Annotated in this window: 72 protein-coding genes, 2 tRNA genes and 2 pseudogenes; 34 read left to right on the forward strand and 42 right to left on the reverse strand. The window is 43.5% G+C overall.

Annotated features, from left to right (window positions below):
- Positions 1–108: 108 nt before the first annotated feature.
- The 6 genes and pseudogenes from IGQ44_01125 to IGQ44_01150 form a co-directional block, all read right to left on the reverse strand.
- Positions 109–798: a PDC sensor domain-containing protein gene (locus IGQ44_01125; protein ID HIK36583.1), complete on the reverse strand. Its 690-nt coding sequence runs from the start codon at positions 796–798 to the stop codon at positions 109–111.
- 180 nt (positions 799–978) lie between these two features.
- Positions 979–1,335 (reverse strand): chemotaxis protein CheW, encoded by a 357-nt coding sequence (locus tag IGQ44_01130; GenBank protein ID HIK36584.1) that lies wholly within the window; start codon positions 1,333–1,335, stop codon positions 979–981.
- Positions 1,336–1,345: 10 nt separating this feature from the next.
- A pseudogene (locus tag IGQ44_01135) lies at positions 1,346–1,732 on the reverse strand (response regulator transcription factor).
- 12 nt (positions 1,733–1,744) lie between these two features.
- Positions 1,745–1,999, reverse strand: a complete 255-nt coding sequence (locus tag IGQ44_01140) for a response regulator (protein ID HIK36585.1) — start codon at positions 1,997–1,999, stop codon at positions 1,745–1,747.
- Between the two features lie 54 nt (positions 2,000–2,053).
- The gene (locus tag IGQ44_01145) at positions 2,054–2,452 is read right to left on the reverse strand and encodes a hypothetical protein (protein ID HIK36586.1); all 399 of its coding nucleotides are present in this window, start codon (positions 2,450–2,452) and stop codon (positions 2,054–2,056) included.
- Positions 2,445–2,741 (reverse strand): hypothetical protein, encoded by a 297-nt coding sequence (locus IGQ44_01150; protein HIK36587.1) that lies wholly within the window; start codon positions 2,739–2,741, stop codon positions 2,445–2,447. Before IGQ44_01150 ends, IGQ44_01145 begins: the two co-directional genes overlap by 8 nt.
- Positions 2,742–3,085: 344 nt before the next feature.
- On the opposite strand from IGQ44_01150, the gene bchH reads away from it, so the two are divergent.
- Positions 3,086–6,841, forward strand: coding sequence for a magnesium chelatase subunit H (bchH, locus tag IGQ44_01155; protein ID HIK36588.1), 3,756 nt, complete (start codon positions 3,086–3,088; stop codon positions 6,839–6,841).
- 87 nt (positions 6,842–6,928) lie between these two features.
- Entirely contained in the window at positions 6,929–8,818 is a 1,890-nt protein-coding gene (locus IGQ44_01160) for a hypothetical protein (protein HIK36589.1), read from the forward strand.
- A 60-nt stretch (positions 8,819–8,878) separates the two neighbouring features.
- Here IGQ44_01160 and pntB read toward each other — a convergent pair whose 3' ends face one another.
- Positions 8,879–10,312 carry a Re/Si-specific NAD(P)(+) transhydrogenase subunit beta gene (gene pntB, locus IGQ44_01165; GenBank protein HIK36590.1) on the reverse strand — a complete coding sequence of 478 codons (1,434 nt, stop codon included), beginning with the start codon at positions 10,310–10,312 and terminating at the stop codon, positions 8,879–8,881.
- A gap of 394 nt (positions 10,313–10,706) precedes the next feature.
- Between pntB and IGQ44_01170 the strand changes: the two genes are divergently transcribed.
- Positions 10,707–11,327: a DedA family protein gene (locus IGQ44_01170; protein HIK36591.1), complete on the forward strand. Its 621-nt coding sequence runs from the start codon at positions 10,707–10,709 to the stop codon at positions 11,325–11,327.
- On the opposite strand, the gene IGQ44_01175 is transcribed toward IGQ44_01170, so the two are convergent.
- On the reverse strand, positions 11,328–11,798 hold the full coding sequence (locus IGQ44_01175) for a CYTH domain-containing protein (GenBank protein ID HIK36592.1): 471 nt from the start codon (positions 11,796–11,798) through the stop codon (positions 11,328–11,330).
- Positions 11,799–11,885: 87 nt separating this feature from the next.
- Between IGQ44_01175 and IGQ44_01180 the strand changes: the two genes are divergently transcribed.
- Positions 11,886–11,957, forward strand: a tRNA-Cys gene (locus IGQ44_01180).
- 598 nt (positions 11,958–12,555) lie between these two features.
- Here the strand turns inward: IGQ44_01180 and IGQ44_01185 are convergent.
- Complete coding sequence (locus IGQ44_01185; GenBank protein HIK36593.1) at positions 12,556–12,711, reverse strand: hypothetical protein; 156 nt, start codon at positions 12,709–12,711, stop codon at positions 12,556–12,558.
- Positions 12,712–12,960: 249 nt separating this feature from the next.
- On the opposite strand from IGQ44_01185, the gene IGQ44_01190 reads away from it, so the two are divergent.
- The gene (locus tag IGQ44_01190) at positions 12,961–13,509 is read left to right on the forward strand and encodes a hypothetical protein (protein HIK36594.1); all 549 of its coding nucleotides are present in this window, start codon (positions 12,961–12,963) and stop codon (positions 13,507–13,509) included.
- Positions 13,510–13,558: 49 nt separating this feature from the next.
- Positions 13,559–13,795, forward strand: a complete 237-nt coding sequence (locus IGQ44_01195) for a DUF4327 family protein (GenBank protein HIK36595.1) — start codon at positions 13,559–13,561, stop codon at positions 13,793–13,795.
- A 66-nt stretch (positions 13,796–13,861) separates the two neighbouring features.
- On the opposite strand, the gene IGQ44_01200 is transcribed toward IGQ44_01195, so the two are convergent.
- The gene (locus tag IGQ44_01200) at positions 13,862–14,227 is read right to left on the reverse strand and encodes a hypothetical protein (GenBank protein ID HIK36596.1); all 366 of its coding nucleotides are present in this window, start codon (positions 14,225–14,227) and stop codon (positions 13,862–13,864) included.
- Positions 14,228–14,341: 114 nt separating this feature from the next.
- On the opposite strand from IGQ44_01200, the gene IGQ44_01205 reads away from it, so the two are divergent.
- From IGQ44_01205 to IGQ44_01215, 3 genes are all read left to right on the forward strand, one after another.
- The gene (locus IGQ44_01205) at positions 14,342–15,079 is read left to right on the forward strand and encodes an EI24 domain-containing protein (protein HIK36597.1); all 738 of its coding nucleotides are present in this window, start codon (positions 14,342–14,344) and stop codon (positions 15,077–15,079) included.
- A 105-nt stretch (positions 15,080–15,184) separates the two neighbouring features.
- Positions 15,185–15,970 (forward strand): type I methionyl aminopeptidase, encoded by a 786-nt coding sequence (gene map, locus IGQ44_01210; GenBank protein ID HIK36598.1) that lies wholly within the window; start codon positions 15,185–15,187, stop codon positions 15,968–15,970.
- 20 nt (positions 15,971–15,990) lie between these two features.
- Positions 15,991–17,247: a PDZ domain-containing protein gene (locus IGQ44_01215; GenBank protein ID HIK36599.1), complete on the forward strand. Its 1,257-nt coding sequence runs from the start codon at positions 15,991–15,993 to the stop codon at positions 17,245–17,247.
- On the opposite strand, the gene IGQ44_01220 is transcribed toward IGQ44_01215, so the two are convergent.
- The 3 genes from IGQ44_01220 to IGQ44_01230 all read right to left on the reverse strand — a co-directional run bounded on the left by IGQ44_01220 (position 17,244) and on the right by IGQ44_01230 (position 19,787).
- The gene (locus tag IGQ44_01220; protein ID HIK36600.1) at positions 17,244–18,377 is read right to left on the reverse strand and encodes a glycosyltransferase family 1 protein; all 1,134 of its coding nucleotides are present in this window, start codon (positions 18,375–18,377) and stop codon (positions 17,244–17,246) included. The genes IGQ44_01215 and IGQ44_01220 overlap by 4 nt on opposite strands.
- A gap of 49 nt (positions 18,378–18,426) precedes the next feature.
- Positions 18,427–19,080 carry a DivIVA domain-containing protein gene (locus IGQ44_01225; GenBank protein HIK36601.1) on the reverse strand — a complete coding sequence of 218 codons (654 nt, stop codon included), beginning with the start codon at positions 19,078–19,080 and terminating at the stop codon, positions 18,427–18,429.
- A gap of 170 nt (positions 19,081–19,250) precedes the next feature.
- Positions 19,251–19,787, reverse strand: a complete 537-nt coding sequence (locus IGQ44_01230) for a transcriptional repressor (protein ID HIK36602.1) — start codon at positions 19,785–19,787, stop codon at positions 19,251–19,253.
- 104 nt (positions 19,788–19,891) lie between these two features.
- Between IGQ44_01230 and dacB the strand changes: the two genes are divergently transcribed.
- Entirely contained in the window at positions 19,892–21,334 is a 1,443-nt protein-coding gene (gene dacB, locus IGQ44_01235) for a D-alanyl-D-alanine carboxypeptidase/D-alanyl-D-alanine-endopeptidase (GenBank protein ID HIK36603.1), read from the forward strand.
- On the opposite strand, the gene IGQ44_01240 is transcribed toward dacB, so the two are convergent.
- From IGQ44_01240 to IGQ44_01250, 3 genes are all read right to left on the reverse strand, one after another.
- Complete coding sequence (locus tag IGQ44_01240; GenBank protein ID HIK36604.1) at positions 21,331–22,254, reverse strand: TIGR00159 family protein; 924 nt, start codon at positions 22,252–22,254, stop codon at positions 21,331–21,333. The two genes, dacB and IGQ44_01240, sit on opposite strands and share 4 nt — an antisense overlap.
- 173 nt (positions 22,255–22,427) lie before the next feature.
- Positions 22,428–23,840 carry a diaminopimelate decarboxylase gene (lysA, locus tag IGQ44_01245; GenBank protein ID HIK36605.1) on the reverse strand — a complete coding sequence of 471 codons (1,413 nt, stop codon included), beginning with the start codon at positions 23,838–23,840 and terminating at the stop codon, positions 22,428–22,430.
- Positions 23,841–23,903: 63 nt separating this feature from the next.
- Positions 23,904–24,767 carry an NAD(P)-dependent oxidoreductase gene (locus IGQ44_01250; GenBank protein ID HIK36606.1) on the reverse strand — a complete coding sequence of 288 codons (864 nt, stop codon included), beginning with the start codon at positions 24,765–24,767 and terminating at the stop codon, positions 23,904–23,906.
- Between the two features lie 63 nt (positions 24,768–24,830).
- Here IGQ44_01250 and purE point away from each other — a divergent pair, with 63 nt between their 5' ends.
- The 3 genes from purE to IGQ44_01265 all read left to right on the forward strand — a co-directional run bounded on the left by purE (position 24,831) and on the right by IGQ44_01265 (position 26,937).
- Positions 24,831–25,349, forward strand: coding sequence for a 5-(carboxyamino)imidazole ribonucleotide mutase (gene purE, locus IGQ44_01255; protein HIK36607.1), 519 nt, complete (start codon positions 24,831–24,833; stop codon positions 25,347–25,349).
- Positions 25,350–25,428: 79 nt separating this feature from the next.
- Positions 25,429–26,391 (forward strand): quinolinate synthase NadA, encoded by a 963-nt coding sequence (gene nadA, locus IGQ44_01260; protein HIK36608.1) that lies wholly within the window; start codon positions 25,429–25,431, stop codon positions 26,389–26,391.
- A gap of 66 nt (positions 26,392–26,457) precedes the next feature.
- Positions 26,458–26,937 (forward strand): NAD(P)H-quinone oxidoreductase subunit N, encoded by a 480-nt coding sequence (locus tag IGQ44_01265; protein HIK36609.1) that lies wholly within the window; start codon positions 26,458–26,460, stop codon positions 26,935–26,937.
- 22 nt (positions 26,938–26,959) lie between these two features.
- On the opposite strand, the gene IGQ44_01270 is transcribed toward IGQ44_01265, so the two are convergent.
- The 5 genes from IGQ44_01270 to IGQ44_01290 form a co-directional block, all read right to left on the reverse strand.
- Positions 26,960–28,324: an NAD-dependent succinate-semialdehyde dehydrogenase gene (locus tag IGQ44_01270; protein HIK36610.1), complete on the reverse strand. Its 1,365-nt coding sequence runs from the start codon at positions 28,322–28,324 to the stop codon at positions 26,960–26,962.
- 47 nt (positions 28,325–28,371) lie between these two features.
- Complete coding sequence (locus IGQ44_01275; protein HIK36611.1) at positions 28,372–29,298, reverse strand: histone deacetylase; 927 nt, start codon at positions 29,296–29,298, stop codon at positions 28,372–28,374.
- 2 nt (positions 29,299–29,300) lie between these two features.
- Positions 29,301–31,430 carry an EAL domain-containing protein gene (locus tag IGQ44_01280; protein HIK36612.1) on the reverse strand — a complete coding sequence of 710 codons (2,130 nt, stop codon included), beginning with the start codon at positions 31,428–31,430 and terminating at the stop codon, positions 29,301–29,303.
- A 63-nt stretch (positions 31,431–31,493) separates the two neighbouring features.
- Positions 31,494–34,061, reverse strand: a complete 2,568-nt coding sequence (locus IGQ44_01285; protein ID HIK36613.1) for an EAL domain-containing protein — start codon at positions 34,059–34,061, stop codon at positions 31,494–31,496.
- A gap of 196 nt (positions 34,062–34,257) precedes the next feature.
- Complete coding sequence (locus IGQ44_01290) at positions 34,258–36,729, reverse strand: EAL domain-containing protein (protein ID HIK36614.1); 2,472 nt, start codon at positions 36,727–36,729, stop codon at positions 34,258–34,260.
- Between the two features lie 786 nt (positions 36,730–37,515).
- Here IGQ44_01290 and purH point away from each other — a divergent pair.
- Entirely contained in the window at positions 37,516–39,054 is a 1,539-nt protein-coding gene (gene purH / locus IGQ44_01295; protein ID HIK36615.1) for a bifunctional phosphoribosylaminoimidazolecarboxamide formyltransferase/IMP cyclohydrolase, read from the forward strand.
- A gap of 43 nt (positions 39,055–39,097) precedes the next feature.
- Here purH and IGQ44_01300 read toward each other — a convergent pair whose 3' ends face one another.
- Complete coding sequence (locus tag IGQ44_01300) at positions 39,098–40,405, reverse strand: ABC transporter substrate-binding protein (GenBank protein HIK36616.1); 1,308 nt, start codon at positions 40,403–40,405, stop codon at positions 39,098–39,100.
- Between the two features lie 89 nt (positions 40,406–40,494).
- Positions 40,495–41,727: a DUF790 family protein gene (locus IGQ44_01305; GenBank protein ID HIK36617.1), complete on the reverse strand. Its 1,233-nt coding sequence runs from the start codon at positions 41,725–41,727 to the stop codon at positions 40,495–40,497.
- Between the two features lie 225 nt (positions 41,728–41,952).
- Here IGQ44_01305 and IGQ44_01310 point away from each other — a divergent pair, with 225 nt between their 5' ends.
- Positions 41,953–43,761 carry a hypothetical protein gene (locus IGQ44_01310; GenBank protein ID HIK36618.1) on the forward strand — a complete coding sequence of 603 codons (1,809 nt, stop codon included), beginning with the start codon at positions 41,953–41,955 and terminating at the stop codon, positions 43,759–43,761.
- Positions 43,762–43,781: 20 nt separating this feature from the next.
- On the opposite strand, the gene IGQ44_01315 is transcribed toward IGQ44_01310, so the two are convergent.
- Positions 43,782–44,396 carry a histidine phosphatase family protein gene (locus IGQ44_01315; GenBank protein ID HIK36619.1) on the reverse strand — a complete coding sequence of 205 codons (615 nt, stop codon included), beginning with the start codon at positions 44,394–44,396 and terminating at the stop codon, positions 43,782–43,784.
- A 214-nt stretch (positions 44,397–44,610) separates the two neighbouring features.
- Here IGQ44_01315 and IGQ44_01320 point away from each other — a divergent pair, with 214 nt between their 5' ends.
- Positions 44,611–44,973: a hypothetical protein gene (locus IGQ44_01320; protein ID HIK36620.1), complete on the forward strand. Its 363-nt coding sequence runs from the start codon at positions 44,611–44,613 to the stop codon at positions 44,971–44,973.
- On the opposite strand, the gene IGQ44_01325 is transcribed toward IGQ44_01320, so the two are convergent.
- Entirely contained in the window at positions 44,974–45,408 is a 435-nt protein-coding gene (locus IGQ44_01325) for an aspartate 1-decarboxylase (GenBank protein ID HIK36621.1), read from the reverse strand.
- A 49-nt stretch (positions 45,409–45,457) separates the two neighbouring features.
- On the reverse strand, positions 45,458–45,610 hold the full coding sequence (locus tag IGQ44_01330) for a hypothetical protein (GenBank protein HIK36622.1): 153 nt from the start codon (positions 45,608–45,610) through the stop codon (positions 45,458–45,460).
- 336 nt (positions 45,611–45,946) lie between these two features.
- Here IGQ44_01330 and IGQ44_01335 point away from each other — a divergent pair, with 336 nt between their 5' ends.
- Positions 45,947–46,828: a pentapeptide repeat-containing protein gene (locus tag IGQ44_01335; protein HIK36623.1), complete on the forward strand. Its 882-nt coding sequence runs from the start codon at positions 45,947–45,949 to the stop codon at positions 46,826–46,828.
- Here the strand turns inward: IGQ44_01335 and IGQ44_01340 are convergent.
- Positions 46,818–47,624: a CPBP family intramembrane metalloprotease gene (locus IGQ44_01340; GenBank protein HIK36624.1), complete on the reverse strand. Its 807-nt coding sequence runs from the start codon at positions 47,622–47,624 to the stop codon at positions 46,818–46,820. The genes IGQ44_01335 and IGQ44_01340 overlap by 11 nt on opposite strands.
- A gap of 65 nt (positions 47,625–47,689) precedes the next feature.
- Positions 47,690–48,085 carry an AbrB family transcriptional regulator gene (locus tag IGQ44_01345; GenBank protein HIK36625.1) on the reverse strand — a complete coding sequence of 132 codons (396 nt, stop codon included), beginning with the start codon at positions 48,083–48,085 and terminating at the stop codon, positions 47,690–47,692.
- Positions 48,086–48,386: 301 nt separating this feature from the next.
- On the opposite strand from IGQ44_01345, the gene IGQ44_01350 reads away from it, so the two are divergent.
- Complete coding sequence (locus IGQ44_01350) at positions 48,387–49,373, forward strand: succinate dehydrogenase/fumarate reductase iron-sulfur subunit (protein ID HIK36626.1); 987 nt, start codon at positions 48,387–48,389, stop codon at positions 49,371–49,373.
- Here the strand turns inward: IGQ44_01350 and IGQ44_01355 are convergent, their stop codons facing one another.
- The 3 genes from IGQ44_01355 to IGQ44_01365 all read right to left on the reverse strand — a co-directional run bounded on the left by IGQ44_01355 (position 49,374) and on the right by IGQ44_01365 (position 52,731).
- Entirely contained in the window at positions 49,374–50,051 is a 678-nt protein-coding gene (locus IGQ44_01355; protein HIK36627.1) for a HEAT repeat domain-containing protein, read from the reverse strand.
- Between the two features lie 97 nt (positions 50,052–50,148).
- Positions 50,149–50,685, reverse strand: coding sequence for a TRAP transporter small permease subunit (locus IGQ44_01360; protein ID HIK36628.1), 537 nt, complete (start codon positions 50,683–50,685; stop codon positions 50,149–50,151).
- Positions 50,686–50,703: 18 nt separating this feature from the next.
- On the reverse strand, positions 50,704–52,731 hold the full coding sequence (locus tag IGQ44_01365) for a hypothetical protein (GenBank protein ID HIK36629.1): 2,028 nt from the start codon (positions 52,729–52,731) through the stop codon (positions 50,704–50,706).
- Between the two features lie 232 nt (positions 52,732–52,963).
- On the opposite strand from IGQ44_01365, the gene IGQ44_01370 reads away from it, so the two are divergent.
- The 10 genes from IGQ44_01370 (at position 52,964) to tatC (ending at position 68,079) form a co-directional block, all read left to right on the forward strand.
- Complete coding sequence (locus IGQ44_01370; protein ID HIK36630.1) at positions 52,964–55,984, forward strand: AAA family ATPase; 3,021 nt, start codon at positions 52,964–52,966, stop codon at positions 55,982–55,984.
- Between the two features lie 54 nt (positions 55,985–56,038).
- Positions 56,039–56,125 (forward strand) — tRNA-Ser (locus tag IGQ44_01375).
- 352 nt (positions 56,126–56,477) lie between these two features.
- The gene (locus tag IGQ44_01380) at positions 56,478–58,568 is read left to right on the forward strand and encodes a DUF4101 domain-containing protein (GenBank protein HIK36631.1); all 2,091 of its coding nucleotides are present in this window, start codon (positions 56,478–56,480) and stop codon (positions 58,566–58,568) included.
- An 85-nt stretch (positions 58,569–58,653) separates the two neighbouring features.
- The gene (locus IGQ44_01385) at positions 58,654–59,550 is read left to right on the forward strand and encodes a hypothetical protein (protein ID HIK36632.1); all 897 of its coding nucleotides are present in this window, start codon (positions 58,654–58,656) and stop codon (positions 59,548–59,550) included.
- Positions 59,551–59,741: 191 nt separating this feature from the next.
- Positions 59,742–60,791, forward strand: coding sequence for a tRNA 2-thiouridine(34) synthase MnmA (mnmA, locus tag IGQ44_01390; protein HIK36633.1), 1,050 nt, complete (start codon positions 59,742–59,744; stop codon positions 60,789–60,791).
- Positions 60,792–60,851: 60 nt separating this feature from the next.
- The gene (locus IGQ44_01395) at positions 60,852–62,513 is read left to right on the forward strand and encodes a SpoIID/LytB domain-containing protein (GenBank protein ID HIK36634.1); all 1,662 of its coding nucleotides are present in this window, start codon (positions 60,852–60,854) and stop codon (positions 62,511–62,513) included.
- A gap of 33 nt (positions 62,514–62,546) precedes the next feature.
- Positions 62,547–64,340, forward strand: a complete 1,794-nt coding sequence (gene typA, locus IGQ44_01400; GenBank protein ID HIK36635.1) for a translational GTPase TypA — start codon at positions 62,547–62,549, stop codon at positions 64,338–64,340.
- A gap of 253 nt (positions 64,341–64,593) precedes the next feature.
- The gene (locus tag IGQ44_01405) at positions 64,594–66,840 is read left to right on the forward strand and encodes a glycoside hydrolase (protein HIK36636.1); all 2,247 of its coding nucleotides are present in this window, start codon (positions 64,594–64,596) and stop codon (positions 66,838–66,840) included.
- A 7-nt stretch (positions 66,841–66,847) separates the two neighbouring features.
- Complete coding sequence (locus IGQ44_01410; protein HIK36637.1) at positions 66,848–67,321, forward strand: chemotaxis protein CheW; 474 nt, start codon at positions 66,848–66,850, stop codon at positions 67,319–67,321.
- A gap of 2 nt (positions 67,322–67,323) precedes the next feature.
- Positions 67,324–68,079, forward strand: coding sequence for a twin-arginine translocase subunit TatC (tatC, locus tag IGQ44_01415; GenBank protein ID HIK36638.1), 756 nt, complete (start codon positions 67,324–67,326; stop codon positions 68,077–68,079).
- 2,413 nt (positions 68,080–70,492) lie between these two features.
- On the opposite strand, the gene IGQ44_01420 is transcribed toward tatC, so the two are convergent.
- The 3 genes from IGQ44_01420 to ubiE form a co-directional block, all read right to left on the reverse strand.
- Positions 70,493–70,774, reverse strand: coding sequence for a hypothetical protein (locus IGQ44_01420; GenBank protein HIK36639.1), 282 nt, complete (start codon positions 70,772–70,774; stop codon positions 70,493–70,495).
- Between the two features lie 142 nt (positions 70,775–70,916).
- Positions 70,917–72,155 carry a DUF445 domain-containing protein gene (locus tag IGQ44_01425; GenBank protein HIK36640.1) on the reverse strand — a complete coding sequence of 413 codons (1,239 nt, stop codon included), beginning with the start codon at positions 72,153–72,155 and terminating at the stop codon, positions 70,917–70,919.
- Positions 72,156–72,189: 34 nt separating this feature from the next.
- Entirely contained in the window at positions 72,190–72,888 is a 699-nt protein-coding gene (gene ubiE / locus IGQ44_01430) for a bifunctional demethylmenaquinone methyltransferase/2-methoxy-6-polyprenyl-1,4-benzoquinol methylase UbiE (protein ID HIK36641.1), read from the reverse strand.
- A 317-nt stretch (positions 72,889–73,205) separates the two neighbouring features.
- Here ubiE and IGQ44_01435 point away from each other — a divergent pair, with 317 nt between their 5' ends.
- Positions 73,206–73,427, forward strand: a complete 222-nt coding sequence (locus IGQ44_01435) for a DUF4327 family protein (protein HIK36642.1) — start codon at positions 73,206–73,208, stop codon at positions 73,425–73,427.
- Between the two features lie 137 nt (positions 73,428–73,564).
- Here IGQ44_01435 and IGQ44_01440 read toward each other — a convergent pair whose 3' ends face one another.
- Complete coding sequence (locus IGQ44_01440) at positions 73,565–73,768, reverse strand: hypothetical protein (GenBank protein HIK36643.1); 204 nt, start codon at positions 73,766–73,768, stop codon at positions 73,565–73,567.
- Between the two features lie 112 nt (positions 73,769–73,880).
- Here IGQ44_01440 and IGQ44_01445 point away from each other — a divergent pair, with 112 nt between their 5' ends.
- On the forward strand, positions 73,881–74,456 hold the full coding sequence (locus IGQ44_01445; protein HIK36644.1) for a DUF3611 family protein: 576 nt from the start codon (positions 73,881–73,883) through the stop codon (positions 74,454–74,456).
- Between the two features lie 6 nt (positions 74,457–74,462).
- Here IGQ44_01445 and IGQ44_01450 read toward each other — a convergent pair whose 3' ends face one another.
- Positions 74,463–74,648, reverse strand: a complete 186-nt coding sequence (locus tag IGQ44_01450) for a DUF3285 domain-containing protein (GenBank protein ID HIK36645.1) — start codon at positions 74,646–74,648, stop codon at positions 74,463–74,465.
- Between the two features lie 133 nt (positions 74,649–74,781).
- On the opposite strand from IGQ44_01450, the gene IGQ44_01455 reads away from it, so the two are divergent.
- Both IGQ44_01455 and IGQ44_01460 read left to right on the forward strand, forming a co-directional pair.
- Positions 74,782–75,444, forward strand: coding sequence for a DUF4033 domain-containing protein (locus IGQ44_01455; protein HIK36646.1), 663 nt, complete (start codon positions 74,782–74,784; stop codon positions 75,442–75,444).
- A gap of 144 nt (positions 75,445–75,588) precedes the next feature.
- Complete coding sequence (locus IGQ44_01460) at positions 75,589–76,359, forward strand: flippase-like domain-containing protein (GenBank protein ID HIK36647.1); 771 nt, start codon at positions 75,589–75,591, stop codon at positions 76,357–76,359.
- Between the two features lie 120 nt (positions 76,360–76,479).
- Here the strand turns inward: IGQ44_01460 and IGQ44_01465 are convergent, their stop codons facing one another.
- The 4 genes from IGQ44_01465 to IGQ44_01480 all read right to left on the reverse strand — a co-directional run bounded on the left by IGQ44_01465 (position 76,480) and on the right by IGQ44_01480 (position 81,078).
- Positions 76,480–76,776: a hypothetical protein gene (locus IGQ44_01465; GenBank protein HIK36648.1), complete on the reverse strand. Its 297-nt coding sequence runs from the start codon at positions 76,774–76,776 to the stop codon at positions 76,480–76,482.
- A 1,362-nt stretch (positions 76,777–78,138) separates the two neighbouring features.
- Positions 78,139–79,662: a site-2 protease family protein gene (locus tag IGQ44_01470; GenBank protein HIK36649.1), complete on the reverse strand. Its 1,524-nt coding sequence runs from the start codon at positions 79,660–79,662 to the stop codon at positions 78,139–78,141.
- A gap of 85 nt (positions 79,663–79,747) precedes the next feature.
- Positions 79,748–80,665, reverse strand: coding sequence for an N-acetylmuramic acid 6-phosphate etherase (gene murQ / locus IGQ44_01475; protein ID HIK36650.1), 918 nt, complete (start codon positions 80,663–80,665; stop codon positions 79,748–79,750).
- A 53-nt stretch (positions 80,666–80,718) separates the two neighbouring features.
- Complete coding sequence (locus tag IGQ44_01480) at positions 80,719–81,078, reverse strand: DUF3110 domain-containing protein (protein ID HIK36651.1); 360 nt, start codon at positions 81,076–81,078, stop codon at positions 80,719–80,721.
- A gap of 403 nt (positions 81,079–81,481) precedes the next feature.
- On the opposite strand from IGQ44_01480, the pseudogene IGQ44_01485 reads away from it, so the two are divergent.
- Positions 81,482–81,847 (forward strand): annotated as a pseudogene (locus tag IGQ44_01485) (DNA adenine methylase).
- An 865-nt stretch (positions 81,848–82,712) separates the two neighbouring features.
- Here IGQ44_01485 and murJ read toward each other — a convergent pair.
- Positions 82,713–84,326, reverse strand: a complete 1,614-nt coding sequence (murJ, locus tag IGQ44_01490) for a murein biosynthesis integral membrane protein MurJ (GenBank protein ID HIK36652.1) — start codon at positions 84,324–84,326, stop codon at positions 82,713–82,715.
- Between the two features lie 121 nt (positions 84,327–84,447).
- Here murJ and IGQ44_01495 point away from each other — a divergent pair, with 121 nt between their 5' ends.
- A complete protein-coding gene (locus IGQ44_01495; protein ID HIK36653.1) occupies positions 84,448–85,806 on the forward strand; it encodes a Rieske 2Fe-2S domain-containing protein in 1,359 nt (452 codons plus the stop codon).
- Between the two features lie 10 nt (positions 85,807–85,816).
- On the opposite strand, the gene IGQ44_01500 is transcribed toward IGQ44_01495, so the two are convergent.
- Positions 85,817–86,692, reverse strand: coding sequence for a sulfotransferase (locus IGQ44_01500; GenBank protein ID HIK36654.1), 876 nt, complete (start codon positions 86,690–86,692; stop codon positions 85,817–85,819).
- Positions 86,693–86,805: the final 113 nt, after the last annotated feature.

Below are 86,805 nucleotides of genomic sequence, written 5' to 3' on the forward strand. Positions count from 1 at the left end.
AATTATCTAAATTTATATATTACAATTGCCCTTTTGGGAGATAATTTTTTCTCTTTCAGGGAGTAATTTATCTTCCGCCTCCCCGTAATCCTGATAATTTCAATATTTTTATGGCTCGACAAGAGTAGGTTTCTGAGAGGGATTAATGCCACCGCTATTTTCCAGATAGACATCTAAAATTCCAAAACGGCTGAGGGGGATTACAAACTTAATAACCCCCAAAAATTCTTTCTGGTTGAGAATACCTCTAGAATATTTAACTACTGCCTCTTGGACGTCAGTGTCAATCTCCACAGACGACGTCCAGACTCCTTTTTTCCTTGGCCGTTGCCACCATTCTTCTTGTGACAAATTGTCTGTTTTTGCCGCCATCTTATAATCCATAACTACCCTGCCATTCGCGTTTGTTATTAGGGCTTTAACAACCTCTCCTTTTACTTCCATATCGGCCAAAACTTCCTGCAAAACCTCCACTTTTTGCCTTCCTCTTAGCAACTGGATAATAAGGGGGTTTTCTGCAAAAGTGTCGGCATTTTTAAAATAGTAGATTGTAGTATCGTTGATTAACCTTCTGGCTAAAAGCGCTTGGTTTTCTACTTTTTCTTCCATCCCCCCTCTCAGTTGGTAACTTATCAGTCTGTAACCCAGGATGCTGGCTACAATAGGGGGAGTCAGTGTGGTAGGTAGAAGGCTAATTATAAGCAGATTTTGAATCTGATTTTCTTTCTGAAATTTGTTGATTCTTTCTCCTATGTTTGCTAGGAAATTGTTGAGTATTACCGGAGGATTTAATGGCATGCTTAATACCCCTTTTATTCTCTAATATTCTCTTCCAGTCTTGGCAATTATACCCTTAAGCAACTTCTCGCAGTCAAACAAGTATTTAAACAAGTATTTAGTATTCCCATAAGTATTCTCACCAGCGGGGATAACACCGGAGACATAAGGTTTAATGTGGGGGGAAATATCAGAGATATCCTACAGGATTTTGTCTTTTTCTATTTGTTGTAAAACCCCCACACCCTTGACGGTTAACCCCAAGAGGCAATCATTATTTTCAACGGTGACAACGAGGTATTCATCAGTAACAGTAGGGGCAACAGTTGGATTTAAAAATATATCCACATCTACGAGGAAGAATATACGGTTCTTGTGGTAGACTAAACCGATGATGTAAGGAGGGGCGTTTGGCACAAAAGTGACTCTGTCTCTGGGAAGGATAATCACCTCCAGGATAAGAGATTTGGGGATGAGAAATTCTAAGAAGTTGGACAGATGCACCTGTAAAAACTCTAGACTAGATTTGGACTTTTCCTCTGTGGTATTGTAAGACATAAGTGGGTATTTATTGTTGGAGGAGGGGGGAAACAGCAGTGAGAATTTCCTCCTTAGAGAAAGGCTTTGTGAGATAGAGGTTAATTCCTTGTTTTTCGGCTCAAACTTTATCTATTTCCTAATTTTTAGAGGTGCAGGCGATAGGAGGTAAATATTTTGTTTGGGGATTCTTTCTCAGACTGCGACATAACTGTAAGCCACTCATTTCCAGCATCACCAAATCGGCAATTACTAAGGTTGGCTTCAAGGAGATTGTCATTTTTAAGTCTTCCTTGCCGTCAGCGGCAGTCATTACATCATATCCGGCTTCCAGCAAATATTCCTTGATTAACTCTCTCTCCAAAAGGTTATCTTCTACTATCAATACCTTGATTTCATTAACAGAATTCACCCCCATCTACATTTAAATTTAATCAGTCAAATAACGAAAAACAATTCTGAGTATATCCTCCTGAGTAAAGGGCTTAGTTATATAGTCAGTAGCGCCAACTAATTTGGCCTTTATCCTGTCAACCATGCCAGTAATTGCCGTTAAAATGATAATAGGAATATCTTTAAATTTTGAATTTTTTCGTAACAAAGAACACAACTGATAGCCGTCAATAATAGGCATAGTTGTGTCCATAAAAATCAGATGGCGCTCAATGTTATTCAACAGAAGCATTGCCTTGGTGGGGTTGATAATAGGGAAGAAAGAAATATTATCAACATTCAGGAATTATCGAAGGGAATTCAATATGACATTGCTATCATCTATACAGGCTATTTTGTAGTTTCTGGTGGTTTTGTTTGTAAATCTTTCGCCTGCAAATATACTATTAATTGTAGGTTGTGAGTTGGGCCTCTCGTTAGGGGAATGACAGGGAGAGTCAACGGGAATTTCCCTATTCCTCTTCAAGGCAAGTTGAAAGATGCCAGCATACTCAAGACTGGGGCCTCTAAGAATAACATCCTTGTTTTTAATCAAGGGATAAAGGGATTCGACTATGGCTAATTCGTCTTTGTTGATGATAGCGGCTATTTTCCTAAAATTAAAACCCCTTAATATCCTGCCCAAATTTTCCCTAACTGCTGGCGAAGGGAGAATAGACGAAGGGGATATACCTCTGCTAGGCATTAAAATTCTTTTTTGCTTTCTCTATAGTGGAATTCAAATCGTGGCAACAAACGGGGGGAAGGTTGTGAGGAAAAGTGCTAAAGTTAGTGGAGTCGAGTGGGGGAAAAAGTAATAGAGTTTCGATTACCTCCTGACTGATTTTTGCGCCTAGAATCTGTGGCTGTTTTTCATTGAGATAATCGTTTTCTGCCCAAATAATTTTAGTAAATTCCTTAGGATAATAAAATGTCCCTTCCGTGTTATTTATGTCTATGGGAGTTTCATCTTCTTGTAGATAGATTTTATTCAAAACACCTTTTAACCTTGGGATATAGTGGCTAAGACGCTTAAGATGTCTTTCCAGTCTACCATTCCCATCTATTGAACTTGCACTATATAACAATTGTCTTTCAGAGAAATAGAACCAATAAGTTACAGAATCCTATTGAAATTTAATGCCAATTTTAAGCCCCAGACTACCTATTGGTAAAAGATGGTCCACAGGATGACGCCAGGACCCATAGTTTCCCCGCCCGTTTGTCCTTACCCTCCTCTAAATAGGATGAAAAAGATTTGCAATAGTTTTGGGAAAATGAAAGAAAGGAAAAATATTTAAAATACGGAGTAGGAGTGAGAATTTCAAGGGAAGAGGAAATGAAGACAATAGTATTGATTACAGGATTTGAAACCTTTAACAGTGGTTTGTATCAGCAGGCAGCCTCTTTAGCTACATCCAGATGTAGGGATTTAGAGGTAGTGGTTTTTAGTGACAAAAGTCTTGAGACGGAAAGGGAAAAAGTAGAGGCGGCATTGACAAAGGCAGATGTGTTTTTCGCTAGTCTAATTTTTGATTATGAACAAGTGATATGGTTGAAAGAAAGAGTAACGCATATACCTATCCGTTTGGTGTTTGAGTCAGCATTGGAGTTGATGAGTTTGACGAAAATAGGAGACTTTACTATTGGAGATAAACCGAAGGGAATGCCCAAACCCATACAATTTATCCTGAGTAAGTTTAGCAATAGGAGAGAAGAAGACAAACTAGTGGGTTATATCAGCTTTTTGAAAACAGGGCCAAAACTATTAAAATATATTCCTGTTAAAAAAGTCCAAGATTTACGCAACTGGCTAGTAGTCTATAGTTATTGGAATGCTGGGGGAGTAGAAAATGTAGCCAGCATGTGTTGGTATTTGGCGGAAAACTATCTAGGTTTAAAAGTAGGAGAGATTCCGCCGGTGGTGGAAACACCCAACATGGGTTTATATCATCCCGACTATGAGGGTTATTTTACATCCCCTAGGGAATACCTTCAATGGTATCAACAGAAAAAAGGCAATATCTACCAGCCAACAGTAGCCATATTACTGTATCGCAAACACGTAGTCTCCAAGCAGAAATACATACCTCAACTGATTAGACACTTTGAGAAGGAAGGATTGATTCCCATTCCCATTTTTGTCAACGGGGTAGAAAGTCATGTAGTGGTAAGGGATTGGTTAACTACAGACTATGAGGAAAGCCAACGACAAAAGGGAATTATAGAAATTCAGTCTCTCAGCAAGGATGCTGTCAAGGTGGATGCCATAGTTTCCACCATTGGTTTTCCCTTAGTGGGAGGCCCAGCTGGTAGTATGGAAGCTGGGAGACAGGTAGAAGTAGCCAAACGTATCTTGATGGCTAAGAATATACCCTATTTTGTGGCGGCACCTTTGCTAATTCAGGATATTTACTCTTGGGTAAGACAGGGGATTGGTGGCTTACAGGGGGTGGTGTTATACGCCTTGCCAGAGTTGGATGGGGCAATTGACACTGTTGTTTTAGGAGGCTTAGTAGGAGAGGAGATATATCTAATTCCTGAAAGACTAAAACGTCTGACTGGTAGAGTTAAAAAATGGATTAATCTGCGGAAAAAGCCAAAATCAGAGAGAAAGATAGCAATTGTATTATACGGTTTTCCGCCGGGATATGGTGCTACAGGTACAGCTGCTCTTTTAAATGTACCAAAATCCCTTCATAAAGTGTTAGTAGCTTTAAAGGAAGAGGGGTATAACGTAGGAGAAATTCCTCCTGATGGGGAGACTATTATCCAACAGGTGAAGTCTGCGGATGATTTTCTCACCTACAGTCAAAGCCGGCTGGGAATTAATACCACCACTAGTGAGAATACAGTGGATGTAAAAACTCTAGACAGGTGGTTAGGCTATCTTCTTATAAAAAGGATAGAGAAACAATGGGGCAGCTTGACGGAGACTGGTATTAAGACAATTGGGGATAAATTTCAAATTGGGGGAGTGAGATATGGCAACATTTGGATTGGAGTACAGCCGCAACTTGGCGTAGCGGGAGATCCCATGCGTCTTATGTTTGAAAAAGATTTGACGCCACATCCCCAATATGCGGCTTTTTACAAATGGTTACAAAACGAATTCCAAGCTGATGCTGTTATTCACTTTGGTATGCATGGCACAGTAGAATGGTTACCTGGTAGTCCTTTGGGTAATACGGGATACTCTTGGCCAGACATACTCCTAGGCGACATACCCAATCTCTACATCTACGCTGCCAATAATCCCTCCGAGTCTACCTTAGCTAAGAGAAGGGGGTATGGGGTATTAATATCACACAACGTACCACCATATGCCAGGGCGGGATTATACAAGGAGTTAATGGCGTTAAGAGACTTAATCAACGAGTATAGGGAGGATACGGAAAAGAATGCCCTCCTGCAGCAGGATATAATTCAAAAGATAATAGATACCGGTTTAAACAAAGATTGTCCATTTGTCGAAGGAGAGAAACTGGGGATAGAGTTTACTGCAGAAAATGCCCGTCTTTTCAGCAAAAAGGCACTTGACGACTATTTTGCTCAAGTATACGACTATTTGCTTGTTTTAGAGCAAAGACTATTTTCTTCTGGTTTACATGTGTTGGGGGAAAATCCCACCCCGGAGGAAATCAAGTCTTATCTGGAGGCATACTTTGACGATGCTAGCCAACAGGAGGAATTCCAGAGGGAATTAGACAGAAGTGATTTATTTGCCAGGGTGGAGAAGAAGACTAGCAGACAGGAAGAATTACAAACTCGATTCCAGCAACAACAACTAATTACTGACTTGCTGCTACAGACGAAAGACGAGTTAACCAATCTTTTAAGGGGTTTAAATGGAGAGTATATACCACCGGCGCCTGGGGGAGACTTAATCAGGGATGGTGCGGGGGTTTTGCCTACAGGTCGTAACATACATGCATTAGACCCGTACCGCATGCCTTCTCAAGGCGCCTATCTACGGGGGAGGGAGATAGCTAAGAGGATTATAGCCCAACACTTACAGGAAAAGGGAGAATATCCTGAAACCGTGGCGGTGATGTTATGGGGGTTGGATGCCATTAAGACTAAGGGGGAGTCTATTGGTATTGTATTGGAACTAGTAGGGGCTGAGCCTGTCAAAGAGGCCACAGGACGTATTGTAAGATATGAACTAATCCCCTTGGAGAAATTGGGGCATCCTCGCATTGATGTCTTAGCCAACCTGTCGGGGATTTTCCGTGACACCTTTGTAAATATTATTGAATTGCTGGACGATTTGTTTGAAAGGGCAGCCAAAGCGGAGGAATCCACCGAAAACAACTATATTCGTAAGCATTACCTAGAATTGTTGGAAAAAGGGGTAAAAAATCCCACTGCACGTCTATTTTCTAATCCTAGCGGCGATTTCGGCTCACTAGTGAACGATCAAATTGTAGACGGCAATTGGGAGTCTTCAGACGAGTTAGCACAAACCTGGAAGAAACGCAATGTTTTTAGTTATGGTAAAAAGGATAAAGGAGAGGCTCGTCCTGAAGTATTAGAGAAACTTTTAGCAACTAGCTCCACCGTAGTACAAGAGATAGACTCGGTGGAATACGGGTTGACAGATATTCAGGAATACTATGCCAACACAGGGGGATTGAAATTGGCGGCGGAGAAGACAAGTGGCAAAAAGGTGACTGCCAAATTCATAGAAAGTTTTTCTAAGGATACCACTCCTCGTCCCCTGGAACAGGTATTACGAATGGAGTATAGAACAAAGCTACTAAATCCTAAATGGGTAGAAGCCATGGTGAGTCAGGGGAGTGGGGGGGTGTATGAGATTTCTCAGAGGATGACTGCCTTGATAGGTTGGGGAGGTACAGCTTCTTTCAAGGATAATTGGGTATATCAGCAAGCGGCGGAAACCTATGCTTTAGATGAGAAGATGGCAGAAAGATTAAGGAAAGCCAATCCCGAGGCATTTCGCAACATTGTGGGGAGGATGTTAGAGGCTTCGGCGAGGGGTTTTTGGCAAGCTGATGAAGAGACGTTAGAAAAATTAAGACGTCTCTACCAAATGACGGAAGACGAGTTGGAGGGGGTTACCTTCAGCGGCTAATTGGGGGGGAAAAGGCACATTCATTTCATAATCTCAATTCCACCCCTTTTTTTTTGTTGTGTTTGGGATTGTGTTTGGATAACCCTTTTGACAGTTGTCTTTGTTTCTGTCATCTTACTTTTGCGACATGGAAATTATGGGAAAGCGGCAGGGGATTATAGAATACCTACGAGTTGTTGTTTCTTGGAAATGATGATGGCGAAATTCCAGAGGCTTTTAGAATATTTCCACAACTACCGTCAGTTTTCGTATGTGTGGTTAGCCACTTTGGTAGTTGTGATTTTTTTGGGGACTATCTGTCATTATTTTCCCCAAAAAGACGAGACTCAGGCCTTAGAGTCACCATCTAGGAGGGTTGAATATGGGGCGATTGTAATTGTTTTTTTGTTTCTGATATTCTATTCCCATCTAATTTTATATGGGGAAGACTTTGCCTATCATGACAATTCGCAATTCACCCTATTTACCCTAAAGGGGGATTTTTATGTGTTTCCTATTTGGCCTTCTGTGGGCAGATTTTGGCCTTTAGGATTCCAGGAATACAATGTCATAAGTCTGTTTTCCACAACTCCGTTTGCCTTCCATTTGTTTTCGGTTTTTCAATTGTTTATCACTGCTATTGTTTGTTATCTTCTCCTGTTGGAATTTAAACCAATATACCGTATTTTAGTAATAATAGCAATAATCACTGTTCCCTCTTTTGTAGTTTCGTTTTCCGGCTTGATATTCCCGGAAAGAAATGTGATATTCTGGCTAGCTATATTTATTCTTGCCTTCGACAAATATTCAAAAAACAGACGTCTTTTATTTGCCATACTCACTCTAATTTCTACCCAATTTATACTCTACTATAAGGAGCCTGTTTTTTTGCTAATCTTAGGGTTTATTATCAGTCATTTACTACTAAAAGGGATAAGTGGGGTAAAGAAGGCAAACCAGAAGTCTAACAGCAATAATATTGTAGCTTGGCTACAAAACAACTATCTGGAAATCCTTGTGCTATTCCAGGTGTTGGTGTTCATAGCATTGTTTATCTATTTTGTATACGGTTTAGTTAAAAATCCTTATGGAGTTACAGAGAAAAAGAGCATATTGTGGACTTTAGCCACTTACCTAAAAACTAACTTGCTGTTGTGTATCTTTCTTCTGTATTTGCCAATAAGATTGTTAATGATATCACAGGGCAAATCTAGAGTTGACCCTCTTTGGGATTCCCTGGCAGTAGGGGGTTTGCTATACTTTCTAGCTTATATAAAACTGGGACTATTTCGTTGGTATTATATAGCCCCAGTAGACTTCATTGCTATACTGTATTTGGTTAAGACGATAAGTGTAAACGTAATATCCGAAAGCGACAAATCCAAGAGAATTTGGCGGGGTGTTTTTGCCATCCTACTGTCTGCAATGATTGTGGGAAATCTTCAACCCTCTGCATATGCCATACTTGTGCGTAAAAAAGACATTGAATCCAGGGTTAGGGCTGCTGATTTTATAAAAAGATACCACGAGAACAAAAACAAAGTTACTTTATTTTTCCCGAGCAAAATGAATCCGGGCGCCACTGGTTATTACATGATGGAGTTTGCTGCTTTTTTGGAGTATAAGGGGATTCCTGTTTTCTCTCTAGATAACTATGGAAGCGTTGGTATAAGGAAGCCAATTTTAATGAAGGGGGAAGAAGAGTATACTAACAATCTATGTGTGCAATATAGGCGGTTTATTTGCTTACCAGTGTCACAACCGTCTCCAGGAGATTTGTTTATTATCCTACCACCCAATGGCATGATATTTTCTCCAGAATTGGGCAAAGATGATGTGCATATATGGGAAGAAGATATTGAAAATTACAGCAAAAAATACCGTCTAATCTTTCATTACAAGCCGGAGTTTAGGGGAGTGGAGAGGATACTATATTTTCTGTGTAGAAATAAAATTCCAAAAGAGTGGTATAATGCCTACATTTTTCTAGTAGAATAGGGGGGATATGACGGCGAGAAGAAAAAAAGGGGTGTGTCATAACACCCCCACATCCCTAAATCAGGCAGCGGCTAAGACTGTTTCTGCAGGTTTGTCTTTGCTGAGTCTTTGTCTCAAGACTGCAACAATGGCATCTACATTGGCTTTGGCATCCCCAAATAGCATCCTAGTGTTTTCCTTGTAGAAGAGGGGATTTTCTACACCAGCATAACCGGTGGCTAAACTCCGCTTCATGACAACGCAAATACCCGCCTTCCAGACTTCTAACACGGGCATGCCGGCAATGGGACTATCTGGGTCTTCTAATGCGCTAGGATTAACAGTGTCATTGGCTCCTATCACCAGCGCTACGTCTGTATTAGGAAAGTCCTCGTTTATCTCGTCCATCTCGAAAACGATGTCATAGGGCACATTCGCTTCTGCCAATAATACATTCATGTGACCAGGTAGACGGCCGGCAACAGGGTGGATGGCAAAACGCACATTTATCTTTTTCTCCCGGAGTATGGCGGCAATTTCCGAGACCCCGTGTTGCGCTTGGGCTACAGCCATACCGTAACCAGGAACAATGATAACACTTTTGGCATTGAGGAGTAAGTCTGCCACCTCTTCCACATTAGTGGGAGTTACCTCACCGCTGGCTTGTTTGTTGCTGGCGACAGTGTTTACTCCCTCGCCAAAGCCGCCAAGGATAACACTGATAAAGGAGCGATTCATGGCCCTACACATGATATAACTGAGGATAGCACCACTGCTACCTACTAGGGCTCCTGTAATAATCAGCAAATCGTTATTCAGCATAAAACCAGCGGCTGCGGCTGCCCAACCGGAATAACTGTTTAACATGGAGATAACTACAGGCATATCCGCACCACCAATGGCGGCAACCAGGTGAATTCCCAAGACGCCGGCGATGGCTGTCATGATTAATAGGGGTTGTAAACCGGCAGGGGTATAAAGAAAAACATAACCCAGATATACCACCGCCGCTAACATGGCTAGATTAAGAAAGTGTCTAGCCGGCAAGAGGAGGGGCTTGGAGGGGATGATTGCGCGCAGTTTTCCAAAGGCTACAACTGAACCGGTAAAGGTAACCGCACCAATAAATACACCTACATAGATTTCCACCTGGTGGATGAACGCCTCCGCGCCGGTTAAACTGGAATCTGGGTTTAGATAGTTACCTATCCCCACCAAAACGGCGGCTAACCCCACAAAGCTGTGTAGCATTGCCACCAATTCCGGCATGGCAGTCATGGCTACCCTACTGGCTACAATTGCCCCTATAATCACAGCTGGTATTATGACGGCCACTAGTAGTTTATAATTGGCCACCTGAGGGTTAAGGGCCGTAGCCACGAAGGCTATTAACATGCCTATGGTGCCATAGATGTTTCCTCGTCTAGCCGTTTCCTGTTGTGACAAACCGGAGAGACTGAGGATAAAAAGGGCACTAGCGGCAATGTAGGCTACAGTAATCAGATTGTTACTCATGAGTCTTCCTTCTTGTTTCTTGTGGCAGGTAAACTCGCTACTTTTAGGTTATTCAATTTCCCTGCCTTCAATCATTAAGAATCGTTGAAAAAGGTTTGTATTTTTTGACACATGGGGTGGGTAACCATACCGGAAAAAGGGGGGGATGGGGAGACTATAATCATAAGCAGTGAAACTATTGTCATGACCTGTCACATTATGCCACATCATGTCACAACCTGTCACAATCTGTCATAACCTGTCATAACCTGTCATAACTTGTCATAACTTGTCATAACTGGTCATAAATAGTCATAAATAACCAGTTATAACTAGTCATAACTAGTAACAACCTGTCATAATTTGGCATAAATAACTTGGCATAAATAACCTGTAATAAATTGTTATAACTAGTTTGCCCATGGAGTTGTTATCATTAGAGCAGATTAAGGAAATAGCACATCAATACGGTTACTGGGCGGTTTTTGCCGGTATTGCCATTGAGAATACTGGCATTCCCATCCCGGGGGAGACGATTACCATCGTGGGGGGTTTCCTTGCCGGCAGTGGCGAGTTAAACTACTGGTTGGTGTTGATAACCGCTATTGCCGGTGCGGTTACGGGGGATAATTTTGGTTATTGGCTGGGTAGGATTGGTGGCTGGGAGTTTTTGCTGAAAATAGTGCGTTTCTTCCGGTTGCCGGAAAACGAGGTTAAGGCTGCTAAGGAAAAATTTCGGGAAAACGCGGCAAAAGCAGTCTTTTTTGGGCGTTTTGTCACTATTTTGCGCATTTTTGCCGGGCCTCTTGCGGGCGTGGTAGAAATGCCCTACTGGCAGTTTTTGTTGTGTAATTTCTCTGGTGCGGCTTTGTGGGGTGTGACTGTTGTATCCCTCTCCTATTTCCTGGGGAGAATAATACCCCTGCCTAGACTGGTTGCCCTATTCGCCCAGTTTGGTATAATAGCCCTCTTGTTGGCCATTGCCTGGCTAGTATTGCCCGTGTGGTGGAAATACAAGGCTAAGAGGGGGGGGTAGTCAGACTTTCCATTTTCTGAAGGGGTTTTTGACTAGATTAACATTATAATAACGGGGGTCGTCAGTCACCTCTTCCCCAACCCATTGTGGTAAGATAATCTCCTGAGATTCGTCTTCCAACTCCACTTCGGCGAGAATTAAACCCTCATTTTCTCCCAGAAAAACATCCACCTCCCACAGCAAACCATTTTCCTCGACTTTGTAGCGTTTTTTCTCGATAAGGGGGGGGACACATAAAAAGTCTAACATTTCCTGGGCGTCCTTGAAGGGGATGGGGTATTCATACTCCAGACGAGTGTTGCCTATGGTTTTGCCCTTGATAGTCAGAAACCCCTGATTTCCCACTAGTCTAACTCTCACAGTGGTTTCGGTATTGGTGTTAATATACCCCTGACGATATAATACTCCACCAGAGGGCGGCTGCCATTGCTCCTTTTTCACCAAAAATTTCCGCTCAATTTCCTTGGCCATTGGTTTTCCTTGTCAAAACTCTAATTTTATGTTATGATCATATACCATGGGGGCCGGTACCGCGTCTAACCCAATGGTGATTTCAATGGCGACGTAGCCAAGCGGTAAGGCAGAGGTCTGCAAAACCTCCATTCCCCAGTTCGAATCTGGGCGTCGCCTTTTTTGTGCCCGTGTGCCACAGTAGTCCCTTCATGACTGGGGGGTAGGGTTTAGGGGACAGGGGATAGGATTGTGATAAAAGACCCTCCTTGGGTCAGGGCATGGGCTTCTGGGTGGTGATAGGGGATACTATCTAAACGACAGCCTTGGTAGGGGAGGGCGTTATACTGCACGAGGGGATTGATTCCATATTTGCTTATTAGCTCCATACTTTAAAATAATGGCATCTGAAGGCTCTTACTGTAGCCCTTTGTCTTCCCGATTAACCTCCTGTTTTTATCCTCAACACTGAATTTAAACACTCACTCTTGTTAGTCTTCCCGCATACCCACTCTGTGCCTGTTTTCCCCTATCCACTCCCTATACACTCTATAAGCATCACTGTAATACCACTTAGCCACCACCTACCTCAAAACTTACCTACTCTCTACCTCCCCTGAGTCATCTGCTTTAGTTTTTCCTCATGCTTGTGAAGCGACTTTTTACCTTCTCTGTAAATCCAGCAAGGTATAGTTTTTTTTGGTAATGAATTTATCCTGCTAATAGGTGCGGCATTTGCCGCTATTGCCGCCTGATAAAAAATACCATCCCTTTGTTCTTAGAAAAAATTAGCAAATTCTGCTTGGGCTGCCTTGATTTGAGCCATTAGTTCATTTAGTTCTTGTTCATCGGTCAGTCTCATAGTTTTATATTCTCTTTTGGTTTGTATGAGTTGTTTTCCATGGACAACATAGCGAGAGATATCTACTCCCAATAGGAAAACTTCCTTTCCAGCAGACTATGAAAATTAAGGATTTTTTCACCCCTGTGCTCTCTTTAATGTCTAACTACCAGAATAGGCTCAAAGGTTCACATTTCCAATTGTTTGGAAAACATCGGCAACGATTTTATTGCCGGAAATTTTTCAAGAGAAAACAGAAGGGTGGTAACAAAATATTGTACCCGTGAGGAGAGAATGGCTATATAATTTTGGTATAGTAAAAAAAGAAGAAAAAAGAAAAAAATGGAGAAGCCATGGCGGCTGATTAGCCAGTTTATAGAAATAAATTCCCCCTGGCTGCGACTAATAGGGGAAAAATACGAGGATGACAAGGGAAATTCCATAGACTATTGGCGGGTGGAGAAAGATGATTCTATGATAATTGTCACCAGGTATAGGAATCTTTTAGTTTTTCCCCCTCCCTCCTTCCGTGTTGGCATTAACCAAGTTACTCTCGACTTCCCTGGCGGCAGAGTAAACCGGGGAAAAACCTTAGAAGAAAACGTCTACTGGATTCTTAAGAAAGAGTTAAATTTAGATAAAAAAAATATTAAAAAAATTGTTCCCATAAATGAAAATCCATGGTATGTAAACAGCTCGTTCAATAATCAAAAACTATGGGGTTTCTATGGGGAAATTAACCCCCAGGTGGATTTGAGAGATTTGTCTATAGGCGCCACCTACTCCCTTCAACAATCAGATTTGGAATTTTTATGGCAAAGATTAAATTGTCTTCAATGTCGAGCCCTACTTTTGGAGTGTTTTAACAAAAAATTGGTGGCCATCCCCTAGAAAAACGGTATAAAATTTAACAAAAGGAAGTATCCTCTCACTGTCAGTTATGACTACCAAAACTATCAAGTCTGATTTTGGTTATAGTTTAGACTTTCTCCGGGACGAGGTTAGGGCATTGTTGGCCAAAGGTAGTATTAGTCGTCATCAGCCTATTTACGTATTGGCTAACTATCTGCCACCAAGGGAATGGTTAAGGATTGAAAGAGAGTTGGCAGAAAGAGACTACTTACTAAGGGATAGAATTGCTGACTTACTTCCCGAAGAAAGATGGGATGAAGACTAATCCCCTATCGGCATCATACCGGCAAAACCCAAGAGGCTTACACCGCCTCGGGGTTGGAATTTTGATTCAGTCATCCTTCATCTTTTCCAATTCTTGTCTGAGGGAGACTATTTCTTCGATAAGAGACTGAAGAGACTGGTAGAGTTCTTGTTCACTTTTCCCTTCTTTACTAGAATGGCTACCATTGCCTGATTCTGCCTGTTTTTTGCCACTGCCAGATAAAATTTGTTCTACCAATTTGCGCGCCTCCTCCTCTGTAATGGCGCCTTTTTCCTGCCACTGTTGAGATTTTTCTTGCCATTGGGACTTCAAGTCAGACAGGATTTTTTTTGTTTTTTCTGTGTCTTGGAGAGTTTCCATTGCCTCGACAGTGGCACCTACTATTATGCGGAAACCCTTTTGGATTACCTCAAACGGGTTGTTGTTTTCCATAGCTAGTTACCTCAAATTAGCTGGTTTGGATTTCAGTATAATCTAACTGTTGTCCTTGTGGTTTAGACGTTTATGAAAAATAATAGTCCATTTTTGGGGTTTTTGTGTTTTTTTTTGGCTCTTAAAATTATAGCAGAAAATCCTCCACTTTTGTTAATGGTTATCACCCCAATAATTCTGAACCTCATAATAGGAGCCTTTGCCTATATTTTTTTGCTATTACCCTCCTTACAATGGTACGATAGCTTCACAGCTTACTTGCTGGCAAAGGGGGATAGTTTTCTGGCAAAACTGCCCAGTTGGCTGTCTTTCTCAGAGTCTATAATTCAGTTATTATTATTGTTATTTCGCTGGCTGATTTTTGTGGCAATATTTGTCATAATAGGGGTCATGATTCTCCAATTTGGAACAATAATAGGCGCGCCATGGTATGGAAAAATCTCGGAAAGAGTGGAATTGTTTAAAAGGGGAAGAATAGAGGTGATTGAAGTAGGGCCAGTCAGGGAAGTAATTAGAGCCATTGGTTTTGAGTTAAAAAAAATCATTCTATCGGCAACTGCCCTTGTATTTTTGTTTGTAATTAACTGGGTGCCAGTGATTGGACAAATACTATCACTGTTGGGAGGTTGGCTTTTGGGAGTGACGTTGGTGTGTCTGGATTTTTTTGACGCAACACTGGAGAGGAGAAGATGGAAATTCAGGCGGAAATTAGGGTTTATATGGGGCAATTTTCCCACAACTTTTCCCTTTGGCTTTATATGTCTGGTTTTAATTAGCATACCCCTGTTAAATCTAATTGTTATTCCTCTGTGTATCACGGCGGGGACATTATTAGTGTGTGAAATTCTCTAGAAAACAGAGGTAGTACAAAAGTGAGGGGAAACGGAGATGGGGATGCCAGTAGATTAAAATAGTAAAAAAAAGACTACCAGTGGGATTACAAAAGTAGGACAGGAAATGGGAGAAAATATAGTTTTAATGTCGAAGCGAGAATTAGAGAAAATGCGCCGTGTAGGGAGACTGGCGGCAAAATTGTTAGCTCACCTGGGGAAAATGGTTAGGCCCGGCATTACTACCTATGAATTGAATGAAGAGGCAGAAAGATGGACAAGGGCTCATGGCGCAAAAAGTGCCCCCCTCGGCTATGGCAACCCCCCCTTCCCTGCATCTATTTGTACTAGTGTAAATGAGGTGATATGTCACGGTATACCCAGTAAGGACCAGGTTTTGAAGGAGGGGGATATTATCAACATAGACGTCACCCCGGTGTTGGATGGCTACCATGGAGATACCTCAAAAACTTTCTTTGTGGGCACTCCCTCTCCCATTGCCAAAAAACTAGTAGAAGTCACGGAAGAATGTCTTTATAGGGGCATTAGGGCAGTTAAACCTGGGGCCCGTATTGGCGACATTGGGGCCGCCATCCAAGAATACGCAGAGAGTCATGGTTTTTCTGTGGTAAGAGCTTTTGTAGGACATGGTATAGGTAGGGTATTTCACGCGCCGCCACAAATCCCCCACTATGGCAAAAGGGGCACTGGTAGAATCCTACGTCCGGGAATGGTGTTTACCATAGAACCGATGATAAATGAGGGCACTTGGGAGGCGGAAATAGCCGAAGACGGCTGGACGGCCTATACTAAAGATCGCAAATTGTCGGCTCAGTTTGAACACACTGTCGCCGTCACCGAGGATGGTGTGGAAATCCTCACCCTTAACGACGATGAAGAAATCAAAATATAATGTACTATCAGGGTAGCTTTATGAGAAAAATAGTCTCCGGTTTGGTGGTATTATTGTTTTGCTTATTCTCCCTACTGGTGGTGGCCCCGGCAGAGGCAAGAGGCTACACGGAAGAGGAAAAGTTACTACTGCAGTCTTGGCGTCTGGTGAATGAGGCTTATATCGATGATTCCTTTAATCATCAGAATTGGTGGTTTGTAAGGCAAAAATTTCTACAAAGGCCCCTACACAACAAGGAAGAGGCATATCAGGCCATAAGTGAAATGTTGGCCACCCTAAATGATCCCTATACTCGTTTCTTCCCTCCCGAGCAGTACAAAAGTTTACAAATATCCACCTCGGGGGAACTGTCGGGAGTGGGGTTACAAATCAGCATTAATCCCGAAAACAACCAATTGGAAGTGGTTTCCCCCCTTCCTAACTCCCCGGCGGAATTGGCTGGCATTCAACCCCATGATCAAATCCTGTCCATTGACGGTATCCCCGCCAATACCCTCACCCTAGACGAAGCCGCCAGTCGTATCCGTGGGGAGGAAGGCACTGTCGTCATTCTGGAAATCAAGTCTCAAAAAGACGGTCAGCTCAGGCATTATAAACTAAGACGCCAAAGGCTTTCCCTTAGTCCAGTATTTGCCCGGTTAGACACTACTTACCCAGAATATCCCATTGGTTACATCCGTCTTACCCAATTTACTAGCAAGGCAACGGAAGAAATAGCTCACAGTATTGTAAAACTGGAAGAGGAAGGGGCAAAGGCCTATATCCTGGATCTGAGAAACAACCCTGGCGGCTTACTTCAGGCAGGAGTGGACATTGCTAATCTCTTTTTGCCTGAAGGTACAATCGTATATACCGTCAACCGTCAGGGGGTGTTGGGCAGTTATGAAAGTGATGGCCATCCTGTCACCCTAGCACCCCTGGTAGTACTTGTCAATGGGGGGACAGCAAGTGCCAGTGAAATCCTGGCAGGCGCCCTTCAAGACAACCACCGAGCGGTGTTGGTAGGGGAGAAAACCTTTGGCAAGGGCTTAATTCAATCCCCTTTCCAACTCCCTGATGGGGCCGGCCTTACTATCACCGTGGCTAAGTATGAAACTCCTAGTCACCGGGATATCAACAAACAGGGGATTATGCCTGACATAGAGGTCAAACTGGATCACCCCATTACCCCATTCGAGGTGGGCACTGCCAAGGACTATCAGTATCAAGCCGCCGTTGCCTACCTACTACAACAGTATCAGGGAATGCCTCTTATGGCCAGCAATCCCCTTGATTAGGCTACCTGACGTTGAGGAGAAGAAGAGATTACCTGTTGGTAAAAACCGCGTAATTGGGCTGTAGCCGCGGCCCAACTCCATTTTTCCGCCTCTTTGCGGGCATTTTGTCTTAGTTTCTCCCTCTCTCCCTTCCCCTCTAGCAGTTTCCGGGTGGCCACAATGGCGGTTTCGGGCCTATCTGGGTCAAATAAGTAGCCGTTGACACCATCAGTGACAATATCAGGAATACCACCTCTCTTGGCTGCCACCACTGGACACCCCGCCGCCATTGCCTCCAGTAGCACCAATCCCAGTGTCTCGGTGGAGGAAGGGAAAATAAAGGCATCAGCCGAGGCGTAGGCTTCGGCCAATTCTCTTCCGTGTAAATAGCCCACAAAATGGGTGTTGGTGCCAGCAAAAAAAGCCTCCAATTGTTCCCTAGCGGGGCCATTGCCCACAATGGCTAAACGGGCGGAGGGAATGCCTTCTAACACCGGTTTAATCTTGTCGATTTCCTTTTCCGCAGAAACTCTGCCCACATACAACAACAATGGTGCTTCGGGATGGCCTTGAGATAGTCTTTGACGCATCTGCCAGGAGAAGCAGTCAGGGTGGAAGGTGTCTGTGTCCACCCCCTTTTGCCACAACTTTACCCTTTCTATCCCATGACTGATTAACTCCTCCACCATGGCAGTAGAGGTGCATAAGTTTAACTGGGCCTGGTTATGGGCAAGTTTCAACAACTCCCACAACAACCCCTCGAAGGCTCCTAAATTGTAGTGTTGTAAATACTGGGGCAGGTGGGTGTGGTAGGAGGCCACCAGGGGGATATTATACTTCTTGGCGTAGTAAATACCCCCCACCCCCAACACCGCCGGATTTACTACATGGACTAAATCAGGCCGAAAACGACGCAAGGCAAAACCGATACTGGGATTGGGGATTGCTATCTTCAACTCCGGATATAGGGGCAGGGGTATCCCCCTTATCCCATGAATCCTGGCTCCCTTGTACTCCCTTATACCCCCTTCAGGCGCAAAGATTAATACCTCATCCCCCTGTTTTTTTAACTGTTCTACTGTGTACTTGAGACGAGTTACAATTCCGTCAACCTTGGGCAAAAAAGTCTCTGTAAATAGGGCAATACGCATATATAAGCCTAACCTTTGGACTGACTAATAAATATATCACCTCCCCAGTTTAAGAAGCCTTTTTCTGCAAAGAAGAGGCACTGGCATTGGCTGCCAGTTTCTGTTGATGAATCTCCTGACGACCGTTTGTAACAATTCTTAACATGGTGGTCAAATCCCTTTCCAGACGCGCCAAGAGTTGATCGGCATATTTATCCGCCTCGTTTTGAATTTCCTCGGCTTCGGCAATAGCCTGTTGTCTGATTTGTCTTGCTTCCTCCTGCAATTTCTGGCGTAACTGTTCCACCTCTGCTAAGGTTTTTTGTTGTAGGTTTTCGCAATCTTGTTGCACTTGTCTTCTGATCTGGGCCGCCTGACTTTCCGCCTGTTGGATAATCCGCGACTCGTCTAACAGTTGTGAGGCTTTTCTTTGGGCATTTTCAATAATACTTTGTGCAGTCCTTTGTGCTTCGGCGAGAATTTTTTGTCTCTGTTGCAAAATCTGAGTCGCCTGTTCGATACAATCTGGCAAATTAACCCTAATAAGATCTAATTGGTTAATAACGGCTTCTTCATCTATCAGTGTTTTCCCCAGTAAAGGAATACGAGTACCACTGAAGATGATGTCCTCCAGTTTATCAATTTCTTCTTGTATATTGAATCCCATCTCTTCCACATGAGGGGGATTTATAGACGGTCTAAGATTGTTATTGGGGTTGACCATAAAACTGTCCCTTACTGGTAAATTAAACCCAAAAATAGTACCATTAAAACTATATATCAGTTCCGCCCCATTGGACCACTACTACAATTTTTTTTTTGATAGTAGTGGCCAAACTCAAGGGAAATAATAGGATAAAACGGCCCCAATTGCGAGAAACAAGAGGACTCATTCTATTTTTCCTCTGGGGAATTAGTATTCTTTTTGGCACCGCTATCGGCGATGGCGCGACTACAACGCCAATCATTGGGGAGTGTAGAAGGCCATCCCATTTCCACCGCCTCCCGACAAATGGTCATCACCGTTAACTGACAGTCTATCAGCTGAAAATCCTCTTTTTGACATTGTTTCAGACTATGTTTTAAAATAGTATCGTCTTGAAATTCAATGGTCTTATTGCATTGAATACAAACAATATGATGATGATGGTGGGGATAGGGGTGTTTTAGTTCGTAGTGTTTATGTCCTTCTGCCAACTCCAACTCCCTTAAAATCCCCATCTTTGTCATCAGCTTGACACTGCGGTAGATGGTAGATAGACTTACTCTTTCCCCAGATTCTAACAACTTTTGGTGTAATTCCTCGGCACTTAAGTGATTTCCCCTGGGTAGTTTCTCAAAAATTTCTAAAATCTTCTCCCTTTGGGGAGTCATCCGCCAACCCCTGGCGTTTAGTTTTTTCTTAACGGAAGATTTTATATCTACAGGCATAACTCTTTCCCTCTTTTTCCTACTACCATGGTTTCCTCTATGATAATCTCCCTCCCCCCTTATTTGCAACTACCCCCCTTTTTATTGCAAATTGGCTGAGATATATGCTACAAGTAAGGATACTGGTCACTATTTTTTTTAGTCTTGGTTTTAGTTTTGGCATTAATCTCCCCTTGGTTGCTTCTCAGATAGGCAGGGTATGTGTCCAGGATTTAAACAGGGAAATTAGTAGCCTTCTCAACACCCCGGAAAGACAAAAAGAGAGTTGGGGGGTAGTAGTGGAAAGACTAGACAATCGGCAAAATTTATACCAGTTAAACCCCAACAAGTATTTTATTCCTGCTTCTAACGTCAAACTCTTCACCACCGCCGCCATTTTGCTCAAAGAAGGAGAAAATTTTGCCATCAAAACCCCCATTTATCTCAAGACAGAATCTGAGAAAACTACCTTGTTGATATGGGGAAAAGGAGATCCTACTATCTCTAAACTACAATTAAATATAATAGCCAACAAGTTGTTACAGAAAGGTCTAAAACACCTCGATGAGTTAATACTAGTAGATGATTCTAATTTTGCCCACAACGCCGTTAACCACACTTGGGAGTTTTCCGATTTGTTTTTTTCCTATTCAGTGCCGGTTAATAGTTTGATTTTAGGAGGAAATTCCGTAATTCTTACTATTAAACCCTCGAATCCTGGCGAGAAAGTTAGAATACAGTGGTCTGATGAAATTGCGGGAAGGCAGTGGCAAATTATTAATGAGGGAGTTACCGTAAAAGAGGGAGAAGAATATACCCTAGATGTCCACCCATTTCAATTAGAACCTGTTCTAGTTATAAGAGGAAACTTGCCAGTCAGTCAAGGGGAAGATAATTGGTTTTTATCCATTCCGAAACCCGCCGAATATTTCCGAGATTCCCTCATAAGTATTTTATCTGCAAAGGGGATAATTGTTGACAGGGTCACCATTAACTCCACTGCCCAACTCGACTTAAAAGGCTATGACCTATTACTAGAATTTCAGTCACCTCCCCTGAAAGAGTTAATCAGAAAAACTAACCAGGATAGCAATAACCTCTATGGCGAAGTTTTGTTTAAATATGTAGCAAAAAATTATAAAAACCCCAGGGATTCTCTGGAGGAGATCCTAGAAGAGATAGGGATAAATAAAGAAAACTATCAGCTAAAGGATGGCTCTGGTTTATCTCGTCAGAATCTGGTGACGCCGAAAAGTATAGTGGATTTGTTAGCAGCAATGGCTAATAGCAAATACGGGGACTTATTCAGGGAATCTTTAGCAGTCAGTGGCATTAGTGGCACTCTCAAAAATCGTCTCCGAGAGCCCATGGCGGGTAAAGTCGTTGGCAAGACTGGAACTTTAGCGGGAGTTGCCGCTTTATCCGGCTACTTGCACCCGCAAAATTATAAAGATTTGGTGTTTAGTATTATAGTTAATAACTCCTTAGAAAAAAGCAGTGATTTAAGAGCAATTATTGACCAGATAGTTGTGTTATTGTATAAACTGGAGGACTGTAGAAGCCCCTAGGATTCCTTACCAGGTCTTCCCTTGAGATATCCTACAACTTTTCTAATAAGTTTGGAAAAGAATTTTTTGCTGCTAAAACGAATTTTTCTTCCGAGACGAGTCACGCCGGTGACTACTTCACTTTCCTTGGGCTTGGACAATTTTTCTTCTAACAATTCCCTAAGTTTAGTGGCAGTTAAAGGTCGATTGAGTAGGCCTTTTTCCCCTAAAGAAATGGAGCCAGTTTCCTCAGAAACAACTATACAAATACAGTTTTCTACTCGCTCTGTAATACCCATAGCAGCACGATGGCGGGTGCCCAATTGACGGGAGGCAGTACGTTCAGATAGTGGCAGAATAACACCAGCAGCAACTATTTCAGATCCTCTGATAAAAACAGCACCATCATGTAGTAGACTCTTAGATTGGAAAATAGTTTGTAATAGTTCTTTACTAACCAGGGCATTGAGTTTAACACCGGGATTAATAAAAACTCTCTCTTCAACAATATTAAAGGTCTCGATTACAATCAAAGCACCGATACGATTTTGAGATAAGTCCTTAACCGCCTCCACAATCTCATCAATGACAGACTCCTCCCTGGGAAGAGAAACGGGAGACTGAAAAAACTGTTGAATTTGTAACCTCCCCAATCCCTCTAAGAAACGACGAAAATCTGACTGAAAAGTAATAGCAAGAGAGACAGTACAAATAAAAGCTAGTCGTTCTAGAATAAAGGCAAATAGAGTAAGTCGCAACAGATGCTCACTGATATACAGGAGAAGGAAGAGAAATAATAAGCCTCTGATTATCCACTGTGCCCGACGCTCCTGAAAAAGAAAAGAGACAAAATAAAAAAAAGAAATAACTAAGCCAACGTCGAGGAGAAAACGAAGAATAGTATGGAAGGATAGATTGTCAGGGAAACCCCACCCAAACATTAGATTAATGGCTGTATCCAATTAGGATTATACCCGTTAACCGGTTCACACCCAAGATAACAGACTATTGAAGGTTGGGGAGGGGGTTTTCTTCATTCAACCCCACTACGACACCCAACCTTTTTATAGGAGACTATCAGTTAGTTAGTTAGTAAAATCCCACTGTTAAAATCTTACTGATGATGATTATTGAAAAGACGGGTGGGGAGTAAGTCTTGTTGGATTAAATCCTCATAGGTTTCCCGACGGATTATTAAATGACTCTCTCCTTCGTTAACTAATACAGCGGCTGGTCTTCCTATACGATTGTAGTTAGATGCCATACTGTAATTGTAGGCGCCAGTAGCCAAAACCACAAGAATATCACCGGGATTGGTAGGAGGCAGAGAAATATCCTTTATAAGAATATCCCCCGACTCACAATGTTTGCCCGCCACTGTTACAGTCTCACTGTGAGCCTCATTCATTTTATTGGCTATTACCATCTGATATAGGGATTGATAGGTGATGGGACGTGGGTTATCTGACATCCCCCCATCCACTGCAATATATGTTCTCACGTCTGGTATTACCTTTTTTGCCCCCACCGTATAGGCTGTAACACACGCGTTTGCAATAATAGAACGACCGGGTTCAGCAATTAATTTAGGCAAAAACAGGCCCCTGGCTTTAAAAGCGGAGGCTACGGAGGCGGAAACCGCTTCTACCCATTGAGGGATGCTGGGGGGATTATCAGCGGAAGTATAACGGATGCCTAAACCTCCCCCCACATTCACCTCCCGCATAGATAGGCCATAGTCCAGGGCTTTTTGATACCATTGAGCCAGAATATCCGCCAAGTCTTGGTGGGGTTGCAACTGGAAAATCTGTGAGCCAATATGGGCATGTAGGCCGATAGGGTTTAGATATCTTTGCTCTTTTACAAAAGTATATACTGCCTCTAGTTGACTTAAATCGAAGCCGAATTTGCTGTCAATACTGCCAGTGCGGATGTATTCATGGGTGTGGCATTCAATACCGGGGGTGAGACGGAGAAGAATATTGGCATACTGTTGTTTCTCGGCGGCTAGTTGGGCTAAGGTTTCCAATTCCCACCAGTTATCCACGATGATTTTACACCCTACATCTAGGGCAAATTCTAATTCCCCCTTAGACTTGTTGTTACCATGGAAGTAGATTTTAGACCCAATTTCTTCTAGATTATAACCAGCCAATTCTATGGCCTTGACAGTGGTATATAATTCCCCTCCGGAAACCACATCAAAACCCAATCCCTCCCCAGCTAGTATAGACACTATGGCCTGACAACACCAAGCCTTTGAGGCATAAATAACTTGAGATTCTCCCGGATAGTATTTTTGAAATGCGCTACGGTACAGACGGGCGGCCACTCTTAAAGTATACTCGTCTAGGACATACAAAGGAGTTCCATACTGTTTTACCAAATCCACCACGTCACAGCCGCCAATAACAAGGTGCCCATACTCATTCACAGTGGCGGTGAGGGGGAATAATCTTTGATTGGGGGATTGGGAGTCAAAAAGGGAGATTAAGGCTTTACCGTTGATGGTTTCTGTCAACAACATCTATCTTTTCATCACAGGCAATAATTTATACTCCATTGTACAGGAATGGGACATTCATGCCTATTAAGAGCCACTGATGGTATTGATAATAGCAGAATAGTCATTGTCCCCTTCGCCAGCCTCTACAGTTTTTTGAACAACAGCCTCTACGGCTTGTAGAATGGTCGTGTCAACGGGTAGATTTTCACAGGAGGAGAGAAAGAGACGAATATCCTTTAGCAGATGCTTAGTGGGGAAATTGGGGTTAGCAAAGTTGCGCTGACACATGCGGTTAAGTTTTTTGTCGAAGGTGGGGGCATAAAGGGCACTTTGGCGGAGGATAGTCATAAAGACATCCACATCCACCTGTTGGTATTGGATATAACTAAGACTGAGGGCGAAGGTGGCAGTCAAGCCGGCAATCATTTGATTAAGGGCAAGTTTTAAAGCTGCCGCTTTACCCACCTCCCCCACAAAAATAGGATTTTCACCAAAAAACCGTAACAAGGGCTGCCATTGATTAAATTGGGTTGGGGTTGCCCCCACCATAACCAACAGTGTGCCATTTTTGGCCTCGGGAGTACTACCCAACACTGGCGCTTCTAGATAATCTCCGCCGGCTGCCTGTATTTGTGTGGCCAATTGTTGACTTTCTGCGGGGGAAATAGTGCCCATCTGGATGACAGTCTTGTTGTGGAGGTTGACAGAGGAGTTTAGGATAACCTGTCGGATTGCCTCACTATCGCTCAACGTCAGGATAACAGCGTCGGCTTTATCAACAGCCTCGGCCACATTGTCAGTAACAGGGATTTGTTTTTGTCGCAAAGTCTCCAGTTTAGCAGCAGTGCGGTTGTATGCTATTACGGACACCCCCATGGCTGCTAATCTTTCCACCATAGCCCCCCCCATCAATCCCACACCCAATACGGCAACCCTCCAAGTCATCATATTCCCCCTATTATCCTTTACCAGCTATAATACCAGGGGTCGAGGTGACAGTAAAGGAGGACCATGTCTGGAAATCCACAGATAGGGATTATCATGGGCAGTGATTCGGATTTGCCTACCATGAGGGAGGCCATTGCCGTATGTGAGAGATTTGGGGTGGAATACGAGGTAGCCATCGTTTCTGCCCATCGTACTCCCAAAAGGATGGTAGAATATGCCCAAAATGCCCACAAAAGGGGGATAAAAGTGATAATAGCCGGTGCGGGTGGGGCGGCGCACTTGCCGGGGATGGTAGCCTCCCTTACCCCGTTGCCAGTAATAGGAGTGCCAGTTGTCAGTAAACACCTACAGGGATTGGATTCCCTTTATTCAATAGTGCAAATGCCTAAGGGTATTCCCGTTGCTACGGTGGCCATAGGCAATGCCGAGAATGCCGGTTTACTGGCCATTAGGATTTTAGCTTGTCAACAGCCTGAACTGTTACAAAAAGTAGAGGAGTATAGTGAACAATTGAGACAGATGGTAGAGGAGAAACATAAACAACTAGAAAGTCAAGGTTACCAGATTTGCAAGAGCATATGACTGCTGTGGGTCAACAGTGGCGGGAGATATAATGAGAGTAGAGAGCCTCTGAACAACGAGTGAAAGTGGAGAGAAGATTGTGTTTGCTACTGCTGCTACAGTAACTACCCCCACCACGCCCCAGGATTTAGTGGAAGCCATCAATGGGCTGAAGAAAGAGCTAAATGCTGTAATACTTGCGCACTACTATCAGGAAAGTGAAATCCAGGACATTGCCGATTATATAGGAGACTCCCTGGGGCTATCACAACAGGCGGCGAAAACCAAAGCGGATGTGATTCTCTTTGCTGGGGTGCACTTCATGGCAGAAACTGCCAAAATCCTAAACCCCGACAAGTTAGTACTAATACCAGATTTGGAGGCCGGATGTTCTCTTGCCGATTCATGTCCAGCAGAAGAGTTTGCCGCCTTTAAAGCCAAATATCCCAACCACCTGGTAATCTCTTACATAAATTGTAGTGCTGAGGTGAAGGCTCTAAGTGATATTATCTGTACCAGCTCCAATGCCGTCAAAATTGTCAAACAGATACCCCCCACTCAGCCTATTATATTTGCCCCCGATCGCAATCTAGGACGCTATGTGATGGAACAAACGGGGCGCTATGATATGGTACTATGGGAGGGCAGCTGTATCGTCCATGAAACCTTCTCAGAAAAGAAACTTGTCCAGCTAAAGGTTCAACACCCCTCCGCTAAAATCCTTGCCCACCCTGAATGTGAGCCTCCTGTTTTGCGTCACGCCGACTTCATTGGCTCTACAACTGCACTACTAAAATATGTTATAGAGAGTAACGCAAAAGAGTTCATAATTGCTACAGAGCCAGGAATAATCCACCAGATGAAGAAGGCGGCACCAGGGAAGACTTTTATCCCGGCGCCGGCGGAAAACAACTGCTCTTGTAATGAGTGCCCCTACATGCGTTTGAATACCCTGGAGAAGGTGTATCTAGCCCTAAAAAATCGCGCCCCTGCCGTGGATGTACCGCCGGAGATCCGTCACCGGGCCCTACTGCCCATTCAACGGATGTTAGAAATGTCCTAAAACACAGAAAAGGGGAAGATTTGGGATATACTGGCTAGTAATTACCATCACCTTGACATTGCCCATATGCCACTAATTACCACAGGAAAGGCCTTTATAAAAGACTTAGAAAAATTCGGAGCCCTAGCGGTATATGCCCCCCTAGAGGGAGGGTTCGAGGGGCGTTATCAACGGCGACTGAGGGCACATGGTTACCACACCTACAATCTTACTGCTAGGGGTTTGGGAGACTTGAGTGCCTATCTCATGAATGTCCATGGCATACGCCCCCCTCATCTGGGCAAGAAAAATATTGGTAGAGAGGCAGCAGTGGGAGACGTCTATTTCATACCTCCCCTTGTGGGCTACCAGTTGGAAATCCTGCCTCCTCAGTCCAAGGGGCTAGTGTTGTGGATTATCGAGGGCTTTGTTTTTTCCCGTGAGGAAAAACAATACCTGGTGGATTTAACCAAGCAGCAACCCCGTCTCAAAGTGGTTGTGGAAGTCGGGGGTGAGCGTTTTTTCCGTTGGGAGTCTTTAGCCCAGTCTCTCGAGATGGCTGCCTGATGTGGAGATTGGGGATTGGGGGTTATTTGCGCCAAACGGTTTTAATGTTTACAAATTCTAGGATACCCTCCCTGCCCAATTCTCTGCCGTAGCCGGAATGTTTTATACCACCAAAGGGCAAACGGGGATCAGATTTTACCAAACCGTTGATAAAAACTGCCCCCGCCTCAATATCCCTAATAGCCTTTTCCATCTCTTCCTCCTCTGTTGTCCAAATAGATGCACCCAGTCCAAAATCAGTGCTGTTGGCAAGTTCGATGGCCTCCTGAAAGCTATTGACGGTGAAAATAAGGGCTACTGGGCCAAAAAATTCCTCCCTCATGGCCGGCGAATTGGGAGGAATATCTGTTAGAATGGTGGGGGGGTAGAAATTGCCTTTTCCCTCCAGGGCTTTACCTCCCATCAACACCTTTGCCCCCATGGCCACTGTTTTTTCTACCTGTTGGGCTAAAGTCGCTAAAATGGCAGGGGTGGCCAGTGGCCCAATATCTGTATCCTCCTCAAAGGGATTGCCCACCTTTAGCCGTTGATACCTGTCAGTAAGCCTCGCCAAAAATTCCCCGGCAATGGCACTGTGGAGGATAAAACGCTTAGCGGCAATACAGGATTGGCCACTGTTTAGCATTCTCGCCGTGGTGGCTACCTCTACTGCTTCCTCTAAGTTGGCGGAAGGCATTACAATAAAGGGGTCACTGCCTCCTAACTCCAAAACACTCTTTTTTAACTCCTCCCCTGCTACAGCAGCCACCTTCCTCCCCGCTAATTCACTGCCGGTGAGGGTAACTGCCTTTACCCGCTTGTCTCGCAATATTTCTTCTACCATCTCGGCGGGAATCAACAACGACTGAAACACCCCCAGGGGAAAACCTGCCAGTGTTATCAACTCCTCGATGGCTAGGCTACACTGGGGCACATTAGAAGCATGTTTGAGTAAGGCTACATTCCCTGCCATCAAAGCTGGTGCGGCAAAGCGAAACACCTGCCAAAAGGGAAAATTCCACGGCATTACCGCTAAGATTACCCCCAGAGGCTGGTAGGTGACATAGCTATAGCTGGCGTCAGTTTCTACTGTGTAGGGGGAAAGGAATTCCTCACCCTTGTCGGCATAGTAACGACAAACTAGGGCACACTTTTGAATTTCTGCTTTTGCTTGGTTTATTGGTTTGCCCATCTCCAGGGTGATTAGGCTGGCCCACTTGTCACAATCTTGGTTTAGAATTTCTGCCAGTCGGTATAGCCTTTCCCTACGGTATTCAAAGGAGGAGAGACGGTAAGACTCAAAAGCCTCTGCCGCTAACGCCAATTTCCTCTCCACCTCTTCTGCCGTAAGGGGTGTGAAGGTTTTAATAACCTCCCCCGTGGCGGGATTAACAGAAGTAAACACCATAACCACTCCTTTATTACTGCTTTCTTTCACTTAGAAACTCTTAACCCTTACCCAGAAACGGAGAGACAGGGGAGAATTGTATACTCCACCGACTCTGCCAAAGCCTCTAAATGGTAACCCCCCTCCAACCCAAATAGTATCCTCTTGGTGATTTGCAGACAATATTCCGTCAATTTGCCAAAATCCGCGGGAAACAAGCACATCTCTGCCAAGGGGTCAGCAAAATTGGCATCATACCCCGCACTAATTATTAATATATCCGGCGAGAACTCCCGGAAAAATGGAATCACCTGTTTTTGAAAACAATCTTCATAATCCTTTATATCACTTCCGGCTTTCAGAGGAATGTTTAACACGTTGTTGTATAAACCTGTTTCATTGGCACTACCAGTACCAGGATAGAAGGGATACTGATGAAGGGAACAAAAACGGATGTGGGGGTTGGTTTGGACAATTTCCTGAGTCCCATTGCCATGATGTACGTCCCAGTCCAGGATACCAACTCTGGTTATTTCTGGCAAGGTGAGGGCGTAATGGGCGGCAATGGCGGCATTGGCAAACAGACAAAAACCCATGCCCGTAGTAGGTGTAGCATGGTGCCCTGGGGGACGAGCCAGGACGAAACAGGGTTTTCCGGATTGTAATACCCTATCCACGCCGTCCAACCAGGCATTCACCGCCAATAGGGCTACCTCATAACTTTTGGCAGAAACGGGGGTATCTAAGTCAATTCTGCCACCACCTCTTTTTGCCAGGGAAGCCACGGTTCTGATATAGTCGGCATCGTGGAATTTACTCACCCATAATTCTGCCCTCCCTTCTTTCAGTGGTGTGGGTTGTAGCCATTGCACTTGCTTCAGAGATGGATTTTTCCTCAGACGATTTACTATACTCACCAGTCTTTCTGGGCATTCTGGATGATACAAACCCGTCCTGTGTTGTAGGAATTCCTCTGCGAAAATAATACTAACCATATTCATTCCCCCTTGTCAGTGGTAATCCTCTCTAACAATTCCTCTTCTGTCAACGGTTTGCCTACCAAGTATCCCTGAATTACATCACAATCCAACTCTTCTAGGACTCTTTTTTGGTTTTCCGTTTCTACTCCCTCTGCCACCACTTTCATCCCATATCCTCTTGCCAAGGTAATAATGGCGGCCACCAGGGCCCTATCCTGTTTATTATCGCACAGACCATCCACAAAGGACTTATCTATTTTTATGGAGTCGAAGGGGAATTTTTTCAGGTAACCAAAGGAAGAATAACCGGTGCCAAAATCGTCCAGAGACAGTTTTACTCCTATTTCAGCCAATTGGCTAAGGGTTTTTTCTACTTGTTGCACATCCTGTAATAAAATCGACTCGGTGATTTCCAACTCCAAATAATCAGGGGGAAATTGAGTTTCTTCTAATATTGTCTTTAGCTTGTTAGCGAAATCATCTGTTTGAAACTGTTTAGCAGACACATTCACCGACAGGGTGAGAGGAGGATAGCCGCATTGTAGCCATTTTTTCCCTGTTTCACAAGCTTGTTTTAATACCCATTCGCCAATGGAGATAATCAATCCTGTTTCTTCTGCCAGGGGTATAAATTGACTGGGGGATACAATGCCTAGGATAGGGTGTTGCCATCGCAGTAATACTTCCACTCCCTCAATACGGTTTGTTTTCAAATCTAGTTGGGGTTGGTAGCTGAGGAAGAATTGTCTGTTATTCATTGCTTGATATAGGCTATTTTCTAGCTCAAAAAGAAACATTTTTCGCCAACCCAACCTATTAGTATAAAATTGGTAATTGTCCCTGCCCAAATGCTTGGCCCGATACAATGCCATGTCTGCATTCTTAACTAAAGTTGTCTCATTTGAACCATCTGTTGGGTAAATAGAAATTCCGATGCTACAAGTCACATATATGTTGTGATTGTCTATAAAAAACGGCTGCTTTATTTTGCTAATAATTGCTTCGGCCAAACTTTTCACCGGATGATTATTTTCTCGAAACAGGGCTGACATTTTGCTGTATATTGGCATAAGTACAATAAACTCGTCTCCTCCCCAACGGGCCAAAACACAGTTAGTGGGGAGTATTGTTTTTAGGCGGTATGATATTTGTTGTAGTAGTTTGTCTCCTACGGTATGACTGAGGGTGTCATTCACATTTTTAAATCTATCTACATCGATAAAGAGAATTGCTAATGATACTTTTCCTTCTTCTCCACTCCGCAGGTATTCTTCCAGTTTCTGATAGAAAAATTCTCGGTTAGGCAAGCCCGTAAGGGAGTCATGAATTGCCTGATATTTTAGTTCTCTTTCGTATTTCTTTCTCTCGGTGATATCAAAAGCATAAATTCTTATCACCTTTTCCCGGCAGAGAAAGTGTATATATTCTTCATAAAATAGGCCATTATACTCTATTTCTCTTATGAGCAAATGACTCTGCTGAGGGTCAAGATTATCAGGATAACTAATAGACATTAACAGAGGGTTTTCTTGGGTTTTACCCTCAACTATTTCCTCAAAACAGATTCTGGCGGCAGGATTACAATAAAGCAAATTTCCTTGAGAGTCGAATTCCAAAATGGGATTGGGAGACAGTTCAGGAAAAGAGGCTAAATGTTCTATATTTTGACTATGAAGACGCTCTTTGAGATTTAATTCGGATACAATGAGGGTGTCTTGTAATTTTTCCCTGGTGATGCTAGAGATTTTCTTTATGACATCCGCGGGGGGAGAAGCAGATATATTTTCCCTTTTATAAACCGCCTTATTTTCCTCCGAGCCAAAAACAATAACATCCCCTGTTTTTAGGGTGTGTTGGATTATTTTTTGACCGTTTACAAAAGTGCCATTTTGACTTCTTTTACCCCGCAAATCCCCATCAACAAGAATATAAACTGTCTCCCCATTTTCCGGGGACTCTTTTCGCACTAGAGTGGCGTGCAATCGGGATACAAATGGAGAGTCCAGGAATATAGAATTCTTGGAGTCTCGGCCGATAAAATAAAGCCCATCTGTTAGAATAACAGTATTTTCCTGTTGGTATTTACTGGGGAAAAAAACAAGAAGATGACGACTAACAACTCGTGGCAAGGAATGGCCGCTATCCATGGGGAAATATCATCTACTGCCGCCCACACCATTATAGGTTAGCAAAAATGAACAAACTTATTTTCATTGTGCCCGTTGGTGGCTGTTGAGGAAGGCAGTCATTTCTTCTGGGTTTAAAGGGGCAGTTAGCCAATTACCTTGTATTTCAGCGCAACCCAATTTGACTAATTCTTCAATTTGACTTTTGTCTTCCACCCCCTCGGCAACAATTCTCACATTCTCTAAACCACGGCTAAAAGCCATAATGGCACTCACTAGGGCCTTTTCCTGGGGTTGTGTTAAGAGGGTTTTAATCACAGGACGGTCTATTTTTACTGTAGTAAAGGGGAAACGTTTAAGATAGCCAAAAGAGACATCACTAGTGCCAAAGTCATCCAGGGCTATTCTTATGCCTAAATCCCTTAATTTTTCTAGTGTGGAGAAAACGTCATCCGGGGCTTTTTCTATGGTTTTCTCCTGGATTTCCAACTCTAGGTAGGAGGGGGGTAAGTCCAGTTTTTCTAGGATAGCCTGTAGTTTCTGCACAAAATTGCGTTGTTGCAATTGTTGACTGGAAATGTTAATACAAATGGGTTGGTTTTGCAAATAGCCCTCTTGCCATCTACGGCGTTGTTGACAAGCATTTTCGATTACCCAATCACCGATGGGTACAATCAAACCAGTCTCTTCTGCCATGGGCAAAAACTGTTCGGCACTAATTAATCCCAAATCGGGGTGTTGCCAGCGAAGCAATGCCTCAACCCCTGTGATTTTCCCGATGGTAGTGGAAAGCTGGGGTTGGTAGTACAGACGAAACTCGCCCCGCTCCAAGGCATAACTCAAAAGTCTTTCCAGACGTAGGAAACGGTCTATTTCCGTCTGTCGGCTCACATCTGCAAATTTATAATTATTTCCTCCTGCCTCTTTGCTTTTCTGGAGGGCAGTTTGTGCCTGCTGAATTAAAGACTGTAGGGTTTCCTCTTCTCGTTCTCTTACTGCGATGCCAATATAAACTCTTGTATATATATGTTGATGGTCTAGGAAGAAGGGGGGTTTCAGGGCTTCCAACAGACGACTGCTTACCCTCCCGGCGTCTCTGGCGCTGCGAATTCGGGGCAGAAGACAGGCAAAAACGGCCCCTTCCCAATGGCAAATCACATCTCCCTCTCGTAGACAGGCGCGCAGGCGTTTCCCCACCCCTTCTAATACCTTGGATTTCAGACTGTAATTGAGGGTATCTCTTCCCTCTTCTAAAATCTCCAATTCCAAAAAGATTACTGACAATAGTCCTTTTTGACGACGACTATTGGCTATAGCTGTTTTTAATTGTTCCAAAAATAGTTGCCGGGTGGGCAGGCCAGTTTCTAAATCATATAAACTGTCCTTTTGGATATAGGTTTGTTGCTGAGTTTGTTTATGGGGTGGATATATTGTAAACAGGAGGAGAATTTGGTCTCCATAAGTCAGCCAAGAAATACTAGTTTCTAGACTTACTGGTAGTTTGTTCTTGCCCTTGTACACGAACTCTCTCACAAAATTTTGCTCTTTTTTGCTGGCCAAAATCAGCTCGATTTGCTTATCCAAAACGTTGGTTGTTAAGTCGATTAAGTCGTACAATTTTAGGGAAAACAGTTCCTCAACAGAGTACTCCAATAGGTCTGCTATGGCCTGATTGGCCTCCAGTATTTTCTTATTCTGGGCGTCTACTAGTAAGATTCCGTCCCTGGTCTGGCTGATAAAAAGTCTATACCTTTCTTCTGTTTCTTGTAATTGGGCCTCTATGGCTTTTCTCCTGGTATAATCAAAGACATAACTCCTGATTAGTTTTCTCTCGGGTAAGTAGTGGATATATTGTTCGAAAACTTGCTCCTTGATGTGAACTTCTCGCACAAATAATTTATTGTCTTTCCCTTGAGTGCTATCAATATTTTTCAACAATCCCATGAGGAGGGGGTGGGTGTCAACTGGGGGGTTATTTTTCAACTCTGGAAACTTATTGGTGGCGGCGGGATTGAGATAGGTGATGTTGCCATCCCAGTCTAGTTCAAAAATGGGATTGGGGCTCAATTCTGGGAAGGAGGCCAATTTAGCCACGTCGGCGGCGGGGGTGTTACTTGCCAACGCTACCCCGGCTTCTTCCACATAGCCTTCAGTGGCCACTACTGTCTTTTTGGTACTTTTTTCTAATATTTCTCTTTTTCGTTCAACAGTGGCGGCGGCAACGGAACTAGTGCTTTCTAATTCTGGGGGCTTGACAAAGTCGCCAGCTTGTAGTAGCTGGAGTTGCTCGGGACTGTGAAGGATATAGTAGACTGCCTGGACGTCTTGGCCAAAACTAATGACATCTTCGTGTTTTAACTCTTGTACTAGACATCTTTTGTCGTTAATAAATATTCCATTGGTGCTACGATTGCCCTGTAAATCGCCATCGAGAAGCCAATAGGAATAGGTGCGATTCTTGGTGTCAGTGCGTCGTAGAAGGGTTGCATGGAAGCGGGAGACTTTTTTGGAGGAAAGGACAATCTTATTACGAGGATCTCTACCTATGGAATAATTAGCTTCGTCTAGGACAATGGTGCGTCTGGAACAGTCGTCTTGTACTACCAGTACGTGAATTGCGGGATTTACATCAAATGGATAATCCTTACTCATATTGCCACCGGGGGAAATGGGAAATAAGAGAGTACATGTAGGGGAGGCCAGGGGGGGCGTAAATAAGGCTGTCGTCCTGTTGCCCCTTTTCCTCTAGGATCATTGTAGTTAAAAAGGACAGGAAAGTTTCTTAGTTTTTGGCCTTTTGCCCTTGCATTTTGCAATAGATTGTCTTGAGATAACTAAAATAACATATTTAGAGGGTATATTCGGCTTTTTGGAGGAAGAGTGTGGCCTCTTTGGCGGGGAGGGGACGGGTGATGAGATTGCCCTGGATTTGGTGACAACCCAGTTTTCTGAGCAATTCCACCTGTTCTAGTTTTTCCACTCCCACGGCTACAAGACGAAACTTATAACCCTTAGACAAGACAGCCATGCTCTCCACAAAGGCCTGATGCTGGGGACTAGTTTCTAGTTGACTTATCACAGAGGGGCTGATTTTAACAGTATTAAAGGACACCGTTTGCAGATAAGCCAAGGAAGAATTACCTATGCCAAAGCCGTCATAACAAAGTCTTATTCCCTCCTTTGCCAGCTGATGGAGGGTTTTGTAGGCTGATTCCGTGTCTTGTAGGAGGCAACTTTCTGTTACTTCCAACTCTAGCAATTGGGGGGGCAGTCCAGTTTGTTCGAGAATTTTTAACACCGTCTCGGGGAAATTAGGTTGGAAAAATTGACGGGCGGAGACATTGACTCCAAGGGGCACAGGGGGGATATTTTCTTCCCGCCATTTTTGCATCTGTAAAGTGGCCGTGTGTAGGATCCAAACCCCCAGGGGAAGCATAAGGTCCGTTTCTTCTGTGAGTTTTAAAAAATGCCTCGGGGTGACTTTGCCCAATTCAGGGTGATCCCATCTGAGAAGGGTTTCCAGGCCCGTGAGGTTTTTTGTGTTAATATCAAGCTGCGGTTGGTAACACAGGAAAAACTGTTGTTCCTTGATGGCAGTGCCGAGCAATCCCTCTAGTTTGAGAAGGCCGGCGGCTTTGGGGCTCAAGTAGAAGCCACTGACACCCAGATTAGCCGGCACGTTGTTTTTTGCCTGTTCTAGGGAAATAAGAGCGTTTTTAATGAGTAGAGAGGGGTTGTTGCCATCGATGGGGTAAATCAGCAGACTCAGATTGAGAGCCAACTTGACCGTCTCTTGGGCTACTTCTTTTTGTAAATAATCCTCTACGGTAGTGGAAATCTTTTTGACCACCACAGCGGCTTCTTTTGGCCCACGGAGGCGGGGCAGCAGGGCCATAAACTTGTTATTGTCCCACCTGGCCAGTAAATCTCCTTGCCGTAGACAGGACTTAATAGTCTCCGTCAAATTTTTGAGGGTATTATCTTTTAGCTGAGGGTGGTGTTGACAATATTCTTCCCAATGCAAGACTTCTGCTACCACCATCCCCATCATCTGCTGATACCTGCTGGCTTGAGCTACGGCAATTTGGAGTTGTTCTTCAAACAGTTTCTGGTTGGCGATGTTTAGCAGGGGGTCATGTAGGGCATAATAGCTAGAATACTCGTCTTCTGGTGGGTTCTTTGAAGGGCTTTGTATCACAAAACAAAACATCTCTTTGTTTTGATAGGCGATGAGACTGATGCAGCTGTCCAAACTGATAAGGTTTCCGTCCTTGCGACGATAGAGATATTTAGTTTGTAAATCCTGTTTGGTTTCTAGAATTTTACTCAGGTCCTGATTAAGAGTATTTAAGTCAGTAGCAATGAGGTTATAGAGGGTTAGGTTAGTGATTTCCTCGTGACCGTAGCCCAAAAGACTGAGGAAGGCGGGGTTAGCCTCTGCGAGACGACGACTGGAGGCATATACGAGGAATATTCCCTCACTGGTCATTCTCACAATGGCTCGATAGAGGGCCTGACTTTCCTTCAGTTGAGCCTCTGCTTGTTTCCTTTGGGTGAAGTCATAGATATAACTCCTGATAAGTTTCTTTTCCGAGAGGTAGTGGACGTACTGTTCAAACACCTCATTGCCTATTTTTACCTCCCGTAAAAACAAATTTCCCTGACGGCTGTTAAAATCTTCCAACAAGCCTGCTAGGATAGGGTGTTTTAGTTTTTCCTCAAACAGGGTTTCAAATTTGAGACTGGCAGCCGGGTTAACGTAGGTAATATTACCCTCCCAGTCTAGTTCAATGATGGGGTTAGGACTAAGTTCGGGGAAAGACGCCAATCGTACTAACTCCTGTTGATCTTCCTTATTTTCTTCTTCCCTATTGATGACTGTTTCACTGGACTGACTGTTGAGGGTGACACGGGAAGCAGAAATTTTATCTAAACTTTCCGGGTTGAACAGGTCTATGCCCGCGTTAGCTGGTATTATGTAATAGTGCGCCTTGGCCTCACCGCCGAAACGAATTACGTCTCCGTGTTTCAAATCATGAGAAATGACCGACCTGCCGTTGACAAATAGACCATTAGTGCTTCTTTTTCCTTGCAAATCGCCGTCAATAATCCTATAACAGTAGTGGCTTACCCCGTTTTCGTCTTCTTCTATTCTCCGAATCAGGGTGGCGTGGGTGCGGGATACTTGATAATCGTAGAGGATTATGGGATTGTGGGAGTCTCTGCCAATAGTATAGTTCCCTTCCTCTAAAAATACTATTCTCCTCCCCTTGCGGTCTTCAATTACAAACAGGTGACGGAATTCTTGTGGTTGATTCATTGATATTTTCCCCGAAAGCCTGGCAACTGTCCAGAATGATAAGGATAGCCACTTGCTGCAGGGGCGAACATCCTAGTTGTTCTTTTCCCGTGGCTTCCCCCAATTAGATATTATAATTCACCCAATAATCTGCGATTAAGTGCCTTTTTATATTCTTTTTTCTTCTCCCAAGGACTGTCTCCAAAAAAAAAGAAAAACCCCCATATTCCAGACGCAGAAAGATAGCAGACGGAGGCATGTAAGCTTCTCTACAAGGGCCCATACTTTTCGTAAAAGCTTATACCAATTTCCTCAGCCCTCTTTTAAACCTTCTGACGTCTCCGAAACCTGAAATTAGCAATTATAACCACTATAGCTCTCTTATGCTCATTGTTTCGCCTAATTTCTTCCAATACCTTGCCATAGCTCTGTGAACTGGCCTTCCTTTAAGTGGAGGCTCTTTTCTAGGGATATGTCCCATCAGGAAAGCCTATAGCTATGTTATCTTCCTCATAAGGAATGCACAAGCTAGGCGCACTGTTTCTGATATCTCTGAAAAAAACCCCACTGGCGTCTTGTAGTCTTCTATAGTAGAATCATCTCTATCTTTATTTGAAGCCTTCTTACATGGGTCAAAGAGTACTCCACTTGATACTGTTAATACTTCTGAAGGGGCACAAGACAGAAGTGAAAGTACATGAGTGTGGAGGCAGAAGTAGAACAGTTAGTCTAACCACACCCTATCCCCTTCTGCAATAGGTTTTGTTTTATACTATAATTGGGGGGGACGATAAAGCTAGAGAGCTGATGACAGGTTTAGCCCTAATAAGTGTCTCTGACAAGAGGGGAATAGTAGAGTTAGCTTCTGCCTTGGTAAAGGAGTTTGACTTTAAGATAGTAAGCAGTGGAGGCACAGCCAAAACCCTGGAAGCTGCCGGGATTGCTGTTACCAAAGTGAGTGACTATACGGGCGCCCCTGAAATTTTAGGCGGTAGAGTTAAAACCCTACATCCCCGCATCCATGGAGGCATTCTTGCCAATTTGGACTTGGAATCCCACCGACGCGACTTACAGGAAAATCAAATTACCCCCTTCGATCTGGTGGTAGTAAACCTGTATCCCTTTGAACAAACTGTTGCCCAGGAAAATTGTACCCTAGCAGAGGCCATTGAACAAATAGATATTGGCGGCCCTGCCATGGTTCGGGCTAGTGCTAAAAATTTCCAACATGTTACTATCTTGACCAATCCGGATACCTATCAGGAGTATCTCCAACAGTTAAGGGAAAATGGGGGAAAAACTACCCTAGAATTTCGTCTAGCCAGAGCCATAGAGGCCTTTGAAATGACAGCCAACTACGATTGGGCGATTTGCCGTTATTTTGCCCAAATACGACCAGATTTAGCCAAATTTTACGGCTTGGGCGGTAAGAGAATTGCTACACTCCGTTATGGCGAAAACCCACATCAGAAGGCCAGTTGGTATCAAGTGGGCAAAGAGGCTACGGGATGGGCAAAAGCGGTGCAATTACAGGGAAAAGAATTAAGTTACAACAACCTGGTGGATTTGGAGGCGGCAAGGGCGTTGGTAGCAGAATTCCCTCCCTCCTCCCCCGCGGCGGTTATTGTAAAACATACTAATCCCTGTGGGGTTGCCATGGGAAAAACACTGTTATCTGCCTACGAAAAGGCCTATAACGCCGATTCTGTCTCTGCCTTTGGGGGTATTGTAGCGGTAAATCAGACTCTGGACCAACCTACAGCAGAGGCCATGGCGAAAATTTTTCTGGAATGTATTGTAGCACCCGCCATCACCCCTGAAGCACAAGAGATTCTGGCCAAAAAAGCTAACCTGAGGGTTTTAATCCTACCAGAGTTATCTGTTGGAAATCAGGAGGACATTAAAACCATTGCTGGCGGTTTCCTGGTACAAGATAGTGACATGGCCATGGAATCCCCCAACAGCTGGCAGGTGGTAACGGAAACACAGCCAACCCCACAAGACTTGGAGGAATTGCTATTTGCCTGGCGGGTGGTAAAACATGTAAAGTCCAATGCCATAGTGGTAAGCAGGGATTTTGCCACCCTGGGGGTGGGGGCAGGACAGATGAACCGTGTGGGGGCTGTTAAAATCGCTCTAGAACAGGCAAAAGAGCGCGCCCAAGGGGCTTATCTGGCCAGTGACGCCTTTTTCCCCTTTGATGACTCGGTAAGGGCCGCTGCTGCCGCTGGTATTAGGGCTATTATTCAACCCGGGGGCTCTATCCGTGATGGGGATTCTATCCGGGCCGCCAATGAACTGGGTATTATTATGGTATTCACCGGTGTCCGTCATTTCCGCCATTGATTTCCCCACCCCCTCTTAGAGAGAAGTCCTTATCTCCTAATCCCTACAGTTGTGGCGTCACCTTGTCTACAATTTCCAAACTGCCATCGGGCTTGACCTTCCATACATCATAAACCCCCACCACATCCCCGTTTTCGTCTATGTCTACGTTGCCACTGGCCCCCTGATAGTTGATTTTCTCTCCCTTGCGCAATAATTCTAGGGCTTTACAGGGCTCAGATACCTCAACCCCGTCTGGATTAGCTACTTCTCTTAACTTGCTTTTAATGGCCTCACCGGTGTTTTCGCCGGCTGCCTGAGCCGCCAATATGAGTAATACGGTGGCATCCCAGGTGTGGGGCACAAAGGCGGTTATGGGGGTGTTGTTGGTTTTTTCCGCCCACAGACGCCGGAAGTACTCCAAAGCTTTACCATCAGCACCGGGAACTGTACCCAAAGCACCGGCTATAATGGAGGTGCCTTCTGCTGTCTTGCCCACCTGTCTAGTAAAATCCTCGGAATAAACCCCGTCTGTCAGTAAAACCGTTACCCCCTTTGTCAACCCCTGTTTGAAGGCTGCTTGTAGTAATAGACTCCCTGTTTCCGCATACAAGACAGCCGCTACCGCCTCTGGTTTGTTGGCAAAGGCGGCACTGGCTTCACTGTCAAGGGTTACTGCTTTAGGATCATATCTTACTGGCTTGTCTTTGTTGAGCACCTTACCTCCCAATCCCTCAAAAGCGTTTACGAATTCCTTTTCAAAGGCCACTCCATAGTCATTGTTTATTACAACTGTAGACACATTTTTAAAGCCCTGTTTTTTGGCAAGGGCAGCCAAAGCTCGAGCCTGATAGGTGTCGGGAGGGGCAGTACGAGCCCAAAAACCGTTAAAATCGCCCTTTTTGGCCCTTTGGGTGAAGACTGGGCTGGTGCTACCAGGGGAGATCATCATCACCTTGTTGCGTACGGCGATTTCTAGGGCGGCGGCGGAAACACTGCTGGCAAAGGAGCCCACCACTCCCGCCACTTTGTCTACCTCTGCCAGTTTTGTCATGGCGGCACTGCCGGCCACTGGATCCGTTTGGTCGTCCTCTATAACCAGAGTTACGGGTTGCCCATTAACCCCCCCACAGGCATTCACCGTTTCTACTGCCAGTTGGGCCGCTTTGGGCATGTTTTGGCCGATAGAAGATAAGTCCCCGGTGACGGGCATTAGTGCCCCTATTTTTAACCCTCCCCCACCGGTGGCTGTGTTATTCCCCCCTTGATTGGTGCCAGTATTTGTACCTAACAGGTTGCAACTTGTTATAAGACCCTGACAACCAATCAGTAAAGCTAACAGGAATTTGTTACGGAAAATCCTCACAGACATGGCTAATCTCCTCTCAATTCCTCTTGGATTTTAAGTAATAATATCAATGAACAATCATAAATTGCTAGTCCTACCATTGCCAGGAACAACTACAAATTGTTCCCTAACTCCCCTATTTTATCCAACACCTGTCTTGGGGATAGTTGATTTTTAAACCAGATAATTTGAGGCAATAATTCTTCGGTTTTTATTCCGGCTTTTTCTAGATTTAATCGCTCCGACACAGCAATTAGTAAGTTTTTGACCGAGGCTTTTCGGATTTGATAAAATTTCTTTCGCAGATATTGAGGATGCCAATAACCAATGATTTCCAACAGAAAATAACGACCATCCGGATGGACAATACGAAAGTCGGGAATCATTACTCCCGGGGGAATTGGGACTAATTCTACCTCCCTTTCCAGCCTCCATTCAGTGTTGAGTTTTTTCCACTGGTTGGCAAAGGATTCTTCTATAAGACTGTCGTAGGTTTGATTCTTTGGGTAATGGCTGACTAAACCACAATTGCTGTCTAAGTAAAATTGGAATGTCCCTCCCGTCTTCTTGGTTTTGTCTTTGTGGTGGATTGTGGCTGTCAGTTTCCACTTGCTCACATGAAGAAGGGCAGGTATCATTTTGGCCAAGGCTAGGCCATAACGGGTACTAGGGTTGAACAAACTGGCAGGACCATCTATAGTAATGGTAAAACCAGTCTCGGCGTCTCCCTCCACATAGGACATAAGTTGGAAGAATTTGATATAGCGGAATAGTAATTTATACTCACCGGGGTCGTTCCTATAAGCGTGAATGGTAATGTGGCTAGCGCGGTAAAATATCCCCTGTACCTGGGAAAGATTATAACGATGGATTAAAGTGTCTGGGGAAGGGGGTGAAAATTCTGTTAGAATACGATTCTCCTCCAAGTCGGCGTATAATCCCTCTTCGATTTCCCTTGCTGATACTTGTCTATTTAATTCTTTGGAGAGGGAAAGGGCAACAGATTCTATTACCTGTTGGCGAGAGGAGGGTGTAGGTGGCAGTTGGGAGGCAAGTCTAAAAACCAATTGGCGTAAATAAGAAGGTTTAATAGGGCTAATAATTTCAAAGCGGGAAAAGTGATTTTTTAACAGGTGATTTAGTCCTCTTTTTAGCCGGTAGTCAGGGCTATTTCCTTCCAGGATTGCCAGTCTTTCTTCTAATTCTTTTTGACTTTGACCCACACAACTTTGAAAACAGTCAATGTGTTGTTGTGCCAAGGTTAAAAATTTGCCATCTAGGGGCAGTTTCTTGGGAATCAGACTGTCTCCCTGACGCCGGAAAATCAGTAATTCGCTGGGTAACATCCCTTCCTCCCTGATTTGTTTTATAAATTAAACTAATCTGAGTCAACCGCTAATGTTCATATTGTTAGGACAATTGCTAGTTTTTTGCTAGGCTTTGTGATAAAATGTCATCCCGAGAATCCTGTGAGGAATATTTGGGCTGATGATGAGTTGAAATTTGCTAACCTGAGCAAAATTATTCCCACTATTGTAATCATTCTAAGCAAGAAGAAAAATAAGCCTTTTATGGAGACAAGATGGAAACTATCCTGGCAGACGCTGAGTGTGATGTTGGCATTAACCTTTGGCAGTATAGGGTTTTTTGCCACTATGGTTTTGTTGCGTTTGCCAAGTCACCCCAATTGCAGTAAAATAGCACTCTGGTTCAGTTCCGCTACTAGTAGGATTTATTGTGCCCAGTTAAAAGCGAAAAAAAATACCGTTGAGGATTTGCTAGAAGCTATTGAATTATTGCGAGTATTATCCCCAGAGCACCCACTACGAAATGAAATAAACCGTAATATAGCTCAATGGTCTAATGATATACTGGAACTGGCGGAGGAGAAGTTTCAACAGGGGGATTTGGAAAAGGCTATCGCCATTGCCCGTAAAATTCCAACTGATGTGATAAGTCATGGGCAGGTGGAAGAGAAAATAAAGGGTTGGCGTCGAATCTGGGAAGAAGGGGAAAAAATTGTCCAACAAGTAGAAGCACACCTGCAAGAGGCCCAGTGGAATCAGGCCTTCCTCACCGCCGTCGAACTGTTGAATTTGGACAACGAGTACTGGCAAACCGTAAAATACCAGGAATTGGTGAAAACTATTAACCTGGCTAGGGAGGAAAGTAGAAAATTAGATGGCGCCTATTTGGCTTTACGGCGGGGAGGTTTGGAGAATCTGTTAAAGGTAATTGAAATAGCCTCCACCATCCCAGAAACCAGCTACTCCTACAAAGAGGCAAGTAAACTAATCCAGGAGGCGGAGGAAAAAATTGTGGCCATTGGCGATGAATATATTAATGCATCAGACTGGGACAGTTTGAGTGAATTGGCGGCAAAAATCCCTGAAAAAAGTGGGCTTCATTCCCTGGCCGCCGATTGGAAACTGTTGGCAAGCGCCGGTAAAAATGCTCGTTTGGGAACCGTTTCTGCTTTGGAGTTGGCCATGGCAGAAGTCTCTCAAATACCCAGTGATAGTAGGTTATATCCCAAAATTCAAAACCTAATCGCCATTTGGGATGCCATCAGGGAAGATTTAAGTTATCTGACAGAGGCAGAGGATTTGGCTAAGTCTGGAGAAGTTGCTGACTTGTTGGCAGCTATCACCAAAGCCCAAGCTATTGACAAAGATAACCCCCTATACCAGAAAGCTCAAAAGAAAATTAAACAATGGCAGGAAGAAATACAACTTAAAGAAGATCGTCCCATCCTTGAGGAGGCTAAAAATATTGCCCAGGGAAATAATATTCAGGCTCTACAGACGGCTATCCAACGAGTTAGTCGTATTAGCTCAGAAAGGGCCTTGTACAAGGAAGCTAGAGCCTTAATACGTCAATGGCAACGGAATATAGAAAGACTAGAGGATATCCCTATTTTACAACAGGCCCAGGCTCTAGCGGAGAGCAACAGATATCAGGAGGCCATCCAATTGGCCAGTAGAATTACTAGGGGGAGAGCATTATATCGGGATGCCCAACGCTATATACGTCGTTGGCGTCGGGAGATTAGCGCCCAGGAGGATTTGCGTCTTGCCTATAGTATAGCCCAAAATAATGATCCCCAGTCTCTTCTCCAGGCCATTGAGATTGCCCAAAAAATCCCCAGTAATACCAGTGTTGCCAGTGAGAGTCGTCAGGCTATTGAAATTTGGTCAGAGGAGATTTTAAACAACGCTCGTCGTGTGGCGGAAAGTTATTCCCTCTCTGCCCTAGAAAAAGCCATCGCTATTGCCAACACTATTCCCCCTGGCACCAGTGCCTATGTCAACGCCCAACAACTAATTGAAAATTGGCGCAGGTATCTGTATCCCGGCAATTCCCCCGATTCCCCCCGCTAGGCTCAGGTAATAACGATTGATTACACATATAAAAACCAATCCTCTGCATTCAACTCTAAAAAAGCCTTCCCCCTGTCATCCCATACAATCTTAGTCAAAGAACAAAAAGAAGGGGATATGTCCACCTTGCCTACAAGACTCTCAACTATTCCCGCAACCGTAATGCCATGGCCCACTACCAGTATATGGCCAGAGAATTGTGTTACCAGAAGCTCAGTCATTTTCCTCATCCTAGTCAATACTTCCTCCTCCGTTTCTGGGTAGACGGGGAAAATTTGACTGACATATCTCCAATCTATACGGGGATAGACACCCTCCAACTCTTCCCTTGGATGCAACAGCGGAGGAGAAGTCATCCAATTGGGGTTAAGCCATTCTCCCAATCCTGCCTCTAGGCAAACTTTTAACCCGAGAATCTCCGCAATAATGTGGGCTGTCTGAATTGTACGCAAAAAGGGGGAGGCCAAAATTCTCTCTATTCCCTCTTTTTTTAGTCTTTTGCCCAACTTTTCTGCCTGAATTTTTCCCTTTTCCGACAAAGGTGGGTCATACTTCCGTAGTGCCCGTGTAAACCACTCTGGCTCCACAAAGTCCAGTCTTTCCCCATGTCTTGCCAAATACAGCGTCAGGGACATTATTTTACCACTAGTCTTGTTGCCTTCTTATGCCAATTATTAACTTAGTTTTCGCAGTGTGGACACTATTTGCGCCATTTTGTCAATTTATTTAATTTTTTTTTAAGATTCTTGTCAGAACCATCACGGGAGGAGTAATTGGTTCTAGTCTAAAAATAGGGGGCAAGGGAAAAAGCAAAGAAAAAAAAAATTAAGACAAGGGGTGGTGAGTAATATGAAGAAGTTGTTGTCTTTACTGATACCATTAATTCTAACAGCAATGGTGGCCTTTGCCTTGCCAGTAGTTTTCTTTTCGGCAATGCTGACAACACTGATAGTCTTGGCCTCCCTGCCGGGGGTGGGGAGGTGGTTTGGGGATTTATACGGCGGCGTTTGCCAGTTTTTGGCGGTTTTTGGCGAAGGGGAGGCTATGACAGGTGTATTAGTGATTGCCACCACCTGTGCCCTTGCTGGCTTCTTGTTTGAGTCTTTAAATCTTTACCGGCAAAGTCTTTTGGCTAACACCCCCTATCCGTGGCAGAAACTGAAGACTGTGGACCTTATGAATAGACTAATATGTGGGCGGAGAGTCTATTGATTAAATTGTAATACTGGGTTCTACTCTTTCCCTGAAGACTAGTTGTCCATTTTCAGGGGTGAGGGTTTGGAAGAAGAAGTCTGACACCTCGTTGTTTTCATCAGCCACCAAAACTCTTGCCACATGCCCTTCCAACATCAGTTTATGTCGCTCACAGTCTTGGTAGGCGTATATGATCAGAATGTCCCCTGGTTGACACAGCAAGGCGGCGCCACCATTAGGGCAAATTTCCCTGCTACCCCTTGGCGCAGGTATGGCATAGGTTGACCAACGTTGGGCATTATTTAGATTGACTATTTCCAATTCTTGTAGGGGCAGAATCCCCACCTTTTCCATCAACTCCGCATCGATGGATATGCTGCCAATGTAGTCTACATTGGCCGAAGTTACCCGCACTCGATGTAACTTGGCGCACATTAATCTTACGGTATTCATACCTAGCGTGCTACTGCCAAAACCAAATATTCCAGCATTAGACAAACAATCAAATTATAAGCCACCAGGGCAGGGAGAATTGTAGGGGCGCTGGTTGCATCCCTCCCCTCAAGTCTAACAATTCTACTAGGACAAGATACACCAGCCCCAGAAAAATGGAAATAGCCCCTGTTATAATTGCCACCAATTTTTTTCTCTCCATGGAAATTTAAGGCCTCAATAGTCTGGAAAATTTACTGTTTGTAATTATAGCCTTATTTTTCCCAGTAAAGCTATTAGTATTACACATTTTTTTCCCGGGTAACTTGTTGAACGTTCCGGGGAACAGATTGGGGCTGAAAACCAGAGCCTATGGGGCTTGATAAAAAATGTAAAATATTTATTAAGAGTAATTACAGTTGGCCCGCCTTCACCCCTTAAATAGCATTAAAATAAAAGAGGAAGACTGCTTTCCTGTCGGGTTTCTCTGTGAGAATATTACTCCCAGAGAGTCGCGCTGTGTGGGTCAATTATTGAGTGGATTACCAAGGATAAACAGATGAAAGTCAGCTACCTGTTGAGGTTTTACGAAAGAGGGATTAGGGAGTTTCAGGGGGTTAACTTACAGTCTGCCGACTTGTCTGGAGTGGTGTTGGTGGCAGTAGACTTCAGCAGGTCGAATCTGATGGGAGTGAATTTTGCAAGGGCCTTTTTGACCAAGTCCAACTTTTCCTCTGCTGCCTGCAACTGGGCTAATTTCACCTATGGTAAACTGAGTGAGGCCCTATTCAACGGTGCCGACTTGACGAAGGCCAATTTTACTGGCGCCTTTATGGTGAAGGCACAACTGATTGGCAGTCATCTCAGTGGCGCAAATCTAAGTCATAGCAATCTCAGAGGTGGGAATCTGATGGGTGCAAATTTGTGTGGTGCTATTCTCTATCGTGTCAACCTGAGGGAGGCCATTGTTAGGGATTGTAATCTGCAATGGAGTAACTTCCAGGAAGCTAGACTAAGCAAGGCAGATATGAGTGGCAGTAATGCCTATCAGGCTAATTTTACCCGCTCTTTCATGAAAGAGGTCAACCTCAGCTATAGTAATCTCAATGAGGCAAACCTGTATGGTGCTAAGTTGAATCAGGCAAATTTGCGGGGTGCCAATCTTCAAAGGGCGAATTTAAGGGAAGCTAAACTAGTGGGCGCCGATTTACGGGGTGCGGATTTGCGCGGTGCATATCTTCAAAATGCCGACTTACAGATGGCGAATCTAGAAGGGGCAATTTTAACCCGGGCCAACCTTGCCGGTGCCAATCTTGCCGGCGCGAATCTGACGCACACAAATCTCAAAAACAGCCACTTGGATCATACCATTATTCCAGAAGCCATTGCCAGGATGTTGGGACTAGATTTTACCACCCATACTATTGGCACTACGCCATGAAGTGAAGAGCAATAGCCGCCAACAGCATCACACCAATACCCGCTAGGGATGCTAGGGGTTTTTGAATACTCCCCACCAGCCAGGAGGGGAAAGTGGTCTTGTAACAAATTAATTTACAACTATCTATATAGGCCAAAGCAAAAACCCAACCCCCGTGTAAGCCAATGGCCATGCCCAATAGATTGTCATCTACACTACGGGCATAACACAAAACCATTCCCAACAACCATAATCCTGGCAATTGGGGTATAGTGTTTTCCCTTTCCCAAATCAGATGTAGGATAGCAAAAAGAAAACTGGAGATGGTGGCGGCTACACCCCGGCTATAATCTTGCCAAAGCCAGTAGAGGAAAAGGCCACGGAAAACAGACTCCTCCGCCACAGCGACAAAAAGGCTGACTGCCGCCAGAAAGATGGTTGTTTGGAGGCTAAGGGGGTTAGAGGGGGAAAAACGGAGTAGGCCTAAACCCCATTCCCACAGATACACTAGGGACAGGCTGGCAATAGCCAAAACATAACCAGATAGGATAGACTGGAAAAGTCCAGCATCTAGGACTATTCCTATCTGTGTGAGAGTTGTCCCCTTCAGTCCCAACTGCCAGATTAGAAAAGGAGTAAGGGAATAGAGGGGAAACAGTAGTATTAGTTTTTTTTGAGGGTTTTTGTTTGGCGCGGCTGTCTGCCATTTCCCCCAGCTTACAATAGCCAGGGCGATGGGCAACCAGATAACCGCCCAAATTATTAAAAAAAAGGCTATCCTGACGAGGGAATGGAGGCTAGTGCCTGAGGTGCTCATTATTTGTCATTTTTCACTGTCCCCCCCGATTTTAGGCCTTTTTGGTCCCAGAGAAGGGGATTAATTTATTTTTGTTTTTCTTTTTCGTCTTCATCTTTTTCGATTTGACGGAGATGAATGTGTTTATAGCCCAGTTTTATTTCAAATTCATCTCCCGGCTTCAACCCCATTTTCTCGGTATAGCTTGAACCGATGACTATTTGTCCATTTTTGTGGACACTGACGCGGTAGGTAGCCTCTCTCCCCCGTCCGTCCTTAGTTTTTTCCGGATCGAGGGGCACCCCTTTGGCCGCCAATACTGCATCATAAAAGGCTGTCAAATTGACTCGCTCTTTTCCGTTTTTTCCGATGGTATAATAGCCGCATTCCTTTGCCCTTTGACGACGGGGCACATCCGCCAGCTCTTTTACTTTTTGCAACAGTTCCTTCCCTGTCAAAGGAGTGGGGTTCACTTGGCTCATATTTTTTCTCTCTTACTTCTGATTTTTTTTTTCTTTCCATATTTTATCATAACAAAAAACGGTCATTAAATCATCCTATTATAGAAAATTTCTGGAGGATTATTGATAATTTACCTTGGGAAGTTGTGGGTTTCTGGGAATAACTTGTCCGAGAATTGAGCCAAACAGTAAAGTGGCGACGGGGAAGGGGAATTACAGTGGCAAATAACAGCGTTTTACAAAACTTAAGCAAAACTCCCTTGTCAGGAAGCCCTTCTGGTAAGACAATAGAAATAACTATGGGAATAACAGCACCCTGACTATGAAAGTCACCTTTAAAATTCTCCGCAGCCAGCCTAATTTTCCCCCCAAATTCCAGTTTTATACCCTAGAGGTAGAAAGGGGCAATACCATTTTAGAATGTCTTAACAGGATAAAGTGGGAGATGGATGGCACTTTAGCTTTCCGCAAGAATTGCCGGAATACCATCTGTGGCAGTTGTGCTATGAAAATCAATGGCCGTGCGGCTTTGGCTTGTAAGGAAAATGTGGGGGGGGAACTAGAAAAACTCGGTTTTACTGAGGGGGAAAAGCCTCCCGTCTTCGAGATTTGCCCCTTGAATAACCTGCCCGTGTTGAAGGATTTAGTAGTGGATATGGACAACTTTTGGCAGGACCTAGAAAAGATTGAGCCATATGTGGTTACGGATAAAATACAAACCCCGGAAAGAGAATTTTTGCAAACACCAGAAGAGCGAAAACTCCTAAACGACACGAGTAATTGTATCATGTGTGGTGCTTGTTATTCCGAGTGCAATGCCAAAGAAGTCAATCCTCTTTTTGTTGGCCCCCATGCCCTGGCAAAAAGTTATCGTTTGTTGGTAGACTCCCGTGATAACATAACAGAAAACCGTTTGGAAAAATATAATGAGCTTGCCGGCGTCTGGGGTTGTACTCGTTGTTATTTCTGTAATGAAGTATGCCCCATGGGGGTAGCGCCTCTCACGCAAATCACCAAAATTAAACAGCTAATTCTCCAGAAAAAAGATGCCAATTCCTATGCCCCCACCCGTCACCGAAAAGTATTAGTGGAAATGGTAAAACAGGGGGGATGGATTGACGAGCGTCGTTTTGCCATCACCGTAGTTAGCAACTATTTTCGGGACTTAAAAGCACTATTAGGTATTATCCCCCTTGGGTTAAGGATGATTTTGGCCGGCAAATTCCCTTTTACCTTTCACCCCTCCCAGGGGGTTTCCCAAATAAAAGCCCTCATCCAGGAGATTCAACGGCAAACCCATGGCATATAGTTAGGCTTCGGATTTTTTCATCAGTTGGAGGTAATAGCTAGCAGTTTCAGCCACCTGGGGATGGGAATCCCTAGCCAAAAATTGAAGGGCGGAGATGGCCTTCTCGTTATGGGGAAAATTGCTTAAAGACTCCGCCAATCGCTGACGCATCAACCAGTCTGGCGAAGCCACAAACTCCAGGATGTCGTTGAGACAGTCTTCTGCCCTTATTTCCCCTAACGCGGCTATAGCTGCCTGTTGTAGTACTGGCTCTTCGCTTCGTAGCGCCTCCAGCAGTAGATTCTTGGCGCGGATGTCACCCAGATTGCCCAGGGAAACGGCGGCACTGAATCTCACCAGCCATTGGGTATCCTCGTAGAAAGCACGGGCTAAGGGCTCAAAGGCGCGAATGTCATTCAAATATCCCAGTGCCCCTGCCGCGTCAGCACGAATCCCATAATCTGGATCTGTCTCCAACAACGAAACTAGAATTGGCAGTGACTCCTCTGTTTTTTTCACCCCCAGGGCGAATATTGCCATTGAACGCACTGGTAACATCTCATCATACAAAACTTTTTTAATAAGGGGCACTGCCTTCTCCGCCGGCACATCCTTTAGGGCGGCCAATGCCAAAAGACGATCCTTTGAATTACTACTTTCCAGTTGGCGCTCTATTTCTTTTAGGTCTACTTGACTCATGATTTTACTAATATTTCCCAATTGTCCTCATTATAGATTATTTGTTAGGACTTTGTTGCTGCCAAATATTTGTCACCACGGGTTATTTTTTCAGTAATTAGCATTGTGTTTCCTCCATTGTGCTCAGGAAAATAGCTATGTTTTTGATGAGCTCTGAAAATCCCTGCAGAATCAGCAAAGCGGGGCCCACAATGATTAATGTTTTAATGGGATAACGGGGCAGGCCCCCTTCGTCTGCAGATACTTCTCCCGTCTGCCATGAGCTCAATACATATTGCCAGGAAAAGTAGATAATTACCCCGCAAAAAGGGAATAGAAATAATACCACCCCCAGGATGTTAATTAGGGCCTTTAGCTTGGGAGAAAAATCTTTATAAAACACATCTACCCGCACGTGACTGTTATTTTTTAGTGCGTAGGCTGCCCCCATAAAAAACACAATATCAAACAGATACCACTGCAATTCAATTAGGCCATTAGAGCTTAAATTCTGACCAATTATTTTCCCTAAATATCTCCCAATTACATTCCACACCCCTAAAACCACCATTAAAAAAACCATACCGGCACTGGCAACCCCACACCAATGGCTCATGGTGTCAATAATTTGGGATATTTTTAGTACAGTCCTCATTTTCCCAAAACCTACCTATTAGCCACTACTAGACTCCACTTTTACCCGAAAAGCACGAGCTGATGGGAAATTATTATACACTTCTTCAAACAGATTTTTATCATAATTCCCCAGAAGATACATTTGATTGAAGTTGGACTTAAAAACTGACTCCGGGACAACATAAACCCCCATAATATTCCCTTGCACCCCAATTACTTCTATGGTCATTTCAGACTTATTTTTGGAATATTCCTTCTTATAAACCACGTGTCCCCTGTCAGATATAATAAACCTCTTAATGCTGTCCCTGTTGTTAATTAAACCCTTTTCTATGTCCACTGTGTAGTCTTGACATTTCAAAATTTTGCCGTCAAAATGCCCACAGTCTAGTCGCCGATATTCCTCTATATTAGACACTTTCCTTTCAAAATCCCAATTTCCAAAAAGGGCAAAGGCATAATACTTATCAATCATATCCCTTGTATATAAAACAATAATATTCTTATTCAGGGGCTTTAAGGGAGAGTTCATTATTTTTTCTACCACTTTGTTAGCCGTCTTTCCATCTGTCATCAAACTGTCAATACCCTGAAAATGATAATTATCAATAGCGCTTATAATAGAATACATTTTTTTCTGGTCATCAAGTACAAGGGCTTTTGCCACAAAATAAGTCCTTATCCCACCATTGAAGCCACCGTCATGGTATACTGCAAATTCTCCCACGTCCATCAGGGGATAACCAAAATCCCACCACGTAAATACCGGAGAATTTTTTGGTACTATTTCTTTCAAATCTAAAAAACTGTTCATAATATCCAGAGGTATAAAAGGGGGTGGAGCTTCATAATATGCAGTTATTTTATGGGCGGAGAGGAAGAAGGCTATGAAAATAATTGCCGGAAAAATTAAATCAACTGTTCTCTTTTTCCAGTTAGCAATCCCTCCTATTGTGTAAACTGCTATAAACAACAAATAGCCCACTCCTACCCATACAAGAGGGGCAAGATAAATGGCAAATCTGCTTCCCGACACAAAGGCCAATCCCCCCAAAACCAACAAGGGAATCAGGGGAATCATTTGTTTGAACTTCAACACAAAAACTATTAATATTCCTACAATCCCAGCTATAGCTAAATATTTGTTACCAGCCAATAAATTTAGGACATACGTAGTAGGAGTTTTTTGTGATTCGGATATGGTAGTCTTTATATTTGGCCATGCTACCCCGGCCACTTCTACTACCTGTCCATGAAGGTATCCAGAGAAGATAAAATACAGGATATTTCTCAATCCCTGGTGGAAATAATAGGGATTGCAAAAGAGTACATAAATGGAAACCAAAACGACAATTTCTTTTATTTTGAATCTGTTAACTAACAGATGTAAAACAAGAAGGAATGCATATACAACGGCAAATCCTGGTTTTTCATACCACCAGGAAAACAACCACATTCCCAGCCCGGCAATGGCGGCACACAAATATTGATATCTCTTGCGCCTCGCCTCGGTAATTAACAGGAAAAAAAGCCCAACAAAAATTGGAAAAAACAAATTTAAAGCGTCCGTATCTACATAACCATTGGCAGTTCTAGTATTGTAGGCATAGGTGAAAGTTCCAAATAATCCTCCGGCAATTCCCACACTCTCCAAACCGATTTTGTAAAAATATACTGCTAATGGTACAATGAAAAGACTGGACAGAATGGGAATTAAATAAATTCCAGCTCGGTAGACATCTCCATTAAAAAAATTGCCAAATTTGCCTAATAGATGTACTAACATATTGGGTCGCTCCGTAAAATAAATATTATTATCTGGGTAATTCCTTAGGGCATCTATTCTACCCTTACCAAAATTGCCCTTATTGTATTCCTTTGCCAATCTTGTCCAGTGATAAGAATCTAGAGTCGCCATGGGGATTCTTCCATCCCTGGGGTAAATTATTTCCCTGTCTTTATTCCACATGGCAAATTGCCAATATCTCTGAAATGTCGACAATTCAAAAGCCAGGGTGGTGAATAGGATAAAAATGACAACAGACGCGGTGATTTTCCTTTTCATACAGTCTTCCCGTTTTTGATATTCCTACTGATGTCATGTTTGTTAGTATTCTACCCATTGAAATTGCTTTCAACATAGCCTCTCAAAGAAACTTAAACTTTCAACCGTTATCTTTTTGTCACCTAAAATTTGGTTAATTTTTTTCGAAATATCTCCAAAAATTATTGACAATGATTCAAAATTTGCCTTATAATCATCGAAAGCAAAACCAGAAAATAAATAGGGAAAAATCATGATACCCCTGCGGTTAAAGCTAAAAAACTTTTTGAGCTATAAGGAAGCGGAATTAAACTTCGAGGGGTTGCACACCGCCTGCATCTGCGGAGCAAATGGGGCGGGAAAATCATCTCTGTTAGAGGCCATTACCTGGGCAATTTGGGGCAAAACCCGTGCCAGTAGTGATGATGATTTAGTCCACTTGGGGGAAACAGAAACTAGGGTAGATTTTGAATTTTTTTACAACCAAAAACAGTATCGTATTATTCGCATTAGAAACAAAAGTAAGAGTAGCGCTTTAGATTTTCAGCTTTTCAATGGCCAGGAGTATAAATCTATCGCCGGCAGTGGAATTAGAGAAACCCAAGATAAGATTTCTCAGTGTTTAAAAATTGACTATGACACCTTTATAAACTCCGCCTATATCAGACAAGGTAGGGCCGACGAATTCATGCTACTCACCCCTGCACAGCGGAAAGAAGTATTGGCAGATTTGCTAAAACTTGAATCCTATGAAAAACTAGCAGAAGATGCCAAAAACCTTGCCAGAGAATTCAAAGTTAGGGCGGAAGAAATTAAGAAGAAAATAGAAGAAAATCAAGAAAGAATCTCCCAAAAGCCTAGCCTATTCTGGGAGTTAGAGCACCTAGAAAGAGAATTGAATTCCAGGCAGAAACTACAAGGAGAAATTAAGGCAAATCTTGAAAACCTCAGGAGATTAAACGACCAACGTCTGGAATTACTGAAGAGAAAAGAATGGCAGGAGGGGCAACTGGCAAGGTTATTCGCCCGCCTGGAATATCTGGAAAATGAAAAGAAAAAATTGGCAGAGGAGTTAGAAAAATTACAACAGATATTAGCGCGAGAAGCAGAAATTGTATCCGCTTATCGTCATTGGCAATTGCTGACGGAAAAAAATGATGAACTTAATCAAAAACTTCATAGGTATCAGCAGTTAAGAGAAAGCATACAATACCTGGAGAGTCAATTAAATAAGGAAAAAGAAAGGCTCAAAATATCTTTGGAAAGGGAAAAAGCCAATCTGGACAATCTATCCCTCAGAGAGGAAGAATTAAGACAAACTATCAGCAAGTACCCCAACTTAGATAAAGAGTTAGAAAAACTAAGGGCTTGTCGCCAACAACTGGCCATTCTTGAATCCATCCAAGAAGAGGCACATAACTTGTTACAAAAAAAATACGCTTTAGAAAAAGAGGTGGAAAGAGAAAAGGCGCTCCTTATTGCCAGGCTGGAAAATCTACAAAAAGAGTATAATAATATCCAGAAAGAATTGCAAGAAATCCTACCCCTAAGAAGACGTTTTTTTCAACTGGAACAGGACCTAACCAACTGCCGAAATATTAGAAATTATCAGAAACGTGTTCAGGAGAAGGGAGACGAGAAAAAGATTATTATAAGTCAGCTATTAAACCGGCAAACGGATTTAGAGACCCAATTGACAAAGTTGACAGAGAAATTGAACACTCTCCAGGAAAAACATGCAATTTGCCCCCTTTGTGAGAGAGAATTAGACGAAAGTCACCTGCAATATGTTGTTGCCAAAACCCGGATGGAATACAAACAGCTTGAATTAGAATTATGGAATTGTAAAGCCCAAATTGTGGAAGCAGAAAGGGAGTTGGAAAACCTAAGGAAAGAATATGGGGAATTGAATCAAAAGCTCGCTCAAGAAGAACACTGGAGAAAGGAGTATGCTTTCCTTGAAAATAGGTTAGATTATGGAGAGGAACTCTCAACCAGACTCGAGGAGTTACAAGAAGAAATAAATGCTATTATGTCTCGGCTAGAAAATGGTGATTATGCCTCCCTTCAACGTCAGAAAATCCTAGAGATAGAACAAAAAATTAGAGAATTAAACTACAGTGAAGAAAACCACGCCATTCTGAGAAAAGAAGAGGCGGCCTTGCGTTGGGCGGAGACCCAAGAAACTAGATTAAAGGAGGCTCAAAACGAATTGGAAAAAATTGGCCAGCAAAAAGAATACATCAGCCAAAAGATAAGGGATATTACTGAAGAATTATCTACAATTGCTCGTGATTCCGAAATCCAGAGAAAATTGCAACACATACAACAAGAATTGGCAGAGATAAACTATGATTCTAGGGAACACCAACAGGTGGTTGAAACCCTGAGGGAACTGCAGCAATATCAACAGTTATATGCAGACTTATTCCAGGCCCAGAAAAACAAACCTCACCTTGAAAACCAGATAATACAAATTACGGAAAATTCAAAAGAATACCAGGAAGAAAAAAACAAAATAATAGCAGAGTTAGAAGAGACAAAACAACAACTGTCCTCCCTGAAAGATTATGGTGAACAACTGACACAACTGGAGGAAGAAGCAAAATCCTGCCAGGAGAAAATCCAAGAATTATTAATGAAAAAGGGAAGGTTAGAACAATCATTAGCTATGATACAGACTCAGGAAGAAGAGGTAAAACAACTGGAAAAACAACTAAAAGAGACACAAAAACAACACCGCATCCACGAGGAGTTGGGGATAGCCTTTGGCAAAAATGGGATCCAGTCTTTAATGATTGAAAATATACTGCCATTGATTGAGAATGAAGCTAATCGCATTTTAAATAATCTCACCGGCAATCAGTTGAGTGTAAAATTCGTAACCCAGAAACAGACAAAATCAGGGAGGGGAAAAAATTCAAATCCTAGAGATACCCTAGATATTATCATTGCTGACAACCAGGGCACAAGAGCCTATGAGACTTATTCGGGGGGAGAAGCCTTCAGGGTCAATTTTGCCATTCGCCTAGCATTATCCCGTATCTTAGCCCAAAGGGCAGGCACACCCCTCCAAATGTTAATCATAGATGAGGGTTTTGGTAGTCAGGATGCAGAGGGATGTGAACGTCTCATTGCCGCCATCAATGCCGTCGCCCCCGAATTCGCCTGTATTCTCACAGTAACCCATATCAGCCAATTCAAAGAGGCTTTTCAAACTAAAATAGAAGTGTATAAAACCCCCGAAGGCTCAAAAATTAGACTCGTAGGCTGAGCCTTGACGAGGGGGTAGAGAATGTGTTACAATGGGGAGATGTGTTGCACCTCTGGAGAGATGGCCGAGTGGTTGAAGGCGCAGCACTGGAAATGCTGTTTGGGGGAAACCTCAACGAGGGTTCGAATCCCTCTCTCTCCGCTTCCTTAGCCCACTGCCGCCCCAGCCCCTACATTACATTGAATAGTCTTAACATCTAACACTATCTCCGCCCTAGCTTGTCTCTGCCGCCCTGAATACAACAAAGTGCAAGAATAATAAGAATGCAATAAACCTTTTGCCTTTTCCCCCGTCAGTCAAAATCATTGGGGGAAATCATTAGCAGTTGTTAATAGGTTAAGCTGATTTCATGTGCATTCTGTCAAAAGGGCCTTGTAGTGTAACCAGGGTGAATTTCTTGGGTGAAGACAGTTGTTTGTCCCCACTTAAGAACATCGGTGGTAAGATCTCAAGAAGGTAAACCGTATTCTTGGAGTCCTAATCGTAGCCAGTGGTGGAAATACCCCTAGACTATTATCGTATTCTGGGCATTCCTCTCGAGGCCGAACCAGAATTGATTAAACAAGCCTATGAGGATCGTTCTGTTCAACTGCCCCACCAGGACTATAGTATCATAGCCCAGTCCTCCCGGAAAAATTTGTTAAAAGTCGCCTACGATACTCTATCTAACCCAGAATCCCGTTTACAGTATAACGCTTCTCTTTTCGCCCAGGAGGAAGAAGAAAAAAAGGAAATATCCCTTGAGATTGACAATAGTCTCTTTCTAGGGGCACTAATCATTCTTTTAGAGTTGGGGGAATACGAGTTGGTGTTAAATCTGAGCCAACCCTATCTCAATAATAAGGGGAAACTGGATCAATTAACGAACCAGGTTGAACAGATTAGCCTTGTTTGGCAGGATTTAATTCTCACTGTGGTATTGGCTCATCTAGAATTAGCAAGAGAAAAATGGCAAGAAAGGGAATATAATCTAGCCGCCGAATATCTCCAATACTCCCACGATTTGCTGGTAAAAGAGGATTTATTCCCCCATCTTAGAAAAGAAATTAAACAGGATTTAGGGAAATTAAAACCTTACCGCGTAATTGAGCTGCTTACAAAGGAAGATGCCTCCTCAGATCCGAAAGATAGGGAAAAGGCCCTTAATCTCCTTCGGGAGATGTTTAACCGCAGAGGAGGGTTTGAAAATACAAGCGTGGACGAGTGCGGTTTAGATGGGGAGGCATTTCTCCGGTTTATTCAGCAAATTCGCGTTTATTTAACCGCAGAAGAACAACAAAAATTGTTTGAAGCGGAGGCAAAACGCCCCTCCACCGCTGCCACCTACCTTTTTGCCTATGCCTGTATTGCCAGGGGATTTGCAGAAAGAAAACCAGAATTGATTATCAAGGCTAAAAATAGTCTTATCCCCCTCACCATTCATCAAGACGTCTATCTTGAACAGTCTATCTGTGCTCTCCTTTTAGGTCAAACTACAGAAGCAGAATTTTCTCTGGGCCAAAGCAAGGAAAAAGAAGCTATTGAATACATAAAAACTCTTTCCGCCTCCTCCCCCGACTTACTCCCCGGTTTGTGTCGTTATACCGAAGAGTGGTTGAAAACAGAAGTATTCCCCCAGTTTCTCGACTTGAAAGACGCTAATCCTTCCCTCGACGCCTATTTTGACGATCCAAGAGTACAAAGCTACCTAGAAAGCCTTTCCCAGCCATCATTGCCAGAAACAGAATCCTCCTTTCCAGACAATTTTACCGTCTCTTTGCCTCAGATGGAAACAGAAAATTATGATACTACTGACCAAAAACCGGAAATACAACAACCCACTTTCCCTGCCTCTCCACGGGAAGAAGAGGTGGAAGAGAAAGAAGAATTAATCGGCTTTAGCGACTTGTTGGAAGCAGAAATGGAGACCTCCCCACCACAGCCTACCGTCTCCAGCAACACTGACAAGAAGACTAATCCCCGACCTTCTCATCCTTCTTCTGCCAAAAAACCGGTTAAGAGGCCCCATCGCGATGCCCTCCTTCCCTTTTTTATACCCCTAGCAGCCATTCTCTGTGCTACTTCTGTAGCCTTTCTTGTACTCAAGGTCCTATTCCCAAAACAACAAGAAAACCTAAATATACCCCTGTCTGAGCCTTTAATCGATTTGCCACAGAAGGAAACAGATCCGGTAAAGGAAAATCTCCAAGTACAATTATCCCAGGAAGACGCCGCCGCCATTATCAACAACTGGCTGGTTGCCAAACAAAAGGCCACTGGCCCAGAATATGATACAACTGCCCTTGATCAGGTTTTAACGGACTCCTTGGCCGCCGTCTGGAAAGCCAATGCCAACAGCCTCCGTCGCCTCAATGCCTATCGTCGTTATGAGCATAAAATTAAAGTCCTTTCCGCTCAAACTAACCCTCAGAATAATACAGAAGCCATCGTTCAGGCAGAGGTTTTTGAAAGGTCTCAGTACTATCAAAATGGTGCTCTCAACCCAAGACTTTCCTACGAAGAAAAACTGTTAGTCCAATACAATCTTGTAAGGGAAGGTCAACGATGGCTCATTAGAGACCTAAAAATTCTCTCCAGCCGTTAGTTAGTTGTTGTTGTTTTTTGGAAAAAGTCTTTCCTATTTTTAACCCGTGATATAATGCTTGTGAGAGGGCATAAGAGGGGTTGGAATGTTCAAAAAAATAGTAAGCCTGTTGGGTTTTTTTCTCCTGACAAACCCTTTATACCTTCCCAGAGCGTTGGCAGGGGTAGTGTCAGCACGCATCGACGGCGAAAATCCTTCAGCAACTGTGTCCAAAAATAACATAAAAGTCGATTTGTATGCCCAAAAAAGGAAGGGAAAAGAGGGGGAATTTGTTGTAAGTAAAGTCAGCGTATTTGAGAGGGAGAATAAGGTTTTGGAACTGGAAGGGGCTGAATCTTTCTTCCCCATGGCCCAGGTGCAAATAGCTGAAATGGATAAAAGCAACACCACTCCCGAAATCATTTTCGAATCTTACACGGGGGGAGCTCATTGTTGCGCTGAACTCTTTATTTTAACTAAGCAAAATGGTAAATGGAAAGTGATAGAGGGAGGTGTTTTTGATGGAGGCCCTAGAGGAGTTTCTGATGTTGACAAAAATGGAATTTATGAATACGTCACCATAGACAATAGCTTTCTCTATACCTTTGCCAGTTATGCAGAATCCGTTGCCCCACCACAAATCTGGAGCATTCAATCCGGCAAATTAATCAATGCAACTAAACAACCACAATATGGTCCCTGGCTTAAAAATGAACTCAATAAACTGTGGCAACAAAGGGGGAGAGATTCCAAAAATAACAACGCCTTTTGGGCAGCCTATGTCGCCTGGAAAGCCCTCCTGGGAGAAGAGGTAGCTGCCTGGCAATTGATGCTAAAAAACTATAACAAAAACGAAAATTATTGTTTAGACAAAGGGGAAGGTTATTGGATTTATGACAGGTGTAAAAACAAGGTAAAATTCCCACAGGCCCTCCTGGTTTTTCTGAGAGAAAATGGATATCTAAACAACGAGTCAGTGCGAAGAATATCTACAATTAAGTGAACAATGGAAGAGGGGCTTACAATATAGTAGAAAACGTATCAGAAAATTGTGGGGGTTGGGTTTTTTATTTTTGGCCGCCCCTCCACCCCTGACATCCTGGCCTATCCTATTCTAACATAGGACACGTATAAATATTTGTACATCGGTTGAGGCAAGAAGAATACAAAAGGAGTACTATTGTTTGAGGGGATATGAAAAAAGTATTAGTGGGATTGTCAGGGGGAGTAGATAGTTCGGTGACTGCCGCTATTCTCCAAAAACAGGGTTATCATGTGGAGGGGGTTACCCTCTGGCTAATGAAGGGAAAAGGCCAATGTTGTTCAGAAGGCATGTTAGATGCCGCAATTGTATGTGAACAGTTGGGCATAAAACACCATGTAGTAGATGTTAGGGATATATTTCAAAATAACATTGTGGACTACCTTATTGAGGGATATTCTAAAGGCATCACCCCCCTCCCTTGCTCTCAGTGCAACCGTACAGTAAAATTCCCGCCTATGTTGGAATTCGCTCGGAGTCTGGGGTTGGAATATGTAGCTACGGGACACTATGCCAGAGTAGTTTACAACCCCTCTCTCCAACGTTATCAACTATTAAGAGCCATTGATGCTAAAAAAGACCAATCCTACTTTCTCTACGATTTGCCCCAAGAGATTCTACCCTATCTTATCTTCCCCCTGGGCAGTCAAACTAAGGCAGAAACTAGGGCATTGGCCGCACAGTTCAAACTCAAAACCGCCCAAAAACCAGAAAGCCAAGACCTTTGCCTTATTGAAACTCACGGTAGTATGAAAGAATTTCTGGAAAAGTACATAAAACCGAAACCAGGGGAAATAGTGGACTTACAGGGAAGAGTATTGGGCACCCATCAAGGTATTCACAACTATACTATAGGACAAAGAAGGGGTCTGGGTATACCCTATTGTGAACCCCTCTATGTGGTTGAATTGGACCCTATAATGAATAGGGTGGTGGTGGCAACTCGTAGTCAGGCTGGAAAACAAGAGTGTTATGTGGAGAGAGTAAACTGGTTGTCTATCCCCCAACCGGCTAACCCCATCAAGGCAGAGGTGAAAATACGTTATCAGGCCCCTCCTCAAACCGCTACCGTCATCCCATTAGAGGATAATAGGGTAAAACTGGTATTCGATGAACCACAATTTGGTATTACCCCTGGCCAAGCTGCTGTATTCTATCATAGGGATATTCTACTCGGTGGCGGCATTATCCAACGTCATTAATTATCCCGTTGTCTGCTATTGTGGGTTTGTTCTTTACCCTGACGAAGTCTGATTGTAATTATGGCACTGTATTTTAAACTCCCTACAAAACAGTTTTTCTTATCCCTGTCACTATCCACTGTGTTTTCTCTCTTCACCCCTTCCACCTCCCTTTTTGCCATTGATTTAACAGTAGGAATAGTACAACGGTTTGGGGATAACCCGGAGGATACTATTACTCTCACCACTGTTGGCAGTCAACCCCTACTACTGCGATTTTCCCACAAGAAAACTAAAGAAAAAATTTTTTTGTATACAAAAAAGTTACAATTGGGGATAACCAAAACCCCCCTGCCCAAAAAACAGCTACAGGAGGTGGTGGTATTGGGAGATTATGGCACTTTTGAAACCGCCGAAGATGATGCCAACCACTGGCGTCGTCTGGGAATTGATGTAGAAATAACCCAGCCTGGGCGTTGGCAGGTTTGGGCTAAACGTAGCACTTATAATACCCCCCTCCTTAGAAGACTTTTACTGCAACAACTCCAACAGCAAGGCTATCAGAATGTTTATTTGGAAAGCCGCCTTGTGGCAGAAAAACCAGAAGTCACCTTTACTGTGAGTGGACAAACTTATAGGGTTGACTGGCTAGAGATATCTAACCCCGAGGGAGTTACTGCCGTCAAGGATGGCCAGAATGGCAAGTGGACTAAATATGCCGGTAGTTTTACTGTTCAACCTAATTCCTATGGAGATTATACCCTTGTCAACAGGGTGGACTTAGAAACTTATCTCAGGGGAGTAGTGCCCCATGAAATCGGAAGTAATGCGCCGAGGGCTGCAGTGGAGGCTCAGACTATTATCGCCCGCACCTATGCCCTCCGCAATACCCGTCGCTTTGAAGCGGACAATTACCAACTGTGTGCTACAACCCACTGTCAGGTATACTATGGTCTTTCTGGCACTTCTCCCGTTGCCGATGCGGCCATTACGGCTACTAGGGGATTGGTTTTAACTTATAACAACGAGCTAGTGGATGCCTTATACTCTTCCACTAGTGGTGGCGTTACTTCTAACTTCTCTGATATTTGGAATGGGGAAAATCGCCCCTATTTAAAGCCTATCATCGATGCGCCCTACCCTGTCTGGAACCTGGCTGAATATAGTCTGGACAACGAGGCCAATTTTCGCAAGTTTATCTCCCTAGAAAAGGGTTTTAATGAAACTGGTAGAAGTCTTTTCCGTTGGCAAAAACAAAGTAGTCTGGCTGAATTAACTAGTGATTTGCAAAGATACCTCACTCGCATTAGACATCCCCTGGCCGATTTTAAGACTATTAGGGAAATGAAGGTAGTAGAAAGGGCTCCCTCTGGTAGAATTCTCAAATTGGAGGTTGTCACTGACCTGGGGGTGGTGATTCTCGAGAAGAATGAGGTGAGAAGTGCTTTTACACCTCCCCGCAGCACCCTATTTTATCTTGAGCCTGTTTATGACTCCCAGAAAAACCTAACCGGCTATAAATTCATAGGTGGCGGTTTTGGCCATGGGGTTGGCTTGAGTCAGTTTGGCAGCTATAATCTTGCTAGACTAGGTTGGACTGCTCAACAAATTCTACAATTCTATTATCCCGGCACTGTGGTACAACCTCTCAATGACTCCATCGTTTTCTGGAGGCCCCCTTCTGTTTCTTCCCACACCTCCAAAAGTAACGACAGTCGGTATACAATAAAAGCGATATATTAAAGATTATTACATAGGGTTAACTTTTGTTCACTTATGTCCACCCCTATTCGCAACGTGGCCATAATAGCTCACGTAGACCATGGCAAGACTACATTGGTAGATGCATTATTGAAACAGTCAGGAGTATTCAGAGAGGGAGAAGAAGTACCAAATTGTGTACTGGACTGCAATGAGTTGGAAAGGGAAAGGGGGATTACTATCCTGGCTAAAAATACCGCAGTACGTTATAAGGACACCATAATTAACATCGTAGACACCCCAGGGCACGCAGACTTTGGTGGCGAGGTGGAACGGGTATTGGGGATGGTGGACGGTTGTCTGTTGATTGTGGACGCCAATGAAGGCCCCATGCCCCAGACTCGTTTTGTCCTCAAAAAGGCCCTAGAGAAGGGGTTAAGGCCTATTGTGGTAATAAATAAGATCGATCGACCTAACGCTGAACCCCTTAAGGTGGTAGATAAGGTTTTTGACCTATTTGTGGAATTAGGGGCAGATGACGACCAATGTGATTTTGTAACACTTTATGCTTCAGGTTTAGCGGGTTATGCCAAAACCAGCCTCGATGACGACAGCAAGGACATGAAACCTCTGTTTGAGGCTATTTTGCGTCATGTCCCCCCCCCCCCCGGTGATCCTAACAAGCCCCTACAACTACAGGTAACCACCCTTGATTACTCAGAATATCTGGGCAGGATTGTAATCGGCCGCATCCACAATGGTACTATTAGAGCGGGACAACAGGCTGCCCTCATAAAGGATGATGGGACTATTGTCAGGGGGAAGGTAACAAAGCTTTTCGGCTTTGAGGGTCTACAAAGGGTAGAATTAGAAAGTGCCAGTGCTGGACAGATTGTAGCGGTTGCTGGTTTTAACGAGGCCAACATAGGTGAAACTATAGCTTGTCCCAACAATCCTCAAGCCTTGCCTCTCATTAAGGTGGATGAGCCCACCTTGAAGATGACATTTTCTGTCAATAACTCCCCTTTTGCCGGCCAGGAGGGCAAATTTGTCACCTCCCGTCAACTAAGAGAGCGTCTCATGCGAGAATTGGAGACTAACGTAGCTCTAAGGGTGGAGGAGGGGGAGTCCTCTGAGCAGTTTATTGTTTCCGGTAGAGGAGAACTCCATCTGGCCATCCTTATTGAGAATATGCGTCGGGAAGGCTATGAGTTCCAGGTGTCCCAACCCCAGGTAATCTTTAGGGAAGTCAACGGACAACCCTATGAACCCTTTGAATATCTAGTCATAGACATACCAGAAGAGGCCCAAGGTCCTTGTATTGAAACCCTGGGACGGAGAAAGGCAGAAATGCAGGACATGCAGTCCGGTGGCAACGGCCGCGTCCAGATGGAGTTTATCATCCCTGCCCGCGGTCTTATCGGCTTTCGCAGTGAATTTATCCGTATTACCAGGGGCGAGGGCATTATGAGTCATAGTTTTTATGAATATCGTCCTGTTGTAGGGGAATTAGAAACTCGTCACAATGGCGTGTTAATCTCCTGCGAGGAGGGGGTTGCCACCTTCTACGCCCTTAAAAACGCCGAGGATAGGGGTGTCTTTTTCATTGAGCCCGGCACCAAAGTCTACAAGGGTATGATTGTGGGTGAAAGCAATCGACCTCAAGACCTAGAATTGAACGTCTGCAAGACCAAACAATTAACCAACCATCGTTCGGCCACTGGCGATGAGTTGGTGCAATTGCAAGCGCCTATAGAGATGACCTTAGAAAGGGCGCTAGAATTCATCGGCCCTGATGAACTTGTGGAAGTTACTCCCAAATCTATTCGTCTTCGTAAAGTCCCCTCTAAGAAACTCGCCAGACGTTAGGGGTTGTAAGCTTAAACATTCTCCCCCGCCCCTCCCCCTTTTCTGTCCTGGGTTATCTATAAAATATTGCAATAAAAATTAGAGCAGCCCAAGTTTCTTGACAGTCCCTCCGCCTGCCGTCCACCCACCCCCATCCAAGAAGCACGCCCCGCCCACCCTTGTCAAGAGTTGGAGGAAAAAAAAGGAGGTTGATTGTCAAGTGTTGGGGGGATGAGATAGACTGATAACGATTGTTAAAAAGTGGGCAAGTGGTATGTCTCATCCCCTGTATGTAGCGTTTATTTGGCATCAGCACCAGCCATTGTATAAATCCCGCCTATCAAGCCACGAGTTTGGTGGGGAATACCGTCTACCCTGGGTGAGATTGCATGGGATTAAGGACTATTTGGATTTAATTTTAGTACTAGAAAAGTATCCCAAGTTACAACAGACAGTAAACCTGGTGCCGTCGCTAATTCTACAGTTGGAGGAGTATGCCAGTGGGAAGGCAATGGACCCATATTTGGCGCTAACCCTGACGCCGGTATCTCAACTAACAACTGCCCAAAAGGAGTTTATAATCAATCATTTCTTTGATGCCAACTATCATAATCTGATCCGTCCCCACCGACGCTATGATGAATTGTACCAACAACGCCACCATTTGGGGCCTAGATGGTGTCTAAAGAATTGGACGGAACAGGATTACAGTGACCTACTGGCATGGCACAACCTGGCGTGGTTTGACCCGATTTTTTGGTCTGATCCTCAAATAGGTGTATTAATAGAAAAAGGAAAGGGGTTTACTCTAGCAGACAGGAAGTTGATCTGGGAAAAACAAAGGGAGATTATTAGTAGAATCATCCCCCAACACAGGAAAATGCAAAACACGGGACAGTTGGAGGTGACTACTAGCCCATATACACATCCTATTTTACCTCTGTTGGCAGATACAGATGTAGCTAAAGTAGCAGTACCGAATATTTCATTGCCCTCCCGTCGCTTCCAGTGGGAAGAAGACATACCACGTCATCTGGATAGAGCTTGGAGTATATACGAACAAAGGTTTGGCCGTCAGCCAAGGGGATTGTGGCCAAGTGAACAGTCTGTAAGTCCTGCTATTTTACCCCACGTGGCCAGAAGAGGGTTTAAGTGGTTGTGTTCAGATGAGGGGGTATTAGGCATCTCTCTACATCACTATTTCTACCGTGACGAGACTGGGAATGTTTATGATCCCGAGCGCTTGTATCGTCCCTACCGTCTAAAAACCCCTGAAGGGGACTTGAGTATAGTGTTTAGAGATCACCGGCTGTCGGATCTGATTGGCTTTTCCTACAGTTCCATGGAGCATCACCAGGCGGCTAAGGATTTGATAGGACACCTGGAGGCCATATCTCGCACCCTTAAACATAAACAACCAGAAGGTCAGACCAGTCTAACACAGCCGTGGTTGGTAACTATAGCCCTGGATGGAGAGAATTGTTGGGAATTTTATGAACAGGACGGGCGATTGTTCTTAGAATCTTTATACGAAAGACTATCCCGTCAGGATGACATTAAACTGGTTACCGTGTCGGAGTTTCTGGAGAAATTCCCCCCTACTGCCGAAATTGATAGCCGTTACCTCCACAGTGGTTCATGGATTAATGCCAATTTTACCACCTGGATTGGTGACCCCACTAAAAACAAAGCATGGGACTACCTGTCCGAGGCTAGAGAAACCCTGGCAAGACACCCAGAGGCGACAGAGGATGTAAATCCGGCAGCGTGGGAGGCATTGTATGCCGCTGAAGGCTCGGACTGGTTTTGGTGGTTTGGTGATCCCCATCACTCCGCCCATGATGCCATATTCGACCAGCTGTTTAGGGAACATTTAATTGCCCTGTATCAGGCCTTAAACGAACCAGTGCCTGAGTATTTATACCAACCTGTAGAGGAACCTAAAAGCCGGGAGAACTACATCCCAGGCAGTTTCATCCATCCCCCCATCGACGGGTCAGGGGAGGACGAAGACTGGGAGAAGGCAGGAAAAATCACTGTGGGCGGCAGTAGGGGCACTATGCATCGCGCCAGTGTCATCCCTTGTATTTATTATGGTTGGAATCACTTGTATTTCTTCTTAAGATTCGATTTGAGGCCGGGGGTTCAAGTGGGAAAAGAGCTGCCGTCAGAGTTGCACTTGGCCTGGTATTATGTGGACAGGCTTGGTCCTAATACTAGATTGCCCCTAACACACGTTCCGGAGCAGGAACCGCTAAACTATAATTACCGGCACCACCTTGGCATTCATATACCCAGCCAGACATGTTGGCTGGAAGAAGCAGGGTATGACGGCCAGTGGCATGCCCGTTACTGCGATGGTAGGGTGGCCCTAGGACGCAGTTTGGAGGTGGCTGTACCTTGGCGTAATCTTCACGTAGATCCGGATCAGGAAATACGTCTAATTGCGGTGTTGGCGGACAATGGCGAATTCAGAGAGGCCCTGTTAGACAACCAACTCATCTCCCTTCGTGTGCCATAAGAATATTATGAGAAGCGACTTTGGTTTTGGCCAAACAGGTGGTGGCGTTAAGGTAAAGTTGTTAGTATTTGAGGTGGGGAGTTTGAATGCCGCCCTACACATAGACGTGGTGCAAAGGGTGGTGAACTACACCACCATCTTTGGCAGTGGCTTGAATCCCTTTGGGGTCGTACATCTTGAAGACAAGGAGGTGACGGTGATAGACCTACACAAGATGTTGTTCAACACCCCACAGCCCCTCAACCCCAAAGGGAGAAAGTATTTGCTTCTGGCGCGCAACAGTGTCAACGAAGTGTTCGGCATTGTGATCACCTCCCCCCCGGAGTTGTATGACATACCCCTGAAAGCCATTAGGGTGTTACCTGCTTCTTATCGCAAGGCAGACACCCTCAGAATAGCTTCCCACGTAGCGGTGATGGGGGAGGAGGGGGAGGAGAAGACCATTTTCATTTTAGACCCAGATCAACTAATTCCGCAATAGGTATGGCTACTGGTGAGACAAAAACAGGGAAGGATGAAAAATACTGGGATGAAATTCCCAACCCGGTGGAGATGTCCTTTTTTGACCACCTGGAGGAGTTGCGACAACGTATTTTTATAAGCCTAGTCTCGGTATTGGGGTGTGGCATTGGTTGTTTTGTCTTTGTTAAACCCATAATTGCCTGGTTAGAAGTGCCAGCGAAGGGAGTAAAATTTTTGCAACTCTCACCGGGGGAATTCTTCTTCGTCTCCCTACAGGTAGCGGGTTATAGTGGCCTTCTGTTAGCCTCCCCCATGCTCCTATACCAAATAGTTCAATTTGTATTACCAGGGCTCACCAGACGGGAGAGGAGGCTCTTAGCTCCAGTAGTCTTTGGTTCCAGTTCCCTCTTTTTTGCCGGTTTGGTATTCGCCTATTATGTCCTAATTCCTGCCGCCCTTCAATTCTTCATCAACTATGGCAGTGACGTGGTAGAACAAACCTGGTCTATCAGTAAATACTTCCAGTTTGTACTCTTATTGATGTTTTCCACGGGGATTGCCTTCCAGGTGCCAGTGATACAACTGCTTCTTGCCTCCCTTAACCTGACCAACTCTCAACAGATGCTTTCCAGCTGGCGTTTTGTCGTCTTAACTTCACTAATTGCCGGTGCCATCATCACTCCTTCTACTGATCCCCTTACCCAGTCTCTTCTGGCAGGCGCTGTCCTTTTTCTTTACCTCACTGGTATTCTCCTGGTCAAACTGATCGGTAAATAACAAACCCGGGGCAGCTCCTTATTCTAGTCGGAATCCTATCTCCTGTCAAGCCCTCTCTTCCTGATTTCTTTTTAGAAAGCCTTTGAGCTGGAGGGACGAAAGCGAGGGAATTTTACATTTCTTCACAGACAGCCCCGTCGAGGCCCACAAGGTCCATTACCGGGGATGCCGCCTCCACCAGGGTCAACTCACCGGCCTGGGCGCCAAATCAATAAAGATATAATAAACAGTACACGCGAAAAAAAGAAAGAACTGTGACACCACCACCAGCATTGTTAGGTAAGTTGAAAAGGGAATGCTGGGGAGGTTAACACTTTTTTACATTTTGCTCAATGGGGGCGGCCTTGGCGGCTTTTGCCTTCTACTGTTTCCAGATTAAAGTAATTGACAGCTTGCTTATTGTCCATGACCCCCTGCTAATGTGCTTAATAATTATCTGGCAAAGCGGGGAAACTGCCTGGGCTTTTTTTTGGCGGCATTTCTTGTTGTCAGGAGTATTATCACTGAGCCTTTTCCAGAGCATGCTAAACTTCTTGATTCAAGTCTTTTTTCGAATACATCTCCAAATACCTCACAACCCCCTTTTGACGGTAAAAACACCCCTGAATACTTCTTATAACTCCCCTATCCTTTATCCATTCCTCTAGGGGCAAGCATATTGCACATGCCATCAAAACTAGTGCTTATCCTTATTTATTATCTTACCTCATTAGTAAACTATTTAAATCTCCAATTTGTACATCTATATTGCTTTATTTGCCTATTGTATATTGGCGACATAACAATCAGGAGTAATTACAGAAAATGCTGTATCTCCTCCCATTTATCCCCAGCAATAAAGGCCTCTATAAACTACTTTCTCTCCTTGGCAAACTGATAAACTTACCCCTTGGCCTTTCTTAGCCAAAACTGTGGCACTTTTAACTGCAGATGCCAAAAAAACTGACCAGAATAAATTATATGTACGTGACCAAAATTATATCAGCTTTTATTTTGTATAATAATAGCATATGCAGGATATTTTTTAAGTTAGGATGTCTTTAATTGAGCTCTGTGAAGATGCATGAGAGGCAAAATAAATGGTTTGTCTTTACAAGAAAATGACCAGAATCGGGGGTTTTACCGGGTATTCGGTTTTTTCGCCGCATAATCTCCGCTTTGTGTAATTTATCAGGAATGCTTCTGGATTTGTTTCCTTGAGGGATTTCTGGACAAATTTATCTGCTTCCCGAATAAGGTATTTTATTACGGTATGAATTTGAATTTTTTTGGACATCAGTATTAGGGTATAGTTGTTGTAATTTATTTTTAAGTTTTGCTTGAATCACCTCGAATAATTCTCAGTTTTTTGATTAAAATTTTACTTTATTTCTTTTTGTCCGAAGGTGTTGTTCGAGTTAATTATTAATCGCTCTCCTTGCGGGGGTTTGAATCCGTTTCAAACAATAACAGACACAATATGTCTTTTATTTTGGCCCACACCGAGCTATAAGAAACTAACCAAAAACTATTGATATTTATTTTTATTAGAATTAAGAGGGCAGCTCCTGCTAACCTCCTGTCAAGAACACAATGATGACCCTGTCTTGGACTTTGTTCATCCCCCTTTTTCCTATTTTCTCCACCTTTGTTACCCCAATTTATTAGAATATTTTTTCAAATAAAATTGGCATTCCCCACCCCCTGGAGGCTTATTATAATCACTCATAAGCCCCTGTATCCCCCACCCCTGGGGCAAGTTCAAGGGGGTTTAACATTTTTCCACATCTAGCCTAGTGATTGCTTTAAAAAGCCACTGACGGAGGATTAGCAATCCTGCTATCCTCTTCCCCCTTTCATCCCCCGCCAGTATCCTGTCTTTTCTCAAACCCACTCTTAAATCAAAATCCCTGATTTTTTAAGTTTACACAGAAACTACATTTAGGCACGGACAACCCATTCTCCCATGCCCCCATTATAGGGGAAACCAGAGTCGAAGCGGAAGGCCACTTCACATCTTTTTACATTCAGCTCATGGATGAAACCAGAGGATGGAACCACAGTCCTATGATAGCAGTACCGACGAGAGAGTCGAGGACAACCCCAGTGGTGATTCTTACCCCTTCCCCTCTTTGGACTGCCTTTATCTTTTACCGAGTGTTGGCAGGGGTTATTGACGAGTAAAACTGTCCTTTCTGTCTTTCTTTTCTGTCCCCCTTTGGGCCTCCCTTATTACATAAATAAAAAATCCCACGGAACACCCATTCTCCTACAGTTAACATTTTAGAGGAGAGAAAGGGAGAAGTGCAAGACGGTGCAACATTTTTTTACACTGAGCCCATTGAACAAGCCAAAAAAGAATGGGTTTAAAAAAGAGGAGTAGCCATTTTGGGTCTATATTATCTCTGTAGTTCAGTATATCCAAGCTTTTAATTTATGAATTAATGAACCACATGGCACCTCCCCCGGCCACCCCGTCGGTAGGTACTGACGGACTTGAGATGTCTTTGTCCCACCTTTTCCCTTCCTCTATTTCAAATTTGTTTCGAATTTGCTTGCCGTTGCCTTCCCAAAGGACATTGCCTGGATGCCCCTCAACCGGCAGGGGGGTTAGAAAACCAAGGACAAGGGGGGAATTCTCATTCTGGGCATGGATACTGCCACCCCAACCGCGGGGATTTTTCACGGCTATTGCCCTCTGCCTGTTTTTCCCCACCTTCAGTCCCTTCTCTCTTTATATTATTTTAGAAATGTTAAGTAACCCAAAAAGGTAAAGAAAAACCATTGTGATACAATTACCATTCTAGGGAAAAGGGAAGGGGAAGTGCAAGGGAGTGTAACATTTTTTCACATTGAGTCTATTGATTAAACCAGAGGAAGATGGCCTGAAGGATGCCGATGAGGAAACCGAGAATGCCGCCTAGGTTGACAATGGCTTGCAATTCGGTTTTGACGAGGCTTTGAGTGGCAATTTCTAGTTGTTGGGGGGTTGTGGCCTTAATGCGGTCGATGATAACCTGGTCAAGGGAGAGAATAGGGATGGCCTGAGCTACGATGGTTTCTAAGTCCTTTTCTAAATGTCTTTCGATGATTAGAGCTAATTCTTTACTGAAAAATTCTAGGGAACTGTTGACGGCGCTGGAGGACTGAAGACGGTGTACAATGAGAAGGGATATGTTGTCCCAGTTTATGTTTTCACTGAGTTGGTGGAGTAAGTCTGGGCCTTTGTCTTGTATATATTGACGGACGGTTTGATTGATATTTTCTCTTAATTGTTTTACGGTGGCGACGGGGAGATTCTGGAGGGACAATTCCAGGAAAAACTCTTTTAATCTGTTTCTGATTTCCAGGGATAATAATAATTCTTTGATTCTGGTGTTTGCCGTTTCCTTCTCATCTAAACAGAAACTTCTAAGTCTAGTCAGGGCGTTTTTAACCCCAAATAAATTAGCTACCACCCAGTAGGTGCCACTTGTTTTCTCCCTGAATCCTTCGTCAATGACGTTTATATTACGCTCGGTCAAAAAGTTGACTAGACCCTGTCTGATTATATCAGGAGAAAGGACAAATTGCAACAACCAGTCGGCCAGTTGTCTTGCCTGATTTTCGTTGAGTTTAAATTCCAGCAAAACTTTGTCGAAAATCTGGTTGATTTGTGTCTCCAAAAAATCGCCCTTTCTGGCAATGGTTTTCAATAACTTCGGCAGGGAATCGCCGAAAATATCTCTTAGAATGTCGGCTAGGATTTTAGCAGTTTTTTCTTCTTGATTCTGGTTGATTTGTTGTAATCCCAGTTGTAACAACCAGAAGATAACAGCTTTTACCCTCTCGGTGGCTAATAGTCTCTTGGCGATGTGTTGCAATTCCTCAGGAGTAAGAAGGGAATTGAGGATGGTGTCGGCGACTTTTTTGGCTAACCTCTCCTGGTTGCGGGGGATTAAACCGGGGGTAAAGGGAAGTCTTCGCCCAAACACATAAATAGGTTTGTAGGGGCGAAACAACATGTTGATAGCCAAATCATTAGTGAAATAACCAATGATGCCACCGACAAGGGGAGGAAGGAGAAAACGCCACCAATAAGCCAAGTCTATGGGCATTCCCGACTAGCAAAGTTGAGCTATGATGTTGTCATTACTTGGTTAAGACTAAAACTCCCATCATACCCCCCATGAGGGGATAGTGTGTTTGTTGGCTGAAACCAATTTGTTTGGCTATGGCTATTTGCTGTTTGCCATTGGGAAAGCGTTTTATACTGGGGTGGATGTAGGCATAGTCTTGTTGGTTGCCAAAAAAAGAGGCGGCGGTGACTACTATGTTTTCTAAATACCATTGTTGGGCAGCCGCTAACCAACCATTGTCAGGCCGATGAAAGTCCAGGATTGCTGCCTTCTTGCCTGGTTTCAACACCCTCCATATTTCTCGCATCCCTGCAGGAATGTCAACCACGTTTCTTAAACCATAACCCATGGTGATACAGTCTATACTGTTGTCTGGAAAAGGGAGTTTTAAAACATCTGCCTCCAGCCATTCTATTTTATCATACCCCCTTCTTCTTGCTTTTTCCCTTGCCACTGCTAATAGACGGGGTGAAAAATCTACACCTATTACTTTCCCCTTTTTTATTTTCTTTGCCAGTAGAAATGTCAAATCCCCTGTACCACAACATAAATCTATTGCAATACCCGCTGGGTCTGGATTACTCCAATTAACAGTCATTTGTTTCCACACTCTGTGTAATCCAAGGCTTAGCCAGTCGTTGAGCAAATCATAGACTGGGGCTATCCTGTCAAACATGTGTTGGATTTGGGAAGGCGAGGAAGTGAAATTCATCTAGCAGTATTGGCGATGATAAATTAACTAAACAAACTAATCAAATTAGTCGGCGACTATTTATTCTAACAAAATGTGTTATAATGTCATGGTGGGAGTTTAACACAGTACCCTTCCTAGGAAAATTAGAAAACACCGAGGTTTGATTTAAAAAGTCGAAGGGGATGAGATGTCTGGGAGGCGAAGGGAGGCTTAGACGGCTGGTGTGCGTCTGTTGCCGTCTCCCCCACCCCGGCTGACGTCTTGCTACCCGTTTTTCCACTGGAGTCTTGTGATTGATGGTTTTAGTATAACTTTAAGGGAAAATCAGGAAGTGTATGCCAAGAAAGCAAGTTATTCACCCGATGGTGAAGTTGCAACAGCAGGTGTCTTCTCTTGTCAATTCCAAAATAGTCACCCCCGATGATAATATTGGGAAGATAGCTCTGTTATTCGGGAAAGACTGGGCCTTTCTCAAATCGGAGTTGATAGCCTATGGGTTTTCCATGCAAGATCCGATTCGAGATTTGTTAGTGGTGGAAAAATGGGAGGACGAGTAGGCAAAAATAGTGGTACAATGGGGGCCGGTGCCATCTATCTGATAAAAAGAGTGGATGGCAAAACCTCTGGAAACCCCAGTTGGCACTATAAGTCTTCCCTGAAGTTTTTTCTAGTACACATCTCCCCTATATTCCCTCTATAAGTCTTCTGGCATAACCCACTTGCCGGGTGACATCAGTTTCCGCAGTCTTGCCTCCTCCGCCATTTCCAACATTTTCTCCAGGGGGGTATTTTGGATGAAGCGGGAGGCTTGTTTAACGTATTCTCTATTGGGACAATCATCCCCCAGAATACAACCGTTGACACATTCTACCTTACAGTTTACAGCTTTCTCACTCATAGTGATGTTTCCTCAATAGAAGAGAAGATTAAATCTCCCCAATTATACCAATTAAACCAGTGGGGATAGGGGTTATACTTGGATAAGAGATAGTGTGTCTGATGCCGGCGAAATGACTAAGGATTCAGAAATTACATCCCCCCCTTCGCTGCCACCCGCCATTGCTAGGGTATCCAGGAATCTCCAGAGATGGGGTTTTTGGAGTTTCTGGTTGCAATTAGTCTTGGGTATTATTTCGGGGGTTACCCTCTTGTTTGCCACACCTGCTTTGTTTAACACCCAGGAGAGGAAGAGTGGTATACAACTTGGAGTTTTTGCAGCCTTTGTCAGCGTGATTTTACTCACGGCCGCTATTATAATTGCTTTCCGTTATGGTAGAATCGGGAGGAGGCTGGAGAATGCCAACCCCTCTGTAAGACCAAAAAAATCGGAAACACTGCGCCTTATTAGAGTCGGTTTAATTTTAAACCTGGTGGGGATGTTGTTTGCTATAATCGGGGCGGAAACTCTGGTGGGTATAGGCTTAGCCAAGTCTCTAACCCTCGCGCCTCAGTTAATTAGTCCAAATCCCCAACAGTTTGTTAATTCTCTGGATTTACTGATTATCCAGGCTAATACTAACACAATTGCGGCCCATTTTGCCGGCATTGTAACTTCCTTGATTCTCTTGGAGCGTGTTAGCATATAGTTGTCTCTAGCGGGTGAGGTAGGAAATTCCCACCAGGAAGGTTAATAAGCCTATAACGGTGAGGAAGAAGTGTTTCAGGGAGGTGTTTCTTTTTCGCACCATGTTTCTCATGGCCAGTCTAACATAGCTATACTCCCTTGTTTTGTTTGTCTCTTTGGCAGTTGTGGAAGTAGGTGATGGTTTTTCTGTCATACTGTCATAGGGGTTGTTGTTTTTTCTTATGTTAGTATTTGGGTTAGTCAAAAGGCAACTCCCGGTGGTAGGGTTATAATCTATACTGGTGACGAAGGTTTTTTAGACGCCACTGCCATATATTCTGAAACCCATGAGTAACAGGGAGAAAAAGGAATACAAAGACAATTGGATTGACAGATTATTTATTGCCTTATTTTCTAGGAAAATGGCAAAGGCCCTAGGCACGAAAACGAGGTTGAGGGGTTATGATGGTTTTGTGGACTTGTCAAAACAAATTATGACGGGGAGAAATCCACAGCAGCAACAGGAATTGGTGGAAAAGGTTTTGAAATCTTTAATTCCCCCTTGTGTAGTATTTTTGATTCGCACTTTTTTTCCCCCTTCCAAATGGGTATGCGAGTTTAACGCCACCTTTGCCACTATTTTATTTGAGTGGTTAGTAGGGAAATCGGAGGTGAGGGAAGTAGAAATTGTTGGGGAAAACGGGGAAATTCGTCGTCAAAAAAGTGGGGTATATATTCACAAATGTCGTTATCTAGAAGCTAGTGGTTGTGTAGCTATGTGTGTTAACATGTGTAAGTTGCCCACACAGAAATTCTTCACAGAGTATCTTAGAATTCCCCTGACTATGACTCCCAATTTTGAAGATTTTAGTTGTGAGATGGTGTTTGGCAAGTCTCCGCCACCGTTTACCAGTGAGGCGGTATACAATCAACCCTGTTTGCAAGATACCTGTAGTCAGGCTGTGGTTTCCCATCCCCCTCGACCTTGTTCCAAAATTAGGGTAGTCTAGTAGTTGCTATGGGCATAGTTAGGTATTTCAGCCGTTGGTTTGTTTTGGGAGTTGCCTTATTTTTTCTGCTTTCTAACCTTATTCAAAACTGGCATGGGATTACCCAAGTCTCTTTGAATTCGCCTGTTTATTTCTGTTTTTTTTTTGAGTTTAATATTCAACTGTCTAGGACATCTTTTTTCTGCCTTGGTTTGGAGTTGGATTTTAGACTTGTTTAAGGCAAATCTGAGAGGATTTTCGGCAATATGCATTTATCTAGTCACTAACATAGCCAAATACATTCCGGGTAATGTTTGGCATTTTTTAGGAAGGGTAAGGGCGATTGAGAAAAAAGGAGATAGCCTAGATTTAGCCACCGTTGCCGTTGTAATTGAGCCTTTCTTGATGGCTATTGCTGCTGCTTTGATGACTGTTGTGGCTTTTGTATTTGCCGAGATTGAAAATGAATCGTGGTTATTAATTTGGCTAATTGTAACTGGGATTGTAGCCGTTTGCTTGATGGGGATTAATCCAAAAGTAATTAATTTTATCTTGGAGAAAACCAAGAAAATAAGTGGAAAGTGCTGTGAAAAGCAACTTGTAAAATATCCCCTAAAACCCTTGGTTGGTGGGATAGTATTCCTAATACTGAGAGGGATGGCATTTACTGTTTTGCTAATGGCATTTATTCCCCTAAAAACAAGTATTGTGCCAGTAGTTATAATGGCATTTAGTATGGCATGGCTACTAGGTTTAATTATACCAGGGGCTCCAGGGGGATTAGGGGTATTCGAGGCGGTAGCCTTAGCCATTTTGGAAGGAAAGTTGTTGAGTAGTGAGAAGGTGATTATTGTGGTAGCCTTTTTTCGCGTCTCTAGCATTTTAGCGGAAACTATCATGGCTTATTTAGCCTGGTTATTAAATCCAGATATCTAATAAGTTTTCCGTAGACTCTCTCATAGAGGGAAACAGGGGTGGACAAGAGGCTCAATTGAGGGTATTATAGTAACAATCCAAAAAATAATTTTGTTGTTTACCCCTCTTACAGTTCAGTCATCATAGAAAACCACTGGCAAAAGCAGAGAAAGCAGGCGAGAGTCTAAACTTCTGAAATAGATAAACTTGCCAGTCGCCCTTTAAAACGGCTATTAGTATCAAAGCCAGACAGGTAGTGGCAATGGTTGCAGCAAAAAGACTGGGGAAAAAATAGTTTTGCGGGAATGTCTTGGGTAGCTGTTGGAAAGCAAAATGGGGCGAAAATGCAAATATGTCAGCAAAGAAACTAGCTACTATAAAAGGGGTAGGATTAATTTTCTGGCTGGGATAATTTAACCACAAAAAAGAAAGACACAAAAGGGGTATAATCCCCACAATGTGAAGAAGACATACGATTATGGGATTAATATCTTCCCGGCTAGCCGCAAACAGGAAGATAATTAAATCAGTGGTTGAGTGCGACTAGTATAGCATGGACAATAAATCCTAACCACAGGGAAAGAAAGCCAACGGTTTTTTTTGGCTCATTGGAGGTATACTAAATTCCCAAACAGACGATAATAGGTTGACTGGGTGACAGGGGGGTAGTGACTAGACTTGACAATTATACCTATTCCCATCAAAGCAGGTTGATGAATAAACAGGTGGTGAGAAGATAACTGCCTTGAGTTATAGAGTATACAGGTAGTAAGGAGATGTGATGGGGTTATTAAAGGCATTCCATCAAAACTTAAACCAGTAGAGGGGGAGGATAGTCGGTGGGGTGGGTGGCAAGGGATTAGGGTAACCAACGAGTAGGCAAGCCAGAAGGTAGCTACTGGTTAGAGTCATTGAAAACATGCTAACCCCTAAACAAGAAAGGAGGGTGAAGTAGCCACTGTTATTATTACTCAGAGTCTCCTAATCAACCCACAGGTGGCTTTTCAATTGGCGAGTAAGACGATGGATGTAAGGCATGCCAACACCCAAACCAGTGGCAAGGGGATAACTACTTTGGTTATTCAAATTATGCCGGGGATAACGGCCGGGAAATAAAAGGATGACTTGCCGCGGGGATTATTCAAAATGTTTCAGTCAACCCCAATAGTGGTAGCTTTCAGATTATGCCAATACCTAAACAAATAGCAAGAAGGTGGTAATTCATAGTCTTCAAAGTATACAAATCCTTTCTTTGAGGCAGAGGGTTGGGGTAGCTGCTGGTATTATTATTCAAGGCATTCCAGTCAACGAGGCAGGCAGCTTTCTGACTTGCTGGTGAGAGAAGGAATTTAAAGCATACCAACACATAAAGAGGTAGCTTAAGAGGTAGCAGCTGGGGTTATTCAAAGTATGCCAATTCCCAAATGCAAGAAGAAGACTAATTGGGGTTATTCGACATATGCCAATAGCCTGCTTGGTGGCAAGGGATTAATAAAAGAATGGCAAAAAAGTAGCCATTTAGAGTTATTCAAGGCATGCCAACACCTGGGTGACAAGAGGATAAGCATTTGAAGTTGTTGAAAGCATACCGATACCCGGAGGCAAGAGGATGGTAAATCGGGGGTAGAGTAGAGGGTAGCGGCTGGGATTATTTATTGAAACTGTCTCAATCAACCCCAAAAGCGGCCAGTATATTCAGGTTATGCCAACCAACCCCTCAAGGGGAGGCAATGGTGTTATTCAGATTATGCCAATCAATCCCCAAACACATGACAGAGGATTGGCCAGTAAGAGGATTTTTTAAAGTATGCCAATGCCTAAACGAGTGGCAAGACTGGGGGTGATAGGGATAAGAGTGGCCAATGATAAGAATATCATAAACAGTCCCCAGGCAGCACGGGTATCATCTGGCTCACTTAATTCATTTAAACAAGGCCTTTCTAAGTCTCGTTGTAAGAATAGAATGATAATGGCCCAGTAGAAGGGAAGAGAGTTGATGGGATTAAACAGACTAACTATCCCTAGTACAACAAGTGTACCAACGGTGGTGCGACGACAGGTTTTTCTGCCGTAAATGGCCTGTACCATTCTACCACCATCCAGCTGTCCGGCGGGCAACACATTAATGGCATTGATCACTAAACCCAACCACCCTAAAATGGTAAAGGGATGTACATGGATAGAATCTGCTTCTAGGCTGGACTGGAAGAAGAATTTTGCTATACTACCTACTAGGATTGAGCCTCTGAAGAAAAGAGTAGGAATTTCTAAACCCTCATTGCCGGTAGACAGACTCATGCCTATAATCAGTATGAGCAATGATACCAGAAAACCGGTAGCAGGTCCGGCAAAAGCGGTATCAAATAAAACACTACGATTGGGGATTACCGACTCAAAGCGGGTTATGGCACCAAAACTACCAATCTGTAATGATGGTAGAAAGAAGGGAAGACTGACTTTAACCCCTCTATTTCTTCCTACCACATGATGGGCAATTTCATGAGCCAGGAGTATTAACCATAATCCCAGCGTCAGGGGTAAAACCTCCCTCCAGCGTTGCCAATTTCCCACCAAGTCGAAGCCCAAAAGGAAGGCAACAGCTTCCATAGTGGTAAATATTGTTACTATAAACAGGGCAAAGGCAAGATTTTTTTGTGCTAAACTGAGAGGCCTAGGATCATTAGTGGCGGGTAAGATTACTACCACTGGTTTTTCCTCGGGAGTTTCTACTAAGAATAAACGATATTTATCCCCTAGTTTTTCCCTTAATTTCTGGCTAAGAGTGCGATGGGAAAATTCTGCCTCTCCTCTCAAATTTCCCTTAAAAATTACCCCGTCTTGGTAGGGAATTGTCTCGGTGGCAAAGAAGGTGTCTATACTGAAAATTCCCTTAATTTCCTTCAATTCCTCTTCTGGTATGGGGGTTATCTGTGTTTCTGATGTGACAGCTAAACTGGAGGTTTCCTCGGGAGTTTTTTCTTCTGGAGTCTGTTGGCCTTCTTTTGTCTTTTCAAGAGACTGGGGATTGACTCGTAATCCAGTTTTGATGGTTTCTTTTGCCTTAGTTCTAATTCTATTACCGAGATAAATGTAAACCGCGGCTGAGAAAACCAAAAAGAAAATAACGGCAATTAGATTGAGGTATATACCAAAGCTGAGGAGGAAGAAAAATATCAACCATGGCAACATTAAAGCTATAGATTGTAGCCAGGCTAAAATACCAATTTCCCCATAAGGTTTCGCACGGGTATAACCCCAGATAATAATAACTAAGCCCATCAAACTGATGACGAGAATGGCAAAATTGTCTGCTAGACTAAACATAGATAATTATCCCCATTTTGGCCAAAGATGAAAGGTTAAAAAGGTTAAAACCAATAGTAGGATTTATTATAGCAAGGGAGAAAAACTAGTCTTGCCGTGGAGGGGAATGGTGGTGATTTAAAGCCTTGCGTAAGTGTCCATTATACTGTCCCAACAACTCTTCTGCCTCTTCCCTAGTTTTGTTTTGCCAATGCATCAACAAGGCTACCTTAACCTGCTTGTTACTGGCATATAATAGCTTCTCCGCCTCTGGTCGCGATAAACCTGTCAAATCCTCTATAATTCTTAAGGCACGATCCAACAACTTGCTATTGGTGACAGATACATCCACCATCCGGTTGCCATATACCTTTCCCAATTGTACCATCACCCCAGTAGAGATGATGTTTAAGGCCATCTTTGTAGCTGTCCCCGCTTTCAATCGTGTTGAACCTGCCAAAATTTCCGCCCCGGTGAGAAGACGAATATCTATGTCTGCCGGGATATATACTTGTTCCCTTGGAACACAACTGATTGCAACGGTAACCGCCCCTCTCTGTTTAGCCATTTCCAATGCCCCATGGACATAAGGGGTGGTGCCGCCAGCCGTAATACCTATTACTACATCCCGATAGTCAATCCCATGGGAGATTATAGCATGGGCGCCGTCTTCTCGGGAGTCTTCCAGTGCCTCTGAACTTTTCATCATAGCTTCTTGACCACCGGCGAGGATAGCCTGTACCATGGTAGGGGGAGTACAGAAGGTAGGAGGACATTCGGCAGCATCCAGTACCCCCAAACGGCCGCTAGTGCCAGCACCAACGTAGAACAGTCTCCCCCCCTGTCTCAATCTGTCTGCTGTCACCTCGATGGTTTTCGCTATTTCTTCCCTTGCCAGACTAATAGCTTTTATGGTTTTTTGGTCTTCTTGATTAAAAAGGTCTACAATTTCTAGGGGGGATAACAGGTCTAGGTTAGCACTGGCGGGGTTAATTTGTTCGGTCAACAGGTGTCCTCTATACATCTTGATGCTTTTTGACATTCTCGTGAGTAATTTAGCAGAAATTCTCTTTTTTCTCAAAGTAGCCCTTCCAGACGTCGACGGATTTTTTCTAACTCTTCCTCACTCATTTTTCCCTCTTGTTGTTCGGGTTTCCAGTCTGTCTCTTCTAAGTTTCTTTCTGGGGGTATTTCTAGCATTCCCTCAGTTACCAGTTTCCACTCATAACCTGCCTCCTTACAGAATTCTTCCACCTCTTGGCTGTCTATGGGCTCTACTGAGGGGCGCTGAAAGTCTTGGGCTTCCAACAGAAGGGCATAACGAGTGGCATCATCCTCCGATTCAAACATCAGGATTATGTCTTTATTGCCGATGCGGATACTATGTATTCCCTCGTTGTCTGTGCCTGGATTGTACAACAAAACGTAAACTCTCATTTCTTTTGTAATAATTTTTTCTCTAAATTTTGAACCCCACATAGCTATTATAAATTAACAGCGACCATTTAGTAGTTCCGTGGATTGGAAACTGTTAATGCCAGTAGACAAGATTTTAGCAACCTCTGAACTGTTTCTGAAAACGGGCGGGGGTTAAAACCAAATTTGATTAGGTAGACAGATGGGTTATTTGAAACAATTTTCCCCCGTTTTTAGAGGTATTTTAACCCTATTTCTTTATTCGTATTGAGGGAAGTAATTTACTTCCGTATCCCAGGGATACCTAATAACAAAAAATTACTGGTGATATTTATAATAACGTCAAATACAAATCCAAAGCCAACCATAATTCTTTTCTCAATCAAATAGAAAGGCAGTAGCCTTTAGGCATTTCCGTGGGGTATCATTCAACAGGAAAGGAGGATTTAATGCATCATTTGGCAGGTTTAAAAATCTACAAATATGTGACAGAGAAAACCCGACAACTGTAAACAAACACCTGGAAGGGATGACCCTCACTGGTGGAGATTTTGTCCAGACGATTCACCATGTCAAAAAAACCATCGTATTCTACTTAGACACTCCCTATGTGCCTCCCGGGGTGATATTGTGTTTTACGTCCTATTTTTCGGAAGAATTTTACTTTGAACAACAAATAGAACTACAGAAATCCTGTGACGACATCCAGACAGGCGGCAACCATTTCATCCTTGGCAACTCCGACTTAAAAAGGGTGAAATATGCCAAAACCTCCTTATTGAAGGAGTAAAAGCCAGGAGAGGTATTAACTCAAAAAGTGGCGAACGCAGGGCTATTTTTAGACTTTTAATCACCAATCTTTAGACATAGAAGCTATCAGTATGCCCCCCCGGGGGTTCTCAAAAGCCAATATTGGTGATACCATAGTGTAAAATGGTCCTTTCTGTGTGTATTCACTAGTTTACTTAACATTACTAAAGTAATTAAGAGCTGGGGGTTTTGTAAGAAATTTGGTATAACCACTCCACAGTGACAGACACAGTATTGGCTTCTCGTGATATACCCTACCCCCCGATGATAATTTCTGCATCTACATTTTTCTCTATTCCGTATCGTATGGTATCCCTATATGTGAAAGTGTATAACCTTCACCATCTAATTGTTGCCGCGTGTTGTGGTAGTCTTAGTTTTCCCTGCCTTGTTTTTAGGCTTGTAAAGGTTTGGGAAAACTCCTAGTATTGTCAATTACTGCCTCTGTTGTTTGCCTTGCTATTTTGCCGTTAGTGTTTCCGTATATTTTTGTGTTTTTGAGGCTATTGTACTCTCTCTAGTATTCTCAATATTTCCCTTCTTAGGGATGAGAGTGCCTATTGTTGTATATTACGCCGTTATTGGGGGATAACATTGGTCTTTTATACAAGAATTCTTTTCCCCTTTTATACAGGGGTGATAGACAGTAACACCAACGGAGACAATATTCGATTTCCCCTTGGCAACCACACATACCAGCCGTTTTATTTCCCTTCTCTGTTTTTTGTCAGAGGTTTATGTGTGTGTAAGCCCATCAGTTTTAGTATTTCCTAGTCAAGAGTTTTGCCACTTTTTGCTACGGGGGCCTTTACACAGGGGTGTTTTATAAACAAAGAGGGGGGATATTAACCTTTTCTGAAAAATTTAATGCCAAGCCTGCTAAAGAGAATTTCTAACTCTGTTAACCTTAATGGCAAACAAATTATTAGAAAGACGCCTAAACCAACCAGACAGGAAATAAGAATATCTATCAGCTTCAACATTAAAGTTGTGTCGCCAAAAATAGAAGAGAAAAGACTATAAAAACTGCCGCAGCCAAAACCAGAAGCTACGGTGGCAATGGTCAAGCCGGCAAAAATAAATCCCCACTGAGTCAGAGGAAAACCCTTTAAACGTTTGTGGAGAATAATAAGCATGGTTGCCATAGAAAACAAATTCACGCCAATGGTGGCATAAATTAATCCCTGAGTGGCAAATGGTTTGACGAAAATGTAGTCCAAAAAAGCGTTTAGAAAAATATTAATAACGCTAATTTTAAAGGGGGTATTGCCATCTCCTAAAGCATAAAACACTCTTACCAATACATCCCTACCCAAATAAAAAAACATACCCAACCCATAGGCAAATAAAACAGGGGCAACTACTGCTGACTCTGCCTCCCTAAACACTCCTCTTTCGTAAATTAAACTCACAATAGGTCTTGCCAATGCCATAAAAATTGCCGTAAGTGGCAGCATGGTAAGGGCAGTTAAAACTAATCCCTGTCTGATTCTGGTTTTTAATTCATCCCAGTTATCAGGAGTAGATAAACGAGAAAAAATCGGCAAAAATGGCACCAAAATCATGTTAGAAATAATCCCTAATGGCGTCAAGACGATAAAGTTGGCATAACGCATGGCGGCAGCAGCATTTTCTATGTAAGAAGCAAAATACAAATCAGTATAAACATTAATGTGAAGCATGCCGGAAGAAAGAGTAGCAGGTATCATAACCTTGATGACGTCAGCTACCCCCTCCTGACGAAAGTCGAAACGTAATTTCAACCCCCCAATTCCTGTTTTTATCTGTGCTATTTGTTGTACTATCCACTGCCATATTCCCCCCGCTAAGGTTGTGCTGGCTAACACTATACTTCCTAATTTGGCATACTCAGGCGCGTCAGTCTTTTCTCCCAAAAACAAAAATAATCCCCCAACTCCCACTACAATTGTTACGCTGGAAAACAATGGACTAATGCTAGGCAACCAGTATTCCTCAGAAGCATTTAATGTCCCAAAACCAATACCAATCAACCCAGCAAAAATAGCCAGAGGCGCCATGATTTGCAACTGTAAAATGGCCAAACTGCGAATGTTGTCTTGTAAACCTGGCGCCAGAATGTCAATGAATTTCTCCGCAAAAACTATTAGGATAATTGTTACTAACAAAAGCACCCCGGTAACCAGGGTGGTAATCGTCTCCACTAAAGGGGCTGCTTCTTTCTGATTTCTCTTCGCTAAAACACTTACTAAGGCACTATGAAAGGGCCCATTAATACCCCCTAAAAGAATTAACAAGAACCCTGGTATAACATAGGCGTAAGCATATGCATTTACCACCGCCCCTACCCCAAAAGCCGCTGCCACAATTTGTTCTCTAATTAAACCAAATATCTTACTAATTAACGTGGCTATGGCTACTATCCCTGCTATCTTTGCTAACGATTTTTTACCCTTATTATCCACCTTTTTACTACCCATAAATATCTCCTTGGTCTATTATCCGCCAAAATGTCCCTCTCCCTTTTGTTAAGATTTGTAACAGGAGAGTTTAGAAGAGAGGGTAAATATGTTTGTAACAGAGGGTTTGGAGAAAAAAGTCATGAACAGTCCGGAAAGCTTGCCCATAGGGGGTAGGGAGCCAAATAAATTCGATTACAAAGAGGTGTGGTATCCCATATTTTTTCTTGACGACTTGGAAAAAGGGAAACTACACCGGTTTACCCTGTTGGAAGAAGATTTGGTGGTGTGGTGGGATGAGAGAGGAAAACAATGGCGAGTGTTTGCAGATAAGTGTCCCCATCGTCTGGTGCCATTGAGTCAGGGACGAGTTAATGAAGAGGGATTTTTAGAGTGTCCTTATCACGGTTGGGCTTTCACCGGGGAGGGCAACTGTGCCATTATACCTCAAGAAGTTCCAGGAGTAAAAAGCCATGAATCCCCCCGCGCCTGTGTCAAATCCTATCCCACCGCCGTCGCCCATGGTATGCTTTTTGTCTATCCTGGAAAACGAGAAAATGCCTCTTCTACCCCACTGCCACTGGTAACACCCCTTATAGACAACGGCGAGGATTGGATTATTGTTAAAACCTTCAGGGATGTGCCCTATGATGCTATAACCCTTCTAGAAAATGTGTTAGATGCCAGTCATGTACCCTATACCCACCATGGTACTGTGGGCAATCGTAAATATGCCACAAGTATGAATTTACAAGTAGAAAGTAGCGATAGACAGGGTTTTAGGGGATTTTGGCCTGAAGGCCCAAGGAGAGGTACGTTAGGAAGCCAGTATACTACCTTTGTGGCTCCCAATTTGATGTGGCATGATTTGACTTCCCCCAACTTGGGACGTACTATGACAGTTGTTTATGCTACTCCCATTACTAGGGGTAAGTGTAGATTGTTTGCCCTTTTCCCCTTCCAATTCAAATCCAAAATCCCCAAATTGCTTGTCAAATTGACACCTAGATGGTATTCTCACATCAACCAGAATAAAATTCTAGAAGAAGACCAGATCTTTCTCCACTATCAGGAGAGATATTTAGAGGGAAAAGGGGGTTCTAGCAACTATAATAAGGTTTGTTATCTTCCCACAAAGGCCGACTTGTTTGTTGCAGAGTTTAGGAAGTGGGTAGACAGGTATGGGGAGGTATTTCCCGATAAACCATTCCCTCCCACCCCTTCTGACGAGGAATTACTAGAAAGATACCACTCCCACACTAAACATTGTGCCAGTTGTCGGGGGGCATTAGCTACCATTAAAAAACTTCGCTTCTTTAGTTTGTTAGTCTTTGGCTTATCATTGTCTGCTACCCCCCTATTAAGTTTTTACCATAGTTTTTCCCTTTCCATTTTTCTCTCCTTCCTTACCCTAGCAGGCTTTCTATCCTATTCTGGTTTGGGTAAACTGGAAAAAGAGTTTTATCATGGCCAATTAATTCCCAAAAGGAACCAGATGTAACTGCTAATTGCTATTCCTTGCCACGCCAATCCAGTAGGGGGGATTCTATGACAACCCTATGGTAATTCTCACAGTTTAATTCTACCCCTAACCACCTCCCTAAAGTGGCTAATTCTTCGTCAAAGATAGACCTCAAGGGTTTTAACTTATCCTCCTTAATTTGAGGTCTTTTTTTCATCATCCAAAACCCTTTTACCCAGTCTCTTATCTGCTTTGGTATCAGTTTCTTCCTAATAGTTTTGAGAATAGGCATTTCCACCAAAAAATCTCGCCACGCCCTTGGGCGCATCCTCTGGGAAGAGTCATTTACTGCCCCCAATTCGTGCCATTTTGGCCTGGAATTATAACCTATAAAATGGCATATTCTCTCCAATTCTTCCTGAGGATTTTTTAACAGCCTTTCAAAAAAAACTGGTAAGACCTTTTCCTTCCCGTAAGCCTCAAAGTAGGGTTTAATTTGCATAGAATGCCTACTGTAAGCAATCAACTCTGGGTGGGTTTCAATGGCAAGATTAATATCCGTATTAATAACCCGCTGGGTCCATTCATGAATATACTGGGAAATAAGACGGTCAATGGGATGACGCATCACGTATATTAGTTTTACATCGGGCAGATGCCCTTTCATCCTTTCAACAGTGTGGGGATAGGTAGGAAGTTTAGTATAATGGGTACTGGATTCGCCGCATATATCCTCCTGTTTGGCCCCAGAAAAAAGAGAAAAATACCAGTATATTCCCTTTTCATATTCCTCATCGTTGCTAAAGAAATTAGGCTCCTTTAATTTTGTCATAAAAATCCCCGGCTGTCTCGCCAGTTGTTCATGAAGAGTGGTGGTGGCACATTTCATCGCCCCTATGATAATAAAATCGGGTTTCTTATCCATCTCCCCCCTCACAGTATCCCTACCAATAAACCCATTTAAGTTATATCCCCCAGGTTTACAATCATAAACCCTAATATCCCCCACGCCCTTACCCTACATCCTACTCCCTATAC

It is taken from the genome of Geminocystis sp. M7585_C2015_104 (assembly GCA_015295805.1).
Taxonomy (GTDB): domain Bacteria; phylum Cyanobacteriota; class Cyanobacteriia; order Cyanobacteriales; family Cyanobacteriaceae; genus DVEF01.

What these genes read in the sequence shown, in the direction of transcription:
- lysA (HIK36605.1), bottom strand. Translation starts at nt 23,840, where the DNA reads ATGTTGTTGACAGAAACCATCAACGGTAAAGCCTTAATCTCCCTTTTT.
- mnmA (HIK36633.1), top strand. Translation starts at nt 59,742, where the DNA reads ATGAAAAAAGTATTAGTGGGATTGTCAGGGGGAGTAGATAGTTCGGTG.
- IGQ44_01480 (HIK36651.1), bottom strand. Translation starts at nt 81,078, where the DNA reads ATGAGAGTTTACGTTTTGTTGTACAATCCAGGCACAGACAACGAGGGA.
- IGQ44_01330 (HIK36622.1), bottom strand. Translation starts at nt 45,610, where the DNA reads ATGGAGAGAAAAAAATTGGTGGCAATTATAACAGGGGCTATTTCCATT.
- tatC (HIK36638.1), top strand. Translation starts at nt 67,324, where the DNA reads ATGGCTACTGGTGAGACAAAAACAGGGAAGGATGAAAAATACTGGGAT.
- IGQ44_01425 (HIK36640.1), bottom strand. Translation starts at nt 72,155, where the DNA reads ATGCCCATAGACTTGGCTTATTGGTGGCGTTTTCTCCTTCCTCCCCTT.
- IGQ44_01455 (HIK36646.1), top strand. Translation starts at nt 74,782, where the DNA reads ATGAGTAACAGGGAGAAAAAGGAATACAAAGACAATTGGATTGACAGA.
- IGQ44_01440 (HIK36643.1), bottom strand. Translation starts at nt 73,768, where the DNA reads ATGAGTGAGAAAGCTGTAAACTGTAAGGTAGAATGTGTCAACGGTTGT.
- pntB (HIK36590.1), bottom strand. Translation starts at nt 10,312, where the DNA reads ATGAGTAACAATCTGATTACTGTAGCCTACATTGCCGCTAGTGCCCTT.
- bchH (HIK36588.1), top strand. Translation starts at nt 3,086, where the DNA reads ATGAAGACAATAGTATTGATTACAGGATTTGAAACCTTTAACAGTGGT.
- IGQ44_01280 (HIK36612.1), bottom strand. Translation starts at nt 31,430, where the DNA reads ATGGATAGCGGCCATTCCTTGCCACGAGTTGTTAGTCGTCATCTTCTT.
- IGQ44_01450 (HIK36645.1), bottom strand. Translation starts at nt 74,648, where the DNA reads ATGACAGAAAAACCATCACCTACTTCCACAACTGCCAAAGAGACAAAC.
- IGQ44_01195 (HIK36595.1), top strand. Translation starts at nt 13,559, where the DNA reads ATGACTACCAAAACTATCAAGTCTGATTTTGGTTATAGTTTAGACTTT.
- IGQ44_01500 (HIK36654.1), bottom strand. Translation starts at nt 86,692, where the DNA reads ATGGATAAGAAACCCGATTTTATTATCATAGGGGCGATGAAATGTGCC.
- IGQ44_01230 (HIK36602.1), bottom strand. Translation starts at nt 19,787, where the DNA reads ATGCCTGTAGATATAAAATCTTCCGTTAAGAAAAAACTAAACGCCAGG.
- IGQ44_01355 (HIK36627.1), bottom strand. Translation starts at nt 50,051, where the DNA reads ATGAGTCAAGTAGACCTAAAAGAAATAGAGCGCCAACTGGAAAGTAGT.
- IGQ44_01325 (HIK36621.1), bottom strand. Translation starts at nt 45,408, where the DNA reads ATGAATACCGTAAGATTAATGTGCGCCAAGTTACATCGAGTGCGGGTA.
- map (HIK36598.1), top strand. Translation starts at nt 15,185, where the DNA reads ATGGGAGAAAATATAGTTTTAATGTCGAAGCGAGAATTAGAGAAAATG.
- IGQ44_01175 (HIK36592.1), bottom strand. Translation starts at nt 11,798, where the DNA reads ATGGCCAAGGAAATTGAGCGGAAATTTTTGGTGAAAAAGGAGCAATGG.
- IGQ44_01365 (HIK36629.1), bottom strand. Translation starts at nt 52,731, where the DNA reads ATGAAAAGGAAAATCACCGCGTCTGTTGTCATTTTTATCCTATTCACC.
- IGQ44_01265 (HIK36609.1), top strand. Translation starts at nt 26,458, where the DNA reads ATGCCACTAATTACCACAGGAAAGGCCTTTATAAAAGACTTAGAAAAA.
- IGQ44_01220 (HIK36600.1), bottom strand. Translation starts at nt 18,377, where the DNA reads ATGCGTATTGCCCTATTTACAGAGACTTTTTTGCCCAAGGTTGACGGA.
- IGQ44_01190 (HIK36594.1), top strand. Translation starts at nt 12,961, where the DNA reads ATGGAGAAGCCATGGCGGCTGATTAGCCAGTTTATAGAAATAAATTCC.
- IGQ44_01240 (HIK36604.1), bottom strand. Translation starts at nt 22,254, where the DNA reads ATGTTTGGGTGGGGTTTCCCTGACAATCTATCCTTCCATACTATTCTT.
- IGQ44_01145 (HIK36586.1), bottom strand. Translation starts at nt 2,452, where the DNA reads ATGCCTAGCAGAGGTATATCCCCTTCGTCTATTCTCCCTTCGCCAGCA.
- IGQ44_01305 (HIK36617.1), bottom strand. Translation starts at nt 41,727, where the DNA reads ATGTTACCCAGCGAATTACTGATTTTCCGGCGTCAGGGAGACAGTCTG.
- IGQ44_01215 (HIK36599.1), top strand. Translation starts at nt 15,991, where the DNA reads ATGAGAAAAATAGTCTCCGGTTTGGTGGTATTATTGTTTTGCTTATTC.
- IGQ44_01385 (HIK36632.1), top strand. Translation starts at nt 58,654, where the DNA reads ATGTTCAAAAAAATAGTAAGCCTGTTGGGTTTTTTTCTCCTGACAAAC.
- IGQ44_01320 (HIK36620.1), top strand. Translation starts at nt 44,611, where the DNA reads ATGAAGAAGTTGTTGTCTTTACTGATACCATTAATTCTAACAGCAATG.
- IGQ44_01140 (HIK36585.1), bottom strand. Translation starts at nt 1,999, where the DNA reads ATGCTTCTGTTGAATAACATTGAGCGCCATCTGATTTTTATGGACACA.
- IGQ44_01275 (HIK36611.1), bottom strand. Translation starts at nt 29,298, where the DNA reads ATGGTTAGTATTATTTTCGCAGAGGAATTCCTACAACACAGGACGGGT.
- IGQ44_01410 (HIK36637.1), top strand. Translation starts at nt 66,848, where the DNA reads ATGAGAAGCGACTTTGGTTTTGGCCAAACAGGTGGTGGCGTTAAGGTA.
- IGQ44_01340 (HIK36624.1), bottom strand. Translation starts at nt 47,624, where the DNA reads ATGAGCACCTCAGGCACTAGCCTCCATTCCCTCGTCAGGATAGCCTTT.
- IGQ44_01315 (HIK36619.1), bottom strand. Translation starts at nt 44,396, where the DNA reads ATGTCCCTGACGCTGTATTTGGCAAGACATGGGGAAAGACTGGACTTT.
- IGQ44_01405 (HIK36636.1), top strand. Translation starts at nt 64,594, where the DNA reads ATGTCTCATCCCCTGTATGTAGCGTTTATTTGGCATCAGCACCAGCCA.
- typA (HIK36635.1), top strand. Translation starts at nt 62,547, where the DNA reads ATGTCCACCCCTATTCGCAACGTGGCCATAATAGCTCACGTAGACCAT.
- IGQ44_01250 (HIK36606.1), bottom strand. Translation starts at nt 24,767, where the DNA reads ATGATGACTTGGAGGGTTGCCGTATTGGGTGTGGGATTGATGGGGGGG.
- IGQ44_01435 (HIK36642.1), top strand. Translation starts at nt 73,206, where the DNA reads ATGCCAAGAAAGCAAGTTATTCACCCGATGGTGAAGTTGCAACAGCAG.
- IGQ44_01370 (HIK36630.1), top strand. Translation starts at nt 52,964, where the DNA reads ATGATACCCCTGCGGTTAAAGCTAAAAAACTTTTTGAGCTATAAGGAA.
- IGQ44_01360 (HIK36628.1), bottom strand. Translation starts at nt 50,685, where the DNA reads ATGAGGACTGTACTAAAAATATCCCAAATTATTGACACCATGAGCCAT.
- ubiE (HIK36641.1), bottom strand. Translation starts at nt 72,888, where the DNA reads ATGAATTTCACTTCCTCGCCTTCCCAAATCCAACACATGTTTGACAGG.
- IGQ44_01130 (HIK36584.1), bottom strand. Translation starts at nt 1,335, where the DNA reads ATGTCTTACAATACCACAGAGGAAAAGTCCAAATCTAGTCTAGAGTTT.
- purE (HIK36607.1), top strand. Translation starts at nt 24,831, where the DNA reads ATGTCTGGAAATCCACAGATAGGGATTATCATGGGCAGTGATTCGGAT.
- IGQ44_01445 (HIK36644.1), top strand. Translation starts at nt 73,881, where the DNA reads ATGACTAAGGATTCAGAAATTACATCCCCCCCTTCGCTGCCACCCGCC.
- IGQ44_01350 (HIK36626.1), top strand. Translation starts at nt 48,387, where the DNA reads ATGAAAGTCACCTTTAAAATTCTCCGCAGCCAGCCTAATTTTCCCCCC.
- IGQ44_01285 (HIK36613.1), bottom strand. Translation starts at nt 34,061, where the DNA reads ATGAGTAAGGATTATCCATTTGATGTAAATCCCGCAATTCACGTACTG.
- IGQ44_01335 (HIK36623.1), top strand. Translation starts at nt 45,947, where the DNA reads ATGAAAGTCAGCTACCTGTTGAGGTTTTACGAAAGAGGGATTAGGGAG.
- IGQ44_01345 (HIK36625.1), bottom strand. Translation starts at nt 48,085, where the DNA reads ATGAGCCAAGTGAACCCCACTCCTTTGACAGGGAAGGAACTGTTGCAA.
- IGQ44_01200 (HIK36596.1), bottom strand. Translation starts at nt 14,227, where the DNA reads ATGGAAAACAACAACCCGTTTGAGGTAATCCAAAAGGGTTTCCGCATA.
- IGQ44_01270 (HIK36610.1), bottom strand. Translation starts at nt 28,324, where the DNA reads ATGGTGTTTACTTCTGTTAATCCCGCCACGGGGGAGGTTATTAAAACC.
- murQ (HIK36650.1), bottom strand. Translation starts at nt 80,665, where the DNA reads ATGTATAGAGGACACCTGTTGACCGAACAAATTAACCCCGCCAGTGCT.
- IGQ44_01495 (HIK36653.1), top strand. Translation starts at nt 84,448, where the DNA reads ATGAACAGTCCGGAAAGCTTGCCCATAGGGGGTAGGGAGCCAAATAAA.
- IGQ44_01470 (HIK36649.1), bottom strand. Translation starts at nt 79,662, where the DNA reads ATGTTTAGTCTAGCAGACAATTTTGCCATTCTCGTCATCAGTTTGATG.
- IGQ44_01290 (HIK36614.1), bottom strand. Translation starts at nt 36,729, where the DNA reads ATGAATCAACCACAAGAATTCCGTCACCTGTTTGTAATTGAAGACCGC.
- murJ (HIK36652.1), bottom strand. Translation starts at nt 84,326, where the DNA reads ATGGGTAGTAAAAAGGTGGATAATAAGGGTAAAAAATCGTTAGCAAAG.
- IGQ44_01310 (HIK36618.1), top strand. Translation starts at nt 41,953, where the DNA reads ATGGAGACAAGATGGAAACTATCCTGGCAGACGCTGAGTGTGATGTTG.
- IGQ44_01225 (HIK36601.1), bottom strand. Translation starts at nt 19,080, where the DNA reads ATGGTCAACCCCAATAACAATCTTAGACCGTCTATAAATCCCCCTCAT.
- IGQ44_01395 (HIK36634.1), top strand. Translation starts at nt 60,852, where the DNA reads ATGGCACTGTATTTTAAACTCCCTACAAAACAGTTTTTCTTATCCCTG.
- purH (HIK36615.1), top strand. Translation starts at nt 37,516, where the DNA reads ATGACAGGTTTAGCCCTAATAAGTGTCTCTGACAAGAGGGGAATAGTA.
- IGQ44_01125 (HIK36583.1), bottom strand. Translation starts at nt 798, where the DNA reads ATGCCATTAAATCCTCCGGTAATACTCAACAATTTCCTAGCAAACATA.
- IGQ44_01300 (HIK36616.1), bottom strand. Translation starts at nt 40,405, where the DNA reads ATGTCTGTGAGGATTTTCCGTAACAAATTCCTGTTAGCTTTACTGATT.
- dacB (HIK36603.1), top strand. Translation starts at nt 19,892, where the DNA reads ATGCTACAAGTAAGGATACTGGTCACTATTTTTTTTAGTCTTGGTTTT.